Below are 112622 nucleotides of genomic sequence, written 5' to 3'. Positions count from 1 at the left end.
GCGCCCATTGTTCGTCCGTGTGGTTCTCAACCCGACGAACCGCTCCGGTCGAACACCGACATAGGAGCCGTTCATGCACCACCACCACCTTCCCCATGATGTCGTGATTGCCGGTGCCGGGCCCGTCGGCCTGATGCTTGCCTGCGAGCTGCGGCTTGCAGGGCTCTCGGTCCTGGTGCTGGAGCAGGCCGCCGACCCGCATTCGCCGTTGAAGCGGCTGCCGTTCGGCATGCGCGGCCTTTCGGCGCCCAGCATCGAAGCCTTCGATCGTCGCGGGATGCTGGACGAGATCGCAGCGCTCCAGCGTGCGAAGCATGGCGCGGGCAGCAACGCGTCGAACGCCGCGCATGGGATGCAACAGCCGCGCCGCCCGGCGGGCCATTTCGCCGGCATCCAGTTTTATCACGACGCTATCGACACGTCGCAATGGCCGTTTCGCCTGCCGAGTCCGGCCGGCACCAGCATGGCGGTCGACATGGAGTCGCTCGAATTCGCCCTCGCCGCTCGCGCAACCGAGATGGGCGTCGAGATCAGTCGCGGCGCGGGCGCGAGGCATGCGAGCAGTCGGATGACGGCGTCGCCATTCGCGCCGGCGGCGAGACATTCCACGGACGCTGGCTGGTCGGTTGCGACGGCGGCCGCAGCATCGTGCGCAAGGCGGCCGGCTTTGCATTCGTCGGCACCGATCCCGAGTTCACCGGCTATTCGGTCGAGGTCGAGATCGCCGATCCGGACCAGCTCGCCGCGGGCCGCCACTATACGCCGACAGGCATGTACACGTACGCAATCCCCGGCATCATCGCGATGGTCGAGTTCGACGGCGGCGCGTTCCACCGCACCCAACCGATCACCTGCGAGCATGTGCAGGCCGTCTTGCGCCGCGTCTCCGGCACCGACGTCACGTTGACGGCGCTCCAGCTTGCCACCACCTGGACCGATCGCGCCTGTCAGGCGACGGCATACCGGAAGGGACGCGTGCTGCTCGCCGGCGACGCCGCGCACATCCATTCTCCGCTGGGCGGCCAGGGGCTCAACCTCGGGCTCGGCGATGCGATGAACCTCGGCTGGAAGCTCGCGGCCACGATCCGCGGCGACGCGCCGGCGGACTTGCTCGACAGCTATTCGCGTGAGCGACATCCGGTCGGCGCGCAGATTCTCGACTGGTCGCGCGCCCAGGTCGCGCTGATGCGGCCGAGCCGGAGCACGCGCGCGTTCGAAGCCATCATCCGCGATCTGATCGCAACGCCCGACGGCGCGACATATTTTGCCGAGCGGGTGTGGGGCGTTTCGCTCTGCCACGAGCTTGGCGGCGGCCATCCGCTGGTGGGCCGCAGCGCGCCGGATTTCGAGCTCGCTTGCGGGATGAGGCTCGGCGAACTGCTCAGAGACGGGCGCGGCCTGCTGCTCGACTTCGGCCCGCGCGCGCCCTTGCGCGCGCTTGCCGATCGCTGGCGAGGCCGGATCAGCTATGTCGCAGGCGAGGCCAGGGATCGGCTGGGCTTGACCGCAGTGCTGGTGCGTCCTGACGGGCTTGTGGCCTGGGCCACAGACATCGAGCCGGATCTGAAGGAGACTGCTCGAGCCGCGGCGCGATGGTTCGGAGAACCTGACGCGGCATATCAAGGAGCCTGACGCTTCCGGGTACGGCGCACGCGAACGTCGCTGATCGCTCTCGCTCCGTGTCCGGGTTCCATTTCACAACCGTAACGCCCCGTTAACCCTATCAGCTTTAGGGTCATCGGGGCTCCGAATGGCCGGTGGCCGGGTTTGTCGTGATGTCGTTTGCACAGAAGAAAACTAACGTCGTCCCCGTAGCCGAGGAGCGGCGTCGCTTCCAGCGCGTCAAGGTGCACCTGCTCGGCCGCTACATGCTGCCCGACCGGCGCGAGTTTCCCTGCCAGATTATCAACATGTCCCCGGGCGGCCTCGCTCTGCTGGCGCCCGGCATCGGCAATGTCGGCGACCGCGTGATCGCCTATCTCGACCATATCGGCCGCGTCGAAGGCCGCATCACCCGCATCATCGACAACGGCTTTGCGATGACGATCGGCGCCACCGCGCGCAAGCGCGACAAGCTCGCCGCCCAGCTCACCTGGCTCGCCAACCGCGATATCCTCAATCTGCCCGAGGATCGCCGTCACGATCGTATCGTGCCGCGCAACCCGATCGCGCTGCTCACCCAGGAAGACGGCACGCGGATGACCTGCCGCATCATCGACCTCTCTTTGTCCGGTGCGGCTATTGCCGCCGAGAACCGCCCGCCGCTCAAATCGCTGGTGATGCTCGGCCGGGTGCAGGCCCGCGTGGTGCGAAACCTCGAGGAAGGCTTCGCGCTCGAGTTCGTCCACGAGCAGTCCGCGGAAACCCTCGAAGAGAGCGTTACCGCGAGGTAAAGCGAAAAACCGCGCAAGCCCCCCGTTTTCAGCCCGCGAAGGCGGCCACCGGTGCACCGGTGGCCGCCTTTGCCGCGTTTGGCTCGGCGCAATCGGCGGTTAATGGCCGCGCCGTTTGGCGCAACAAACCGCTCTGGGCCAACGCTTGCCGCGTTAATGCATAAAATTTGAATCAATTGCAGTTGTTTCAAATTTTACGCGAATTCGATTCAAGTAAAGATCGAATTCGCCGCAGCTTTTACCAGTATTCGCGTCAAATCTACTTTGCGTACTTAGCGGCGGCGCAAAAGCTTTGTGCGAAACGTGGTCCCAACAAGAAGAACGGGGGCTACGATGTTTGGGTTCAGGGGACAGGGGAAAGGTTTGGCGGTTGCCGCCATTCTGTTTGCGACGTGCGTGTCGGCCAAGGCCGGCGACGTGGTCTACGCCAGCCTGGGCGACGTTGCGCGTTCGCCGATCGGCTGGGTCGAATTCTGCGCCGACAATCCGGCCGAATGCCGCGGCGCCGCGACGCAACCACGCGACATCGTGATGTCGCAGACCGCTTGGCGCGACCTCGTGCGGGTCAACAAGTGGGTCAACGAATCCATCAAGCCGATGACCGACATGGATCATTGGGGCGTGATCGAGAAATGGTCGTTGCCGACAGACGGCTACGGCGACTGCGAGGACTACGTGCTCCTGAAGCGCAAGATGCTGATGGATGCCGGCTGGCCGCGCTCGGCGCTGTTGATCACGGTGGTGCGCGACAAGAAGGGCGAAGGCCACGCGGTGCTGACGGTGAAGACCGACAAGGGCGAATTCGTGCTCGATAACCAGAACGAGAGCATCGTCGCCTGGACGGAGACCGGCTACCGCTTCGTCAAGCGGCAATCGCAGAGCGATCCCAATGTGTGGGTCTCGCTCGGCGACAGCCGCCCCGCAATTTCAACCGCAAGCTCGCGCTGAGCAGCAACAAGGAATCGAGTTCGCGACCCGGTCACATCCCCACCCCTCCCCGTCCCAGACCGGTTCGCGCGCGGCCAGGCTTCCCCCAAAGCCTGGCCGCAACCTTTTTTGGGAAGACGCTGCGACCGCTGATCAGAAGAAGCGCTCGAGGAACGCGGCGGTCTGGTCCGTGATGCCGACGATCTTGTTGGTGGCCTGCCGATAGAATTTGAAGTCGAGCTCGGTCTCGGGCCGGCCGTCATCCCAATCCTTGAAGCGCTTGAGCTGCTCGCGTCCGAGCGGCTGCCTCGCCAACGCAACGCGCCTAACCGCGATGCCGACGCGCGGCGTTTGCCTGGCGATGCCAGCCTTGCGCGGCACCGCTTCGGCCGAGGTCACGATCCCACGCGCGATCAGGCCATTGCCGCCCTCGTTCTCGCTCGCGAACACGAACACGACGTCACCCGCGACGATCAGCTTGCCGCCATAGATGGTCTTCTGCGCGGCGAAGCTGAACGCCTTCGCCCGCGGTTCACGGATCTCGGTCTTGATCGCAAACGCCATCGCACGCCTTTCGCCGGTTCGCTCGGCCGTCCGGCAGACCGAGGCTTGACATCCTAGCAGCCGCTCGGTTGAATTGAATTCAATTCAGCCATGGACAAGCGATGGGCGCAACGAGCCTCGGGACACGCGAACGGCTGCTCGCGGCAGCCCAACAGGAACTGATCGAAGGCCAGGGGCACCTCGAGATGCAGGCCGTCGCGAGACGGGCGCAGGTCTCGGTCGGGCTCGCCTATCACCACTTCGGATCGAAGGCCGGCCTGATCGCCGCCGTGGTCGAGGACTTCTATGAGCGCCTCGATGAGGCGGCATTCGGTGGCGCCAAGCTGTCCGCCAAAAACTGGGCGGACCGGGAGAAGGCGCGGATCGGCGTCTATGTCGCCTTCCACTATGAGCACCCGTTCGCGCCCCTCGTGATCGGCCCGCTGAGCCGCGCACCCGAGGTCCTCGACGTCGAGACCGCCTTCACCGGCCGCCAGCTCGCAGCCGGTGCGCGCATGCTCGAAGCCGCGCAGCGCGACGGGATCGTGCCCGCAGAGCTCGACCCTCACCTCACCATCGCGCTGATGATCGGCGGCATCCGTCAGGCGCTGATCGGCGCGCTGACAGGCGAACGGCGGCCGGATCCGGCAAGGCTGACCTCCGACATCTGGGCCTTCATGGCCGCCGCGCTGCGCCTGCCGGCCGGCCCCCCGCCCACCAAGTCAAAAGCCACGCGGCGCAGCCGCACCTAACGTTCAACTTTAACCCCAAGGTCGGTGGCCATCTTGTTCAACCCGCACGATTTTCACACGCCGCAATCGTCCTACGCCGAGCCGGATCTGCTGCGCTCGAGCGAGGGCGGCTATTTCGGCCCCGGCAATGCGCAGCTGCCGGCACCGCCGATGCTGATGATGGATCGCATCACCGATATCGGCATCGACGGCGGCGCGTTCGGCAAGGGCCGCGTCGCGGCCGAACTCGACGTTGCGCCGGACCACTGGTTCTTCGCCTGTCACTTTGCCGGCGACCCGGTGATGCCCGGTTGCCTCGGTCTCGACGCGATGTGGCAGATCATCGGCTTCTGGCTCGGCTGGTCGGGCTCGCCGGGCAAAGGCCGCGCGCTCGGGGTCGGCGAGGTCAAGTTCAGGGGGCACATCACGCCGGACGTGAGACTCGTGCGCTACGAGGTCGACCTGCGTCAGGTCCGGCGCGGCCGCCTGGTGCTGGGCATCGCCGACGGCCGCGTGTTCGCCGACGGCGCTTGCGTCTACCTGGCGAAGGACATGAGGGTCGGCCTGATCGCGCCCGCGGGCTGAGGCGCCGCACAGTCCCGTTTTGGGGCAGAAGCCTCGGAATTTGCGGCGAATTTTGCAGGCCCCGCGCCGTCGGCGTGAAGCCCCGGGTTTTGCCCGCGGCAAGGTTGTGCTATTTCGAACCTTTCAATTGATGTCCGGTTCTGGTCGCATGGTCGAACTTGCCCCCCGGAATTCACAAGCCAGCAGCCTAATTGGCGTGCAGCCGATCGCGATCGGCGCCGTGGCGCTGGTGCTCGTGCTGTTCGGGATCGGCTCGATCGCGCTGTGGCGCAGCTTCAGCGGCAACGTGCCCGAGACCGATCGGATGGTCGCCGTCCGCCAGTTGCAGGCACGGACCGCGCAGGTTTCCGAGGCCCTGGTGGAAAAGACCAAGGGGATGGAAGCGACCCAGCAGGAATCCATCGACCAGTTGCAGGAAGTGCAGGACCAACTGCTGACCATGCGCAAGCAATTCGCGCTGCAGCAGGCCGACGCCAAGAGGCTGTCCGACCAGGTCGCCGCACTGACCGAGCAGGTCGAGGGGTTGCGCCAGTCGCTGGCGAGCGCGCAGGCCAACGAGCCGGCCGCCGAGCCCGAGCCGCGCAAGCGATCGAAGGCCACAAGGAGCGCCAACCGCAAGCGCCACAGATCGCGCGGCTGACGACCGAAAATGGCGATCGCCCGGTCGCGGCCATCAAAATGCGCCAAATGCCGAACAACATCAGCAGCTAAGGTGGAACTTGCGGACTCCGGGCCTGCTGACAGCGGCCTCGTATGAGTGCCCGTTACCGTGAATTAATCCGGACTTTGTGAACTGGTTCACACATCCGACTTCGAATCCGAGTCATCCTTAAATCACCGGATGGCGTGAGCCGATTTCAATATCCGGGGCTGGCAAGGTCGTTGACGGTATACTACGTCGACGGCCTTGTTTTTTGGGGCGCTGGAATCCCGGTCTCGGGACTGCACCGCCAAGGCCTGGCTCCGGATACATGGCCGAAGCAGCACGACCGGCCCGGCTGACCGGCTCTGCATCTGGAGCATCGCTACGGCTATAGCGCAGCGAACGGCGTTGCCCGCCTACTTGACGCGATCGCGCATGATGCGACCGCCCTTCTGCCGCAACCGCGCAAGCTGCGGCTCGAGCTCGTGGAGCATGTAGACCAGCGCAACGGCAAGGCTCGAAACAACCACCATGAACAGCAATGTCAGATCAGGAATGGTCAGCATCTCGGATGTCCTCTGAGGCCCGGCTCCAACCGCAGCCGGACCATGTGTTTTCGCGACACGCTCACGCAACTGCCGTCACACAAAGCAAGCTGCATACCAATGCGCGACGGCCTCGGCATCAAGACACCGAGGCGCGCCAAACATTCCAAGACCATCAGCATGGCGATCGGATGGACCGGCCATGCGTCAGCGGATGGCTCAGTTGCAAACCTGCACCGGCCGCACCTGCCAGCCATACGGTGTCAGCATGCGACGGCGCACGACGTAGCAGCCGCCGTCACCGTAGCCATAACCATAGCCGTAGCCATCGTCGTCGCCGTAACCGGCGTAGTACGGATTGCCGTAGTAGCCATCATAGTAATCGTAGGCGCCATAGCCGAGCCCGAAGCCGATTGCTGCCGCCGCGAACGGATAGCCCCAGCCGCGCCGGTGCCAGCCGCCACCATGCCAGCCACCACCATTCCAGCCACCGCCGTGCCAGCCGCCACCGCCAGCCCAACCGCCGCCGATCGCAGCCGACCGGAAGCCGCCGCCCGCGCCCATGGCGCGGAATGCACCGCCGTGGAAGCCGCCGAAACCGCCGCCACCGTGGAAGCCGCCGCCCCCGTGGAAACCACCACCACCGTGGAAGCCGCCGGCAGCCGACGCGGTGTCGACCGTGAACAGGCCGACCGATACCGTCGCCAGCAAGGCGATCATCGTTTTACGCAACATCACCCGTTACTCCTTTTCCCAAGGCTCTTCTTTTCAAGCCTCCTCCGCCGCGTCCCGCGCATGCTAACTCAATCTAGGATCGCGGCTTCTGGCGCGCGCCTGTGTCGCGCTCACTTCTGCGCGACCCGCGTTCATCAAGGCGCAGCCGTCAAAAGTTAACAGCCGCGGCAGATGCCTTTCAGCCGTTGCTCGACTGACCTGTTCTCGTCGGCAATCGCCTTGTCGAAGCTTTCGCTCGATGCCGCGCCTGTCGTGACGCCCTCACCGGAGTTGAGCCGGCCGGAAGATTGAGCGGTGCCGGCGCTGTTGGTGCCGGGCGGCGGTGACGTGACTTGCGGCGATGCCGGGCTGGCCGGCGAGCGGTTGCCGCTCCCGGTGCCTTGGGCGACGGTCGCCGCGGGCGTCAGCAGAATCGCAATTGTCGCGAACGCGGCGGTAGCGGATAATTTGCGCATGGCAACTCTCCCTTGCGGACATCAACGGGTCCGCAAAACGCCGGTTCCCACGGGCGTTGGAGCAATAAGGTTTGGGAGCAATGCAATTTGCGCAAGCTGATCGAATTTGACGACGATACTTTCGACAAGCTCAAGCAGCTTGGACGCGACCGGATGGCGACCTTGCAGGAGCTCGCAGACGAGGCCTTCGCCGACCTGCTCAGGAAGCACGGTATTCCGATCGACCTGAAGGATGCGCTGCGCAAGAGCGCAAGACTTCAAGGGGCGGCAAAGCCTATCCCCGCAGCACCGAAGGCTGCGCGCAAGCAGGGCCGCAAGCGCTGAGAACCAGAGTTATTGTCTAAGCATGATCTCCGCGCAAACGCTGCGCGTTTGTCGCGTGGGAAAACCGGATCATGCTTTAGCCGATCTTCTTCAGTCCGGCTTTGTACTGCGGTCCCCTGATCGCGTAGGACTTGGCCGGCCGCGACAACGCTTCCGCCTGCGCGGCATCAAGCGTGCGCATTGCGCGCGCGGGCGCACCGATGATCAGGGAGTTTTCCGGAAACTCCTTGCCCTCGGTGATGACCGAGCCGGCGCCGACCACGCTGCCGCGCCGGATGCGCGCGCCGTTCATCACGATCGATCCCATCCCGATCAGCACGCCGTCTTCCAGCGTACAGCCATGCACGATCGCGTTGTGGCCGATCGTGACGTTGTTGCCGATGGTCAGGGGAAAGCCGGGATCGACATGCAAAGTCGAATTGTCCTGGACGTTGGAGCCCTCGCCGATCTCGATCCACTCATTGTCGCCGCGCAGCACCGCGCCGAACCAGACGCTCGCTCCCGGCTTGAGGCGCACCTTGCCGATCACGACGGCGTTGTCGGCGATGAAGTAGCTGCCGTCGGCGGGAAGATCGGGCCCCTGCCCGTCGAGTTCGTAGATCGCCATAAAGGTCTCCTCGGAGCGTTTTCGAGCGGAGTGGACACCGGTTCGCGTGAAGAAAACGCGTCAAAACAAAAATCCGGGCCGTGGTCTGAGCAATCAGAACCGAAGCTCTGGTCAGGGTGACCTTGGCACAGCGGCGGACATGGTTTCAAGCAAGTGCCGGGATGATCCGGCGCGGATCATGATCGGATCAGCCGAGCACGCCCGCGGCGCGCAGCGTCATCATGAAGAAGGTGCCCGACATCAGGCTCCAGAAGCCGGAGATGACGGTTGCCATCATCACGAACTCGAAACGGCGGCGCTCGATGCGTGCGCCGCGCAGTGTGTTGCGCATGATGATGAAGGGTGCGGCGAAGACGAGGAACGGGACCGCGGCGAAGGTCTTCGGCGCCACGCCCTCCTGCAGCAGGCCGAAGCCGGCCGGGCGCTCCGCCATCGCCTGATAGCCGCTCGCCAGTGCGCCCGCGAACGCAAAGCCAATCAACAGCGAGAACAGGGAATTCAAGGTATCGGGCAACATCGGGAACTTCCGCTACGCAACTGGCTACTCACCCCTGCTTCGCAGAATTGGCCGCCGGCCGCCACATCATCCTTAAGGAAAGGTTAATCGGGCTCGCCTGGCGTGGCGTTTGCGCATGGCCATTCGCTGAGGGATTCCGTTGGAATCGTACGGAAATTCTTCGCCTCATGGCATATTCGGCGGGTGATTCGACCATCCCCGACCCGGTCTTTGCCTCGTTCATGACGCTTCTGTCGACCGCCCAGCATCTCGCCCGCGACACCCGCCGCAATCCACGCGCGCATCTCGTCCCGATCATCGCCTCGGCGGTCATCGCGGCCGGCGCGATTGCGCTCGTCGCCTATCTGTTGTGGCCGACCTATACGACCGTCCCGGCGAGCGATCCGTCGCGGCTGCCGGTCAGCGTCGGCGGCACGCTGTTCAACGTGCCGACGATGGCCGTGCGCATGAAAATCCAGCGCCATTCCGGGCCGCAGGAGCGGGTCGATCTGAGCTTCCTCTATCCGTCGCTGGAGGCACCCGCCGCGCCGAAGCACTACAGCGCCGATACGGTCGAGGACAAGGTGCAGCCGATCGACCGCATCTTCGTGTCGATCGCGGCCCACCACGATTCACTCGCGCCGGACATGCGCCTGCGCACGATCTACCCGCGCTATCTCGACGAGCGTGCGAATACCGATGACGGCTTGACGGCGCGCGCGTTCCGCGAGGGCACGCCCTATGGCGGCGAGGACCTGTTCACCGCAGCCGAGCCGCAGCTCGTCGCGCGCTGCACCCGCGACACCTCGACACCCGGCATGTGCCTGAGCGAGCAGCGCATCGAGGGCGCCGACCTGACCTTCCGCTTTCCGCGCAGCTGGCTCGCGCAATGGCGCGACATCGCCACGGCGATGGGCCGCCTCTCCGCGCAGATGCACAGCGCGAAGGGTTAGTAAGTTTCCGTCATTGCGAGCGAAGCGAAGCAATCCATCGAGCCGCACACGCGGAAGCATGGATTGCTTCGTCGCTGCGCTCCTCGCAATGACGGCTCGGCAGGTAGCGCGGCCATTCCGCCTTACTCGGCGAGATCTTCTTCCAGGATGGCCATCTGGAACTGGAACGAGCGATCATCGTCCTCGTCGTCGACGAACAGCACGCCGATGAACTCCTCGCCGATATAGACCTCGGCGGAGTCATCCTTCTTGGGCCGCGGCACCACGCGGATCTTGGGATTGCTGAACACGCGCTTCAGATACGCGTCGAGCTTCCTGACTTCCTGAACGTCCACGGCCGTCTCCAATCGGGTCGATGATTTTCGGGGAGGTTTTAGGACGAGACGGCAAAGATCGCCAGAGCCTTTTCAGGCTTTGGCGACGTGATGTTGCGCACACGCTGAAACGCGCTGCCGATCAGAAAGCGAATGAAATCAAAGACCGATCGCGTTGAGCATCTGGTCCATGGTGCGCGACGGCTCGGCACAGCCGGCTTCGCCGACGATTTTCGCCGGCACGCCCGCGACCGTGACGTTGTGCGGCACGGGCTTGACCACGACGGAGCCCGCCGCGATGCGCGCGCAATGACCGATCTCGATATTGCCGAGGATCTTGCGCCGGCGCCGATCAGCACGCCGTGACGGATCTTCGGATGGCGATCCTCGTTCTCCTTGCCGGTGCCACCGAGCGTGACGCCATGCAGGATCGAGACATCGTCCTCGATGACGGCGGTTTCGCCGCAGACGAAACCGGTCGCGTGATCGAGGAAGATGCCGCGGCCGATCCTGGCCGCCGGATTGATGTCCGTCTGGAACACCGCCGAGGAGCGGCTCTGCAGGTAGAAGGCAAAGTCCTTGCGGCCCTTCTGATGCAGCCAGTGCGCCAGACGATGGGTCTGCAACGCATGGAAGCCCTTGAAATAGAGCAAGGGGTCGATGAAGCGCGAGGTCGCGGGATCGCGGTCATAGACGGCGACGAGATCGGCGCGGAACGCGTTGCCGATATCGGGCTCGTCGCGCAGCGCCTCGCCATAGGTCTGGCGGATCAGGTCGCCCGACAGCGCGGCGTGGTCGAGCCGCTCGGCAATGCGATGGATCACTGAATCTTCGAGGCGCTCATGATGCAGCACGGTCGCATAGATGAAGGTCGCGAGCTCCGGCTCGCGCCGCAGGATGTCTTCCGCCTCGCCGCGGATCCGATCCCAGATCGGATCGAGCGCCGCCAGCTTGCTCCCCTGCGGATTGACCTGATGAACTGCCATAGCTGCTCTCGCAATTCGGTTGTTCTGATGTGCGTTATAGCACGGTGGACCCAGCGCGTCCCGGGAGGCTCGGTACGGTAAACCCACCCCCTGCGCCCCCGGACCGGCGTCTAGGGGAGTTGGTCGGGATTTTGCCGAAATCAAGCCGTGCTTCTGCAACTATTGGCGGATTTCGTCTCCAGTGTGGTTTTGGGCATGGTCGGCCCCAATAAAAAGGGGGAAACATCATCAATACCCAGACGTTACGCGGCCGCCTGACCGATGCCCGGTCGGTCTGGATCGCCACCATCGCCATTCCCCTCCTCCTCCTCGCGCCTGCCTTCTGGAACGGCTATCCGCTGCTCCAATGGGATACCGGCGGCTATCTGGCGCGCTGGTATGAGGGCTATCTGGTGCCGAGCCGGTCCACGGTGTTCGGCATCTATCTCCATGCCGGCGAGACCTCGGGCTTCTGGCTCAACCTCGGCATCCAGACCCTGGCGACGCTGTGGATCCGATGCGCGCGGCACGGCAACAGAAGTGGCATCTCGACTTCACCGCGATCAACCGCATCCATGTGCCGGTCGCGCTGGCCTCGATGCTGCTGACCGTGCTGCTGTTCGGCCGCGGATTGTGGCAGCGCCGGCTCGACGATCTGACGCTGCTGGCAGGCACCGTCACGCTCGCACTGCTCGGCAATGCCGCGATCTGTGGCGTGATCTCGGGGCCGCACGACCGCTACGGCGCGCGCATGGTGTGGGTCGCGACCTTCGTGGTGCTGATCGCGGCTGCGCGTGCCTTCGCCAAGGACGATGCTGAGTACGAAGCCGGCGAGCTATTTGCGCTGCGACAGGAAGTCGATGACGCCGGTCTTGTAGACCTTGTCACCGACCGCCCGCATGTGGTCACGGTTCGGAATGTCGAGCACCTGCGAACCCGGAATGATCCGGCCGAGCGCTGACGCCGAGCCCGCGATCTCGTCGTTGCTGCCGACCGCGATCAGAACCGGCACGCGGATGCCGGCGGCCTCCTCGCGCGTCATCAGGCGGCGCGAGCCGCGCAGGCAGGCGGCGAGCGCGCGGCGATCGGAGCGGGTCTGATCGGCGAAGGCGCGGAAGGTGCGGCCGACCGGATCGGTGACATCGTCGAGCGACGGCGCTTCCAGCGCCAGCGCGACGGCCTCGCCGGGTCCGCCGCCCTCGATCAGCCCGATGCCGATGCCGCCGAGGATCGCCGACCGCACCCGTTCGGGATTTTCCCGCGCCAGGATCGCGGTCATCCGCGAGCCCAGCGAATAGCCCATGATGTCGGCGCGCGCGATGCCAAGATGATTCATCAGCGCGATCACGTCGCTTGCCATGATCGCGATCTCGTACTGCGCGGCATCGTAGAGTTTGGCGGATTCGCCGTGGCCGCGATTGTCGAGCGCGATGACGCGACGGCCGGCCTTGACGAGCTCCGACACCCAGGTCGGATAGATCCAGTTGACGTTCTTGCTCGAGGCAAAGCCGTGCACCAGCACGATCGGTTCGCCCGCGCCTTCGTCGACATAGGCAATTTCAACATCGCCGTGGTGGAAACTCGGCATCATCGATTCCGTTTTTTCTTGAGATCGGGATTTGGGATTCGCGATCGACCGGCGACCGCAAGCTTAGCCCTGGACGGGCATACTCGCCAGAGTAGCCGTGGCAGCCATCTGCCGCTTCAAGCGGCGCGCTTGCTTCGTCTCAGCCACCACGCCGTGGTTCGCTCGGTGGTGGCCTTGATCGACGACAGGAAACCGAACAGCGCAAACAGCGCGCCGAACACCCACATCGAGAGATTGAATGCACCGGCGGCAAGCAGCAGTGCGCCGCGACCGAGCAGCTTCAGGATCGCGCGGGTCTGGCCGCCCTTCACGTCGGCGATGCGCGCCGCACGCGCGATTTCCTGCGGGTTCTCCGCGACCTTCAGCGTGTCGCGCGCGGCGCGAACGCCGGCCGCCTCGCCGATGCGCCCGACGTCCTTGGCGACACGCACCAGTGCGCCGGCCTTCTCGGCGCGGAACGCTGCGCGAATGGCGGTTGCGGTTTCCGCCGGCCGAAGCACCGAGCCGGACGCGACCGCTTCGCGCAGCGCCGGCTGATCGACCATCTCGCGGGTCGAGCGCCCGGCCCATTCGATCATGCCCTCGCTCAGGCGCCCCGCCTTGCGCGTGTCCTTGACCAGCGTCAGCCCGGCGCGCAGAGGCCCGGCGCCGCCGACCGACACATAGGTCGCCGCGGTCACGGCGAGCCCGGCGGCCGCAAGGCCGAGCACCAGCTGGTCGGTGTCCTCGCCCATCACGAGGTGCTTGCCCTCGCGCACGACATCCCTGATGTCACCGAACACGAACAGGTCGCCGGCGACCGTGCCGGACAGGCTCGCGACATCGTCGGCGTTGCCGGTCACAAGGCCGGTGGCGAACCCTTTGGCGAAATGCGTGGTGGACGACTGCTCGGCGCGCGCGTCGTCGACGCGCTTGGTGAGTTCCGCACTGAGCGCGATGTTCTTCTTGCCCGCGAGCGCGACAAAGCTGGTCGCAAGATCGGCGTCTCCGGAGGCGAGTGCCGCCTCGATATTGTCCTTGATCAACGCCGGGTTGTTGCGCAGCACGGAATTGACCCTGAGGTCGGCGAGATCAGCGGGATCGTCCCGCGCTGACAGCACCGCGCCGGCGTCACGGGCATGCGGCCAAATAGCCGCGCCCATGGCAGCACTTACCGCCAGGCCAGCCACCGCAACGCCGAGCCGCACCCCGTTCATTCCGCTTGAAACCTCAAGTTTAATTCGCCTTGTTTAGTTCGCCTTGGACATAGTGTGCCGTTTTTGCGACACAACGGCTCCGACCAAAGAAGGGCTTCTCTGGGACGACAAGATTGTGTCGAATTTGCATGAGCAAATGAGCCATCGGGGCTCTAGGAATCAACTGTTCCCGCCAGTATGGTGCGCGGCATTTCGCGATGCCGCATGCTGTTGATTGCGTCTGCCCATCGTTGCCACCAAGGTGAGAATATGTCCGACCACGTCGTCCCGCACTTCCATAACGATGCCGGCGTCTCGGTGATCGAGATCGGATCGCAGGAGTTCATGTGCGTGGGCGCCAATCCGCCGTTCGATCATCCGCACGTGTTCCTCGACCTTGGCAACGACAGCGAGATCATCTGCCCATACTGCTCGACGCTCTATCGCTTCGCGCCCGACCTTGCTGCCGGCGAAGCGCGGCCGCCGGAATGCGTACTGAAAGACAAGGTCGCCTGACCGCTCCGTGGCGCTGACGCGAACCGTCATCGTAGCTGGCGCCGGGATCGGAGGACTGACGGCGTCGTTGACCTTGGCGGCACAGGGCTTTCGCGTCGTGATGCTGGAAAAGGCCGAGCGGCTCGAGGAAGCCGGCGCCGGCATCCAGCTCTCCCCCAATGCCAGCCGTATCCTGGTCGAGCTCGGGCTCAAGGAGCCGCTGGCGCGGCGCGCGGTCACGCCTGAATCCGTCAACATCCTGAGCGCGCGGGCCGGCGGCGAGATCGCACGGATGCCGCTCGGCCGGGCGGCCGAGTTCCGCGCCGGTGCTCCCTATTGGGTGATCCACCGCGCCGATCTGCAGGCCGCATTGCAGGCCGCCGTCAACGACCATCCCGATATCGATCTGCGGCTCGGCTGCCAGTTCGAGGACGTGACCAAGCACGCCAAGGGCCTGACGGTGGTGCAGCGCCGCGGCAATTCACGGCAGGAGGAATTGGCCGTTGCGCTGATCGGCGCCGACGGCATCTGGTCGTCGGTCCGCGGACATTTGTTTCCGGATGTGCAGCCGCAATTCTCCGGCCTGATCGCCTGGCGCGGCACGCTGGACGCAACCGCCCTGCCGCGTGAATACACCGCGCCGCGCGTGCAGCTCTGGATGGGGCCCGACGCGCATCTCGTGGCCTATCCGATCTCGGCCGGACGCCAGATCAACGTGGTCGCGATCGTGTCGGGCACCTGGAATCGGCCGGGCTGGAGCGCGCCCGGCGACAGCAACGAGATCAAGGGCGCGTTCGCCACGGCGCGCTGGCCCGCCACGGCGCGGATGCTGATCGGCGCGGTCGACGGCTGGCGCAAATGGGCACTGTTCACCCTGCCCGATATCGGCCGCTGGAGCGAAGGCGCCGTCGCACTGATCGGCGACGCCGCGCATGCGATGTTGCCGTTTGCCGCACAGGGCGCCGGCATGGCGATCGAGGATGCGGCCGTGCTCGCCAAGGCCTTGGCCGACTGCACCGGCGAAAACACCGCAGGCATTCCCGCCGCATTGAAGCGCTACGCACGGATGCGGCGCGGACGTGTGCTGAAGGTGCAGCGCATGGCGCGGCAGCAGGGCCGCATCTATCATCTGGGCGGACCGTTGGCGATCGCGCGCGATCTCGCGATCCGCGCCATCGGTCCGGAGCGCATGCTGGCGCGACAGGACTGGATCTACGACTGGCGCGCCTGAGACGAGCACGCCTGAACAGCAACAGTTTCTTCTGAAAACGTCGACTTAGTGAACGAGGCCGCGTGGGGCGCGCGGCCCATTCGCGGCCGGTGTGGGTGCTGCGGGTACGGCGGCAGCGGGGCTGTCCGGCGGGCTCTCGTGGCACTTGTTGGCTCGCCACGCCTGATCCGCGAGCCGCTGCTGGGAGTGGATCGAGATCAATTCGTTGCGATACACCATCTCGGAGACCACGGTACCGCCGACGCCGGTTTCCGCCTTGGCCATCAGCCTTTCCTGTTCCGTCGCGCGGGAGGCGAGGCCCTTGCGCTCGGTCTCGAGCTGCTTGCAGTCATACAGGTCGTATTTGGCGGGATCGGCGAATGCCGACGGCACGCTATCGCCGATCTGCGCGCAGCCGGAAACGCCGGCGGCCGAGCCGAGCAGCGCAACGAGAACTGCCGCGCGCAACAGATTCGGGCGGCGTGAGAGACGAGCAGACATTCGGCTTTCTTAATCGGACAGTGTTGAGATTGCCTAAAGCAGCCGCCGGTGTCCGGATTGAGGCTCAATCGCGGCGGCGCGCTGCTTATCCCAATGCGCGGCCACTGAGGCAAATGGAATTGCAGGCCACACGTTAAGCCTTTGAAAGCGCACCTGTTAGCAGTGGATAATGACAATTCCACTTCGCCACCAAACGCGCTAGAAATCGGCGCGCCCTGGAGCATGATCCGGAAAAGTGGAAACCGGTTTTCCGAAAAGATCATGCTCATACAAAGAGATGAGATCGTGATGCGTTTCCGTGGAAACGCATCACGATCTGGCAATGCGGACGTGGCGGAACTGGTAGACGCAAGGGACTTAAAATCCCTCGACGGCAACGTCATGTGGGTTCGAGTCCCACCGCCCGCACCAACCATCTGACCCGCCGCCTGCCGGCAGGCCGATGATCGTTGCGGGCACGCGCCGCGCGCCGTGTTCTGCGTGACGGCTTCTATTGGGCCTCTATTTCTTGGCCTTCGCTTTTTTGGCCTTCGCTTTTTTAGCATTGGCCTTCTTTGTCTTCTTGGCTTTTGCCTTTGCCGGCTTCTTGGCCTTGGCCTTCTTCGCCGATTTCTTGACCGATTTCTTCGCAGATTTCTTGGCCGACTTCTTGACTGACGCCTTGGCAGTTCGCTTGGCGGCGGCGACTTTCTCGGCTGCCTTCTTGGGGGCCTTCTTGACGACCTTCTTCTTTGCAGTCCCGCCAGCTGAGCTGACCTGTTGCGCCGCGCCCCCGCCGCCACCACCGCCTGCGCGTGTCGGGCGCGGCGGCACCGGCTCCTCCATCCAGAAGTCCAGCTCCTGCTCCTTGCCGCCGCCGGGCTTCCAGCCGTCGAGCGAATAGATCTGATCCGCATTGCCGCCGCTGCCGAGATAGCCGCGCCAGGAATAATGGTCGTAGACGCCGTTGATGTGCAGCGCATAGGCCTGCGCGAGCTTCTTGTTGCCGCGAATGATCACGAGATTTTCGTCATTCTTCTCCGAGGCGGCGACGGAGAAATTGTGCGATCCGGTGATGACAGCGCAATTGTCCGAGAACGGGTCGATCACGATGGTCTTGGAGTGCACGATCGCGATCATCCCGGCGTTGCGAATCTGCGAGACGCTGAACTCGACATCGGCCCATGACGGTTCGTTCGTGGCGTTGACGCCATGCGGCAACTGGACGTCGTCATGGAAGGATTGCGCCGGTACGCCTGATTTCACGACCTGGCCGCCGACCGAGACGATGTTGCCGTTCTTGCTGGCCATCATCGTCGACACCACGCCGCGGACGTAGACGTCGTTCTGCTGCGCGCGGTCGAGCAGCGCGCTCAGCAGCGGCGATTGACCCGGCATGAACATCAGGAAGAGCGCGCCGTCCTTGGCGTTCTTGATCAGGTCCAGCACCGGCTTGAACTCCGCCTCGCCGTTGCTCGCGGCGAAATAGACCGAGATGTCGCTGTCGCTGGTCGGAATGGAATTCGACGCCTTCAGGGCGGGTGGCATGGCATTGCCGGCGGCGACCAGCTTGCCCCACTGGTCGAGGAAGCGCTTGGCGATCGCCGCATTCTCGATGATCAGCACATTGTTGAGCTGCGTGCACAGCCCGGTGGTGGTCCAGTTCGTGCTGCCGGTCAGCACGCGGATGGCGTTGCCATGCGCGTCGCTCTCGACCACGAACTTGTTGTGGACGCTGGGCGAGGACCTGCCCGCATTCGACAGATCGCGATGCTTGACCGTCAAGCCGGCGCTACTGAGTTCACCCGCGATGTTCGGTTTGGTCGCGCTGCCGTTGCCAAGCAGGACGTTGCCGCGGCTTCCGAACGGCTTCAGCGCGCCGACCAGCTCCTCGTCATTCATCTCGTAGATGGCGGCATGCACCTGGCTGCCGCGCAGGTCGGCATCGTGCAGAAAGGCCAGGATCTCGTGCAGGGCGTCGCCGGAAAGGTAGCGCCGCGCCTGGTTGGCCGGATCGGATAGGCCCTTGACGAAATTGCGCAGCGCGTCGTCGGACGTATCGCCATGCACGAAGCGGCTGACGATCTGGGACATCAGGGTGCCCCGGTTGAAATAGGCCGACAGGCCGCCGCCCGCATCGCCCGAAGCGACCACCGGCGCCGTCCATGCCGTCACCGAGGCGGGATCGGGCGTGAACGTCCCGTTCGCGCCGTTCTTCATCGCGGTGACGCGATAAGAGACGTTGTCGGTGTCGACGACGCTGTGATCGGTCCAGATGCAGCGCCGGAACGGCGATTGGGTCGAGGAGATGCCGGCGTCGGCCACCGGCTTCTCGCCGGGCTTCGGCGGGATGCGGTTGGACAGCACGGTGGTCTGCTGCGTGATGTTGTTGCGCCGCTCGAGCTGGAACCCGACCCAGTCGCTCGGCCAGGTGTCCGGCTGCCAGGCGATCAGGACATCATCGGCATTCGCATAGGCCTTGACATTGATGGTCATGATAATTTCCCCGAGGTTGGGTGAATCCACAGGTGCGAAACAATGCACGCCGTCCACGCACGGCTGGAGCGTGCGTCTTCGGACGGCGCCGATCCGACCTGTAGGACAATACCTCGGTAACCCAAGGTAGATTGTGAAATAGACGACAACTTTCCGCGCAAATCGGCGCGGCGCGACCGGCATCAAGCCATGTGCGAACGCCCGTTGGCATGCCAGGCGCTCACGGCCTGCTCGCATCACCTCATCGTGTCCTCCGGCTGTGGCGAGGTTCACACGCCGCGGTCGCCGACTGTGGTATTGCCAAGGCGTTGGAAAATTCCGGCCGCGCATTTCGCGGCTCTCGCATTCCGAGATACATTTTCTTTGGAGCTAGGCGATGACGATTGCGGATCGCAGTCGGATTGCCGGTCGCAATCAGATTGTTGGCAACACTGCGCCCGATCCTGGCGCTTCCATCCTCGAGCACGGCGACGACGCGGCCCATTGCAGCAACGGGCTCAATGCGCAGAGATTCCGCGATGCGCCGCCCGGCGAGCGCGCGATCTACCAACGATGGATCCGCGGCGCGATCGTGTCGTGCGTCGTGCTGGCACTTGCCGCCGGCGTGGCGGTCTGGATCAACGGCGGCAACGCCGGACAGACGCAGCTCACGAGCCTGTCGAGTTCGGGCAGCGCGAAGTCAGGCCACACGCCTTAGCGGCCGCCGGTTCGGTCCGATCAGCGCTTCAGGTCGCCATGCCCCAAGCGGCGCATGCTCCGCCGCGACAGCTATACCCGACGCGCAGCGGTGAAAACGAAAATGGCCGGGGACGAGCCCCGGCCATTCCGCTCTGCGTCAAGCCGCAAGCTTACTCGGACTTGTCGATATTCCAGAAGATCGGGGTCGCCGGACCATCGAGCACGCCGGTCAACGACTTCCGCCAGGCGCTCGGACCTTGATACTGGCCGAGGGGAATGTAGATGACCTGTTCGTAGGCTTCCTTCTGGATATCGGCCGCGATCTTCTTCTGCTCGTCGAGCGACGGCGCGCGAACGAAGGCGTCCTTCAACTGCTCGATCTTCGGATCGTCGGCCCAGCCGAACCATCCGCCGTTCTTGCCCTGGCCGCCGATCGAAAGGTTGGCGATCGGGTTGGAGACGTCGGCACTGACCCAGTTGGTGAAGAACATGTTCCAGCCGCCGTCCTTCGGCGCCTTCTGGCTGGCGCGGCGGGTCACCACGGTCTGCCAGTCGGTCGCCTGCAGGTCGACCTTGAAACCGGCATCGCGCAGCTGCTGGGCGACGACGACCGGCTGTGCCTTGAGGGTGGTGACGTCGCCGGGCGCCATGATGACGACCGGAGTGCCGTCGTAACCGGACTCGGCGAGCGCCTTCTTGGCCGCCGCCATGTCGCCTCCCTTCGCCAACGTCTCGCCGCCGATCTCGGACGCGAACGGCGTGTCGCAGATGAAGAAGGAGACGCAGGTCTTGTAATATTTGGGATTGCCGACCAGCGCGTCGAGCACCTGCTTCTGGTTGACCGCCAGCAGCGCCGCCTGGCGAACCTTGATGTTGTCGAAAGGCGGGTAGAGGAAGTTCATGCGGCCCAGCGTCTGGAAGCCGAACTTGTTCAGCGTCTCGACCTTCAGGTCCTTGTCAGCCTCGAGGATCGACAACGTGTCGAACGACGGGTTCTCCACGAAATCGATATCGCCGGACTGCAGCGCGTTCATCGCGGTCTGCGCGTCGGCCATCGTGACCCACTCGACGCGGTCGACCTTCACGACCTTGCCGCCCGCGGTCCAGCTCGCCGGCTCCTTGCGCGGCACATAGTCCTTGTTCTTGACGTAGACCGCCTTCACGCCCGGCTGGAATTCCGCCTGGACGAATTTGAACGGGCCCGAACCGATCTGTTCCGGAATCGGCTTGTCCGGCGGCGTTTCGGCCAGCCGCTTCGGCATCATGAAGGCGACACGCGACGACGGCTTGCCGATCGAATCCAGCACCAGGCCGTAGGGCTCCTTCAGCTTCAGCGTGATCGTCTTCGCATCGGTGGCTTCGAGGCTCGCCGTGAAGTCCATCAGCTTCTGGCCCATGCCGTCGACCTTGGCCCAGCGCTTCAGCGACGCAACGCAATCCTCGGCGGTCACCGGCGTGCCGTCATGCCACTTCAGGCCATCGCGCAGCGTGAACGTGTAGGTGAGCTTGTCGTCGGACACCTTCCAGTCCGCCATCTGCGGCTGGATCTTGAAGTTGGAATCGGTCGCCACCAGCGTGTCGTAGACCATGTAGCCATGGTCGCGCGTGATGTAGGCGGTGGTCAGGATCGGATCGATGACGCGCAGATCCGAGTGCATCACCGCGGTGATGGTCTTGTCCGCGGCCATGGCGTGTTGGGTCAACGATAGTTCCTGCGGCGCGAACGACAACGCGATCGCCGACAACGCCGCCGCTAGCGTGCGGCGCTTCCAACGCGGGATAGGGTACATGCAATCTCTCCTGACGTGTAACTGGTCAAAGCCGGCTTATTCATTATGCATGCGGTTCGTTATTTAGGCGAACTAACATGCTGTATGGCTTGCGAAATCGAGACTTGCACCAAGCGCAAAGCGCGTCAATCGGTTTCGGGCGGGATCGGACGTACACAAACGAATGAGGCCGCGCGCGCGATTTTGGCTTTACAAAATCGTCGACTGAGATTTTCGTGAGCACCGCGCGATGCCGGCGCCGTCAGAACAACAAGTGAGAAAAACGATGAACCCAGCCAATCTCCCCTTTGATTCCGAAGCGATGCTGCAGGGCCTGCGCAGCTGGGTGGAATGCGAAAGCCCGACCTGGGATGCGCGCGCGGTCGAGCGTATGCTCGATCTCGCCGCGCGCGAGATGGCGATCATGGGTGCGACGATCGAACGCATCGCGGGGCGCCAGGGCTTCGCGGGCTGCGTCCGCGCCCGTTTTCCTCATCCGAAACAGGGCCAACCCGGCATCCTGATCGCCGGCCACCTCGACACCGTGCACCCGGTCGGCACCATCGAGAAGCTGCAATGGCGGCGCGACGGCAACAAGTGCTTCGGGCCCGGCATCTTCGACATGAAGGGCGGCAATTATCTGTCGATCGAGGCGATCCGCCAGCTCGCCCGCGCCTCCTTCACGACGCCGCTGCCGATCACGGTGCTGTTCACGCCCGACGAAGAGGTCGGCACGCCGTCGACGCGCGACATCATCGAGGCGGAGGCCGCGCGCAACAAATACGTGCTGGTGCCGGAGCCCGGCCGGCCGAACAACGGCGTCGTCACCGGCCGCTACGCGATCGCGCGCTTCAACCTGGAAGCAACCGGCAAGCCGAGCCATGCCGGCGCGACGCTGTCGTCCGGCCGTTCCGCGATCCGGGAAATGGCCCGGCAGATCATTGCCATCGACGGCATGACCAGCGAGGACTGCACCTTCTCGGTCGGCATCGTGCATGGCGGCCAATGGGTCAATTGCGTCGCAACGACCTGCACCGGCGAAGCGCTCAGCATGGCCAAGCGGCAGGCCGATCTCGACCGCGGCGTCGAGCGCATGCTGGCGCTGTCCGGAACCGCCAACGACGTCACCTTCAAGGTGACACGCGGCGTCACCCGCCCGGTATGGGAGCCGGATGCCGGCACCATGGCCCTCTATGAAAAGGCGAAGGGCCTCGCGGCGGCGATGGGTCTCGATCTGCCGCACGGCAGCGCCGGCGGCGGATCGGACGGCAACTTCACCGGCGCGATGGGGATCCCTACCCTCGACGGCCTCGGAGTTCGCGGCGCCGATGCGCACACGCTCAACGAACACATTGAAGTCGATAGCCTCGCCGAGCGCGGCCGCCTGATGGCGGCGCTGCTGGCGACGCTCGACTGACGTCGATTGCACTGCACAACACGTTGGCACTGCCGGATCGAAATTTAGCCTTGTCCAATTTTAAGGCTTCGCCTACGGTCCGGCCGTCCAACGCGACGATGCGGGAGAGATCGAAGCGACAACATTCGTGTTGTTGGCTTCGGCGCCGACGGAGCAACCGCCCCGGAAACTCTCAGGCAAAAGGACTGTATCGTCAGGACGATCTGGAGAGAGACGGACACGACCGCTCATCGAGGGCCGTGACGTCCACCGAAGGGGATAGTTCGCATCCGGGCGCAGGCCCGATGCGGATCAAGCTCTCAGGTACCGTGACAGATGGGGCGCTGAAGCAGCCGGTTTCACCGGCGGTTCGGCGACTCTAACCCACGGGAGCCTGACGACCATCATGCCACATATTGCGATCATCGGCGCCGGCATCACCGGCGTGACGACGGCCTATGCCCTGCTCGAACGCGGCTACAGCGTGACTGTCCTCGACAGGCATCGCTACGCCGCGATGGAAACCTCGTTCGCCAACGGCGGACAGCTTTCCGCCAGCAATGCGGAGGTGTGGAACAGCGCCGCGACCATTCTGAAGGGACTGCGCTGGATGCTCAGAAGCGATGCGCCGCTTTTGATGAATCCGAAGCCGAGCTGGCACAAATATTCCTGGATCGGCGAGTTCGTCGGCGGCATCACCCGCTATCGCGCCAACACCATCGAGACCACAAAACTCGCAATCGAAGCGCGCAAGCATCTGTTCTCGATCGCGCAGCGCGAGAACATCGCCTTCGATCTCGAGCGCCGCGGCATCCTGCACGTCTATCACGACAAGGCCGGCTTCGAGGCCGGCCTGCGCGTCAACACGCTGCTGCAACAAGGCGGGCTCGACCGCCGGCCGGTGACCGCGGACGAAATCCGCAGCATCGAACCCGCGCTGCAGACGGCCTGCTACGGCGGCTTCTTCACGCCGTCGGATGCGACCGGCGATATCCACAAGTTCACGCGCGGCCTCGCCGAGGCCTGCATCCGTCGCGGCGCGGCTTTCATCCATGAAGCCGACGTCGACACGATCGCGCGTAGCGATGACGGTTTCCGCATCGGCTGGAATGACGTCGCTTCGCATGACGCCGGACTCGCGCCACGACACGAGCTGCAGGCCGACGGCATCGTCATCTGCGCCGGCGTCGCGAGCCGCCACTCGCAGGCCTGCTCAACGACCGCGTCAACGTCTATCCGGTGAAGGGCTATTCGATCACGGTGCAGCTCGATGCGCCGCAAAGCCGGGACGCTGCGCCGACCGTCAGCCTGCTCGATGAAGCCGCGAAGATCGTGACCAGCCGGCTCGGCGCCGACCGCTTCCGCGTCGCCGGCACCGCCGAGTTCAACGGCTTCAATCGCGATATCAGGGCCGACCGCATCCAGCCGCTGGTGGATTGGGTGCGGCATCATTTCCCCGGGATCGATACGTCGAAAGTCCTGCCGTGGGCGGGCCTGCGCCCGATGATGCCGAACATGATGCCGGTGGTTCGCGCCGGGCGAATTCCGGGCGTGTTCTACAACACCGGCCACGGACATCTCGGCTGGACGCTGTCGGCCGCGACCGCGCAGATGGTCGCAGGAGCGATCGACGACTGGCGCGACCTCGACACGCCGTCGATGGCGCCGGCGCTCGGTGCCGGGCTCGACGATGTATCCGCTCATTCTCGCAAAGCTGAAATCAATCCACCTTCCGGTGGACTGCTTCGAACGTCATCGGAGGAATGATCACGCCAACAGGACCGACTAGCTGCACCGCAAAAACCGCAGCACCGATGGCATGGGACTTGCTGAAGTTCTCCAGTGTGTCCTCTACCATCTGTGCTACGGTCCGGTGTGCAACGGTCCCGCTGGGGACTTCATCGACCACAACCCAACGGATCCAATTTGCTCGGATATCTGCTTCGCCGCATCCTCGCCGCCATTCCCGTGATGGGCGTGGTTGCTCTGTTCGTGTTCCTGTTGCTGCGGCTGACGCCGGGCGACCCGGCCGCCATTCTCGCCGGTGACAACGCGACGCCCGAACAGCTCGATCGCATCCGCACCTCGCTCGGTCTCAACGAGCCGATCTACATCCAGTTCTACACCTGGGTCGCCAAGCTGCTGCACGGCGACCTCGGCGTCTCCCTGATCTCGAACAAGCCGATCCTCGAGATGATCGGCCCGCGCCTCGAGCCGTCGATTGCGGTTGCGCTCGCCACCATCACCCTCTCGATCCTGGTCGCGGTGCCGCTCGGCGTGATCGCGGCGTGGAAGCACGGCACCTGGATCGACCGCTTCGTGATGGGGCTGTCGGTGCTCGGCTTCTCGGTGCCGGTGTTCGTGATCGGCTATGTGCTGATCCAGTTCTTTGCGATCGACCTGCGCTGGGTGCCGGTGCAAGGCTACAAGAGCATCATGTCGGCCTGCGCGAAAGCGCCGCCGAATTCGCTCAGCACGCTGCAGGCCGCCGCCTGCGTGAGGGACAGCTTCGGTCCGTTCTTCGAACGCCTCATCCTGCCGACCTGCACCCTCTCCTTCATCTATGTCGCGCTGATCGCACGCATGACGCGGGCCTCGATGCTCGATGTGCTGGGTGAGGATTACGTGCGCACCGCGCGCGCCAAGGGCATCGGCGAGACCGGCGTGCTGCTGCGCCATGCGCTGCGCAACGCGGCGGTGCCCGTCATCACCGTGATCGGTTCCGGCTTCGCGCTGCTGATCTCGGGCGTCGTCGTCACCGAGAGCGTGTTCAACCTGCCCGGCATCGGCCGCCTCACCGTCGATGCGGTGCTGGCGCGCGACTATCCGGTGATCCAGGCCATGATCCTTCTGACGTCGGGCATCTATGTCGGCGTCAATCTGTTGATCGACGTTGCCTACACCCTGCTCGATCCTCGTATCCGGTACTGAGCGATGGCGATCGATACCCTCCCTGAATCCTCTCTCCCCGTCACCCGGCCGTTCCGCGTCAAATTCGGCTTCCTGACGTCAACGCCGATCATCGCGGTTGCGACGGTCTGCCTCGTCCTCATCATCCTGATGGCGATCTTCGCGCCGCTCCTTGCGCCCCATGATCCACTCTTGCTGACGCCGGCGCAGCGGCTGAAGCCGTCGAGCGCGCAATATTTGCTCGGCACCGATGCCTATGGACGCGACCTGCTGTCGCGCATCATCTACGGCGCGCGGATCTCGCTGGTGATCGGGCTCGGCGCCGCCGTCTGCTCGATCGGCGTCGGGCTCCTGATCGGCCTCGTCGCCGGCTTCTTCCGCTGGGTCGATGCGGTGATGATGCGCGTGATGGACGGCCTGATGGCGATCCCCGCCATCCTGCTCGCGATCGCCGTGGTGTCGCTGTCCGGCGCCAGCATCTGGACCGTGATGATCGCGATCACCATCCCCGAGATTCCGCGCGTGGCACGCCTGGTGCGCTCGGTGGTGCTGACCGCGCGCGAGGAACCCTATGTCGAGGCCGCAATCTCGCTCGGCTCGAGCCTGCCGAAGATCATGTGGCGGCATCTGATGCCGAACACGATCGCGCCGCTGATCGTGCAAGGCACCTACGTTTGCGCATCCGCGATCCTGACCGAGGCCATCCTGTCGTTCCTCGGCGCCGGCATCTCGCCGGAAACGCCGACCTGGGGCAACATCATGGCCGAGGGCCGCGCCTATTTCCAGGTCAAGCCGTCGCTGATCTTCTGGCCGGGGCTGCTGCTCTCGATCGCCATCCTCAGCGTCAATCTGATCGGCGACGCCGCCCGCGACGCGCTCGATCCCCGCATGAAGCAGCGTGAGGGCAAGTGACCACAACGAACTCTTCCAACGTCGTCCTCGACATCAACAATCTCGTCGTCGGCCTCGGCCGCAAGGCGGACGCGCATCGCATCATCGACGACCTGTCGCTGCAAGTGCACGAAGGCGAGACGCTGTGCCTGGTCGGCGAAAGCGGCTCCGGCAAGTCGGTGACCTCGCTCACCGTGATGGGCCTGCAGCAGAAGGGCACGCTGGTGCCGTCGGGCGGCAGCGTCAAGCTGGTCGGCGAGGAACTACTCACCGCGACCGACCGGCGGCTGCGCCAATTGCGCGCGACCCGGATGGCGATGATCTTCCAGGAACCGATGACCGCGCTCAATCCGGTGGTGCCGGTCGGCCGCCAGATCGACGAGGTGCTGCGCGCCCATACCGATCTCGACTCGCGTGCGCGGCGTCAGAAGATCCTGGCGATGATGGAGCATGTGCGGCTGCCGGACGTGGAGCGCATCTTCTCCTCCTACCCTCACCGCCTCTCCGGCGGCCAGCGCCAGCGCATCATGATCGCGATGGCGCTGGTGCTGGAACCGAAGCTTCTGATCGCGGACGAGCCGACCACGGCGCTCGACGTCACCACCCAGAAGCAGATCCTGACGCTGATCCGAGACCTGCAACGCGATCACGGCACGGCTGTTCTGTTCATCACCCACGATATGGGCGTGGTGGCCGAGATCGCCGACCGCGTCGCGGTGATGCGGCACGGAAGGCTGGTCGAAGCCGGCCCGCTGCAGGACGTGCTGCGCACGCCGAAGATGGACTACACCCGCAACTTGCTATCCTCCGTGCCGAGCCTGGTGCCACGCGCGCCGCGGCCGGAAACATCAGAGCCGGTGGTGCTGGAAGCCAACGAGCTCAGCAAGATCTACCGGGAGCGGTCGCTGTACGGCAAAGCCCGCGAGGTCGCCGCCGCCAGCAACGTCACCCTCACCTTGCGCAAGGGCCGCACGCTCGGCATCGTCGGCGAAAGCGGCTCCGGCAAATCGACGGTGGCGCGCTGCATTGTCCGCCTGATCGATCCGACTTCGGGCGGCGTGCGCCTCGCCGGCCGCGAGATCTCCGACCTGTCGCGGCGGCTGTTGCAGCCGCATCGCCAGAAGATCCAGATCATCTTCCAGGACCCCTACCGCTCGCTCAATCCGCGTGTCACCGTCGGCGAGAGCATCGCGGAGGGTCCGATCAATTACGGCATGCCGCGCAAGGACGCGCTGGCGCGGGCCCGCGAGCTGCTCGAGCTCGTCCACTTGCCGCCCGATGCGATCTCGCGCTATCCGCACCAGTTCTCCGGCGGCCAACGCCAGCGCATCGCGATCGCGCGCGCGCTGGCGCTCGATCCCGACGTGCTGGTGGCTGATGAAGCCGTATCCGCGCTCGACGTCTCGGTGCAGGCGCAGGTTCTGGATCTGCTCGACGAGATCCAGCGGCGGCTCGGCATCGCGCTGTTGTTCATCACGCATGATTTGCGCGTCGCCGCACAAATCTGCGACGATGTCGCTGTGATGCAGCGTGGACGGGTCGTGGAACAGGGGCCGGCCGCCGAGGTACTGACCAATCCGCAACAGGCCTATACCCGCGCGCTGCTCGATGCGGCACCCGGGCGCGGTTGGGACTTCGCCAACTTCCGCCCGGTTTCGGAAGGCATTGTGGCAACGGCCTAGTCTTTAGCCTTAGCCTGAACTGTGGGCCTTTCAATACGCCCATAGGGCATGCAATTCCGGCAGTGCTCGCCGACTTGCGCTTGGCGCGACGACACGCTTAACGTCGCGCGCTAGAGCGCGATCCGGAAGAGGCGAACCGGCTTTCGAACGGTCATGCTCAACTGAAATGATGGGATGATGCGATTGCTTCCAAATCGCCTCATCATCGAAGAAACCTGTCGAGATCTTGATGACCCGCATTGCCGTTGGCGGCTTCCTGCACGAGACCAACACCTTCGCACCGACGAAGGCAACCTATGACGACTTCGTGCATGGCGGCGGCTGGCCGTCGATGACGCATGGCGCCGACGTGCTCAAGGTCATGCGCAAGATCAATGTCGGCCTCGCCGGATTCGTCGAAACCGCGGAAGCCGATGGCTGGGAGCTGGTGCCGACGATCTTCGCCGCGGCGAGCCCGTCGGCGCATGTCAGCAAGGACGCGTTCGAGCGAATTGTCACGGAAATGGTCGACGGCATTGTCGCGGCCGGGCCGATCGACGCGGTCTATCTCGACCTGCACGGTGCCATGGTCACCGAGCATCATGACGACGGTGAAGGCGAAACCCTCGCCCGTGTGCGCAAGGCCATCGGCAATGATCTGCCGCTGGTGGTGAGCCTCGATCTGCACGCGAACGTCTCGCCCAAGATGGTCGAACATGCCGATGCGCTGATCGCCTACCGCACCTACCCGCATGTCGACATGGCCGACACCGGCCGCGCCTGCGCGCGGCATCTGGCGCTGATGCTCAAGTCCGGACAGCGCTTTGCCAAGGCATTCCGGCAATTACCATTCCTGATCCCGATCAGCTGGCAGTGCACCAACGACCAGCCGACCAAAGGCATCTATCAAAAGCTCGCCGCCCTTGAGAGCGACACGGTGCCGACGCTGTCGTTTGCGCCGGGCTTCCCGGCGGCTGACTTCAGGGACTGCGGGCCAAGCGTGTTCGCCTATGGCCGGACGCAGGCCGATGCGGATGCGGCCGCCGACAAGGTCGTGGCCCTCGTCGAGAGCCATGAGGACGATTTCGACGGCCGGATCTATTCGCCGGACGAAGGCGTGCAGCTGGCGATGGAACTGGCGAAGTCGGCAAGCAAGCCGATCATCATCGCCGACACCCAGGACAATCCCGGCGCCGGCGGCGATTCCGACACCACGGGCATGCTGCGCGCGCTGGTGCGCAACCGAGCGAGCGCCGCGACCGGCGTGATCTATGACCCGCAATCGGCCAAGGCTGCACATACGGCCGGCGTCGGCGCGTCAGTCACGCTCGAGCTCGGCGGCAAGTCCGGCATTCCCGGCGACGCGCCCTACCGGGAGACTTTCGTCGTCGAGAAACTGTCGGACGGCAAGTTCGTGGCGCCCGGCCCCTATTTCGGCGGCCGCGACATGGATATGGGCCCTTCGGCCTGCCTCCGGGTCGGCGACGTCCGCGTCGTCGTCGGCTCCTACAAGGCCCAGCTTGCCGACCAGTCGATGTACCGCTATGTCGGCATCGAGCCGACCGCGCAGAAGATCCTGGTCAACAAGAGCTCGGTGCATTTCCGCGCCGATTTCGAACCGATCGCCGAGAAACTGCTGATCTGCGCCGCGCCCGGCGCAATGCCGGCCGACACCGCCACGCTGCCGTGGAAACATTTGCGGCCCGGCATTCGTATCAAGCCTAACGGCCCCACGTTCACACCCACCTCCCCATCACGCACAGACGGATAGACAGCCATGCCGACCATTGAGCGCATCGACAGTTTTGCCGACGAACTCACCGCCATCAGACGGGATCTGCATGCGCATCCCGAGATCGGCTTCGAGGAGGTCCGCACCTCAGGCATCGTCGCCGAGAAGCTGACGAGCTGGGGCATCGAGGTGCATCGCGGCCTCGGCGGCACCGGCGTGGTCGGCGTGCTCAAGGGCAAGGGCAACGGCACCAAGAAAATCGGCCTGCGCGCCGACATGGACGCGCTGCCGATGGAAGAGAACACCAATCTGAAGTGGCGTTCGACCATCCCCGGCCGCTTCCACGGCTGCGGCCACGACGGTCACACCACGATGCTGCTCGGCTCGGCGCGCTATCTCGCCGAAACCCGCAATTTCGACGGCACCGTGCATTTCATCTTCCAGCCGGCCGAGGAAGGCCTCGGCGGCGCCCGCGCCATGATCAAGGACGGCCTGTTCAAGCAGTTCCCCTGCGACGAGGTCTATGGCCTGCACAACGCGCCCGACCTCAACCATGGCGAGATCGCGATCCTGCCGGGCCCGGCGATGGCCGCGGCCGACTTCTTCGACATCAGGATCCAGGGCTATGGCGCCCATGGCGCGATGCCGGAACGTTCCAAGGACGCGGTGGTGATCGCAATGACGCTCGGACAGGCGCTGCAGTCGATCGTCAGCCGCAACGTCGATCCGCTGGAGGCAGCGGTGCTGTCGATCACCCAGATCCATTCCGGTTCGGCCTACAACGTCATTCCCGGGGATGCCTGGATGTGCGGTACGGTGCGCTGCTTCTCCGAGGAGATCCGCGCGCTGATCCGCAAGCGCATGCGCGAGATCTGCGCCGGCTTTGCGGCAGCATATGACGCCGAAATCTCGGTTGAGATCCGCGACGGCTTCAGCGTGCTGGTCAATCAGGAAGAGCAGTCCCGCGTGGTCGAGGAAGTCGCGCGCACTGTGGTCGATTCGGCCAAGGTAATCACCCGCTCGACGCCCAAGATGGGCAGCGAGGATTTCGCAGACATGATGCAGGCCGTTCCCGGTGCGTATTTCTGGGTCGGTCATGACGGTTCAGTGCCCGTGCACAATCCCGGTTACGTTCTCGACGACAAGATCCTGCCGATCGGCGCCAGCATGTTCGCCCGCATCATCGAGAAACGCATGCCGGCAGGTGCGCATGCATAAGCCGAAAGGGGACGCCATCACGTCGCTGCACGATCTCTCGGCCGTCGACCTGCTCGCCGGCTATCGTGCCAAGCAGTTCTCGCCGTCCGAAGTGCTCGAGGAAATCATCTCCCAGGTCGCGACCTGGGAGCCGCACATCAAGGCACTGTACCTGTACGACCCCGACGGGGCGCGGAAGGTCGCCAAGGCCTCGACCGAGCGTTGGCAGCAAGCCGAGCCGGCCGGCACGCTCGACGGCGTGCCCGCGACCATCAAGGATAACGTCGCGACCAAGGGACAGCCGGTGCCGCTGGGCACGATGAGCGTCAAGCTCGCGCCAGCGGAGAAGGATGCCCCGCCTGCCGCGCGGCTGCGCGAAGCCGGCTGCGTGATCTTCTCGAAGACCACGATGCCGGATTACGGCATGCTGTCGTCGGGGCTGTCATCGTTCCACCCGCTCACCCGCAATCCCTGGGACGTCAGCAAGAACCCGGGCGGCTCGAGTTCCGGCGCGGGCGCGGCCGGTGCCGCCGGGTACGGCCCGCTGCATCTCGGCACCGATATCGGCGGCTCGGTGCGGCTGCCGGCCTCCTGGTGCGGCCTCGTCGCGCTGAAGCCGAGCCTTGGCCGCGTCCCGATCGACCCGCCCTATGTCGGCCGCGTCGCGGGGCCGATGACCCGCACCGTCGACGACGCCGCGCTGATGATGAGCGTGCTGTCGCGCCCCGATCGCCGCGATGGCATGAGCCTGCCGGCGCTGGAGGTGAACTGGAAGGCGCTGGAGAAGTCGCCGCGCAAGCTGCGCATCGGGCTGATGCTCGATGCCGGATCCGGACAGAAGGTCGAGAAGGACGTTCGCGAAATCGCCGTCAAGGCGGCGAAGGCATTCGAGTCCGCCGGCGCTGTGATCACCGAGATCGACGGCATCCTGACGCCCGAGATGCTCGAAGGGCTCGACAATTTCTGGCGTGCGCGGACCTGGGACGAGCTGTCGAAATTGTCTGAGGCCGATCGCGGCAAGACCCTGCCCTATATCCTCAACTGGGCCGAGGCCGGCGCGAAGCTTTCCGGTGTTGACGTGGTGCGCGGCTTCAATCAGACGATGGCGATCCGCGCAGCCGCTGCAAAACTGTTCTGCGAGGTCGACTATGTGATCTCGCCGGTGTCGCCGGTGGTGAACTTCCCGGCGGAGTTCGCAGCACCGCTCAACGACCCGGCGAAGCCGTTCGAGCACATCTGCTTTACCGTGCCGTGGAATATGTCGGAGAATCCCGCGCTGTCGATCAACGGCGGCTACGACAAGAAGGGCTTTCCGATCGGCGTCCAGATCATCGGCCGCCGCTTCGACGACATCGGCGTGCTCGGCATGGGCAAGGCATTCGAAGGCCTGCGCGGCCCGCAGAAGCCGTGGCCGACGCCGCCGAAGAAGTAGCGCCTCAACGCAAGTCGGATGCGCGGAGCCAAGCCTGCGCATCCGACTTCTTCACAACGGATGATTGCCGGGTTAACTGAATGGAGACGCGCGCCAGCGCCGTTCATTCAAGAAAACCGAGAGGAAATCATCCCCATGGCGTATGAGACGATCAAGTACGAGGTCGCCGAGCAGATCCTGACCATCACGCTGAACCGGCCCGACAAGCTCAACGCCTTCAACGCCACGATGCAGCAGGAGCTGATCGACGCGTTCGACAAGGCCGACAAGGACGACGACGTCAGGGCGATCATCGTGACCGGCGAAGGCCGCGGCTTCTGCGCCGGCGCCGATCTCTCCTCCGGCGCCAACACCTTCGACCGCGACGCGCGGCGCGGCCCGGTCAAGCGCAATGCCGACGGCAGCGTCGACTACGGCGATCCGCAGGTGCGCGATGGCGGCGGCCAGGTGACGCTGCGCATCTTCAAATGCCTGAAGCCTGTCATCGCCGCGGTGAACGGCCCGGCGGTCGGCATCGGCGTCACCATGCAGCTTGCGATGGATATCCGTATCGCCTCGGAAGCGGCGCGCTTCGGCTTCGTGTTCTCCCAGCGCGGCATCGTGCCGGAGGCCGCCTCGAGCTGGTTCCTGCCGCGCATCGTCGGCATCTCGCAGGCGTTGGAATGGTGCTACTCCGGCCGCGTCTTCCCGGCGCAGGAAGCCCTCGCCGGCCGGCTCGTCAGCAAGGTGGTGCCGCCGGACGAGCTGCTGCCGACCGCGCGTGCGCTGGCCAAGGAGTTCGCGGCCAAGACCGCGCCGGTATCTGTTGCGCTGATCCGCCAGATGATGTGGCGCATGATGGGCGCCGACGATCCGATGGAGGCGCACAAGGTCGACAGCCGCGGCATCTATGCCCGCGGCCGCTCCGAGGACGTCAAGGAAGGCGTGGTGTCGTTCCTGGAGAAGCGCCCGGCGCAGTTCAAGAACAAGGTCTCGTCCGACATGCCCGACTATTTCCCGTGGTGGCAAGAGCGCGACTATAAGTGAGCGAACGGCGTCAAGCGGCGTCCACACCTGACGGCGTCGTCCTGCTGCACGGCATCAGCAGGACGGCGCGCTCGTTTCGCAGGATGGGGCTGGCACTTGATGATGCCGGCTTTGCCACGCTCAATCTCGACTACGACAGCCGGCGCAAGCCCCTCGACGCGCTGGCCGAGGACATCCACCCCTCGCTCGATCGCTTCGCGCAAGGCCTCGACGGCGCCGTGCATTTGGTCTGCCATTCGATGGGCGGGCTTTTGGCTCGCGTCTATCTGGCGCGACATCGCCCGGCGCGGCTCGGCCGCGTCGTGATGCTGGGCACGCCGAACGGCGGCAGCGAGATCGCCGATCGGCTGAAGAACCTCGCTCCCTATCGTGCCTATTTCGGCCCGGCCGGCCAGCAGCTCGTTACCCGCCGCGATGCCGCGACCAGCGGGCTGCTGCCCACAATCGATTATGAAGCCGGCATCATCGCCGGCAACCGCTCGGTCTATCCGATCACCTCGATGGCCCTGCCGCGGCCGCATGACGGAAGGGTGTCGGTCGCCAACACCAGGCTCGACGGCATGGCCGATCACATCGTGATCCGAACCTCGCATCCCTGGCTGGTGCGAAACCGGGAAGTAATCGCGCAGACGATCGCGTTTCTGCGGGATGGAAGATTCAGCACACCATAGCCGTCATTGCGAGAAGCGAAGCGACGACGCAATCCATACCGCCCCCGCGGTGGATATGGATTGCTTCGCTGCGCTCGCAATGACGATCTTCCAACAACGAGCTATCGGGTCATCAACGCCACGCGGCCGATCGCCTTGCGTTCGATCAACAGCCGCATCGCCTTCGCGTAATCCTCCAGCGGCAGCCGGTGCGAAATGTTCGGCCGCACCCGGCCGGCCTCGGCCCATTCGCTCAGCGCCTTGAACCTGACCTCGCCGAGTGCGGGGTCCTTGCGCACCGCCTCGCCGGCGCGCACGCCGAGCACGCTCGCGCCTTTGATCATCAGCAGGTTGGTGCGGGCGAGCCCAATGCCACCGGTGAAGCCGACGACGAGAATCCGCGCGCCCCAGTTGATGCAGCGCATCGAGTTCTCGAACACTTCTCCACCAACCGGATCGAATACGACATCGGCGCCGCGTCCGTCGGTGAGGCGCTTGACGGCATCGCGGAACGGCTCGCGCGCATAGAGCACGAGATGGTCCGCGCCGCGTTCTTTCGCAATCGCAAGCTTCTCCTCACTCGAGGCCGCTGCGATCACGGTGGCGCCGAGCAGCTTGCCGATCTCGACCGCGGCAAGCCCGACGCCGCCGCCGGCACCATGCACCAGCAGCGCCTCACCCGGCTTGATCTGCCCGCGGTCGATCAGCGCGTGATACGCCGTGCCGTGCGCGGCAAGGAAGGTCGCGCCTTCCGCATAGTCGAAGGTCGACGGCACCGGCACGAGCTGCGCCGGCACGGCGACCGTCTCGTCGCAATAGGCGCCGAAGCGCATCTTGACGATCACCTTGTCGCCGACCGCGACACCGGCAGCGTCGTTGACCTCGACGACATCGCCGGCGGCTTCCGAGCCCGGCGTAAACGGCAGCGGCGGCTTGAGCTGGTACTCGCCGGCGGCCATCAGGATGTCGGGGAAATTGATCCCGGCGGCACGGATCGCAACGCGCACCTGCCCGGGCTGCAAAGGCGCCGAGGCAAAGTTCTCGAGCTGAAGACGCTCGGGCGGGCCGAGCTCGCGGCAGACGACGGCTTTCGGCATCAGGCGGCCCGCGCCTTGAGACGGGCCAGCGCCTCGCGGATCAGCGGCAGACGGTCGTTGCCGAAATACATGTCGGTCTTGTCGAGATAGATCGTCGGCGAGCCGAAGCCGCCGCGCGCCATCACCTCCTCGGTGTTGGCCTTGAGCTGATCCTTGATCGCCTGGTCACCGATCCCGGCGAGGAATTGTGCCGGATCGATCCCGATCTTGGTGCTGATCTCGGTCAGCACCGCATCCTGCGAGATATCCTTGTCGTCACCCCAATAGGCCTCGAACACGGCGCGGACGAACGGCACCATCTTCTCGTTGCCGAGCCAGATGCAGCCGCGCATCGCCTTGACGCTGTTCACCGGGAACACGGTCGGCGGCATCTTGATCGCAAGGCCGGCCGAGCGCGCCCAGTCGGCAAGATCCTTCTTCATGTAGCGCGCCTTCAACGGCACCGGCGTCTCGCGCTGCGCGTAAACCGACGGATTGACGGTGTTGAAGATGCCGCCGACCAGGATCGGCCGCCAGGTGATCTCGGCGCCGAACTCCTTCGCCAGCGGCTGGATGTTGTGCCAGGCGAGGTAAGTCCACGGGCTGGAACAGTCGAAGAAGAATTCGATCATGGCGTTTCCCTTTGTCTTTTCCTCATTCATTCTCGTCATTCCAGGATACGCCGCAAGGCGCAGAGTTCGCGACTGTGTCGCGCCGCGGAATAACGGACATTATTTTTTGTCGACCAGCTCCTTCGCACGCTGGCCGAACATGTTCTTGCGTGATTCCTCGTCGAACGGCTCCTTGACGAATTTTCCGATCGCAAGGCCCGCCTGCACCTGCGGGCGAGCGCGCACGGTCGCGTACCAGCGCTTGATGTTCGGATAGTCGTCGAGGGTGAAGCCCTGCGCCTTGTGGGTCATGGTCCAGGGGAAGCAGGCGATGTCGGCAATCGAATAGTCGCCGCCTGCGATATAAGCGCCGGTCTTGCCGAGCTGGCGGTCGAGCACGCCATAGAGCCGCGCCGTCTCGTCGCGGTAGCGCTCGATCGCATAAGGAATCTTCTCGGCGGCATAGAGCGCGAAATGACCGTGCTGGCCGAGCATCGGTCCGAGGCCGCCCACCTGCCACATCACCCATTGGATGGCGGTCGACCGCGCACGCAACTCCTGCGACAGAAAGCGGCCGGCCTTGTCGGCGAGATAGATCAGGATCGCGCCAGTCTCGAACACCGAGAACGGCCCGCCGCCGTCGGCGGGCGCATGGTCGACGATCGCGGGGATCCGGTTGTTCGGGCTGATCGCCAGGAATTCAGGCCTAAACTGCTCGCCGGCGCGGATGTTCACCGGGATCAGCGTGTACGGCAGCCCCAGTTCCTCCAGCATGATCGAGATCTTCCAGCCGTTCGGCGTCGGCGCGTAGTGCAGGTCGATCATCGGCGTCTATTCCCCATCACAAAGACTTTTGTTGTTCTGTACGTCCACTCTAGGACATGGCACACAGGCGCTCAATCAGAACCCATCGGGAGGCACCCATGCTGTTTCCAACCACGATCGCAGGCTCGCTGCCGAAGCCGGAATGGCTCGCAGAACCGAACATGCTGTGGGCACCCTGGAAGTCCGAAGGCGCAGAACTCGCCCGCGCCAAGCGCGACGCTACCGTGCTTGCGGTCAAGCTGCAGGAGGATGCCGGCGTCGACATCCTCACCGAGGGCGAGCAGGCGCGCCAGCACTTCGTGCACGGTTTCCTGGAGCGGATCGAGGGCATCGACTTCGCCCACAAGGTCGAGATGGGCATCCGCAAGGATCGCTACAAAGCGATGGTGCCGCAGGTGGTCGCGCCGCTTCAGCTCAAGGGCCGTGTCCACGAGGGTGAGGCACGTGCGGCGCGCGCCCACACCAAGAACAAACTGAAGTTCACCCTGCCCGGCCCGATGACGATCATCGATACCATCGCTGACCAATATTATGGCGACCGCGTCAAGATGGCATTCGCTTTCGCGGAGCTGTTGAACCAGGAAGCCAAGGCGTTGCAGGCCGACGGCGTCGACATGATCCAGTTCGACGAGCCGGCCTTCAACGTCTACATGGACCAGGTGCGCGACTGGGGCATCAAGGCGCTGGAGCGCGCCGCCGAGGGCCTGACCTGCGCCACCGCCGTACACATCTGCTACGGCTACGGCATCAAGGCCAACACCGACTGGAAAGAGACGCTCGGCGGCGAGTGGCGGCAATATGAAGAGACCTTCCCTGTCATCGACAAGAGCACGATCCAGCAGGTCGCGATCGAATGCCGCAATTCGAAGGTGCCGATCGAACTGCTCGCCGCGCTCCCCGGCAAGATTGTGCAGGCCGGCGTGATCGACGTCGCCAGCGACGAGGTCGAGACTGCAGAGGATGTCGTCAAGGTGATCGAGGCGGTCGCAAAGCACGTGCCGAAGGGCAACATCATCGCGACCACCAATTGCGGCATGGCGCCGATGCGGCGCGATATCGCCGAAGCCAAGCTGATCGCGCTCGGCGCGGGTGCGAAACTGGCACGGCAGCGGCTGGCGTAACGACAGCCCCGGCGGGCTCAACCCAAAGCGGCCGCCACGCTCGGATGCAGCGCCGGCCGATAGCCGGCGACAAACGCACGGACCGTCGACGGCGGCGTCAGCAGCATCGCGGGTGCGGTCACGTCGGCCCGCTCGTAGCCGGCGAACGACCAGCGCAGCGCCTTGCCTCCGGCAACGAGATAGCTTTCGCCATCCGCCTGCACCATCGTCCCGTCAGGCAACTCGTCAATCGGAATCGGCAGCGCATGCAGCCGTTTCTTGCCGCGATCGAGCCGCTCGGCATGCAGCACCGCATCCATCGCCTTTGCGCTGAGATCGCTCGTGCCGTTGCCTTCCTCCCAGGCGGCGCGAAACCGGTTGGCGTCGTCGCGACGGCAATAGAAGCAGGGCCGATGCCCGGCCGCGAACGCGGTGGCTTCGTCAAGGAAGAACAGCTCGGTCCAGCTCTGCCGGCGCATCACCTCGCGCCGCCGCCCCCTGAACTCGCAGACGCAGGTGAGCCACGCCGGCGACGACCAGCGCTTGTTGAGCAGCGTCCGCGTCGCGGGATCGTGGATGATGCCACGATTGCCGGTGAAGGTGCCGCGATGGTCGGTAGCGATGATGTCGCCGGCGGGAGTGACGCGGTTTTGCAGGGGCATGGCACAGCTCTATCCACGATCGTCATTGCGAGGAGCGCAAGCGACGAAGCAATCCATCGTACCGCATATGCGGAGGCATGGATTGCTTCGCTGCGCTCGCAATGACGGCTACCTCAAGCCGCTCCATCCCGGATCGGCGGCTGGAACGACAGCGCGGTGTCCCAGGGAAAGTAGATCCAGGTGTCCTGCGACACCTCGGTGATGTAGGTATCGACCAGCGGACGTCCCTTGGGCTTGGCGTAGACGGTGGCGAAATGCGCGTCGGGGAGCAACTCGCGCACCAGCTTGCCGGTCTTGCCGGTGTCGACGAGGTCGTCGACGATCAGGAGCCCCTTGCCGGTGCCGCCGCCGAGCTTGGCGGTCTGCTCCGAAATGCCCTTGAGCACCTTCAGGTCGCCCTGCTTGTCATGGTCGTAGCTCGCGACGCAGACCGTGTCGATGACCCGCAAGCCGAGCTCGCGCGCCACGATCGCCGCCGGCACCAGCCCGCCGCGGGTGATCGCGATCACCGCATGGAACGGACCGACCTCGTTGAGCCGCCAGGTCAGCGCCCGGCAGTCCCGATGGAATTGATCCCACGAGACCGGGAACGGCCTGCCGGCCCGATCCTGTGCACTCGGTTCAGAACTTCTCTCGACCATATCGCTTCAACCCACCGGCTTCTTCTGCGCGGCCTGCACCTGCTTTAGCATCTCCTTCACCGCGGCCATAGCCGCTGCGAGCTTCTCCGGATCGCGCGAGCGGACCACCAGATTGGTGTTCGGCTTCTGGTTCTCGTCCTGGAACGGATAGCTGCCGATGATGGTGTCGGGGTTGGCTTCCGCGATCGCCCGCAGCGGGCCGCCGATGTCGCCTTCCCGCGCGTCGGCGCGCACCGAGTCCGACAGCATCCGCACGCCGGATTTCAGGGTCGGCGCCACGATGTCCATCATCGCCTGCATGATGGTGGGGATGCCGGCCATCACGATGACGTTGCCGAGCTTGAAGCCCGGCGCCAGGATGGTCGCGCTCTGGATCAGCTCGGCGCCGTCGGGCACCCGGGCCATCCGCAGCCGCGCCTCGTTGAGGTCCTGCTCGCTCCAGCGCTCCCTGAACCGCGCCACCACGTCAGGGTGATGGTGGATATCGACCCCGAACGCCTTCGCCACGCTGTCGGCGGTGATGTCGTCATGGGTCGGCCCGATGCCGCCTGTCGTGAACACGTAGGTGTACCTATGCCGCAGCGCATCAAGGGCGGAAATGATGTCGGCCTCGTCGTCGGCGACGACACGGACCTCCTTCAGGTCGATGCCGATATTGGTCAGGTATTCGGCGATGAAGCCGATGTTCTTGTCCTTGGTCCGGCCGGACAGGATCTCGTCGCCGATCACCAATATCCCCGCCGTGACGATCTCGCTCATGGTCTCATTCCCTAACTTGATCCCCTGACATTGCCGATCCAATGCCTTGATGTCACGGGGTTTTGCCGCCGAATTAAGCAGACCTCAGCCGGTTTTTCGGGCAGGCCTTCCTGGCTATCCCTAGCAAATGGCACACGCCAATGCATATCGCGCTGGCCCGCCCCTTGCTACCATCCCATCAAGTCATGCACTGTGTCACATGGCTTGGGAGGGCAGTCGGGATATATGGCAGTCGCGTTCGATGAGATGAACGGCCTCGGCGAGGATCTTCGCCCGGCCTACCAGGAGCTCTCCCGCTGGCTCAAAGAGACGCCACCGGATGCGCTCGAATATCGACGCCAGGAAGCGGAGCTCTTGTTCCGCCGGATCGGCATCACCTTCGCGGTCTACGGCGATTCCGAAGCCCAGGAACGGCTGATCCCGTTCGACGTCATTCCGCGCATCATGTCCGCGACCGAGTGGACGCTGCTGGAGAAGGGCCTGAAGCAGCGCGTGCTCGCGCTCAACATGTTCCTCAAGGATATCTATCACGGCCGCGACATCCTGCGCGCCAACGTCATCCCCGAAGACCTGATCTTCCAGAACCCGGTATTCCGGCCGGAGATGAACGGCCAGGACGTGCCGCACGACATCTACGTCCACATCGCCGGCATCGACATCATCCGCACCGATCCGGACAATTTCATCGTGCTGGAGGACAATGCGCGCACGCCGTCCGGCGTGTCCTACATGCTGGAAAACCGCGAGATCATGATGCGGCTGTTTCCGGACCTGTTTTCGCGCCACCGCGTCGCGCCGGTCGAACGCTATCCGGACGAGCTGTTGTCGGCGCTGCGGTCGGTGGCACCGCACAACGCTTCCGCCGAGCCGACGGTCGCGCTGATGACGCCCGGCGTCTACAACTCGGCCTATTACGAGCATTCGTTCCTGGCCGACAAGCTCGGCATCGAGCTGGTCGAGGGGCGCGACCTCATCGTCAAGAACGACGAGGTGTTCATGCGCACCACCGAAGGGCTGAAGCGGGTCGACGTGATCTACCGCCGCGTCGACGATGACTTCCTCGATCCTCTCACCTTCCGGCCGGATTCCGCGCTCGGCGTCCCCGGCCTGATGTCGGCCTACGCGGCCGGCAACATCACGCTCGCCAACGCGGTCGGCACCGGCATCGCCGACGACAAGGCGATCTACTCCTACATGCCCGACATCGTGAAGTTCTACCTCAGCGAGGAGCCGATCCTGAAGAACGTGCAGACCTGGCGCTGCCGCGAACCACAGGATCTGTCCTACGTGCTCGACAACCTCGCCGACCTCGTCGTCAAGGAGGTGCACGGCTCAGGCGGCTACGGCATGTTGATCGGCCCCGCCGCCACCAAGGCGACGATCGAGGCGTTCCGCGACAAGCTCAAGCGCGAGCCGGAAGGCTTCATCGCCCAGCCGACATTGGCGCTGTCGACCTGCCCGACCTGCACCGACAAGGGCCTCGCGCCACGCCATGTCGACCTCCGCCCGTTCGTGCTGACCGGCTCCAGCAACACCACCATCGTGCCCGGCGGGTTGACCCGGGTGGCGCTGAAGGAAGGCTCGCTCGTGGTCAATTCGAGCCAGGGCGGCGGCACCAAGGACACCTGGATACTGAGCGAGTAGTTGAAAGCATGCTGTCGCGCACCGCTGAAAACCTGTTCTGGCTGGCCCGCTATGTCGAACGCGCCGAGTACCTAGCGCGCACGATCGACGCTACGCTCCGCGTCACCGCGCTGCCCGCGGCCTATATCGGCAAGACCAATGAGTGGGATTCCGCGCTGCTCACCGCCGGCGTCGGCGCCGCCTTCTACGACCACTACGAAGAAGCCAACGAGCGAAACGTCGTCGAGTACCTCTCCTTCTCGGACGCAAACCCCGCCTCGATCAAGAACTGCATCGAAGCGGCCCGGCTCAATTCGCGCTCGGTGCGAACAGCGCTGACCTCGGAGATGTGGGACACCATCAATTCGGCGTGGATCGAGCTGCAGGCGGTCTGGAACAAGGGTCCCGCCAACCGCGAGGAACTGGCGAAATTCCTGCGCTTCGTGCAGGAGACCTCGCTGCGCTTCGACGGTTCGGCCTACCGGACCATGCTGCGCAACGACGCCTACTGGTTCTCGCGGCTCGGCGTCCACCTCGAGCGCGCCGACAACACCGCCCGCATTCTCGACGTGAAGTATCACATGCTGCTGCCCGAGGAAGAGCACGTCGGCGGCCCGCTGGATTACTACCAGTGGACTTCGATCCTGCGCTCGGTGTCGGCGACAACCGCCTATCACTGGGTCTACCGGGAAACCCTGAAGCCCTGGCTGATCGCCGACCTTCTGATCCTCAACGACACGCTGCCGCGCTCGCTTGCCAGCTGCTACAGCAATCTGGTGCGCAATCTGGACCAGATCGGCGTCGCCTATGGCCGCCAGGGCGCCTCCCAGCGCCACGCCCGCGGCATCAGGAACCGGCTCGAGCACAGCCATATGGACGATATCTTCCAGCATGGCGTGCACGAATTCATCCAGGAATTCATCGCGGATAACTCAAGGCTGGGTGAGATCATTACCAAGCAGTATCTGATCTAGAGGAAAAGACGTGAAATCGGCGCCGTCGGCGGGCACTGTCTTTACCTCTCCCGAAGGGAGAGGTCGGATCGCGTTTTGCGATCCGGGTGAGGGAGTTCGGTCTATCGAGGGACCTTGACCCCTCACCCGAATTGCTTCGCAATTCGACCTCTCCCGATGGGAGAGGTAAAATCCCGTTGCCGCCAGCTCTGATCTGACCTACTGGAACGCACATGCGCCTGCGGATAGCCCACACCACCACCTATCGCTACGAGCCGGCGGCCTCGGGCGTGATCCAGATTCTGCGGATGACGCCGGGCAGCCATGACGGCCAGTATGTCGCCGATTGGCAGATCGACGTCTCGACCGATTCCCGGCTCGATACCCATGAAGACGCGTTCGGCAACGTCACCCATGTGCTGACGCATGGTTCGATCAGCGACCTCACCATCCACTGCGAGGGCCTGGTCGAGACCCAGGACACCGGCGGGGTGCTGAAGGGCAGCGACGAGCGATTTCCGCCGAGCCTGTTCCTGCGCGCCACGCCGCTGACCGACCTCAACCCGGCGATGACGAGTTTCGTGCGCGAGCTGCGCGCGGAGGCCGGCAGCGACGTGCTCGGCTTCCTGCACGCGCTGATGGTGCAGATCTACGAGCATATGACCTTCGACGAGGACCCGACCAACAGCGCCACCTCGGCCTCCGAGGCGTTCGCGCTGAAGCGCGGGGTCTGCCAGGACTACGCGCACATCCTGATCGCCTGCGCGCGCGCCGGCGGCGTTCCGGCGCGGTTCGTCTCCGGTCACTTCCTGCGCTCCGACGGCATGGTCAACCAGCAGGCCGGTCACGCCTGGGCCGAGGCGTTCGTGCCCGACCTCGGCTGGATCGGCTTCGACGCCGCTAACGGCATCTGCACCACCGACGCCCATGCCCGCGTTGCGATCGGCCTCGACTATCTCGGCGCCGCCCCGGTTCGCGGCACCCGCTATGGCGGCGGCAACGAGACGCTGACGGTCGCGGTCAAGGTCGACCAGGCCGGACGGCCCGGGCAATGGCAGAGCCAGACGCAGTCGTAGGCCGCACTCTCTCGGCGCCCGTCATTGCGAGCGCAGCGAAGCAATCCATCTGGCCGCGTGCCGAGGCATGGATTGCTTCGTCGCTTCGCTCCTCGCAATGACGGCCAAGGTGCTATGATCGCTGTCACCTCACATCCGAACCATCGGGACACACCATGGCCACCGTAAAGCTGCTTTCCGACGACGAACTCTCGGCCGAGGCGCGTGCCGTCTTCGACGACATCCGCAAGGTGCGGAAATCGGACTTCATCAACAATTTCTGGCGCGCGCTCGCGCATGATCCGAAGACGCTGCGGCGGACCTGGGAGAGCATCAAGGAGGTGATGGCGCCGGGTGCGCTCGATCCGAAGGTCAAGGAAATGCTCTACGTCGCGGTCTCCGCGGCGCATGGCTGCAGCTACTGCATTCACTCCCACACCGCGGCCGCCCGCGCCAAGGGCATGACTGACGCCGAGTATCAGGAAATGCTGGCGATCGTCGGCATGGCGGCCGAGACCAACCGGCTGGTTACCGCGCTCGGCGTGCCGGTGGACGAGGCATTCCTGGTCGATGCACCGGCAGGACAAAGGCAGGAGTCGTGAGGCTGTTCCGAACGAGCGACGTCACGAAACGCGCTCGACGTCGGATTTGAGGACAACCAGGAAACGGGCCGCTTCGCCGCCCGTCACCACCCGATGGTCGAAGGTCAGCGATAGCGGCAGCGTGCGCCGGACCGCAACCTCTCCCCGAAGCGCGACCACGCGCTCCGATATCCGCCCGGCACCGACGATCGCCGTCTGCGGCGGCACGATGATGAGATTGGCAAACCGGCCTCCGATCATGCCGAAATTCGACAACGTGATCGTCGCACCGCGCAGCTCTTCCGGGGGTATCGCACGTGCGATTGCGTCGGCTCGCAGACGGTCCAGTCCAGCCCGCAGATCCGATACGCTCCGCTCCGCGACGTTGCGCAGCACGGGAACGATCAGGCCGCCGCCGGTGTCGACGGCGATGCCGAGATCGATGCGCCCGATCAAGCGCCGTTCTCCCGCGCCGGAATGATACCAGGCATTGAGCGCGGGCTCTGCCTTGCAGGCGGCGGCAATCGCCCGTGCCAGGCGGATTGTCACATCCTCGCCCCGCCGCCACTCGTGGATATCGGCTTCATCGGTGACCGTTGCCGGGACGATTTCCGCGTGCGCTGCCGTCATGCGTTGGGCCATCGCGCGGCGCAAGCCGCGCAGCGGCTCGGCGGGTCCGCCGTGAGACATCCGCTTCGCCGCCCGCTCGACATCGGCCCGCGTGATGGTGCCGCCGGGCCCCGTCGCCTCGACGAGATCGAGCGCGACGTCAAGCTTGCGCGCCAGCGCCCGCACTGCCGGAAACACGTGAGCTCCCTGCGCGCTCGGCGCCGAAGCCGGTGCTGCCGCCGGCCGCTGCTCGCCGGTGCCGAGCTCGCCCACGATCGTGCCGGTGTCCTGCCCGGCGTCCTCGGCAAACTCCACGAGCGGCGCGCCGACCTTCACGATATCGCCCTTGGTACCGAACAGGCGCGCGATGCGTCCGCTCGACGGCGCCGGTATCTCGACCACCGCCTTGTCGGTCTCGACCGAAACGAGCGGCTGATCGGTCACGACGTGATCGCCCTCGTTGACGTACCAGGTGACGATCTCCGCTTCTTCAAGACCTTCACCAAGGTCCGGCAACGTGAACTGGCGCATGGCACGAGGTCCGTTGGTGTTCAGTTGTACTGGCATGCCTTTCGGGCTGCGGTCACGATGCGTCCGACCGACGGCATGTAGCGTTGCTCGAGGCGGGCCATCGGAACGACCGTGTCGTAACCGGTGACGCGGGTCACGGGTGCGAGCAGCGAGGATAGTCCGCGCTCCGCAATGAGGGCTGCGATCTCCGCACCAAATCCGCCGGTGTGCGCGGCCTCGTGCACGATGACGCAGCGCCCGGTCTTTGCGACCGAACCGAGCACGGTGTTTTCATCGTAGGGCTTGAGCGTGGCGAGGTCGATAACCTCGGCAGCGATGCCCTCGTCGGCGAGCGCGTCCGCTGCGGCCATCGTTTCCTTCAGCATCGCGCCCCAGCTGATCAGCGTGACGTCGCGACCTTCCCTCAGGATAAAGGCGAGATCCAGCGGCAAGGCTTCGCCGTTGTCATCCACCTCGCCTTTCGCCGCGCGGTACAACCGCGTCGGCTCCAGGAACACCACCGGATCTGGATCACGGATCGCGGCGAGGAGAAGTCCATAGGCGCGCTCCGGCGACGAAGGCATGACGACACGCAAGCCCGGAATATGGGCGAGCATCGCCTCAGTGCTTTCGGAATGGTGCTCGGGCGCGCGAATGCCGGCACCATGCGGCGTCCGCAGGACCATCGGACAAGTGAGCCGTCCCTGGGTACGGTTGCGCATCCGTGATGCGTGATTCACCAGCTGATCGAGACAGGGATAAATGAAGCCCATGAACTGGATTTCGCCGACGGGCTTCAATCCCTGCGCGGCCATGCCGACGCAGAGTCCGCTGATCAGGAGTTCGGCAAGCGGTGTATCGAGGACGCGCTCCGGACCGAAGCGCTCCTGCAAGCCGACGGTCGCGCGGAAGACGCCGCCATTGACGCCGACATCCTCGCCGAGCACGACCACATCAGGATCATCCGCCATGGCGCGGCCGAGAGCCAGATTGATGGCTTCGACCAACGTGACTTCAGGCATCGTCCTCTCCCGCGAGTTCGCGGCGCTGCTCGGCATACGCCTCGGGCAGCTCAGCATAAAGGTTGTCGAATATGGTTTCCGCTCGGCGCGGCGGCGTCTTTAGATAGCACTCCACCGCCGCCTCGATGCGCTGATGGCACTCGGCGGCAAGCTGCTCCTCGTCCGCTTTGGTCCACATCTTCCGGCCGACGAGATAGGATCTGAGCCGTGCGACCGGCTCTTCCTTCCAGTGCGCCTGCACTGCATCGGCCGAACGATAGCGCGATGCATCATCGGAAGTTGTGTGATCGCCGAGCCGGTAGGTCACCGCTTCGATGAAGTGAGGGCCCTTGCCATCGCGCGCAGCGGCAATGGCCTCCTCGGCGGCGGCACACATCGCCGCCACGTCACTTCCGTCCACCTGTTCGCCGCTGAACCCTGCGGCGATGGCTTTCTGCGCCAGCGTCTCGGCCCCCGTCTGCAGCCGCAGCGGCACCGATATGGCCCATTGATTGTTGGTGGCGACGAACACGAGCGGCAATTTGTGAACGCCGGCGAAATTCATGGCCTCGTAAACGTCGCCTTTCGAGGTCGCGCCATCGCCGAACAAGCAGACGGCCACGCGCGGCTCCTTGCGCAGCTTCAGGGCATAGGCAACACCGGCGGCGTGCGGTGCCTGTGATCCGACGGGAACGCAGAACGGGAAATCGTGGCGCGGACCGGAGAAGTGATTGCCTCGTTCATCGCCGCCCCAGAACAGCAGGATCTCCTCCGGCTTGACGCCACGCCAGAGCAACGCGCCATTGTCGCGATAAGAGGGCAGCAGAACGTCATCTTCCCGCATCGCACTCGCGATGCCGACCGACACCGCCTCCTGGCCGAGCGAAACGGCATAGGTTCCAAGTCGACCGGTGCGCTGCAACGCAACAGCCTTTCGGTCAAACAGGCGCAAGAGCACCATCGACCGGTAAAGTTCAACGAGCAGTCGGGCATCTGTAGCGAAGGCGGGAAGCGGCCGGTCTATCGAGCCGTCGGGCGCGAGATAATTGCGGCGGCGCACCTCAAAGTGCGCAATGACGGGGAGCTCTTCGTTTGCTCTTTTGCTGCCCACGCGCTCACTCCTGGAGCGGTTCTGCCTCCCACCTTCAAATATTTGGTGTTCGGGCCGCAACGATGCAATACCGCGGCAACTTTCTCTCTTGGCTTCTCTCTCGGCGCGCGCGTCGACGCCCGAGGGATCGCCGGGCCTCGCCGCCGCGCTCCCGATCACAACGCGGGGAGCCCTCTTTCTCGAACAAGCGACGTGGCGTAATCTACATCGAGCTGCCCTTTGAGACGGGACGGGCCGACGTCGCCGTTTGAAGCAACGGGCGGCGGTCAGGCCGTCGGCAGGCATCTCAGTCTGATAGCAGCGCCTGCCTTATGTGGCGCTCCCTCAACTTCAACGTGAAGCAAGTTGGCCTGCCGCACACGCGGCAGACAAGGGAATGCATAACCCTTGGAGGACGACATGGCGACATTCATATTGAGGATCGACTGGACCGACCAGGGAATTCGTAATGTCAAGGAAGCTCCCAAGCGCAGCAGAGCGGCGCGAGAGCTCGCCCAGAAGCTCGGTGTCGAAATCAAGGAGGTCTATCTCACCTCCGGCGAGCATGACATTCTTCTCCTCGCCGAAGCGCCCCTCGGCGACAATATTACAAAACTCGCGCTTGCTCTCAGCTCGATGGGCAACATTCGGACCTGCACCTCGCGGGCGTGGCCCGAGTCCGAGTGGACCAAGCTGATATCCGAACTCCCATAGCGGCTTCGGATATCGCAACGCGTCCCTGCGCGACCCGCTCTTGGTCGCGTGAATGAAGGAAGACGCGAAGCGCACGAGGACGACGGCGTATGCCGTCGCCAGCGGGCGATATGCGTTACTTATCCAGCCAGACATCCTCGAAGCGCAGATTGTTGTACTGGCTGTTGTCGTGCGGATGAAAGTTCTTCACGTAAGGCTGCCAGCAATTGCCGGCCGATGAGTGCAGGATGACCGGCCGCGCGGCGTCGTCGACCAGCAGATGCTCGATATCGAACACGATTCTGCGGCGCTTGTCCTTGTCGACCTCGCGCGACTGCGCGGCGAGCAGTCTGTCGACCTCGGCGTTGCAATACTGGGTGTAGTTGCGCTCGGAGTTGCAGGAATAATTCTCGACCAGATTGCCGTCGGGATCATCGACGCTGACGCCGGTGACATTGAGGCCGATCGTGTAGTCCTTGCGCTGCAGCCGCGAGTACCAGCGCGGCGTATCCAGAATATCGAGCTCGGCGACGATGTAGATCTTCTTGAGCTGGTCGGCGAGGATCACGGCCGGGTCGCGATAGGTCGGCAAGTTGCGGGTCTGGATCTTGATCGACAGCGGCTTGGCATCGCTGTAGCCGAGCTTCTGCATGATCGCCTGCGCCTCCGCGAGGTTCTTCTCGGTACCGGCGCCGTAGCCCATCAGCGTCGAGAGGATCTCCGGCGGCATGCCCCACTCGCCTTCCGGCTTGGCCTGCATCGCGCCGCCGAGCCGGCCGGTGCCTTCGAACAGGATGCTGTTGAAGGCCTTGCGATCCAGCGCCAGCGACATCGCCTTGCGGATCTCCGGATTGTCGAACGGCGGATTGACGCGGTTGACCAAAAGATTGATCTGCAGATTGGTCGACGTCATCTCGCAGATCGCGTTCGGCGCCCGCGCCTTGACGTCCTTCATCAGGGGAATGCTGACGTCGGATGGAAAGGTGATGTCATAGTCGCCGGTCGCGAATGCCAGCATCCGGGTGGCGCGGCTGTCGATCGAGCGCACCGTGATCTCGTCGAGATACGGCCGGTCCTTCTTGAAGTAGTCGGGGTTGCGGACGAGACGGATTGAATCGCCGCGCCGGAACTCGACGAACTTGAACGGCCCGGTGCCAACAGGCTTGGTGCGCATCACCTGCTGCGGCACGTGGCAGGGATAGACCACCGAGAAGGCGCTGGCGAGCAATGCCAGCAGTCCGGGCTGCGGCTCGGTCAGTTCGAAGGTCGCCTCATCGTCGCCGCTGACGCTGACGTCTTTCAGCTTCGAGTACCACACCTTGCGCGGATTGCGCTTGAAGTCCTGTGTTTTGGAGTCCTGCGTCTCGCTCTTGCCGATCAGCATCCGCCAGGTGCATTGCACGTCCTTGGCGGTGAACGGCTGGCCGTCGTGCCATTTCACACCGTGATGCAGCTTGAAAGTGAGCTTCGTGTTGGTCTCGTCCCACGACCAGCTCTCGGCAAGATCGGGGATCACGGTATCGATGCTTTCGTGCGCCTTGGCCGGATCGAACACCACGAGGTTGTTGAAGACCGCCGCGAACGGCATCACCGAGGCGATCGTGGATTCCTCGAGCAGCGAGGTCGAAGGCGGATTGTCGTTGTGATAGAGCCGCAGCGTGCCGCCCTTTTTCTGCGCCGATGCCGGGCTCGCTGCCATCGCCGCGATGCCCAAAATCACAACGCGTGCGGCCAGTTTGAACGACATTCTCGCCTCCCGGAATTCTTGTTGTTGTCGGTTGCGGGCAGTCGATCACAAGGCCGGGTGCCTCGCAATGACAGGGGGCGCGGATCATTGCCGGATGCGCGCAACGCAGAGCGGGACCGGAGCCCACAAGTCCGGACAGCTTGATGGCGGGAACAGATGCCGACGGGCGATCTCCGCGATCGGGCTCCCTTTTTGACCGGCTGCCGCATGTCCCGTCACGGGGAATTAGGGTTGGATGCGACCTCGAAATTGGCTACACGTTTGGCGCCGAGAAACTCGGACCGTTGGGGACTGGAAATGACCTATTGCTGCGGAATTCTGGTGCGCGACGGCCTCGTCATGATTGCCGATACCCGCACCAATGCCGGCCTCGACAACGTCTCGACCTTCCGCAAGCTGCACATCTTCGAAAAACCCGGCGAGCGCATCATGGCGATCGCCAGCGCCGGGAATCTCGCGATCAGCCAGTCGGTGCTGTCGACCCTGACCGAGGGTATGGAAGACCCGCACACCGGCGAGCTCGAGACGCTGATGAACGCGCCGACCATGTTCCAGGCGGCGCAGCGGATCGGCCGCGCCATCCGCTCGGTGCACGCCACCGAGGGCGAAGCGCTGCGTTCGGAGGATATCTCGTTCGACGTCTCGTTCCTGTTCGGCGGCCAGATCAAGGGCTCGCGGATGCGCCTGTTCATGGTCTACACCGCCGGCAATTTCATCGAGTGCACCACCGACACGCCCTATCTGCAGATCGGCGAGCACAAATACGGCAAGCCGGTGCTCGACCGCGCCATGCATTACGACGTCGAGCTCTACGAGGCGCTGAAGACCGGGCTGATCTCGATGGATTCGACGATGCGCTCCAACCTCGGCGTCGGCCTGCCGATCGACGTCCTGGTGGTGCGCGCCGACGTCTGCGAGGCCGACCTCAATCATCGCATCGAGGCCGGCGAGCCCTACTTCCACGACCTGCGCTCGCGCTGGTCGGCGGCGCTGCGCGCGGCACACCAGAACATTCCACGCCCACCCTACAAGAACGAAACCGAAGCAAAAACCAAGTAAGAGGAAACTGAGAGATGACCGAGGCAACCAGCAAGATCGCGCTCGTGACCGGCGCCGCACCGGCGTTGGACGCGCCGCATCGCTCGCATTGATGGACAAGGGCTACACCGTGGTGCTCGCCGGGCGCCGCCTGGAGATGCTGGAAGAGACCGCCAAGCTCGGTCCCGCCGGCAAGAGCCTGTGCATCACCGCCGACATGGCCAATCCGGCTGCGATCGCCGCGCTGTTCGACAAGGTGAAGGCGACCTATGGCCGGCTCGACGTGCTGTTCAACAATGCCGGCATGGGCGCGCCGCCGGTGAACTTCGAGGATCTGCCGCTCGAGCAGTGGCAGGCCGTCGTCAACACCAACCTCACCGCGCCGTTCCTGTGCACCCAGCACGCCTTCCGCATCATGAAGGACCAGACGCCGCGCGGCGGCCGCATCATCAACAACGGCTCGATCTCGGCGCACGCGCCGCGGCCGTTCTCGGCGGCCTACACCTCGACCAAGCACGCCATCACCGGCCTCACCAAGGCCTCCAACCTCGACGGCCGCATGTATGACATCGCGGTCGGCCAGGTCGATATCGGCAACGCCGCGACCCCGATGACCGACCGCATGGTCAACGGCCCCGGCGTGCTGCAGCCCGACGGCACCACCAAGCACGAGCCGCGCATGGATGCGAAGGCGGTCGGCGACGCCGTCGCCTACATGGCCGGCCTGCCGCTCGACGCCAACGTGCTGTTCATGACGGTCATGGCGACCAAGATGCCGTTCGTGGGGCGGGGCTGATCTTCCCCTTCTCCCCGCGTGCGGGGAGAAGGTCGGGATGAGGGGGGCTCTCCACAAGAACGGTGAGAGACGAACTCGCGGAGAGCCCCCCTCACCCGCCCGCTTCGCGTCGACCTCTCCCCGCAAGCGGGGCGAGGTGAAGAGAGCCTGCCCTACTCCAGCTTCTCCACATCCCGCAGCGTCGGGAACAGCTTCATCCAGAGCAGCGCGACGGCAACCGTGGCGACGCCGCCGAGCACGGCTGACGGCACGGTGCCGAGCAGTGCCGCGGTGACGCCGCTTTCGAACTGGCCGAGCTGGTTCGACGCGTTGATGAACAGGAAATTCACCGCGCCGACGCGGCCGCGCATCTCGTCGGGGGTGGCGAGCTGCACCAGCGAGAAGCGGATCACGACGCTGATCGTGTCGGCGGCGCCGAGCGCCGCGAGCGCCAGCGCCGACAGCCACATCCAGTGCGACAACGCGAACACCACCGTCGCGACGCCGAACACGATCACCGCCTGGAACATGCGCAGGCCGACGCGGCGATTGATGGTGTGCCGCGCCAGCACCATCGTCATCAGCAGTGCGCCCACCGCGGGCGCGGCACGCAGGATGCCGAGGCCGAGCGGGCCGGTTTGCAGGATGTCGCGCGCATAGATCGGCAGCAGCGCGGTGACACCGCCGAACAGCACCGCGAACAGATCGAGCGAGATGGTGCCGAGGATCGCCGGATTGCTGCGCACGAAAGTGACGCCGGCGAACAAATCGTCCGACACTTCGCCGTTCTTCGCCGCCGCCTGCTGCAAGCGGCCAATGCCACTGGTGAGCAGCGCGCCGAACAGCCAGAACACCATCATGATGCCGTAAGGCGCGCTCGGCATCAGCGCGTAGGCAAAGCCGCCGAGCGCGGGCCCGGTGATGGTCGCGACCTGCGCTGCGCCGCTCGAGATCGCGGTGGCCCGCTGCAGCGAACCTTGCGGGGCGATCAGTGGCAACAGCGCCGCGGTCGCCGGGCTCTCGAACGCGCCGGCGATGCCGAGCACGAAGGTCGCGACGAAGATCTGGATCTCGGAGATGGTGCCGGCAAATGTGCTTCCGGCGAGAAACAATGCGGTCAGCGCTTCCGCGACCTGGCAGGCCTGCACCACGCGCTTGCGCTCGAAGCGGTCGGCGGCGTGACCGGCGACGAACACCAACAGCGCGGTCGGGAGGAACTGGACCAGGCCGACCATGCCGAGGTCGAACGCGCTGCCGGTCAGGTCATAGATCTGCCAGCCGATCGCCACCGCGCCGATCTGGCTGGAGAAGCGCGACAGGCTGCGCGACGACAGAAAGAACAGGAATGGTCTGCGGCCGAGCAGTTCGCGGGCGCCGGCCGGCGTGGCGGAGGACATGGATGATTGCGTGGCCGAGCGCCTGCAACTTGTCAATGGATTCGAGATGAACGCGCAACAGCATTGCGCTGCGCGGGGCCCCCACCCATAATCGCGTGAGGGTTCTTGGGGGCGTGATGCTGCAGTTGCAATCGGCGTTCGGCGTGGTGGCGTTGCTCGTGATCGCCTGGGCGCTGAGCGAGAATCGCCGAAAAGTGTCGCTGCGGCAGGCGGCGATCGGGCTCGCGGTCACCGTCGTCACCGCGCTGGTGCTGATCAAGGTGCCGCTGGTGACGCAGGCCTTCGGCGCGATCAACGATGCCGTCGGCACCATCGCCGCCGCAACGCGCGCCGGCACCGCCTTCGTGTTCGGCTATGTCGGCGGCGGCCCGGCACCGTTCGATCCCAAGGCGCCGGGCTCGGATTTCATCCTCGCCTTCCAGGCGCTGCCGATCGTGCTGGTCATGAGCGTGCTGACGACGCTGCTGTTCTATTGGCGCGTGTTGCCGCCGGTGGTGCGCGGCATGGCCTGGATCCTGGAGCGCACGCTCGGCGTCGGCGGCGCGGTCGGGCTCTCGACCGCCGCCAATATCTTCCTCGGCATGGTCGAGGCCCCGCTGTTCATCCGCCCCTATCTCGCGCAACTGACGCGCAGCGAATTGTTTCTGGTGATGACCGGCGGCATGGCCGGGATCGCCGGCACCGTGCTGGTGCTCTATGCCACGCTGCTCGCACCGCTGATCCCGGACGCGCCCGCGCATTTCGTCATCGCCTCGGTTCTCGGCGCGCCGGCGGCGATCCTGGTCAGCCTGATCATGATCCCGGAGACAACGGACAAACGCACCGGCGGGTCGCTCGACGATCCCGATATCCATGTGTCGTCGACGATGGATGCGATCGTGAAGGGCACCGCCGCGGGGCTCGAGCTCTTGATGAACATCATCGCGATGCTGCTGGTGCTGGTCGCACTGGTGTATCTGGCGAACGCGATCATCGGCCTGCTGCCGGAGATCAGCGGCGCGAAGATCTCGCTGCAACGCCTGCTCGGCTACGTCATGGCGCCGGTGTGCTGGCTGATGGGCCTGCCGTGGCCGCAGGCGATCACGGCGGGCAGCCTGATGGGCACCAAGACCGTGCTGAACGAGCTGATCGCCTATGTCGATCTGTCGAAGCTCGGCCCCGACGCGCTCGATCCGCGCTCGCGGCTGATCATGCTCTACGCGATGTGCGGCTTTGCCAACTTCGCAAGCCTCGGCATCATGATCGGCGGCCTCGGCATCATGGCGCCCGAGCGGCGCGACGAGATCAACGCGCTCGGGCTGAAATCGGTCGTCTCGGGCACGCTGACGACGTGCCTGATGGGCGCGATCGTGGGGGCGATGACGTGAGGCCGGGCCGCATTTTCAACAGCGACGACAGGCATGCCCCGACCCAGAGTCTGATGAGATTAGGTTGAGCTGGAACGGCGTCGAAAGTTCACCTCTCCCTTGGGAGAGGTCGATTTGCGCAGCAAATCGGGGTTACGGCCCATCGAGAGAGCAAGAGCCCTCACCCGGATTGCTTCGCAATCCGACCTCTCCCCGCCGGGGAGAGGTGAACCAAGACCGCGCCAAGCCGATTCAACCCAAACTCATCCCGCCTAACGCTGGTGTGATCCGCCCCACCCGCCTCCTTGATGAAGGCGAGCAGCAGCGTGCCGAGCCGATCCGGCTGCTCCTGTTGGATCCAGTGACCGGCGCCGTCGATCAGCTCGATGCCACGCATCCTCGTCGCCGCCTTCGTCCTCATCAGATCGAGCGCGCCCGGCGCCGCATAGGTGCCCCAATCGCTTGCCCCGCCGATGAAGAGCGACGGGACATCGATCGTCTTGCCCGAAAACAGGCGCAACTCAGCGTTCAGGCCAGGATCGGAAAAGACGCGATAAGCCATGAGGGCGCCTTGAAACCCAGTGCGGCCGTACTCCTCCGTATACACGCCAAGCTCCGGCTCGGTGAGCCATTTGCAGGCCGAGACTTCGGCGGCGGAAGGTTGGAATGGAGCGACGGTCTGGGACATCGTCTTGCCGAGATCCATCACGTAATAGGTGGGCATTTGTGCAAGCTCTGTTGCGGTTGGCGCCTTCAACGGATGCGGCTTGTTTCCCGGCCAGTCCGCGCTCTTGACGTGGAAGAATGCGCGAAGAAACGCGTGTAGACCTTGAGGGGGGTGCCACATGTCGTCGTTCGCCTGCCGTGTGCTCAGGTATTGTTGATAATGCTGCCTCGGCGGATCGAGCGCTGCCAGCGCGGCCGCTAAACCTTGATTTCCAGTGTTCGGTTGAACCGACGATGGCTCGCTTTGCGCGGTGTTGAACGGAAACGCCGGCGGACCGGGAAACGGTGCGCTCATCAACACCACCGAGGGAAACACGTCAGGTCGGGCGAGCGCACAATAGGCCGCCACCGGCGAGCCGAAGTCGTGCCCGACGAGCATTGCCGTGCGCCGATATCCCAACGCCGAAACCAATCCGAGGGCGTCGCGCGTCATGTTCAAGAGGCTGAAGGACTCGAGCGGCGCGTCATAGCCGTTCACCCAACCGGTGGTGCGGCCAAAACCCCGCTGGTCGGGCGCCACGACATGGTACCCGGCGTCAGCCAGAATTGGGATCAGGTGTCGCCAGCCGTAAGCCAGGTCCGGGAAGCCGTGCAGCAGCAGCGCGAGCGGCCTGCCGGAACTTTCGTAACCGGCCTCGAGAACATGGACATCGAGGCCGTTGACCCCAGGGATCATGCGCGAGCGGACCCCTTTGGGCAGCGTGCCCGCGCCATACGTTGATGCGCTCAAGTCAGCTCCTCCTATGGGGTTTGCGCATGCCGGTCGAAGTGACGCCGCAACCAGGCCCGCCGCCCCCATCGCCAGGACGGCTCGTCGGGACGTTTCCTGACTTGGGATTTGGTCGGAGGGCATCGCCGGGCTCTCCTACTATGGTGATCACATAGTATGGCGATCGCCATAGCGGCGTCAAGCGAAACGTATTATCTTCGCGGCATGCCACGTAAGACTGACGCCCGCGCTCGCGCGATTGCCACGGCCGAACGATTGTTTCGCATCCAGGGCTACACTGCGACTGGACTGACCCAGATCATTGCAGAAAGCGGTGCGCCCAAGGGATCGTTCTACTTTCACTTTCCACGCGGCAAGGCACAGCTCGCAGAAGAAGCGATCGACCATTACGTCGCGGCGAGAATTGCTGTTTTGCGGAGCATCTCGGCGAATACGGCGGGTGATGCCCTTAATTTCGTTCAGCAGATTTTCCGCGCATTCGCGGCCGAAATGGTGGCCTCTGACTTCCAGTATGGATGTCTCATGCAAAATCTGGCGAACGAGCTACCCGCGCTCGATGCCGAGCTGACCAAACGGGTGGCGCGCGGATTTGTCGACTCGACCGAGATTGTTGCCGAGCATTTCAGGGGGTGCGGTTTCACTCCCGCGCGTGCATCCTCCACCGCAGCCGCATTGGTCGCCGCCCTCGAAGGCGCGCGAACCATCGCCCGCCTGGAACGCACGCCGGCGGTATTCGAGGCGCTGGCGGAAGTCAGTGTCCAGAGGTGGGCTGCCGCCGAGCGGTGATCCGGGTCCCGACGTGTGCCCGTGTCATTCCGGGGCGTCCGAAGGACGAGCCCGGAATCCATCGGACCGCAGCCTCAGTGGAGAAATGATTCCGGGCTCGCGCTGCGCGCGCCCCGGAATGACGAACGAGGGACTACGCCTTCAACTCCACCGTCTTGAACTCGGCCGGCAGGATCACTTCCAGCAGTTCGACGTCGTCGGAGTAGTCCAGGATCATGTGCCGGATGCGCGGCGGCTGGGTCCAGGCGCTGCCTTGCTTCATCAGCGTCTCGCCCTCGCCTTCCATGTAGGTCTTCACCCAGCCCTTGAGCACATAGACCATCTGGAAATCGACGTCGTGGAAGTGCAGCTTCGACACTTCATCAGGATTGCACGGTCCCTGCAGCCGGATCACATGCGCCTGGGCGAGGCCATGCGAGGCGGCTGCGATGCCGAGGTCGCGATACTTGGCGTAGGCGCGTAAGCCATCGGCCTTGAAGTCCTCTTCGCGGTGATGGCTGATGGCGACGCGCTGCTTCGGCCGTGCCTTGGTCGTTGCTGTTTTGGGCGCGCTTTTCTTCGCCGCCGAGACGCGGCCCTTGGACTTGATGGTCTTGCGCGCAGAGGATTTCTTGGCACCGGCGCCGAGCCCAGTCCATTTCTTCTTCACCGCGGTCTTGGCTGCGGATCTTGATGCCGTCTTCTTGGCCATTGTTCGCCTCCCGTCTTTTTCTGGCAGAGGGAGGCTAACACAAGTCGCGCCGCGCGAGGTGGGCAAAGGCGCATCGCCGCGCCTTGCCTCCTTGCCGTGCGCCCTCAGCGGATCAATGCAGCCGGAACACGCCGTCGACGGCGCGCAGTTCGGCCGGCTTGACCAGCTTGGAATGCGCCACCGTCACCGAGAACAGCGGGCCCTCGAGCTTCCGCTGCCAGAAAGAGAGGAAATCCTGCAGCGCCGGAAATTTCGGAAACAGGTCGTAGTTCTGCCAGACATAGGTCTGAAGCAACGAGGGATGATCCGGCATCCGATAGAGGATTTGCGCCGTCGTCAGCCCATACCCCAACAACTGCTTCCGGAAATCGTCGGAAACAACCCCACCAACTCGCGAGACCATGCCAACCTCCTGTGACGGAGCGCATTCACACGGTGGCCGACCTTCCCCGCCGGACCACCGGCAATGGATGCGCTCACATGAGAGAAATGTGACGCACGCGACTAACTCATCTCAAGCCCAAATGTTTAATAGGTTGTTGAAATTTCTTGCGTTAGCAGCAACTTACCGCAACTGCTAATAGCCCCCCCCCCCTCGGGCCGGCATTAAGGATGCCGAAATGATCCTGGCAGCGACCGTCTGCGAGTGCCAATTTTTCTGCTAGAGGCTCTTGCCCGCCGCGAAGGCTTGGCCTATCTCCTGCGCAGCCGGTCTGGCACTCGCTGGGCTGGACTGCTAACACTCCAAAAATCTACAGCATCCGCAAATATTTAGGAGGACTGCATGAAATTCCGTCCGCTTCACGACCGCGTCGTGGTCAAGCGCATCGACGCCGAAGAGAAGACCGCTGGCGGCATCATCATTCCGGACAGTGCCAAGGAAAAGCCCTCGCAGGGCGAAGTCGTCGCCGTCGGCCCCGGTGGCCGCGACGAGACCGGCAAGCTGACCCCCATCGACGTCAAGGTCGGCGACCGCGTCCTGTTCGGCAAGTGGTCGGGCACCGAGGTCAAGATCGACGGCGAAGACCTGCTGATCATGAAGGAAAGCGACATCATGGGCGTGCTCGACGTCCCCGCTTCCAAGAAGAAGGCGGCCTAAGCGCCTCCCTCCCTCCCAGATCAAATCTCGCAAGGAAAAACTCAGATGGCAGCTAAAGAAGTCAAATTCTCCGTCGAGGCGCGCGACAAGATGCTTCGCGGTGTCGACATTCTCGCCAACGCGGTGAAGGTCACCCTCGGTCCGAAGGGCCGCAACGTGGTGCTCGAGAAGTCGTTCGGCGCTCCCCGCATCACCAAGGACGGCGTCACCGTCGCCAAGGAGATCGAGCTCGAGGACAAGTTCGAGAACATGGGCGCCCAGATGGTGCGCGAAGTCGCCTCCAAGTCCGCTGACGCGGCCGGCGACGGCACCACCACGGCGACCGTGCTCGCCCAGGCGATCGTGAAGGAAGGCGCCAAGTCGGTCGCCGCCGGCATGAACCCGATGGACCTGAAGCGCGGTATCGATCTCGCGGTCGAAGCCGTTGTTGCGGACCTCCAGAAGAACTCGAAGAAGGTCACCTCGAACGAGGAGATCGCCCAGGTCGGCACCATTTCGGCCAACGGCGATGCCGAGATCGGCAAGTTCCTCGCCGACGCCATGAAGAAGGTCGGCAACGAGGGCGTGATCACGGTCGAGGAAGCAAGTCGCTCGAGACCGAGCTCGACGTCGTCGAGGGCATGCAGTTCGACCGCGGCTACATCTCGCCGTACTTCGTCACCAACGCCGACAAGATGCGCGTTGAGATGGACGACGCCTACATCCTCATCAACGAGAAGAAGCTCTCCTCGCTGAACGAGCTGCTGCCGCTGCTCGAGGCCGTGGTGCAGACCGGCAAGCCGCTGGTCATCGTCGCTGAAGACGTCGAAGGCGAAGCGCTGGCCACCCTCGTCGTCAACCGCCTGCGTGGCGGCCTGAAGGTCGCGGCCGTCAAGGCTCCGGGCTTCGGCGATCGCCGCAAGGCCATGCTGCAGGACATCGCGATCCTGACCGGCGGCCAGGCCATCTCGGAAGACCTCGGCATCAAGCTCGAGAACGTCACGCTGCAGATGCTCGGTCGCGCCAAGAAGGTGATGATCGACAAGGAAAACACCACGATCGTCAACGGCGCCGGCAAGAAGGCCGACATCGACGCTCGCGTTGCCCAGATCAAGGCGCAGATCGAGGAAACCACCTCGGACTACGACCGTGAGAAGCTGCAGGAGCGTCTCGCCAAGCTCGCAGGCGGCGTCGCGGTGATCCGCGTCGGCGGCGCGACCGAGGTCGAGGTGAAGGAGCGCAAGGATCGCGTTGATGACGCGATGCACGCGACCCGTGCGGCTGTCGAGGAAGGCATCGTCCCGGGCGGCGGCGTCGCCCTGCTCCGTGCCTCCGAGCAGCTCAAGGGCCTGCGCACCAAGAACGACGACCAGAAGACCGGCGTCGAGATCGTGCGCAAGGCGCTGTCGGCTCCGGCTCGCCAGATCGCGATCAACGCCGGTGAAGACGGCTCGGTCATCGTCGGCAAGATCCTGGAGAACAAGACCTACAATCACGGTTTTGACTCCCAGACCGGCGACTACGCCGACCTCGTCAAGAAGGGCATCATCGACCCGACCAAGGTCGTGCGCACCGCGATCCAGAACGCTGCCTCGGTTGCCGCGCTGCTGATCACCACGGAAGCGATGGTTGCCGAGCTGCCGAAGAAGAACGCCGGCGGCCCCGCGATGCCTCCGGGCGGCGGCATGGGCGGCATGGACTTCTGATCCAGCCACTCAAGGCAAGACACGAAATGCAAAACCCCGGCAGCGATGCCGGGGTTTTTGTTCATCGCCACGGACGTCCGTCAGGATGCATGGGAGTGGCGGCCCGGCCAATCCGCACGGCCGAGCAGTTCGTCGGTCTCCCCGATCTCGGCGAGATCCTGCCCGGCATCGAAGCCTGCGCGCACCGGCGCAAGCACCCCCGGCACCGCATCCACCCGGCCATTGCCGACGTATAGGCGTGCAAGTCCCAGTGCGCTGCGCAGTTCGAACGTCTTCGTCTGTTGCCTTCGAGCAATTTCGAGTGCGCGGTGGAAGGCATCCTCGGCGCCGGAAATGTCAGGGGTGTCGCGACGCGCCCGCAGCTCACCCAACACGCGGTGGAGCTCGGCATCCAGCCAGTGCTGCCCGGATTGCGCCGTCGCGTCGATCAGCTCGCTGATGATGTCGAGTCCCGCCTCGACAAGGCCGGCCTCTGCGTTCGCCACCGCAATTTGCAATCCCCAGAACGGATCACAGAGGTAGCAGTCGTTCTCGTGAAGCAGTGTCCAGCCGCGCTGCATGTCCGCGAGACCTGCCGCCCGGTCGCCGGCGCGCCATTTCGCCAAACCATTGAGATAGGTGCCGGCGGCGACATACAGCGGCATCGTGTGATCCTGCGCCAGTCCCAGGGCGAGGATCGTCTCGGTCTGCCGCAACCGGCTGCCGCACAGCCCGTCGAAAACCGCCTTGTGAACCAGCGCATTGGCACGCGCGAGCGCGCGCTGTTCGCCGGAGACGCTCACTGCTGCGCCCGCGAGCTGCCGGGCCCGATCGATCTCGCCACGCGGCCAAAGCACGAGAGCCAGAAACCTCATGATGACGAACGGCAGATCGAGCGTCGACGCCTTGAACGTTGCCGGATCCCGCTCGGTCCCATAGGCAGCGAACGCCTGCTCGAGATGGATGCCCGCGTTCAGATAGTCGCCCGCGAACCAGCAGGTCACCCCGCTGGTCCAGCGCGCGACGATCGTCGCCACCGGCGATTCCCGATGCCGTTCCGCCGCTCCCATGATCGCCTCCGCCAACTCCCGCATCGGCGCGAGCTCGCCGTGGGTCAAGCAGGCGTTGAAGAGGCCCGACTGGATCGGCGCCAGTTCGATCGGATCGTCGATATCAGAGGCGAACCGCCGGGCGCGCGTCCAGGCGGCCACCGTCTCGGGGGCACTGTGTCCAAGACTGCCCCGCAACGCGCGGCCGTAGGCGATCTGCAGATGGAGCCGGCCGATCATCCGACCCGGCTCGTCGGGAAATTCATCGGCGATGGCGACCGCCTTGCGAGATGCGCGATCGCCTCGCAATAGGCCGAGCGCTTCAGCGCCTGCTGACCGGCCTTGCGCCACCACGCCAGCGCTGTCTCGCCGAGCCCTGCCTCGGTGAAATGATAAGCAACGACTTCCGGCTCGATCTCGGCGATCTCGGCAAACTTGGCGCGCAGCACGTCGCCGATCTGCTTGTGGAGCAGTTGCCGGCGGCTCTTGAGCAAGCTCTCATAAGCCGCTTCCTGGACCAGCGCGTGCTTGAAGCTGTAGCTTGCATCCGGCGGCGTGCCTCGGCGCAACAGCAACTCGGCTTCTTCGAGCTGGGCGAGCGCCGCGGCAAGCGTCAGATCGTCGCGCCCGGCCACGCTGCGCAGCAGCGCATAGGAGAACTCACGGCCGATCGCTGCGCCGATCTGCGCCACCTCCTTGACCGGCGCCAGGCGGTCGAGCCGAGCCATCAGCGAATCCTGCAGCGTCGCCGGGATCGCGAGCGGCGGCAGCGGATTGTCGAGGCGATAGCGTCCGGCATTCTCGACGAGCAGCCCCGACTCCATGACCATCTTGGTCAGTTCCTCGACGAACAACGGGACACCATCCGTCCGCTCGATGATCTGTGTCATCATCTCGCCGGGCAGCAACCGGCCGACGGTCACCTGCTCGATCAGGGCGCGCGTGTCCTGCCGGTCGAGCCGATCGAGCCGCAGCAGGCTGACATTGCCGAGCCCCGCCCACGGCGGTTCGAACTCGGGCCTGAACGTCATGAGCATGAGGATCGGCAGCCCCCTGATCCGGTCAACCGCGAGGTCGAGCAATTCGAGCGACGTGGCATCGGCCCAATGCATGTCTTCGCAGACGACAAGCACCGGCTGCTGCCGGGCGAGGCCCTCGAGTTGGTCGAGCAGCGCTGCGAATGTCTGCCGCCGCTGCTGCGCCGGGCTCAGGCCGAGCGGCAGATAGCGGTCACCGGTCGGGATCGACAGCAGCGCCGCGATCAACGGCGTCACGGCGGCGACCTGCTGCGTCCCGAGCGCCAGCATGGCTTCGAGCTTGTCCAGCTTCCGCTCCGGCGCATCTTCCGAGCGGATGCCGGCGGCACGCTCGAGCTGAGCGACGAAGGGATGCAGCGCGCTGTTGGTGTGATAGGGCGAGCATTGATACCGCACACGGCGATACGTCTCGGGCGCCAAGCTGTCGGAGAGCATCGCCACGATGCGGGATTTGCCGATACCCGCTTCGCCCGATATCAGCACCGCCTGGCCCTGGCCCTGCCACGCCAGTTGCTGGCGCGACAGCGCAAATTCGATCTCCGCCTTGCGGCCGACGAAGCCGATCAAACGCGCGGTGCGCACCGCCTCGAAACGGCTTTCCGATGCCGGCTCGCCTTCGACAGCCCACACCGCGATCGGCTCGGAGATGCCCTTGACCTCGCGGCGACCGAGGTTGCGGAGCGTGAACAGATTGCCGAGCAGCCGGCGCGTCGAGGCGGCCACGACGACGACACCCGGCTCCGCCAGGCTCTGCAACCGCGCCGCGATGTTCGGCGCATCGCCGACCAGCGCCTGCTCCTCCGACACGGCGCCGGAGACGAGGTCGCCGACCACGACGAGCCCGCTCGCGATCGCGATCCGCACCGCAACCCCCTCGTCCGCGCGGATCTCGAGCTTGCCGATTGCGGCGATGACATCGAGGCCGGCCCGCACTGCGCGCTCCGCGTCATCCTCGTGGGCCCGGGGATAACCAAAATAAGCGAGAATCCCATCGCCGATAAATCTGGCAACAACGCCATCGTATGTCGCGATCACCCGCACACAGGCCGCACGATAGGCGCGGATGACTTCCCACATGTCCTCGGGATCGAGACGCGCCGACAAGGCCGTCGAGCCGACCAGGTCGCAGAACATCACGGTGAGATGGCGGCGCTCGGCATCGTGCGGTGAAACCGACGCGGCGATCAGTTCGGCTTGATTGAGATCGGCGATCGCGCGCAGCATCTTGCGGCGATGGCCGAGCAAGACGCCGAGCCTGTCGAAGTCTTCATCGGTCAATTCGGGAAGAACACCGACGTCGATGCCGTTCTCGGCAAAACGCAGCGCGTATTGCCCAAGCCCCAGCTTCTCGAGCCATTCCGCAATCTGCTGCATTGGCTTCACCGACGGGTTGACGGCTGGCCGAATGGACCACGGCGGACCAAGGTTATCCCAACATGTCCCGCCCGGCACTCCTTGTTTGCAGCAATTCGGCTGCGGCCGGCCCGATGGACCATGCGAATTGTGCCAAAGGCGGTGTCCGGCTACGGCATCCACTACCACGTGTTGTGCGCCCGATGAATTGCGCCATCAATTCGCGGCGCCCGAGCGTCGAGCGATGATGTGCGACTGCACATCCATCGCTTGCCCTTCCGCAACACGACCTGCGCAACCTCACAGCGAAGCGGAAATGTTCTGCTGCTCACGATATCCACGTCATGCACAGGCCCCGTAAACATACGTTGGTGTGAGTTGACATTTCAAAAAAAATTCTTCCCAAGAGTCGTAAACCGAACCGACAATCGCGCTTGCATTCACGCACAGTAGCGTCGGGACGGGATTTCAAGCTCACCCAAAATCTGAACCAAACACGGAGCGTCGGCTCTCGTGACGCGGCAGCGTTGCGAGGAAGGCTTTCGCTTGAGAGGGAAGGCGATCAAGCAAGCCGCCTGACAAAAAGGCGGCGCCCAAAGTCGTATTGAGGATTCGTTCGAGGAGGGATCCGGCCGGTTGGAATAAGCCCACAGACGAGCACGCAGCCCCCACTGCCCGATGCTTCGTCAAACGCCGCAGGTGCGCGATGCTCCCCAAGTAACCGCACCTTCAAGAGGCGCATTCCGACCGGCCGGTGCTTTCCTGCAAGAGGCAAGAAAGCAATATCGAGGGCTCACATGGGCATGCTCATGGTGAAATGTCCGCAAACCGGACACGCGATACCCACCGGCATCACGACCGATCGCGAGAGCTTTAGACGCAGCACGGTGTTCTTCTCGCGCACCCGCTGCCCGTTCTGCCGCGCCGATCATAGTTGGTTCGCGCGCGAGGCCTGGGTCGACGAGCCCAGCATCCGCGTGCGGCGGCGCGGTGCCGGGCCGCCGGTCTGAACGCCGACACAGGTCATTGACGATCGCGATGGAGGGACACCATGTCGGACATGCAGGTCGCAACGAAAGCATCGCCCTAGCTGCTGCAGGCCAAGGACTTTCTCGACGAGGCACGACGGCTGAAGCCGGGTCCGGAACGCAATGAATTGCGCCGGACGGCGAAAGAGCTGCGCGAGATCGCCAGGCTCGACACAACAGCGGCCTCGACCCGGCGGCCTGATCGGCGGCGGCGCCGTTGATCGCGCTCGCTGCGCGCTCACATCGCGTCGTCGGTTTCGGCTTCCGAGATGCGCGGATCGTCGGTTCGAGCCGCCGCGCGGGATTGGTGGCCCGAGAAGATCTCCTCGGCCTCGACACGCATGACGCGGTGGCATTCGCACGCCAGCGCCGAGAGCCGTGACCGGTCGATCTCGATCCGGCCTCGTTGCTCGGACCGGATTGCGCCGCGCGTGCGAAGGTTGCGCATCAGCAGCGTCACCGTCGTTCGTCGCACGCCGAGGATTTGCGACAGCGCGTGCTGGGTCAACGGAAGGACATCGCTGTCGATCCGATCGCGAAGCTGGAGCAGCCAGCGCGCCATGCGGGCCTCGACCGGGTGCAGAGCATTGCAGGCGGAGCCGCGCTGGAACTGGATCAGCATCGATCGGATGTGCTTCTGCATCGCCTGCCGGATCGCGGCACTACGGCCGAAAGCGGCATGAAAGCGTGCCGCGGGGAGCCGCGAGGCGGTGCCCGCGGCCCCAACCACCGCGGTAATGCCCGATGGCGACGAGCCGAGCACCGAAAGACTGCCCACCACGCCTTCGCGCCCAACCACACCGGTCGCGACCGTGTGCCCGTCCGCCATATCGATCATTAGCAGGATCGCACCGCTATGGGGAAAGAAGACATAATCGATCTCGTCGCCGGCTCGCGTCAGGACCGCATCCTGATCAAGCGCGACCGTTTCCAGGTCAGGCCCGAGCAGATCGAGATCCGCTGCCGGCAATGTTGCGAGAAGGCGATTACCGATCCCGCCGGAGAACCTCACTGGCGCCGCCCCGTGGTGATGCGACACATAACCAACTCACTCAGACGCAAGTTCAAAAAACCAACTCCAAACGCTTGGCCGTAAGGCGGAATTCTCCGCAGGCAGTACTCAAAGAGTTAGATGCAAATGCACCGACGGACGCAACAGCAAAATGCACATGTTCGCACCGTAGAACCGCGGAACGGGGTTCCAATTTCGGTGCACGGTAAACGCTGCAATCCGGTTCCATCACCTGGTTCATGACAGCGAAGGGCCGCCCGTAGGCGGCCCTTCTTGTTACGCGCTCTGGGGCGCTTGAGGCGGACCAGATTGGTCGGGAGCGCATCGAGGCCCTAGCCCTGGCCCACGTGCAGGTCGATGCGGCCGACCTTCTCGACCAGCCGCTCGAGCGACTCCAGCTCCTTGAGCCGCAGCAGCAGAGGGTTCTCCTCCATCAGTGGCGGTGTTGAGGAGCGAACGCATCGCCGCGGTCTCCTCCTGCCGGCGGATCAGATTGGCCTTCGCCACCCGCTCCGCCTCCACCACCTTGTTGACCAGCTAGCCGGCGCTGTGACCCAGGCGTCGCGCCACGTCCGATCATTACGAGGGCGCGTCACCCGCCGCGCGCGACGTCCTGGAAGCAGGCGCGCAGCCAGTCGATGGTGACGCGCGTCGCAGCGTCGCGCTTGAGATGGCTTTGCACCAGCAGCCAGACGTCGCGCCGTTTCGGCAGCAGCGTGGCGCGCAGGCGGCGGTCGGTCAAAAGGTCCGCGCAACTATGCTCCGGCAGCACGCCGACCGCCTGGTGCGACTGGATGATCTTGTGGATGATACGAACATTGTCGGTCACGCAGCGCGCGCGAAGCCGCTTCGCGCGCAGGAACTGCATTTCCGGAATCGCTCCGAGTTCGTCGGGATAGGCGCAGGTCACCGCGTCGCCTGCCGACGTCGCGGCCGGCTCGAAGAAATACAGCCTGACTTCGCCGAGCTTTGAGATCGCGAAATCACCCTTGTCGGGCTTGCGCAGGCGGATCGCGAGATCGGCCTCCCAGCGCGAGAATTTGACATTCTCGCTCGACGTCAGGAATTGCAGCGTCAGTCCCGGATGGGCGCGCAGCAATTCGCCGGTGCGCGGCGCCAGCACTTCCTCCGCGATCGCGTTGGTGGAGGCGACGCGCAGCCGGCCGACCGGGCCGGGCAGGCTTTCGCCGATCCGGCCGATCTCCTCGGCATGCGCGGCCATCGCCTGGATGTGCGCGAGCACCACGTCGCACTGCCGGGTCGGCTTGCGGACGCCGTCGGCGGCCTCGAACAGCCGCAGGCCGAGCGCGCGCTCGATCCGCGCCAGCCTGCGGCCGACCGTGGTCTCGTCGATGCGCAGCCGCTCGCTGGCGCCGGCATAGGTGCCCTCGTCCCTGACGGCGGCGATGATGCGAAGGTCGTCCCAGTTCATCGCGGCAGGCTACATGGTGCCCGCCCCGCCTGCAATAACGCAGCTACTGGCTGCAATATCCCTGCATAACGGCAGGCCGGTCCGCGGCTATATTTTCGGTGCCAACCCGCTGGAGATCTCAGGACCATGACCGCAGCCAAAACCTTGATGCAGCTTGCCGCCATCGACCTCACCCCGCCGCGCCTCGGCGATGCCTGCCTGGTGCTGATCGACATCCAGAACGAATATCTCGCCGGTCCCCTCGCCTTGCCCGATGCCGGCCCCGCGATCGCGCGCGCGACCGCATTGCTCAACCAAGCACGGGAAAGCGGCACCAAGATCATCCACATCGCGCACAAGGGAGCGCCGGGAAGCCTGTTCGATCGCAGCGCGGAGCGCGGCGCGATCGTCGCGCCGCTGGCACCGCGGCCGGGTGAGGTCGTGATCGAGAAGCAATTGCCGAACGCGTTCGCCGGCACCGACCTCAGCGCGCAGCTTGCCGCGACCGGCCGCAAGGAGCTGGTGCTCGCTGGCTTCATGACGCACATGTGCGTGAGCTCGACCGCGCGCGCCGCGCTCGACCTCGGCTTCCGCACCACCATCGACGCCGAGAGCTGCGCCACCCGCGACCTGCCCGACGGCAAGGGCGGCACGATTGCGGCAAGGCTCATTCACGACGTCGCACTCGCCGAACTGTCGGACCGCTTCGCGATCATCGCCCGCGGCGACGCCCTCGCCTGAGAGCACCATCATGCTTGAGCTCTATTTCTGGCCGATGGCCTGCTCGCTCGCCAGCCGATCGCGCTGATGGTGGCCGGCATCGACGCGCGCTACCGCATGGCCCATCTCTGGACCAAGAAGGTGGTCGAGGACGATAGCGACTTCCGCACGGTCTCGCCGAAAGGCGCGGTGCCTGTGCTGGTGCTGGAGAACGGCGAGCGGCTGACGGAGAGCGCGGCGGTGCTGCAATACATCGCCGACCTGAAGCCCGAACTCGGCCTCGCGCCGGCACCCGGCGATCCGGATCGCTACCGCCTGCAGGAATGGCTGAGCTTCGTCGGCACCGAGATCCACAAGGGATTTCTGTTCCCGACCTTCTGGTACAAGGACGAGGCATCGCTTGCGAAACCGCGTGCCAGGATCGGGCAGACCTTGTCGGTGCCATCGGCGCATCTTGCGCACCGCGAATTTCTGGTCGGGGACCGCTTCACGGTTGCGGACGCGCACCTCGCCTGGGCGCTGCTGCTGCTGCGCTCCGCAGATGTCGACGTCGCGCAATGGCCGTCGCTGGCAGCCTATCTCTCGCGAATCCAGGCGCGTCCGCAGGTCAAGGCCGCGATCGGCATCGAGACGCAATTGTGGAAGAGCGCCGCGGCGTGAGCGCCGCGTGCCCAGCTCTTTAGCTTATTGCTTAAGCATGATCTTTTCGGAAAACCGCTTCGCACTTTTCCGGATCATGCTCTACTGGAACGCGACCTCGGCGAAGCTGCGCAGCTTGCGCGAATGCAGGCGCTCGGATTCCTGCTGCTTGAGCCGCTCCAGCGCCTTCAGGCCGATCTGAAGGTGCTGGCCGACGCGCTGGCGATAGAACTCGCTCGCCATGCCCGCCAGCTTGATCTCGCCATGCAGCGGCTTATCGGAGACGCACAGCAGCGTGCCGTAGGGCACGCGGAAGCGATAGCCGTTGGCGGCGATCGTCGCCGATTCCATGTCGAGCGCGATGGCGCGGGATTGCGACATCCGCCGGATCACCTGCGGCCCGCTGATCTCCCAGTTGCGGTTGTCGACGCTCGCGACCGTGCCGGTGCGCATCAGCCGCTTCAGCTCGAAGCCGGAGAGCCCGGTGACCTCGCCGACCGCCTCCTCGAGCGCGACTTGCATCTCCGCCAGTGCCGGGATCGGCACCCAGAGCGGCAGCTCGTGATCGAGCACGTGATCCTCGCGGACATAGCCATGGGCGAGCACGTAGTCGCCGAGCCGCTGAGTGTTGCGCAAGCCGGCGCAATGCCCGATCATCAGCCAGGCATGCGGCCGCAGCACCGCGACGTGATCGGTGATGTTGCGCGCGTTCGACGGGCCGATCCCGATATTGATCAGGGTGATGCCGCGATAGCCGGGCTCGACGAGATGGAACGCCGGCATCTGCGGCACGCGCTCCGATGCGGCGCCCGTGGTGCCGCCGCCGAGCCGCGCGCTGCGCGTGATCAGATTGCCGGGCGCCACGAACGCCTCGATCCCTTCCTCGCCCGACGCGAGACGCTGCAGGCTCGATTGCGCGAAGGCGTCGACATAGAACTGGTAGTTGGTGAAGATCACGAAATTCTGGAAATGCTCCGGGTCGGTGCCGGTGTAGTGATAGAGCCGGCGCAGCGAGTAATCGACCCGCGCGGCGCGGAACAGCGCCAGCGGCTCGGGCGTGCGCGGCGTCAGCTCGAACGTGCCGTCGGCGATCGCATCGTCCATCGCCGCGAGATCCGGCGTATCGAAGATGTCGCGCAGCGACCTTGTGAACGCCGAACTGTCGGCGATGGTCAGCGCCGCCTCGATATTGATGTCGCGCCGGTAAGCGAAATGGATCGGGATCGGCTCGCTGGACTCGCCGATCTCGACCGCCACGCCATGGTTCTTGATCAGCAGCCCGATCTGCTCGGTGAGATAGGTCCGGAAAATATCCGGCCGCGTGATGCTGGTCTCATGGATGCCAGGTCCCGCGACAAAACCGTAGGCGAGACGGGAATCGAGCCTCGCATGCGACGAGGTCGTGATGCGGACGAACGGATAATGCGCGCGCACCCGCGTCGTGAACGGCACGCCGTTGACATAGGCCTCGAAGCGATTGCGCAGGTAGCCGGTGTTGCGCTCGTAAATCTTTTCGAGGCGGGCAACCGCCGCTGTGGCCTCGACGAACGCCTCGGTCGTGATCGGCGGTGGGGTTTCGATGGGGGGCGTCGGAGACATGTTCGCTTTGCACCAGATCCGTTGCCGAGCTTGGCCTCGCTTTGGATCAGCACAGTATAGCGACAATGGCCTCCAGTTCCAGATCGGCGCCGGTCGCGGCGCCCTATTCCGCCTCGCGCGGCGGCAGCGCGCAGATCTCGGACCGGGTCAGGAACCGGCGTTCGCGCCCGTTGTCGAGCGAGAACATGCCGCCGCGGCCGGGAACGACGTCGATGATCAGGTCGGTGTGCTTCCAAACGTCGTATTGCGAACCGCTGATGTAGAACGGCGCGCCGCCGATCTCGCCGAGTTTGACGTCGTGGTCGCCGATCAGGAATTCGCCTATCGGATAGCACATCGGCGACGAACCGTCGCAGCAGCCGCCGGACTGGTGAAACAGCACCGGCCCGTGATCAGCGACGATCTCCGCAATCAGTTTCAGCGCAGCCGGCGTCGCGGTCACCTTGTCAGCCATCTCGGCCTCCGTGATGGAGGCTCCGGCGGGACATCCCGCCGAAACCTGTCGTTTGCCTCGCCCCGAGACAAGGGCCGAGCCCTCAGAAGAAGCCCAGCTTCTTCGCGCTGTAGCTCACCAGCATGTTCTTGGTCTGCTGGTAATGGTCGAGCATCATCTTGTGGTTCTCACGGCCGACGCCGGACTGCTTGTAGCCGCCGAACGCCGCGTGCGCCGGATAGGCATGGTAGCAATTGGTCCAGACCCGGCCGGCCTGGATGGCGCGGCCGAAGCGATAGCAGCGATTGGCATCGCGGCTCCAGACGCCCGCGCCGAGGCCATAGAGCGTGTCGTTGGCGATCGAAAGCGCCTCCTCGTCGGTCTTGAAGGTCGTGACCGACACCACCGGCCCGAAGATCTCCTCCTGGAACACGCGCATCTTGTTGTTGCCCTCGAACACCGTCGGCTTGACGTAATAGCCGCCCGACAGTCCGCCGCCGAGATTGTTGCGCTCGCCGCCGGCCAGCACCTTGGCGCCCTCCTTCTTGCCGATGTCGATATAGGAGAGGATCTTCTCGAGCTGCTCGGACGAGGCCTGCGCGCCGATCATCGTGGTCGGGTCGAGCGGGCTGCCCTGGGTGATCGCCGCGACGCGCTTCAACGCGCGCTCCATGAAGCGGTCGTAGATCGATTCGTGGATCAGCGCGCGGCTCGGGCAGGTGCAGACCTCGCCCTGGTTGAGCGCGAACATCACGAAGCCTTCGATCGCCTTATCGAAGAAGTCATCGTCTTCCGCGCAGACATCCCTAAAGAAGATGTTCGGCGACTTGCCGCCGAGCTCGAGCGTCACCGGGATCAGGTTCTGCGAGGCGTACTGCATGATCAGCCGGCCGGTCGTGGTCTCGCCGGTGAAGGCGATCTTGGCGATCCGGTTCGACGACGCGAGCGGCTTGCCGGCCTCGAGGCCGAAGCCGTTGACAACGTTCAGCACGCCCTTGGGCAAGAGATCGCCGATCAGTTCGAGCAAGGTCATGATCGATGCCGGGGTCTGCTCGGCCGGCTTGAGCACCACGCAGTTGCCGGCGGCGAGCGCCGGCGCGAGCTTCCAGACCGCCATCAGGATCGGGAAATTCCAGGGAATGATCTGCCCGACCACGCCGAGCGGCTCGTGAAAGTGATAGGCGACGGTGTCATGATCGATCTCGGAGATCGAGCCCTCCTGGCCGCGGATCGCACTGGCGAAATAGCGGAAGTGGTCGATGGCGAGCGGCATGTCGGCCGCCATGGTCTCGCGGATCGGCTTGCCATTGTCCCAGGTCTCGGCGGTGGCGAGCTTTTCGAGATTGGCTTCCATCCGGTCGGCGATCCTGTTGAGGATCAGCGAGCGCTCGGCGACGCTGGTCTTGCCCCAGGCGTCCTTCGCCGCATGCGCCGCATCGAGCGCGGCCTCGATGTCAGCAGCATCCGAGCGCGGGATCTCGCAGATCGGAAGTCCCGTCACCGGAGATACGTTGTCGAAATACTTTCCGGAATGGGGCTCGCGCCATTCGCCGCCGATGAAATTGCCGTAGCGCTGGGCAAACGGCGCCTTGAGCACGGACTGCATGTCAACCTTGTTCATGTGTTCCTCCGTTGGCACGCCGATGCACACGGCGTTGGCCGGGACGCTCGGCCAAATCAGGCGGACAGAACAGATGCTCGCCCCAACGGACGCAGGGGAACTGTCGCAAATCTGAGACAGAGTGCGCCGCAAATTGGTACAGGCGCATCAGCGCTTCGGATGCCGATTTCGAGCCTTGCAGGAGCGTCCTAGCGGTGCAGGCCGAACTGCTTCAGCTTCCGATGCAATGTCGCGCGGGACATATCGAGGTCCCTGGCGGCTTTCGACACGTTGCCGCCGGCCCGCGCCAGCGCACGCTGCAAAGCTGCACGTTCCGCGGCAACGAGCCCACCATCGTCGCGGGTCTCGCCGATCAGATCGGCCGCCGGCAATGGCCGCGCCAGCGACGCTGCGCTGAGGCCGAGCGCGCGGCGCGCAGCCCGCGTTGCACCAATCACGAGGTCGTCGCGATCCACCGCCAGCAGCGAATTGATGGCGCGTTCGCTCCGCGGCGTCAGGAGAATTCGCGCATAGGGAAACGCCCGGCGAAAATTCTCAGCCTCGGTCACCCGCGCCGCGTCGGTGACCGTGGTCGCGATCAGCCGGGAAAATCCGTCGGTCAGGTCGGCCCGGCAGGACGACACGTCGAGGGCTGCGGCCAACTCGCCATTCTCGTCGAAGATCGGCGCGGTGGTGCAGAACAGCGCGGAATTGCGGGTGAAGAAGTGCTGTTCGCGGTCGATCGACAGCGGCCGCTTCTCGACGATGCAGGTGCCGATGCCGTTGGTCCCCTCGTACTTCTCGCTCCAGACCGCACCGGTCCAGAGCCCCCAGGCGTTGAACGTCGCGTCATCGGCGCCCGCACCGCGCCGGTCGACGACGACACCGTCGCGGTCCGCGAGCAGCACCGAGCAGCCGACACCGCCCACCGCAAGGAACAGCCGGTCGAGCGTGCTCTGGGCGACTTTCAGGAATTCACCGAGGCGCTGCTGTGCAGCAGCGATTTCGGCCTGGCCGAGCCGATGCGACGGCAGGCGGCTCGCCGGATCGAGCGCATGCAGATGGCCGGACCGGCGCCACGACGCCGACAGGTCGGATGGCGCTCCGCCTCCGGCAAGCACGTCGAGAACCTTGTCCGTGTGCATGACGCCCGGCGACCGGCTCATGCTCTCCTCCCCTGCTCCGCGGGCTCTGTGACCCTCGGGAGCGCGGCGCTGTTAGCCCTGGCACCTTTGTATATCGCAGGATATAGCGCTCTCCGCAGCCTTTCAAGGGAACGGCACACCGACCTTCGGACAGGAACCTGGACTTCGTCGCACAACGCGCGGGCGTGGAGCGCCCCGCCCGTCCGGCAGTTGGCGCCTATTGAATCCGCGCGAGCACCGCGAGACGGCGGATGCCCTTGTTGCGGTAGGCGTCGAGGAACGCGTAATAGTCCTTGAACGAGACGCAGCCGTTGGAGTCGCCGTTCGGGCCGAGCATGAAGGTGTGCGCGAGCAGACCATCGCGGTTGAAGATCTTGCCTTCGCCGCCGATCGGATTGAGGCGCAGCGCCGGCACGCCGTGGAACAGTGCTTCGCGCGGCTTGAGCTCGTAGATGTGCGGCGGCGTCACGCCGACCATCTTCATGTGCGAGGACCTGGGATCGTCGAGCCTCGAGCCGAGGCCGGAATGCGCCTCGAGCCGCGTGCCGTCGGGCAGATACACGGTCTTGGCCGAGATGTCGTAGACCGCGGTCTGGCGGTCATAGGGCGGCGAGCCGCCGAGCATCGGGTTCTGGTCAAGCGTCGAGGGGATGCTGCCGGTGACATTGGCATCGGCCGAGGCGAAGGAGAGCAGCCCACCGCTTGACTCGCGCTTGCCCCACAGCTTCTCGACCATGGTCTGCCGTTCGCTCGATGCGATCGACATCACCGCGGCCTTGGCGCGCGCGGCCATGTCGCGAACGCCGCTGGATTTCACGGCTTGCTTGACCTCGGCCGGCTTCGGGTCGGAAGCCTTCTCAGCCGCCTTGGGCTGCACATTGGCGGCGGGATCGTTCAGCGCCACCTTCAGATTGGCGGCGGCTTGCTTCTTGGCGGTCTCGACCGATTTCGGCGCTGGCAACGGCTTCGATGTTTCGGCGAGCTCTGCAGTTGCGACCGCCCTCGCCGCTTCGGCCTTTGGCGCAGCGGCCGCCTGCTTGATCGGGTCGATCTGCGTTGCGGCGTCGGCCACGACGCTGGACGCAACGCCCTCGGGCGAGGCCGCCGCAAACCGATCGTTAAACATAAGCGAAGGTGCCGGCGCTTCCGACTTCGCCACCTCGGTCTTGGCGGGAGCCGCCGACGCCGGCGTCAGGGACGCGAACACCTCGTTGAACGCGGGGGCCGGCCGTGCGGCGACGGCGACAGGCCGCTTCACCACCGGCGCATCGAACGACGCACTGCCGACCGACGGATAGACGTTCGCTGCAAAGATATTGGCGTAGACGGTCCAGGCGCAGCCAAGCACCAGCCCCGCCACCGCGGCGCTGCCGAGGAAATGCTGTGGGAGGATTTTTCGGGAGGATTTCTTGCGGCTTGGCGCCCCAAGAACATACGCACTCGCACTCGTACCCATACGCCCGGCGCTCAAAACAGGTCCACCTTTGTCCCTCACTCGACGCACGGTCGAACGGTGTTCGGCTCAACGTCGCGCGGGGGCACAGGCGGCCATTAAGGCGACTTTTAGTTAAATGCGACTTAACCGGATGCGATCCCCTGCAACGCGGGAAGTGCCTGTGGCGTAGGGCTTTTTTAAGATGACATTGGACCGCCAAAACGGCTTTTTTGTCCCATGATGGGACATTCCGGCATGCGGCTCCGCCGCCGCATGCCGAGATAAATCCTAGGGAGAATTTCCTTCCCAATCGCCCCGTAATCGCGCGGGGATCGAGCAAAAACCATCCCTCAATAGCTGAGCTTCGGATACCAGTCCGCGCCGCGGCCCTCGCGCGTGGTGTCGAGCAAGGTCCAGAGCGGATCCATGTCCGGCGCGCCTCGCGGGTCCTGGCCGGGGTCCATCGTGCCTCCGCCCATTTCGCCTCCCCAGAAATGCCGGATCGTGCCGTCGTGGCGCGTGAAGACATTGTAGCCGGGCAAATCGCTGTCATCTTTGTTGACATAGTCGCGGGTGTAGTCACCCGACGGATCCGAGTAGATCTTGTGACGCGTCCAGCCGCGCGCCTTTTTCGCCTCGATCAACCGTGCGATCGGCGAGCGCGCCGTGAACACCAACGACACGCGCTGCTCGATGTCGGGCAACTTCTGCTCCCACGTGCTCATGAACGACGTGCACATCGGACACGGCTTCTCGCGCTGCGGGCCGAACATGTAGCTATAGATGATCAGCGTGGACTTGCTGCCGAACAGATCAGCAAGCGAGGCCGTAGCGGCCTCACCAATGAACTCATAGGCTTTGGTCACCTCGCCGCCCGGCGGCAGCGCGCGGCGCAACTCGGCGACGCGCTCGATATGACGACGCAGCTCGATCTCCTCGACGAGCAGCGCCTGGCGCGCGCGGCGATACTCCGCGCTCTCATTGGGAAAGCGTCTGGTGTTGGTGCTGGCGAGCTCGGCGGCGGGCTTGAGGACGGAACTGGTCATGTTGGAACCTCGCGTGGTTGACGGGCTTCCTGGAAGACGACCCGGCCTCGGGCGATCCGACACTCAACGGCGACGATCTTATTGCAGTTCCGGGGGCGGCGAACGGTCCAGGACGTCGCCCTTTGCCCCCTCCAGCAGATCGAGCGCGTAGGTCTCGATCACCAGCGGCCCGCGCATGCGTTTGGCCTCACCCACCGTTTCGACATGGGCGAAATTGTCGCGCATCGCGGCCGGCATCTCCTGCTCGACCTCATGCACGTACAATAGCTTGCCGGACAGCTGCGTCGGGCTCGGCTCTGATATGTTGACCCAGCGAATGCGCTGGCCCTGCTGTACGACGCAGGTGCCCTTGGGGAGATAGAAGGCAAGCCAGCCGGTGGTGCCGTAGTCCGGCGCCAGCACGCAGCTCGCGCCAGATCGCACACGCGCCGCCTCGATCTTATCAGCGAGTTCCTGCCAGCCGACGCCGACGCTGCGCACGGTGGCGTCGCGGCGGTAACCCGAGAGCATGCCGGTATTGGCTTGCACGATCAGCAGTGCGAACAGTACGACGCCTGTGGGCGCAGCCCAGCGGCGGCAGAAATCGATCGTGCGCTGCTCGCGCGGCGCCCACTGCACCTGGATTGCCGCGACCGCGGCCGCCACCGCGAAAGCCGGATAGACCGGCGCGAACCAGTTGGCCTCGACCCGCGCGTGCAGCGCGTGCCAGGTGAAGTAGACCACGATGGTCCAGAACATGCCGTTGATCAGCACGCGCGCGGCCATCGCGCCGGCGCGGCGCCGGTACAGCGCATAGAGTCCCATCACGCCGAGGATGAAGACCAACGGCGTCGCGAATGCAAACTGGGTCGGGATCAGCTCGGCGATATAGGTCGGCCGGAAGTCCTCGATCCGGGCCCGCCCCATCTGCTTGATGAAGGACACCCAGTGGTGATCGGCATTCCAGAGGATGACCGGCGCGAACAGGCCGGCCGCAACCAGGCCGCCGAGATAGAGCCACAGCGAGAGAAACCAGCGCCGCAGCTTCGGCACGCTCGCAAGCCAGATCAGGATCGCGGGACCAAAGAACAGCGCGGTGTATTTCGACAGCAGCGCCAGGCCGGCGCTGGCACCGACCGCAAGCCACCAGGCGCCGCGGCCGCTCTCCAGCACCTTCGCGAGCGCATACAGCAGGAAGCTGGACGCAACCAGCAGCGGCGCATCCGGTGTCACGATCAAGGTGCCGACAGCGGCCATCAGCGTGACGTTGAGCAGGATGGTCGCGCTCGCGGCGATGCGCTGGCCGCCGAACAGGATTTCGGCCGCCCGGTAGATCGCCCAGCTCATCGGCAATGCGAGCAGGATCGACACCAGGCGCACGCCGAGCGGCGTATCGCCCGCAATCATGGTGCCGAGCCGGATCACCACCGCGACCATCGGCGGATGGTCGTAATAGCCGCCGGCGAGCGACTTCGACCACATCCAGTAATAGGCTTCGTCGAAGGTCAGCGGCGTCCATGCGGCGGCGGCCAGCCGCAACCCGACCAGCGCGCACACCGCAAGCGCGGTGTTCCGGGCCAGCCGCGCCTCGTTCGCGTTCATGCCACCGTCATCGCTTGCGCCAGACGAACAGCCCGGACATCGCGTAGTTCCACACCACGCCCATCAGCGCGCCGGCCGCGCCCGCAAGCCACCAGATCGGCTCCTGGTCGTAGACCGAGAACGCGACGCCGACATTGGCCAGCAGGCCGACACTGCAGACCAGATAGAACAACAGCAGGCCGCCCAGGATGCCAAAGCCCTTCAGCCGCTGGTCGCGGTAGGTCAGGAAATTGTTGAGGATGAAGTTGCTGGTCATGGCGACAATCGCGCCGGTGGCCTGGGCCTCCGGGAACGGCGCCTTGAACAGTTCCAGCGCGATGAACAGTACGCTGAGATGCACCAGCAGGCCGAGCCCACCGACTGCGGCGAACAGGATGAAGCGCAGCGAGATCAGGTCGTTGGTCAGCTTCGCCAGCACGAGGCCGAGGAAGTCGAGCGCGACCATCGAATCGAGCTTGCTCTCGCCATGCTGGCGGGCACCGAACGTGTAGGGAATCTCGACCGTGCGCAGCTTGCCCTCCGCCGTCGCCACGACGTCGAGCAGGATCTTGAAGCCCTGGGTCGAGAGCTGCGGCGCGAGCTGCTCGAAACGGTCGCGGCGGATCATGAAGAAGCCGCTCATGGGATCGGCGACCTCGACCTTCAGCGCGCGGCGCGCGATCTCGGTGGCGAAGGCGCTGGCGCCGGCGCGCTGCTTGTTGAAGCCGTCGGCCTTGTAGCCCTCGATGTAGCGGCTGCCGACCACGAGCTCGGCCTCGCCGCTCTGCAGCAGCCCCAGCATCTTCGGGAGCTGGGTCTCGTCATGCTGCAGGTCGGCGTCCATGACGGCGGCATAGGGCGCGCTCGAGGCCAGGATGCCCTCGATGCAGGCGCCGGACAGGCCGCGCCGGCCGATTCGGCGGATGCAGCGCACGCGGGAATCCTTCCGAGCCAGCGCGCGCACCACGTCCCAGGTTCCGTCGGGCGAATTGTCATCGACGAAGATGACCTCCCAGGACACGTCCTTCAGGGTCGCGTCGAGCCGGCGGTACAGCACCGTGACATTGTCGCGTTCGTTGAAGGTCGGGACGACCACCGAAAGCTGCGGCAGACTTGCTGCCGGCAATGCGGTTTCGGGGCTCGGCTTGATGGCTTCGTTCATGAGCGCCAGCGTATAGCCGCAGCCTCCCCCGCTGCCAAGGCGGGCCGGCCCAAACGCGGTCTCGGAAAGCGGGAAAACGGGGCAAAATACCCCTGAAAATGCCAACGACCACGAACAAGGGGCGCGCGTACATCCGGCGCAGCCGACTTTGTCGTGGTCGTCCCAGCGCCGGAGCCCTTAAGCTGCAACGTCGCCGTTATGAGCCAGATAGGAAGCCGCCATGCGGTTTGCAAGGGGCGGTCTGGAGGGCGCTAGTTGTTCGGGACTTCCCGGATCACCGGGCCGCGTGGCACCGGGGCCGCCGGCGCGGCCTCGGCGGCGGGTGCCGCCTGCGGCGCTGCTGCGGGCTGGGTCGGGTTACGGAGCTGGCTCGGCGACGGCCCGTAGATGAACGCGGCCGCCAGCGCGATGGCTGCGACCAATGCGCCCAAGAACCCTGCCGTCGATTGTGAGCGCATGCCGATCATCCCCTCGCCTGCGCGGATTGATATCAAAAATCGGCCGGCCGCAACAGGATTCGGGAACCTATTTCGCCGCGGCCCTGCGCCGGGTGAAGGCGGTCACGATGTCCTTCTGCGCCAGCTCGATCGCGCGGTTGGCGGTCGTCAGATTCGCGTCGGCATCCTGCTTGGGAAATTGCAGCGACAGGAAGTCGATCAGCGACACCCGGAAGTTCTGCCGCTCCGAGGGACAGACATTGGCGATCAGCGAGGTGAACTCCTGGTCGGACATCGCCTTGTTGCTGTCGCGGGGATATTCGCGGGCGAGACAATTCCAGTAGGCGTCGCGGCCGGTGATCGCGAGCTTGTGCGCATCGTCGACCTCGTCGGCCATTGCAGCGAACGATATGGCAGCGGAGGACGTGATCAGGAAGGCGGCCGCAACCAGCATGCGCATGTGTTGTTCTCCGTTTTGGCGCATCGTAGCGAAGAGCGGCGACGACGATAAGCATCCCCGCGCCAATCTGGCAAACTGGCCAATCACGATTATTTTGACTACTCTCGATGCCTGTTCCCCTCCCTCACGATGAGTGCAGTCGTGGCCAAAGCTCCCACCAAGGCAACCAAGACAGATACCAAGACGACCAAGACGGACGCAGGCAACATCTATATCGGCATCGGCGGCTGGACCTTCGAGCCGTGGCGCGGGGTGTTCTATCCCGAGAAGCTCACGCAAGCGAAGGAGCTGTCCTACGCCGCCTCGAAGCTGACCTCGATCGAGATCAACGGCACCTACTACGGCTCGCAGAAGCCGGAGAGCTTTCGCAAATGGGCCAGCGAAGTGCCCGACGGCTTCATCTTCTCGCTGAAGGGGCCGCGCTTCGCCACCAACCGCCGCGTGCTCGCCGAGGCCGGCGATTCGGTGAAGCGGTTCTATGATTCGGGCGTACTGGAATTGAGGGACCGGCTCGGCCCGGTGCTCTGGCAGTTCGCGCCGACCAAGAAGTTCGACGGCGCCGATTTCGGCAAGTTCCTCGAGCTGCTGCCGCGCAAGCTCGACGGCCGCGCGCTGCGCCACGTGGTCGAGGTGCGCCACGACAGTTTTTGCGTGCCCGAATTCATTGCCCTCATTCGCGAGCACGAGGTGCCGGTGGTGTTCGCCGAGCATGGCAAATATCCGGCGATTGCCGACGTCGCGAGCGACTTCGTCTATGCCCGGCTGCAGAAGGGCGATGACGAATTGAAGACCTGCTATCCGCCGAAGCAGCTCGACGCCTGGGCCAAGCGCTTTCAGGACTGGGCCGGCGGCGGCGAGCCGGACGACCTGCCCAAGGTCGACAAGACAGCGCCGAAGAAGGCGCCGCGCGACGTGTTCGCCTACGTGATCCACGAGGGCAAGATCCGCGCGCCCGCCGGCGCGATGGAGCTGATCGAACGGGTGAAGTGAGCGAGCGTGATGGCGAAGGCAAAGAAGCTTTTCACCATCGGCTACGAGCAGACGCCGTCGAAGGCGGTGCTCGACGAGCTCCAGCATGCCGGCGTGAAGCTCTTGGTCGACGTGCGCGCGATCGCCTCCTCGCGCCGTCCCGGCTTCTCCAAGACCCAGCTCGCCGCGGGCCTCGACGAGCGCGGCATCGGCTACGTCCACCTCCGCGGCCTCGGCACGCCGAAGAGCGGGCGCGAGGCGGCGCGCAGCGGACAATATGCGCTGCTGCACAAGATCTATTCGGCGCACCTCAAGACGGTGCAGGCCAAGGAGGAGCTCGACGAGCTGTCGGCGCTGGTCAAGAAATCCGGCCCGGTATGCATCCTCTGCTACGAGCGCGACCACGAACACTGCCACCGGCGCTGGATCGCCGAGATCATCGAAGAGCGCGACGGCGTGAAGATCGAGAACCTCGCAGCACCGCAGATCTAGAATCCCGTTCCGATGTTATCGGAACGGGATTCTAGATTTCTGTTTTGACGCGTTTTCTTCGCGCGAACCAGTACCCACTTCGCTCGAAAACGCTCTAGCCGTCCCCCTCCAGGCGCAGCGTCCCCTGCATCATCTGTACGCAGGCCCCGCCGACATGCGCGGACGTGACCGCACCGTCCTGCTTGCGCACACGAGTCAGCAGCAGGCTCGGCCGGCCCATGTCAAAACCCTGCCCGACCGTCAGCTTCACGGTGCCGTCGCGCAGCGGATCAAGCGCTGCAAGCAGCGCGGCCGCGGCGACCGTGGCGCTGCCCGTCGCCGGGTCCTCGATCAGGCCGGATGATCCCGGAAAGAACATCCGCGCCTGCAGGTCGCAAGGCTGCTCCGCTGCGGGGACATCGCGCGTGTAGAAATACGCGGAGAATGCGCCGTCACGCGGGAAGAAGCGGGCGAACGCCGCCGCATCCGGCTTTGCCCGCCGCACCGCGTCGCGCGATGCGACCTCGAAGACCAGGAATGGTGTTCCGACACCAACCACCTGCGGCGCCTGGCGATCCGTCCTGACATCGTCCGGCGAAAGAGAGATCATGCTCGCGACCTCGCCGGCGGAGAATTGCGACAGGCGCGACAGCGGCTGCGGCGCGGTCAGTTCGGTGGCAACGACTCTGTCGCCCTCTCGCGCGATATCGACCGGCACCAGCCCCGCCTTCTCCTCGAAGATCAGACGCGGCTTCGGCTCCTTCGCAAGCTGTGCCAGCACGAAGGCGGTCCCGACATTGGGATGCCCGGCGAACGGCAGCTCCCTGACCGGCGTGAAGATGCGAACGTTGGCGTCGTTGGCCTTGTCCTGCGGCGGCAGCACGAAGGTCGTCTCGGAATAGTTGAACTCGGTCGCGATCGCCTGCATCTGCGCGGTCGACAGTCCCTCGGCGTCGAGCACCACGGCGAGCGGATTGCCGCCGAAGGCGCGGTCGGTGAAAACGTCGACAGTGATATAGCGCCGCTGCATTGTGCGTGTCCTTGTGCTCCGGTCATCCGCGACCGATGGCGTCATCGTAGCACGGCTGCAACGACGCTATTCAGAGCACTCGGTACAATCGCCCGCACCTCGTTTGAGCATGATCTTTTTCGGAAAACCGCTTCGCACTTTTCCGGATCATGCTTAGAACCGAAACAGCTCGCGCGGCGATGCGAGCACACGCGCCCGCTCATCGGCGTCGGTGACGAGCTCGTCGAGGAATTTGCGGTTCTTCGTGTAGCTCTGCGTCGATTCGAATTGCGTGTGCGGCCAGTCGCTGCCCCATAGCAGCCGACCGACGCCATAAGCATTGCGCAGCAGCGGATACGCCTGCTTCGCGAACGCCTCTCCGTTGGCACCATTGCGGTACGGCGCCGAGATCTTGACCCAGACATTGCGCGTCGCCCCGAGCTTGAGCACGGCCTGGAATCCGGGATCGTCGATGCCGAGCTTGGGATCGGGCAAGGCGAAGTGATCGAGCACGACCTTCATGCCCTGGTCGAGCAGTCGTGGCGCGAGAACAGCAAGATCGCCGGCGTTGCGCTGGATCTCGACTTGCCAGTCGAGCGTCCTGATCTGTGCCAGCAGCGCTGTCCACTCGCTCGACGTCAGGTCGGGCAGCGTCTGGCCGACCAGATTGAGCCGGATGCCGGCCACGCCGGCGCGATCGAGCGCGCGAAGCTCGTCCGCCGCGACCGTAGGATCTACCACGGCGATGCCGCGCAGCCGGCCATTGGTCGCCTTCAGGCATTCGACCAGATAGGAATTGTCGGTACCGAGAAAGCTCGGCTGCACCAGCACGCCGTTGGTGATGCCGTTCTGGTCGAGCTGCTGCAGATAGAGCGCGAGCGGCGCGTCGTAGTCGGGCGCGTAGCGCCGGCCCGGCGCGAGCTTCAGCCCGCGATGGAAGACATGGGCGTGGGTATCGATCGCCGGTTGCGGCACCTCAGCCCTCACTTTGCGCGCCAATCCGCCCGCCGACAGCGCGGCAACCATCCCCGCGGCAAACCGGCGCCGCGTCAAGCCATGTTCGTACGATGTCATGATCATTCCTCATCATCACGCGCGCGCAGCAGTGGCCTGCTCGAAAACCTTGCCGCGGGTTTCCGGCAGCATCAGCACCGCGACCAGCACCAGCGAATAGGCAAACGCCGCGTCGATCCCGATCGCAGCCCCAAGGCCGATGTGATCGCTGAGATAGCGACCAGGAACGGGAACGCCGCAGAGACGATGCGGCCGAAATTGTAGCAGAAGCCGACGCCGGTGCCACGCACGCCGGCGGGATAGAGCTCGCTGAACAGCGCCGCCATGCTGGCGGGAATGCCGGCCGAGAAGAAGCCGAGCGGGAAACCAAGCACCAGCATCTGCGAATTGGAGAGCGGCGCGAAGATATAGACCAGCACCGTGACGACGCAGGCCGCCGCGAACAGCGTCACGTTGGCACGCCGGCCGATCCGGTCGCTGATGATCCCCGAGGCCACGCAGCCGCAGAAGAAGGCAACGATGATGACCGCGAGATAGGCGCTGGAGCCGAGCACCGAGAGATGGCGCACTTCGCGCAAGTAAGTCGGCAGGAATGTCGTCAGCGCGGCATAGCCGCCATGGGCGCCGATGCCGAACAGCCCGCCGATCAAGGTCGAACGCAGCACGTCGCGGTGGAAGATTCCGCCGAGCGTGGCGAAGAACGGCGGCTCGGCTGCGCGCGATGCGGCCCGCGGCGGCTCCTTCAGCCCGCGGCGGATGTAGAGGATCAAAAGCGCCGGGATCAGGCCGACCGCGAACAGGATGCGCCAGGCGATATCGGCCGGCGCATAGGTAAACACCAGGGCCGAGAGCAGCACGGCCGCGCCCCAGCCGACCGCCCAGGCGCTCTGCACTGCGCCGAGCGCCTTGCCGCGATGCTCGGCGCGAATGATCTCCGCCATCAGCACCGCGCCGCAGGCCCATTCGGCACCGAAGCCGATACCTTGAATGGCCTTCAGGACCAGGAGCTGGGGGTAGCTCGCCGCGAAGGCGCAGGCGAAGGTCGCGAGCGCAAAGCACGCCACGGTGATCTGCAGCGCTCTCACGCGCCCGAAGCGATCGCCGAGCGCGCCCCCGAGCCAGCCGCCGAACGCGCCGAAGAACAGCGTGACCGAGCCGAGCAGACCCGCATCGGCCTTGCTGATCCCGAACGCGGTGATCAGCGCCGGAATGGCGAGGCTGAACATCTGGACGTCGAGCGCATCGAGCCCCCAGCCGCCAAAACTTGCCCAGAAGGTGCGCCGTTCGAGCGGCGAGCATTCGCTGTACCAGTTCACCATCATTCCTCCCTGAAATGTCTTGTGTTGTTTTATTTGCTTGCCGCGCTCATCTGATCTCGGCGTGGTAGCGGAAGCGATCCGCCGGCCCGCGCGAGCGGCGCCATTCGATCGGCCGCCGCTCCAGATCGAAGGCGAGACGCTCGATCACGATCAGCGGCGCGTTGGCCTCGAGCCGCAGCAGGCGCGATTGCATGTCGGTTGCGATCTCGACGGTGAGGATTTCATCGGCCGAGACCACGACCTGGCCGCAGCGCTCCTCGTAGAGTGGATACAAGAGATCGCCGAATTCGGCGGTGTCGAGCGCAAGGATCGCCTCGAAGCGCGACCGCTCGAGCCAGATCTCCTCGGCGAGCAGCGGCACGTCGTCGATCAGCCGCAGGCGCGACAGGCTGATCACGGGCTCACCGACGGAGATGCGCAGTGCCGACGCAACGGCCGTCGTCGCCGGCATCGCCTTCCGCCGCACGATGCGGCTTTGCGGCACGCGACGCTCGCCGGTCTCGGACTGGAAGCGAAAGAAGCGGAACAGCGAGGAATTGAAGCGCGCGCGGCGCACGAACGTGCCGCGGCCCTGCTGGCGCTCCAGCACGCCGTCGCTGACGAGCTGGTCGATCGCCTTGCGCACGGTGCCGATGGCGACGCCGTAATGCGCGCCGAGCTCGGCCTCCGACGGGATCAGATCCCCCGGACGCCACTCATTGCGATTGATGCGCGCCGCGAGGTCGTCGCGGAGACGCTGGTAGCGCGGCAGGCGGTCGTCGAGGACTGAATTCATCTAGTCATCTATATGAGTATATGACACGGCGTCAATAACTACCCTGATACCTTAAACCTGAATGCTGCAGCCTACCCCAATTGCCAGACCGCCGGCACCGGGTGCTCGTAGCCCCGCACCGGGATCTCGCCGCGCGAGACGGCATCCTTGCACTCGTCGCCCAGCGCATCACGCACGGCAGCCGAGATCAGGAATTGGGTGCCGAGCTCCTTGTTGAGCGCCTCGAGCCGCGCGGCAAAGTTCACGGTGTCGCCGATCACGGTGTACTCCTTGCGCCGCGGCGAGCCGATATTGCCGGCGACGACCTCGCCGACATGGATGCCGATGCCGATGCGCAGCGGCCAGCTCGACGTCGCATTGGTGCGCTCATTGGCGGCCAGCATCTCGCGCGCGGCGGCGACCGCCTGATGCGCGGCGTCGCCGGCTTCGAACGGCGCACCGAACAGCGCGAGGAAGCCGTCACCCAGAAACTTGTTCACGATGCCGCCGTGGCGATCGAGGATATCGACCAGCACGGCGAAAGCGCCGTCGAGCCTGTCGACCACCTCCTGCGGCGAGCGCGTGCTCGCCCCCGCGGTGAAGCTGCGGAAATCGACGAACATCACCGCGACGCGGCGGATGTCGCTCCCGGTGGCCGCCCCCTCCGTCATCAGGCGTTCGACCACCTGCGGCGAGACGTGCTGGCCGAACAGGTTGGTGATGCGGTCGCGCGCGGTGGCGGCGGCGATGCTGGCCGCGAACTGCCGCCGCAGCTGCATGCCCACCGCGCCCGCCAGCATGCCGCAGATCAGGATGATCGAGCTGCGCGCCGCGTGATAGTAGATGCTGGGGTCGGCCTCGACGCCGTCAGCCGCATGGAAGAACACCGCCATGTAGAACAGCTCGCTCGCCGCGACGAAGCCGGTGAAGGTCGAGAGCCAGAAATCGAGCCGCAGCGTCGAGAGGATGATGAACACGAAATAGATCAGCGGCGCCACGAAGCCGAGCGCCTCCTGGCGGCCCATGCTGTCGATATGCAGCGCCAGCACGACGGTCGGCAGCGACGTCTCCACCAGCACACCGATATAGCGCCGGATCACCGGCAGGTCGCGCCCCTTGCGCATGTGCCAGCTGATCGCCTCGTGCACCCAGAGCTCGAACACGATCAGCGGCACGATGACGTAGAACACATAGACCGGGCTGAGGTTGCGGTGCCAGACGCGGCTCACCGCGTCGGGGGCAAAGAAATAGACCAGCAGGCTGATGACGCCGAGCAGGATCGTGGTGCCGATCAGCACCTTGATGCGGAGCAGCTCCGTGGTCATCACCCCGCGCATCAGGGCGTGATGGAAGTCCGTCGCGACCGTCGTGCCGCTCTCCGCGCCGTCCCTGTCCAAGACTTCCGTCATTCCCTCACCCCCGTCATTCCGAGGCGCGAAGCGAACCCGGAATCTCGAGATTCCCCAATGCGCAATCGCGCATCTGAGGTTCGATGCTTCGTATTGCCATACTAGCCTCAATCGAGCGTGCGGCGGAAGCGCGTCACGGCGACGGTCATGGCGAACAGCATCAAGGCGACCAGCGCGATGGTGTCGTATTGCAGGTTCGCCATCGCCGCGCCCTTCAGCATGATGGCGCGGACGATGCGCACGAAATGGGTCAGCGGCAGCCCCTCGCCGATATATTGTGCCCAGACCGGCATGCCCGCGAACGGAAACATGAAACCGGACAAGAGGATGCTCGGCAGGAAGAACATCATCGAGAGCTGCATCGCCTGCAGCTGGTTCTGCACGATGGTCGAGAACGTGTAGCCGATCGACAGATTGGTGGTGATGAACAGCGTGGTGAGCAGCGCCAGCAGCGCGAAGCTGCCGAGCACTGGCACACCGAACACGAACACGCCGATGCCGATGATCAGCGCCGCCTGGATGAAGCCGACCAGCACATAGGGGATGATCTTGCCGAACATCACCTCGATCGGCTTGATCGGCATCGACAGCAGGCTCTCCATGGTGCCGCGCTCGATCTCGCGCGTCACCGACAGCGCGGTGAAGATCAGCATGGTCATGGTCAAGATCGTCCCGACCAGGCCGGGCACGATGTTGAGGCGCGATTCGGCGGCCGGGTTGTAGCGCGCATGGGCGCGGATCTCGAACGGCATGTCCGGGGGATCGCCGATGTGCAGGTCATGCGCCAGCGCGGTCTGCACCAGCGGCCCGAGCGTCGCGAGCGCGGTGCCGGACGCCACAGGGTCGGTGGCATCGGCCGCGACCAGCAGCGCGGGCCTGTCGCCGCGCCGCACCGCCCGCTCGAAGCCGCGCGGGATCTCGACGCCGAACAACACCTTGCCGGATTGCAGGAGCTCGTCGAACTCCGCAACGGTATGGACCTCGCGGGCGAAATGGAAATAGGAGGTGTTCTCCATCGCCTTCAGGATCGACGCCCGAGATCGGTGTCCTCCTGGGTCAGCACCGCGGTCGGCAGATTGCGCGGCGTGGTGTTGATGGCGTAGCCGAACAGCGTGAGTTGCAACACCGGCAGCATGATGATCATGGCAAACGAGACGCGGTCGCGGCGAAGCTGGATGAACTCCTTGACCAGCATCGCGTAGCTGCGGCGCCAGAAGCCGAATGCCGGCTCCCTCTCTTCGCCATTCCGGATCGTGTCCGTCGCACTCATGGCACTTATCCTCGACGATTATCCTTGGAAATTGTCCTTGGAGCGCCCCATCAGATCGATGAAAACATCCTCGAGCGATGGCTCGCTCGGCTGCCAGCGCCACTTCTGATTGTCGCGATAGGGCGCGATCGCGGCCTCGAGCGCCGCCTTGTCGCGGCCGGAGACGTGCAGGCTGGTACCGAACGGCGCCACCATGTCGACGCCGGGCTTATCCGTGAGCTCGGCCATCAGGCCGTTGAAATCCTCGCCCGTCACTGTCCAGGTCGACAGCGCGGAAGCTGCGATCACCTCGTCCACCGTGCCGTGAGCCAGGAGATGGCCGTAGGCGATATAGGCGATCTCGTGACAGCGCTCGGCCTCGTCCATGTAATGGGTCGAGACCAGCACGGTGAGGCCTTCGGCAGCGAGCGCGTGGATCTCGTTCCAGAAATCGCGCCGCGCCTTGGGGTCGACGCCGGCGGTCGGCTCGTCCAGCAGCAGCAATTGTGGATTGGGCAGCGTGCAGGCGCCGAGCGCGAGCCGCTGCTTCCAGCCGCCGGAGAGGTTGGCGGCGAGTTGCTCCTCGCGGCCCTTCAGCCCGATCCGCGCGATCATGTCGGCTGCGGCGCCGCGCGCATCCGGCATGCCATAGAGCCGCGCCACGAACTCCAGGTTCTCGCGCACCGACAAATCCTGGTAGAGGCTGAAGCGCTGCGTCATGTAGCCGACCTTGCGCTTGATCTTGTCGGCATCGCGCCGGATGTCGTAGCCGAGGCAGGTGCCCTCGCCGCTATCCGGCGTCAGCAGGCCGCACAGGATGCGGATGGTGGTGGTCTTGCCGCTGCCGTTGGGGCCGAGGAAGCCATAGATCGAGCCGCGCTTGACCTGCATCGACAGGTCATGGACCACCTCGCGTCCGCCAAACGATTTGGTCAGGCCCTTCACGTCGATCGCGATGGACGATGCGTTGGGCTGCGTGCTGGTGGGGCCGCCGTTCATCTGCGCTCCGCCACCGGCGTCTTGGGATTGAGGTAGATGCTGATAGGCTGGCCGACGCGCAGCACGTCGGGCCGGCTCGGCCGCGCCTGGATCAGGTAGACCAGCTTGTTGCGCTCATCGAGGCTGTAGATGACGGGCGGCGTGTATTCCGCTGTCGTGGCGATGAAGTAGATCTTGGCGGTGAGATCGGCCGCGCAATTGTCGCAGGTCACTCGCACCTCGTCGCCGAGTGCGAGCTTCGGCAGCTCGGTCTCAGGCACGAAGAAGCGCAGCTTCATGTTGCCGGGCGGCATGATCGACAGCACCGGCCGCTGCGCCTGCACCATCTCGCCCTCGCGGAAATAGATCTGCTGGATCGAGCCCGCGATCGGTGCAAAGCCCTTGCGGCGGTCGAGCCGGGTCTGCGAGGTGTTGACGCGCGCTTCCGCGACGCGCAGCGCCGAGACGGCGGAATCGAGATTGGCCTGGGTGCCGGCGCCGGTGCCGCGCAGCGAGGCCGCGCGGTCGTAGCTCTGCTGCGCATTCGCCAGCGTCGCGTTGTTCTGGTTGAGATCGGCGCGCTGCAGATCGTCGTCGACCGAATAGAGCAGATCGCCGGGCTTGACCTCGTCGCCCTCGCGCACATTGAGCTTGATCACGCGGCCGGATTCGTCGGGGCTGACGAAGATCATGTCGGCCTCGACCCAGCCCTGGAAGCCCGGATCGCGCTTCTCCTGGCAACCGGCCAGCGCCGCCGCCAGCGCGACGGCGGCGATCAGCTTCATCATGTGCGACGCGGTCATGTCTGCCTCCGTTCGCCAAAAATCAGATCGAGATGAATCTTGAACATCGCGAGCCCGTCGAGCGGCGCGTGGCGGGCGAACAGGCTCTGCCAGATCACCGCGACGATCGCGGGCGCCACCACCAGCTGCGGGAATTCGCCGAGCTCGCGGTGCTTGATCTCGCCGCGCGTGATCGCGAGCTGGACCAGCGCCTTCATGCCGGTCAGGCCCTTCGACACCACCTCGCGGAAATAGAAATCGGCGATCGCCGGAAAACGCGGCCCTTCGGAGACGATCAGACGGATGATGTCGCCGCGCCGGGTCGACACGACCTCGCGGATGAAGGTCTCGGCAAACCCCTCCACCGCGTCACGCACCGGGCCGGTGATGGTCGGCAGCGCGGTCATGCGGCTGATCAGCGGCACCAGCGCGGTGCGGATCAACTCCTCGAACATCGATTCCTTGTCCTTGAAGTACAGATACAGCGTGCCCTTGGCGACGCCCGCCCGTTTGGCGACATCGTCGAGCCGCGTCGCGGCAAAGCCGCGGGCGATAAACTCGTCCATCGCCGCCTCGACGATCGCCGCGCGCCGCTCCGCCGACTTCTCGGCGCGGTTCGCAGGCGGCCTCGCCTCGGCCAGCTTCGCCGAAGCCACCTTCGGGGTCCTCGCTGCGGCGGTGCGGATCGTGGTCCGCTGGTTGGCAGACGGGGTGCGGGTCGATGGTTTGATGCGCTTGGTCATGGGCTGCATTATGACTGACTGGTCAGTCATTATCAATGTGATCAGGGGGTAACCAGCTGCGGCGCGAAACGTTCCTGTTCTTGGGTGGGCGTCCGGCCCCGATCTCGCGGCACGTTCCGCCCGAGGTTTGGTCTCGCTTCGCCCTCTCTCGATCAGAGAGCGCGCGGAAAGCCGGGTGCCGATCGCACCCACGGCTCCCGCGCAATAAAAAACGAGGACCACAGGTGTAACCGGAAACAACCCGGCTTTCCCTGCGCGACGGGTTAAGGCTTACTTCGTGCTCTCCCACAGGGGAGGCAGCGCGATCATGCGCTGCGGCAAAAAGTTGGTTCAGGCGATCGGCTGGGAGACGCCAATGAGCGACTGGCTACACAACCTTTCAGTGCCGTGGATGGCCTTGGTCGTCTTCGGCTTCACTTATTTTCTCGCGATGCTGGTTTTCATGGCCGTTGCGGCGCTGTCGACCAAGACGCGGGTGGCGTCATTCAAATCGATTTCTGCCGGCTTGTTGCCGGTGCTCGGCGTCATTTTCGGCCTGTTCGTTGCCTTCACCGCGGCTCAGGTCTGGAGTGACAGCGATCATGCCGCCACGGCGGTGAGCCGCGAAGCCAGTGCGCTGCGAGCGGTGATCCTTCTCGCCGGCGGCCTGCCGCCGGAACAGGAGGCGCGCTTGCGCAGCCTCGTTCACGACCACGTCGAGGAAGCGGTCGCTGTGGAATGGCCACTGATGGCGCGCCAGAAGGCTTCGCTCAAGGCGGCACCTGCCGCCCTCACCGAGGCGCTGCGGCTGGTCATTTCGATGCCTGTGCAAAGCCCGGGTCAGCAGACGGCGCAGCGCGAGATCATCACGGCGCTGGATACGGCGCTCGACGCGCGACGGCAACGGCTGATCCTCAGCCAGTCTGAAGTCAACTCAATCAAGTGGTGGTGCCTTTACATTCAGGCCGTCTGCGAGTTGCTGGCAATCGCCCTTATTCACTGCGACAATCGGCTGGGATCTGCCATCGCCATGGGACTGTTCGCGACCGGCGTCGCGACATCGGCGCTGCTGATCGCAGCGCATGATCGGCCGTTCACGGGCCAGATATCGATCGCGCCGACGCCGTTGCTGCAAATCATGCCGGACAAGGAGGTGAGCCGGTAGTGACCGTCGTGCTCACCTCACGTGCACGCCCGCTACGTGTGAAACTTCAGCCCATCGAGCACCTTGTCGACCACCTTGCGCTCGGCGCGAAAGGCAAGGCCGACCAGGTTGAGCTCGCTGCGCGCGACCGCCCTCACCACTTCGCGGTTGGCGGCGTCATGCGTGGTCTTGAACATGTCCTCGGTGTAGAGCGCAGGTTTCACGTCGCGCGCCAGCGCACGCTCCAGCGCGCGCGACAACTGCGCACGGTCGGCGCCATAGATCAGGATCGGCTGGCCGATCAAAGAGAGATATTTGGTCTCCGAGCCGTCCTCGTAGTTCTCGCCGATGCATTCGGGAAAGGAAGCTGCGATGCCACCGGCGAGAAACGACGCCACGTTGAGCTTCTGCCAGACTTCCAGGTCGGTGCGGATCACGACCGCGATCTTGGTGTCGAACTGCATGGGGCAAGTCTAGCCGCAGGCCGATGGCCAACACCAGCTCTGACCGTGCATCCCTCGCCTGCCCGTCAGACGCTGGCGTTCGTTTCCTGCAAGGCCTCCGGGCAGACCGCTGGCTCATCCAGGCTACAAGCTAACCCCTGCCCTGGCCCTTGGCGCCACAGGTCCAGGCGCGGGCCAGCAGGATAACAATGGCCAGCTCCTGCGCCGCGTAGTAGGTTTCGAGAATTCGAATACGATCAACATATTTCGAGGCATTGCATCATGATCAGCAAGGCCGATGTTGTTGTCATTGGATCGGGCGGACTGGGCGCGGCCACAGCCTATTACCTGAGCAAGCGTGGAGGTCTCAGCGTCGCGCTTGTCGACAAGCATGAGATCGGATCGCAAACCTCGCCCCGCGCGGCAGGCATGGTGAGTTGCGCCCGCACGAGCGACTTGATGGTTGGCCTCATCCAGGACGCTTGCCGCAAGATCGAAACATTCACGGAAGAAACCGGCCAGCCGCTCGACTGGGTCCACTCGGGCAGCTTGAAGATTGCGCGTCGGCCGCAGGATGCCGAGGTGATCGAGACCGATCTCGAGCGCGGGCGCCGTATGGGCCTCGATGTCGAACTGATCCCTCCGGACGAGGCGAGCCGTCTCAATCCGTTTTTGCAGCCGACGGGCGTCGTCGCGGCGATGCGGATCGGCGACGACCGGTATTTCGACCCGGCGCAGGTTGCCGTCGGTTTCGCCAGGGCCGCGGCGGCTCAGGGCGCAATCTTGCTGCCGAAGACCGACGTACGCGCCGTGAACATCGTCGGCGGCACCGTGATCGGCGTGACCACGGCGAGCGGCGTCGTTGAAAGTCCTGTTGTTGTCGATGCCGCCGGTGCGTGGACGCGGCAGGTCGCTGAGGCAAGCGGGATTCGCGTGCCGCTGGTGCCGACGCGGCAGCAATTGATCGTCACCGAGCCTTTGGATGGCGCGCGTGCCGACTTGCCGATGATCCGCATCATGGATGCCGCGGTGTATACCCGCCCGTGTCAGGGCGGCTTCCTTTGGGGCGTCTACGAGGAAACGCCGCGCTTCTTCGATATGGAGAAGCTCGGGCCCGGCTTCGACGTCAAGGACATGCCGCTCGACATCGACGTGCTTCATGCAGCCGCCGATGCGGTGAAGGATCAGCTCCCGTTCCTGCAAACCGCCAAGGTACGCGAATTTCGCGGCGGCATTCCGACGATGACCGCTGACGGCCATCACATTCTTGGCCCAGCCGACGGCGCGACCGGCTTCTATTTCGCAAGCGGGTGCAACGTCGCCGGTCTGTCGATCTCGCCGGCCGTCGGCGAGGCGCTCGCGGCCTGGATCGTGGACGGCCGGCCGCCGGTCGATCTATCGCCGATGTCGGTCACGCGGTTCAAGGCCCAGTCGTGGTCAGAAGCCCAATTGCAGAGCGATGCCGCCTGGCAATATCGTCACTTCTACGGCGCGGTCTGAGCGGGGCTCGGGGTCGTCCCGCCTACCCCTTGGCGTCGCAGGCCCAGGCGCGGATCACGCATTCCTTGCCGCCAAACTCGTAGCACTTCCTGGTCGCGGCATTGAGCGAGCTCGAGATCTTTGGCGCGACCGCATAACCATGCGCGCCGCAGGGATTCTTCATATCGATCGAGAGCGCGGCACAGGCGCGCTTCATGGTGACGGTGGTGCAATCGCCTTTGCACTGCTTCAGCGCCGCGGCGCGCGCCGCTCCTTCCGCGGGATAGTCGTAGGCCTGGCCATAGGCGCCGCACTTGCCGACCGCGAACGCACCGGCCGCGCGGGCCTTGGGGATGAAGTTTTCCACGGAGAAACGCGTAGCCCCGAGCAGCAACGTCAGGACAAGTATCGTCAGCGCGCGGCGCTGCGCGGCGGCGGTCGAAATGATCAAGTGGAAATCCCCCAAAGTCCGGCGCGGACTGTACGCGGGGGTCGTTTCCTGATGGTGAACAGGAGGTTGAAATCGGCTCAGAACCTGCTGGCCTGACCGAGGCCGCCCAAGTAGGCTTCAGCAAAAACAACCTTGGAATGAGAAGCCTGATTGCCATGAAGTTCTTGTCTTTCGTCATATTCGCCATCCTGTCGACGACAGCCACCTGCTCCGCCGACGAACAAGGCAGCCTGTTTCGTGACGCCTATGCATGTCCGGACAAGGGACCGTCTCAGTCTGTGTCTACGGGACGATTCCCAAGGGAAAGCAGGTGACGGTGATCGCCAAGGGCTGGAAGAGCGCAGGCCTGCCGAAGGGAAGCTTCTCGAACAAGAACGAGGAATTCCAGAACGGCGTCGGCACAAGCACGCGGCTGCAGGTCGCCACGCTGCCGCCGAAAGACGCGTCCATGATCGCCGTGCTTGCCGCGCCAGATGCCGTGCATGAGATACCATTGCAGGAGGTCCGGGATGAAGCGCTGACTGGACGAATTGGTCAGTACATCAAGAGCACCAACGCCTTGAATTTGGATCCGGATATCCGAGTGCTGATGACCCGCCTGCTCAGGGTATCGCCGACTGTCCTGCTGTCCGAGACGCTTCTCAGTCCGCCCAATGACGCCGTGGCGCTCGAAAAGCAATTGCCGACTGGCTGCGCTGATTGCGAGAATGTCCCGCTATTGGTGGGGTCAAATCTGGAGGACCTCTTCAAAGACATCCGCTCCACCAAAGTCAACAGCGTGGAGCACACCTGCGGCGGCATCAAGTTGGCCTACACGATCTCCGGTCGACTGCATCTCCTGAGCAACGCCTTCACCTGCGAGAGCGACGCCTTCATGGCGACGCTGGTTCACGACCTTTCGGGGCCGAAGCCGAAACTGGTCTTCAAGATGACTGGGGGTCTGTGAAGAAGGGTCACGCCCCGTAATGGCGGGTTACGCTTGTGCGAACCGGCCCAACGGGCCAGCCCTATCCACTCGTCTCCCGGCGAAGGCCGGGACCCATAACCACCGAATGCTGCTATGGGCGAAGCAGTGGCCCCAGCCGCGCAAGACAATCCGCATTTGTGGTAATGGGTCCCGGCCTTCGCCGGGACGAAGCGGATAATCCTAGCCGCGCCTTGCGGCTTCCAGCGCCTGCGGCGTGTCGATGTCAAGGAAGGCGCTGTTGCCTTCGACCGGGACCTCGGCGACCACCTCGGCATGCTTGGCGATCAGATGACGGGCGCCGATGTCGCCGTCGAGCGTCATCAATTCCTTGAAGAAGCGCCGCGACCACAGCACAGGATTGCCGCGCCGACCTTCGCTGACGGGGACCGCGATCAGATGGCCACGGTCAGGCGCAAAGGTCTCGATCAACCGATCGATCAGCTGCGCATCGATCAGCGGCATGTCTCCGAGGCAGACGATCGCACCGTCGGCGCTGTCGGAAACAGCCGAGATGCCCGCCTTCACGGAGCTCGCAATGCCGCCGGCGAAATCCGGGTTGCGCACGAACCTGACCTTCAGGCCATCGAGCGCCTGCTCGACCAGGTCGCCTTGATGCCCGGTGACGACGATCACCTCCGACGCCTTCGAGGCCAGCGCCTGCTCGGCGACGATGCGCGCGAGCTTCTTGCCGTCGAGCTCGGCGAGCAGCTTGTTCGGACCGCCCATCCGGGTCGAGCGGCCGGCGGCGAGCACGATCGCCGCGACGTTGCGGTTGCCCTCGGTGTCCGGCACGGTGCGCGGCTGCGGCCGTGTCACGATCTCCATGAGAAGACCGCCGACGCCCATGCCGGTGAGATCCGACCGCGTCACCTTGATGCCGGCGAGCAGCCGCATCAGCACCCAGTCAAAACCGTTCTCGACCGGCGAGCGCGCGCAGCCCGGCGCACCCAGCACCGGCACGCCGCCGGCGCTGCCGATCAGCAGCAGATTGCCGGGATCGACCGGCATGCCGAAATGCTCCACCGCGCCGCCGATCTCGGTGATTGCGGCCGGGATGACGTCACGCCGGTCGGCGATCGCGGACGCGCCGAACACGATGACGAGTTCGGCGCCAAGTGAGAGCAATTCCTTGATCGAGGCGGCGAGCACGGTCTCGTCATGCGGCACGCGGCGCTCGGCGATGATGGTGGCACCGGCCGGCGCGAGGCGTTCGGCGGTGACGCGCAGCGTCTTGTCGATCACTTTCGGCGCAAGGCCCGGCAACAGGGTCGAGACCACGCCGACCTTCTTGATCACATAAGGCGCGATCCGCAGCGTGTCCTTGCCGGCCACCGCGACGGCGGCGTCGCGCAAGCGCCCCTCGACGCCGAACGGGATCAGCTTGACGGTCGCGATCATCTCGCCTTCGACCACCGGCTTGTAGGCAGCGAGCGTTGCGAAGGTGATGGCCTCGTCGACGCCGTTGATGCGGTCGACCGCGGCGCGATCGACCACCAGCACGCCGGGGCGCGCCGCGAACAGATTGGCGCGGCCGGTGAAGGCGCGCTCGACATTGACGCCCTCGCCCGCCACCGCCTGCGCGATGCTGGCGGCCGCGACATCCTCGGAGACGTCGCCCTTCTCCAGCCGCACCACGACGACGTCCTTGACGCCGGCCTTGGTCAGCGCCTCAACTTCCTCAGGGCCGATCGTGGTGCCCTTCTTGAGCACCAGCGAACCCTGGCGGAGCGTATGCACGGTGACGCCGCCAATCGCGTCGGCCGGACTGGCGGGACCGAACTTCATGCCGCTTCTTCTTTTTCTTTGGGAGGTAGACGCAGTTGCGCGGTGATCTCGGCCATGATCGCAACCGCGATCTCCGACGGCGACACCGCGCCGATGTCGAGCCCGATCGGCGCGTGGATGCGCGCGATGTCGCTGTCCTTCGCGCCCTGCGCGCGCAGCCGCTCGGCGCGCTTGGCGTGGGTTTTGCGCGAGCCGAGTGCGCCGATATAGAAGCACTCGCGGTCGAAGGCGTGCAGCAGCGCGGGATCGTCGATCTTGGGATCGTGTGTCACCGCGACGAACGCGGTGTAGTGATCGACATTGAGCGGCGGCAGCGCGACGTCGGGCCATTCGGCGACCAGCGGCACGTCGGGGAAACGCTCCGGGCTCGCAAACGCGGTGCGCGGATCGACCACCGTGACGTCATAGTCGAGCGAGCGCGCCAGGGGTGCCAGGGCCTGGCTGATATGCACCGCGCCGATGATCACGAGCTTTGCTGTCGGTGCGTAGACGTTGAGGAACAGCCTCTTAGCCCCGACCTCGACGTTGCCGCTCTTGCCCATCCGCAGCTGCTTTGACAGCTCGGCACGCAGCGGATCGGCCGCGATGTCCGCGGCCTTGACCAGGCGCTGATCGCCATTGGCGGTGTCGGTGACGATGATGACAGGGCGGCGCGCGGCACGCTCGGCGTTGAGTTCTTTCAATATCTCGAGCTTCACGGCTAACCGACCTTCTCGACGAACACGCGGATGGTGCCGCCGCAGGACAGGCCGACATTCCAGGCGGTCTCGTCGGCGACTCCGAATTCGAGCATCTTCGGCTGGCCGCTCGCGATCACGTCGAGCGCTTCAGTGACGACGGCGCCCTCGACGCAGCCGCCGGAGACCGAGCCGAGAAACGTGCCGTCGTCATTGATGACGAGGCTCGAGCCGGCCGGGCGCGGCGCCGAGCCCCAGGTCTCGACCACGGTGGCGAGCGCCACGCCATGGCCTTGCTTCTGCCAGGTCTCGGCGGCCTGAAGGATGTCTTCGTCGCGGTTGAGCATGGTGGCCTCCTGCTATCGGGTCAGGCTTCTTAGGCTACGGAACGGATCAGGCTGCGGTGGTGCGCCGGCGGCGGGGATGACAGCGCCCCGATCAAGCCCTTGATGGACGTCAAGTTATGCACCGGGCGAAATTCGTCAACGTGGGGCAACATCATTTTGATGCCCTGCGCCTTGGCTTCGAAGCCCGAGTAGCGCAGCAGCGGGTTGAGCCAGATCAGGCGGCGGCAGGAGCGATGCAAACGGTCCATCTCGAAGGCCAGTTTGGCATCGGCTTCCCGTTCTAGTCCATCGGATATAAGGAGGACGATGGCGCCCTGCCCGAGCACCCGGCGGGCCCAGAGCTGGTTGAAGGTGTGCAGCGAGGTCGCGATCCGGGTCCCGCCGGCCCAGTCCTCGACCGAGGACGAGCAGCTCGCCAGCGCCTCGTCCGGATCACGCGCCCGTAATGCGCGCGTCACATTGGTCAGGCGGGTGCCGAACAGGAACACCGAGACCCGCTTGCGGGCATCGGTGATGGCATGCAGGAAGTGCAGGAACAGGCGGGTGTACTCGCTCATCGAGCCGGAGATATCGAGCAGCGCCACGATCGGCGCCGGCTTCTCGATCCGGCCGAGCTTGCGGATGTCGATGATCTCGCCGCCCGTACGCAGCGAATTGCGCACGGTGCGGCGCATGTCGAGCCGCAAGCCGCGCGCGTCCGGCTGGTAGCGGCGGGTGACAAGCTCGGCCTGCGGCAGCCGCATCTTGGCGATCTCGCGCGTCACCTCGGCAATCTCGGCCGCGGTCATCTGCGCGAAATCCTTCTTCTGCAGCACCTCCTTGTCGGAGACCGAGAGCTTCAGCTCCTGCTCCTGGGCCTGCGGCCGCTCCTCGCTTTTCGCCGGCTGCGCCATCGCCTCCTGGACCCGGCGCGAGGCCGGCGGCGGCTTCTTCTTGGCGTGGTCGGGCAGCGGCACGGAATCGAGCATGCTCTTCCACTCCTCTGCGGCGCGGAAGAACAGCATAAAGGCCTGGCGGAAGATCAGCGCATGCTCATGGCGCTTGACGAAGATCGCCTCCAGCGTGGCGTAGAAATCGGAGCGGTTGCCGACCTCGATCAGCTGCAACGCGTCGAGCGCATCGATCACCGAGCCCGGCCCGACCGGGAGCCCGGCCGCCCGCAGCGCGCGGGCAAAGCCGATCACGTTGTCGGCCATGTGGCCGGTCGGAGGATTGAGATGGTTGATCGGCATAAATCTATCCACTCCCGTCATTCCGGGATACGCCGCCAGGCGTAGGCCCGGAATCCATTCTTCAGCGTCAACGCGGCCCGATGGATTCCGGGCTCGCGCCATCCAAGTCGGCTGTTGCCGACTTGGACAGTTAGTTCAGCCGAACTCGGGTAAACCCGAGTTCGGATGGCGCGCCCCGGAATGACGGCTAGTCGCTCGTCGCTTCCTTCAATGCCTTCTGCAGCGCATCGCCCTGCATGCGCGCGATGTCGTCCTGGTACTTGAGCAGCGCGCCCAGCGTGTCGCCGACCACCTGCGGCGTCAGCGAGCGGGCGTCGAGCTCGGACAGCGCGGTGGCCCAGTCGATGGTCTCGGCGACACCAGGCGACTTGTAGAAATCCTGGCTGCGCAGCGCCTGCACGAAGCGCACGACCTGCTGCGACAGTTTTGCGGAGATGTTCGGCACCCGCGACTTGACGATCGCGAGCTCGCGCTCGGCCGAGGGATAGTCCACCCAGTGATACAGGCAGCGCCGCTTCAGCGCGTCGTGGATCTCGCGGGTTCGGTTCGAGGTGATGATCACGATCGGCGGCGCCGGCGCCTTCACGGTGCCGAGCTCGGGAATGGTGACCTGGAAGTCGCTGAGGATTTCCAACAGATACGCCTCGAACGCCTCGTCGGCGCGGTCGAGCTCGTCGATCAGCAGCACCGGCGGGCCGGCGACATCGGGCTCGAGCGCCTGCAGCAGCGGCCGCTTGATCAGGAAGCGCTCGGCGAAGATGTCGCTGGCGAGCTGGTCGCGATCGGTATCGCCGGAGGCTTCCGCCAGGCGGATCGCGATCATCTGCGCCGCGCTGCTCCATTCATAGACGGCGGAGGCGACGTCGAGGCCCTCATAGCATTGCAGGCGGATCAGCTTGCGGCCGAGCGCCGCCGACAGCACCTTGGCGATCTCGGTCTTGCCGACGCCGGCCTCGCCTTCGAGAAACAGCGGCCGGCCCATGCGCAGCGCCAGATAGGTCACGGTCGCGAGCGACCGCTCGGCGAGGTAACCGCGCGACGTCAACAGCTCCTCGAGCGCATCGACGGAAGTGGGTAACGCCGATGCACTCATGGAACAGCCAGTCTTCGAACAGGGGTTAGTAAGGTCAAGCGTCAGATCTAGTCCTTGGGATCCGGTTTGGATCTAGTCCCTTGGATCTAGTCCTTAGCTAGTCCTTGGCGTTGGCGGCTTCCACCGCCCTGCGCGTCAAAACGCCGATCAGGTGCGCGCGATATTCAGCACTGCCGTGCAGGTCGCTGTTCAGCCCTTCGGCGGGAACCGCGATGCCGTCGAGCACCTTGTGCGAGAAACGCTTCTTCAAGGCCTCCTCGAACGCGGTGGCGCGGAACACGCCGTCGGAGCCCGCGCCGGTGACCGCGACGCGGACGTCGGACGGACGCTTGGCCACGAACACACCGACCAACGCGTAGCGCGAGGCCTGGTTGCGGAACTTGATGTAGGCCGCCTTCTTCGGCACCGGGAACATCACCTTGGTGATGATCTCGTCGGCCTCGAGCGCGGTCGAGAACAGGCCCTGGAAATACTCCTCGGCCTTCAGGCGGCGCTTGTTGGTGACGATGGTCGCGCCCAGTGCAAGCACCGCCGCCGGGTAGTCCGCGGTCGGATCGTTGTTGGCGAGCGAGCCGCCGATGGTGCCGCGGTGGCGCACCGCGGGATCGCCGATCAGGCCCGCCAGCTCGGCCAGCGCCGGGATCGCCTCGCCCACGATCGCGGAGTTCGCGACCTCGGCGTGCTTGGCGGTGGCGCCGATCACCAGCGAGCGGCCCTTCATCTCGATCGTGTCGAGACCTTCGATATGGGAGAGATCGACCAGATGCGGCGGGCTCGCGAGCCGCTGCTTCATGACCGGCACCAGCGTGTGACCGCCGGCGATCAGCTTGGCGTCCTCGTTCTTCACCAGGAGGTTGGCGGCCTGCCGCACGGTGCCGGGACGGTGATATTTGAATTCGTACATTGGCGAAATTCCTGGGAATGTCCTGATCGCGGTCGCGATGAATTGCTGACTAGCCGTGGTCGACTTGTTAGGCGAGGTCCGACTTGGCCATCGCCTTGGCGCCGGCGGCGATCGAAGCGACGATGTTCTGGTAGCCGGTGCAGCGGCACAGATTGCCTTCCAGCTCCTCGCGGATCACTTCATCGCTGAGGTCGTGGCCCTTGCGATGGACCAGGTCGACCGCGGTCATGATCATGCCCGGCGTACAGAAGCCGCACTGCAAGCCGTGATGCTCGCGGAAGGCCTCCTGCATCGGATGCAGCGGCGCGCCGTCGGCCGCCAAGCCCTCGATGGTCTTGACTTCATGACCGTCGGCCATCACCGCGAGCGTCGTGCAGGACTTCACCGCCTTGCCGTCCAGGTGCACGACGCAGGCGCCGCACTGCGAGGTGTCGCAGCCGACATGGGTGCCTGTCAGCCGCAGGTTTTCGCGCAGAAACTGGACCAGAAGGGTACGGGGGTCGACATTGGCGTTCACGGGGTTGCCGTTCACGATCATTGAAATCTTGGCCATCAGCACTCTCTTATCTGCGCCACCGCATATCGGCGAAGCAGGCGGTTTAAAATCATTCCAGACGGCATAATATGGGCGCGCCCCGCGATGGGCAACCTTTGGAGCCACCCATCCAGGACATAGCGGGAAGCCTTGGCCGGACCCAGATAGTCCAGCCGGAAGCAGGGCTAACCCTGCACCGCCTTTGCAAAATTTGCAAAGAATTCATCGGCCAGCTTCTTGGCGGCACCGTTGATCAGACGCTGGCCGAGCTGGGCGAGCTTGCCGCCGATCTGCGCCTCCACGTTGTAGCTCAGAAGCGTGCCGCCATCCTTGTCGGCGAGGCCGACGGTGGCGCCGCCCTTGGCGAAGCCGGCGACCCCGCCCTCGCCTTCGCCCGAGATCTTGTAGCCATTCGGCGGATCGAGATCGCTCAAGGTGACCTTGCCCTTGAAGCGGGCCGACACCGGGCCGACCTTCATTTTCGCGGTGGCGCGGAAGCCGCCCTCGTCGGTCTTCTCCAGCTCTTCGCAGCCGGGAATGCAGGCCTTCAACACTTCGGGATCGTTGAGCTTGTCCCACACAGCCTGGCGCGGCGCTGCAAGCTGGACTTCGCCGGTCATCGTCATGGCCATGGGGGACCTCCTCGATCGCAAGAAACCTTTTCCCCCAAGTAAAGCAGGCCGGGCGCAAAGGAAAGGCCACCTTCGGAGGATGAGCGATGCATATTCGCAACCGCAGCAAGCCAAGCGCATCGTTCACGAAATCGCGCGGTCCGCTTGCCGGATATGGCGGCAGCGCAGGGGCATTGGCAGCGACGCGCAGGAGTGGTTAGGTCGCGCGCAATGAGCACAGCCCTCTCCCCCCTGCTTGCGCCGATGCTGTCGAGCGCCGCGATGCGCGCGGTGTGCGACGACGCCGCCACCCTGCAGAACATGCTGGATTTCGAGGCGGCGCTGGCCCGCGCCGAGGTAGCCTGCGGCGTGATTCCCGCAGCCAGCGCCGGACCGATTGCCGCGGCCTGCAAGGCCGAATCATTTGACTTCGCCGCGCTTGCGGAAACAGCGACTCGGTCCGGCAATCTGGCGATCCCCCTTGTGAAGACCCTGACCGCCAACGTCGCCACGGCCGATGCCGAGGCGGCCCGCTACGTGCATTGGGGTGCGACCAGCCAGGACGTCATCGACACGGCGACCATGCTGACCTTGCGCGCCGGCATCGATGCGCTGCTTGGCGACCTCGACCGTGCCGTTGCCGGCTTTGCCGGGCTTGCTCGCGCGCACCGCGACACCGCGGTGGTGGCGCGGACCTGGCTACAGCATGCGCTGCCGATGCCGTTCGGCCTGAAGCTCGCTGAATATGCCGCGGCGCTGCATCGCTCGCGCAAGCGGCTTCAACGGCTGCGCTGCGAGACGCTGGCGCTGCAATTCGGCGGTGCCGCAGGCACGCTCGCCGCGCTCGGCGATAAGGGACTCGCGGTCGCTGCTCAGCTTGCGAAAGAGCTCGACCTGCCCTTGCCCGATGCGCCCTGGCACACCCACCGCGACCGCATCGCCGAGGCGGCATCGGTGTTCGCCATCCTCGCCGGCACCTGCGGCAAGATCGCGCGCGACGTTTCGCTGATGATGCAGACCGATGTCGGTGAGGCCTTCGAGCCCGCCGGCGCCGGCCGCGGCGGCTCCTCCACCATGCCGCACAAGCGCAATCCGGTCGCCGCTGCGAGCGCGCTGGGCGCTGCGACCACGGCGCCCAACCTCGCTGCCACGATCTTCGCCGCGCAGGTGCAGGACCATGAGCGCAGCGCCGGTCCCTGGCATGCGGAATGGCCGACCTTGCCGGGCCTGATGCTGGTGACGTCGGGCGCGCTTGCCGCGATCGTCGATCTCGCCGAAGGGCTCGAGGTCGATGCGGCGCGGATGCGCGTCAATCTCGATGCGACGCAAGGGCTGATCATGGCGGAAGCCGTCACCTTCGCGCTCGCCGACAAGATCGGCAAGAGCGACGCTCATCACCTGATCGAGGCCGCCAGCAAGAAAGCGGTCGCCGAGAAGAAGCATCTGCGCGATGTGCTGTCGGCGGATGCCACTGTGACGGCGCATCTCGATGCCAAGCGGATCGCAGAACTGTTCGAGCCGATGGCCTATCAGGGTGCCTCGCAGGCGCTGATCGACCGGTTGCTGGCTTCACTGGATGACAAGTAGCGACGATGTCATTGCCGGGCTTGACCCGGCAAGTGCATGACGAGAGGGACAACATAATGCCGATGATCAACGCCGACGGATGCCTGCTCAACGTCCAGGTCGATGGCCGCGACGGCGGACCGACCGTGATGCTGTCGAACTCGCTCGGCTGCACCTTGCAGATGTGGGAGCCGCAGATGCGGGCGCTGACGCAGATGTTCCGCGTCATCCGCTACGACCGCCGCGGCCACGGCAAATCCGGCGTGCCGGCTGGCCCCTACTCGATGGAACGGTTCGGCCGCGACGTGCTGGCGATCCTCGACGACCTCAACATCGAGAAGGTGCATTGGTGCGGCCTGTCAATGGGCGGCATGGTCGGGCAATGGCTCGGCGCCAACGCTCCTGAGAGATTCGGCAAGATCATCCTCGCCAACACCGCCTGCTACTATCCCGATCCGACCAACTGGCTGAACCGCATCAAGGCGGTGAAGGAAGGCGGCATCGCCGCGGTCGCCGACACCGTGATCGCGGGCTGGCTGACCGCCGACTTCCGCGAGCGCGAGCCTGAGACCACGGCGCGCATGAAGGCGATGCTGCTTGCCTCTCCGGTCGAAGGCTATCTCGCCTGCTGCGAAGCACTGTCGACGCTCGACCAGCGCGCCCTGCTGCCGAAGATCAAAAGCCCGACGCTGGTGATCGCAGGAAAGCAGGACATGGCAACGCCCGTGTCGGCGGGCGAGATGATCCGCAGCGGCATTCCCGGCGCCAGCATGACGCTGCTGGATGCCGCGCACATCTCCAATGTCGAGCAGTCGCACGCCTTCACCGAAGCCGTGGTCGGCTTCCTGACGCAACGGTAGTGCCGCGTGTTCGAACACCTCTCCCATCGGGAGAGGTCGGATCGCATCGCAAGATGCGATCCGGGTGAGGGATGACGCTCCCTCGTGAGATCTGAGCCCCTCACCCGGCGCTTCGCGCGACCTCTCCCTGTGGGAGAGGTGAAGAATCGATCAAGAGGAGACATCCATGGACGACAATCAGCGCCGCGACGACGGCATGACGCAGCGCCGCAAGGTGCTCGGCAATGAATGGGTCGACAAGTCGATCAAGAACCGCAACGCGTTCAACACCGACTTCCAGGACCTGATCACGCGCTACGCGTGGGGCGACATCTGGACCCGGCCGCATTTCGATCACCGCACCCGCCGCGTGCTCGTGATCGGCACCATGGTCGCGCTCGGCCAGTGGGACGAGTTCCGCCTGCATGTGCGCGCCGCGCTCAGCGAGGGCGGCTTCACGCCCGACGACATCAAGGAGATCCTGCTGCAGCAGGCGATCTATTGCGGCGTGCCGGCAGCCAACCACGCCGTCAAGGAAGCCGGCGCAATCATTGCCGAGCTAGGGCTGCTGAAGGGATAGCCCACTCGCCGGCGCCCCCGCCTCGACGGCAGGAGTCACGGCAGCTCGCTTCGGCGAGGTCTCGAACAGCATCACGATCGCGGTGCCGAGCAGCATCAGAAGCTCGGACGCATGCATCCGCATCGCTTCGATCTCGCCGACCTTCGACGCCATCATCATGCTGGCGAAGCTCAGCACGCTGCCGAGGCAGAGCGCCACCGCAAGCGCCTCATCGGCGCCGCTGCTGTTTCTGCGCAGCGGCGAGAACGCGGCCATCGCGAGGAACACCGCGAAGAATGCCACCACGGTGATCCGCGCCAGCGCCAACAGCCATGCGAGCCGCACCGTCGCCATCTTGCCGAGGTGCAGATAGTCGCTCGCATACAGCGCGATCGACACGCTCGGCCGCTCATAGAGGCCATGGATCGGCGACACCATGATGCTGAAGGCGATGATGGTCCAGATCGGAATGAAATAGGCCGCAAGCAGCGCGCCGTTGAAGGAGCTGATCCGCCAGTTGTTCGACATTGCCGCTTCCCGTGCTTGCCGCGCCTTATCGACCGGCGACGGTTCAGGGGGCGAGGTAACGCCGATCGATTGCCGGCAGCAATTTAAACCCTTTGTTAAGGTTAAGCGCGGTGCCATGGTTCCCGGTATCGATGCGATCGGGCCCGGCCAGTATCTGCGCTGGGGAGCATGAGGGGGTAAAATGACTGAAAGAACCCGTGTTTTCGTCGCAACGCCCTGCTTCGGCGGCGATCTGAAGATGGCCTATGTGTTGTCAGTCCTGAAGCTTCAGGCTGCGGCCACGGCCCGGGGCATCGACATCGTGTTCCATCTGATCGGAAACGAATCGCTGATCGTGCGCGCCCGGAACGAGCTGGCGCACCAGTTCCTCGCCTCCGGCGCCAGCCATCTCCTGTTCATCGATGCCGATATCGGGTTCGAGCCCGAGTCCGTATTCCGGCTGCTCGAGTGCGGCGCCGATGTCTCGGCCGCGGCCTATCCGCTCAAGCACATCGATTGGGATAAGGTGCAGCGGGCCGCGGACGCCAAGCGCAAGAACCTCGCCTCATCCTCGCTGGATTATGTCGTCACATGGGCCGGCGACCAGATCACGGCGCGCGGCGATGGCTTTGCCAAAGTCCGATATGCCGGAACCGGCTTCCTGATGATGAAACGATCTGCCCTCGTCCGGCTGTGCGACGCTCATCCCGAACTGAAATACCGGGCGAACCACAAGAGCAACGATCTGAACACCGGCAATCTGGTTCGCGCCGACCTCGACCGCGTGTCGCTGTTCGAATGCATGATCGACAAGACGACCGGCGGATATCTGTCCGAAGACTACGCCTTCTGCCGGCGCTGGATCGACCTCGGCGGCGAGATCTGGCTCGATCTGCGCAGCGAGCTGACGCATTTCGGCTCATACGCCTTCCGCGGCCGCTTCGCCGATCAATTGGCCTGAATAACAGCGGCAGAAACAAATCGACTGACAAAAGGCCTCGCAACGCGGCGAGACCCTTTTTGTTGCAGCTGCTCAATTACCCAGCCTCACACCGGCCCGGATCCTGCGGCGCTGAGCTTCCGATCTGGGCTCCGGTTGGTCATTCTCTCATCAAGCTGGGGACAACGCGTGCATCGGGACCGCAGTTGCTCGGGGAACACGGGTTCCGGCGCGATCATTGCAAGGCGACGGGGCCTCGACCCCTGTGACATCGGAAGCGCACCCGCCAAAGTAGTTATGTACAAGGCCCTTTCTGCTGCTGCCACGCTGTTGCCGCCGCCGGGGTTCCGCTGTTAGAAAATACCGCGACGCGACGGACCAGGCTGCCGGGGGCCCTCGCCGCGTCACCCGCGACGGTGCGTTTTCGAGCGAAGTGGAGACCGGTTCGCGTGAAGACAACGCGTCCAAATCAAACCGAGAGCCCGTTCGGTTCTCAACCGAACAGGCTCTGACGGCGGCGCATGGATTATTTCGCCCAGCAACTGATCAACGGCCTCGTGCTCGGTTCGATCTATGGCCTGATCGCCATCGGCTACACGATGGTCTACGGCATCGTTGGCATGATCAACTTCGCCCATGGCGACATCTTCATGATCGGCGGCTTCATCGCGATGATCTCGTTCCTGGTGCTGGTGTCGCTCGGCCTCACCGCGATCCCGCTGATCCTGCTGATCGTGCTGCTGGTCTCGATGGTGATCACCGCGCTCTACGGCTGGACCATCGAACGCATCGCCTACCGGCCGCTGCGCCACTCGTTCCGCCTCGCGCCGATGCTGTCGGCGATCGGCATGTCGTTCGTGCTGACCAATTTTTCACAGGTGTCGCAGGGCGCGCGGGTCAAGCCGGTGCCGCCGATCGTCACCGGCGGCTACACGCTGCATGAAGGCCCGGCAGGCTTCGCCGTTCAGCTCTCCAACATCCAGATCGTGGTCGTGCTCGCGACCATCGTACTGCTCGCGGTGTTCACCTGGCTCGTCTCGCGCACCCGGCTCGGGCGCGACATGCGCGCCTGCGAGCAGGACCAGACCATGGCCGCACTGCTCGGCGTCGATGTCGACCGCACCATCTCGATGACCTTCGTGATCGGCGCCGCGCTCGCCGCGGTCGCCGGCATGATGTACCTGCTGTATTACGGGCTGGTCGATTTCTTCATGGGCTTCGTCGCCGGCATCAAGGCGTTCACCGCCGCAGTGCTCGGCGGCATCGGCTCGTTGCCGGGCGCGATGCTCGGTGGGCTCGCGATCGGCCTGATCGAGACGTTCTGGTCGGCCTATTTCTCGGTGGAGTACAAGGACGTCGCCGCGTTCTCGATCCTGATCGTGGTGCTGATCTTCATGCCGACCGGCCTGCTTGGCCGTCCCGAAGTCGAAAAAGTCTGACAGGCACTTCGTGAGCGCGACCTCAGCCCGCCCCTCGCACGCCGCGCAGCCTTCGGGCAGCGCCTTCATTCTCAAGAAAGCCCTGATCAGCGCCGCCGTCGCGCTGGTGCTGTTCTCGCTGATGATCGGCATCCGCACCGAGGCCGGCCCGCAGGGCGGTCTGATCTACTGGACGCGGTTCGGCGACCTCGCCGCCCTCGTCGGCACCGTGTTCGGCGGCAGCATCATCATCGAGCTGCTGCGGCAATGGTGGGGACCGATCGACACGGACCACATCGTCCCGAAGCCGGTGCAGGCCGCGATGTCGTTCGCCGGGCGCTGGCTGGCACCGGCGCTCCTGGTGTTCGCCTTCCTGGTGCCCGTCATCTTCTACAATCAGCGTTACATTCTCGACCTGTCGATCCTGGTCCTGACCTATGTGATGCTCGGCTGGGGACTGAACGTCGTGGTCGGCCTCGCCGGCCTGCTCGACCTCGGCTATGTCGCCTTTTATGCGGTCGGCGCCTATTCCTACGCGCTGCTTGCCACCAATTTCGGATTGTCGTTCTGGGTCTGCCTGCCGCTCGCCGGCATACTGGCGGCGTTCTGGGGCGTGCTGCTCGGCTTCCCGGTGCTGCGGCTCCGCGGCGACTATCTCGCGATCGTCACGCTCGCCTTCGGCGAGATCATCCGTCTCGTCATCATCAACTGGCAGAGCCTGACCGGCGGCCCCAACGGCGTCTCCGGCATCCCGCGCCCGACCCTGTTCGGCATTCCGCTCGACAACAGCGACGACGGGCTTGCGGCCAAGCTCGGCATCGATTTCTCGCCGACCCACCGCATCGTGTTCCTGTTCTACCTGATCCTGGCGATGGCGCTGCTCACCAACTGGGTGACGATCCGGCTGCGCCGGCTGCCGATCGGCCGCGCCTGGGAGGCGCTGCGCGAGGACGAGGTGGCCTGTCGCGCGCTCGGCATCAACGTCACCACGACCAAGCTCACCGCGTTCGCGACGGGTGCGATGTTCGGCGGCTTCGCGGGCGCCTTCTTCGCCACGCGGCAGGGCTTCATCAGCCCGGAATCCTTCACCTTCCAGGAATCGGCGCTGGTGCTTGCGATCGTCGTGCTCGGCGGCATGGGCTCGCAGCTCGGCGTCGCGCTGGCGGCGCTGACCATGATCGGCGGCTTCGAGCTGTTCCGTGGTTTCGATCAGTATCGCATGCTGGTGTTCGGCATCGCGATGGTGCTGTTGATGATCTGGCGGCCGCGCGGGCTGATCGGCCATCGCGCGCCGACCGTGTATCTGGAACGCAACCAGGCGATCTCGTCCGACCTCGTCAAGGAGGGCCACGGATGAGCGGCGATCCGATCCTCACCGTCGACCGCCTGATGATGCGCTTCGGCGGCATCGTCGCGGTCAACGCGCTCTCCTTTGCGGCCGAGCGGCGCAAGATCACCGCGCTGATCGGCCCGAACGGCGCCGGCAAGACCACGGTGTTCAACTGCATCACCGGCTTCTACCGGCCGAGCGGCGGCGCGATCCGCCTCGCCCATGACGACGGCCGCACCATGCAGCTCGAGCGGCTCGGCGATTTCCGCATCACCAAGCAGGCCAAGGTGGCGCGCACCTTCCAGAACATCCGCCTGTTCCCCGGCATGACCGCGCTGGAAAACCTGATGGTCGCCCAGCACAACGCGCTGATGCGCGCCTCGGGCCTGACCTTGCTCGGGTTGCTCGGCCTGCCGTCCTGGCGCGAAGCCGAGCAGCGCGCCATCGAACTGGCGCGGACCTGGCTCGATCGTGTCGGCCTGCTCTCACGCGCCGACGATGCCGCCGGCAATCTCGCCTATGGCGACCAGCGCCGGCTCGAAATCGCACGCGCGATGTGCACCGAGCCCGTGCTGCTCTGCCTCGACGAGCCGGCGGCTGGCCTCAACGCGCGCGAAAGCGGCGGGCTCAACGAGCTGCTGCTGTCGATCCGCAACGAACAGGGCACCTCGATCCTCCTGATCGAGCATGACATGTCGGTCGTGATGGAAATCTCCGACCACGTCGTGGTGATGGACTACGGCGTCAAGATCGCCGAGGGCTCGCCGCAGGCCGTGCGCGACGACCCCAAGGTGATCGCCGCCTATCTCGGCGCCGACGAGGAAGAGGCGATCGCCGTAATGGAGAGCGGCACGTGAGCGCGCTAGCTGCTACCACACCCCTGCTCGCGGTGCGCGGCGTGCGTGCGGCGTATGGCAAGATCGAGGCGCTGAAGGGCGTCGACGTCGAGATCAATCGAGGGGAGATCGTCGCCCTGATCGGCGCCAACGGCGCCGGCAAATCGACGCTGATGATGACGATCTTCGGCCGGCCGCGCGCCCGCGCCGGCACCATCGAATATGACGGCCACGACATCACCGGCGTGCCGACCCACGAGATCGCGCGGCTGCGCATCGCGCAATCACCGGAGGGCCGGCGGATCTTTCCGCGGATGAGCGTCGCGGAAAACCTCCAGATGGGCGCCGACGCCACCGAATGCAGCGAGGCCGAGCGCGAGGCCGGGCTGGAGCGCGTGTTCGCGCTGTTTCCGCGCCTGAAGGAGCGCATCGCGCAGCGCGGCGGCACGCTGTCCGGCGGCGAGCAGCAGATGCTCGCGATCGGCCGCGCCCTGATGAGCCGGCCCCGCCTGTTGATGCTGGACGAGCCCTCGCTCGGCTTGGCGCCGCTGATCGCGCGGCAGATCTTCGACGCCATCCGCACGCTGAACCGGCAGGACGGCCTCACCGTGCTGATCGTCGAGCAGAACGCCAACCATGCGCTGAAGCTCGCCCATCGCGGCTATGTCATGGTCAACGGCCTGATCACGCTGACCGGAACCGGCAGCGAATTGCTGCAGCGCCCGGAAATCCGCGCCGCCTATCTGGAAGGCGGCCGCCACGGCTAGCTGCACGTTTCGTGCCGCTCCTGCAGCAGGACGCAGCCGATGCAGCGTCGATTTGCCTGAAAATTGCCGGTGACTTCGCCGCGAAACCAGCCGAGAATGCCCGTGGTTTGAGGGCCCGGCGTGCCGGGCCCTTCCGCAAGAGGCAACGACCACGAGGGACGTCTCATGAAATCACTGAAGCTGATCGGCCTGGCATTGGGCGCTTCGTTCGCATTGTCGGCGAGCGCGTTCGCGCAAGACATCACAATCGCAGTCGCGGGCCCGATGACGGGGTCCGAATCCGCTTTCGGCCGGCAGATGAAGAACGGCGCCGAGCAGGCAGTCGCCGACATCAACGCCGCCGGCGGCGTTCTCGGCAAGAAGCTCGCGCTGGAATCCAACGACGACGCCTGCGATCCGAAGCAGGCGCGCTCGATCGCGGAAAAGATCGGCTCTTCGAAGATTCCGTTCGTCGCCGGCCATTTCTGCTCGTCGTCCTCGATCCCGGCCTCCGAGGCCTATGCCGACTCCAACGTGCTGCAGATTACCCCGGCCTCGACCAACCCGCTGTTCACCGAGCGCAAGCTCTGGAACGTGGCCCGCGTCTGCGGCCGTGACGACCAGCAGGGCCTGGTCGCCGCCGACTACATCATGAAGAACTTCAAGGGCAAGAACGTCGCGATCCTGAACGACAAGACCACCTACGGCAAAGGCCTCGCCGACGAGACCAAGAAGGCGCTGAACAAGGCCGGCTTCCAGGAGAAGATGTTCGAGTCCTACAACAAGGGCGACAAGGACTTCAACTCGATAGTCTCGCGCCTGAAGCGCGACAACATCGATCTGGTCTATGTCGGCGGCTACCATCAGGAAGCCGGCCTGATCTTGCGCCAGATGCGCGATCAGGGCCTGCAGACCATTCTGATGGCGGGCGATGCCATGAACGACAAGGAGTTCGCCTCGATCACCGGCCCGGCCGCCGAAGGCACGCTGTTCACCTTCGGTCCCGATCCGCGCAACAAGCCGACCGCGAAGGCGATCGTCGAGAAGTTCAAAGCTAAGAACATCGATCCCGAAGGCTACACGCTCTACACCTACGCCGCGATGCAGGTGTGGACGCAGGCCGTCGCCAAGGCCGGCACCACCGACGCCAAGAAGGTGATGGACACCATCAAGGCCGGCGAGTGGGACACCGTGCTCGGCAAGATGGCGTTCGACGCCAAGGGCGACATCAAGGCGATCGACTATGTCGTCTACAAGTGGGACGCCAAGGGCAACTACACCGAGATCAATCCGAAGGGCTCCTGATCGGCTCCCCATCCTTCGCCGTCATTGCGAGGAGCGACAGCGACGAAGCAATCCATCTTTCCGCGTAATCGGTGACAATGGATTGCTTCGCTTCGCTCGCAATGACGAGGATAGAGTTACAAACCGCCCCGGTCAGCCGGGGCGTTTTGCTTTGACACCACGGCTGCTATACCGGGTCGATCGGACAGCAGGGATGGACGCATCGTGAAAAACCTTCTCACCGATATTGCCGGCGTTGCCGTCGGCCACGCCGACGACGCGGTGATCGCCTCCGGTGTCACCGCGATCCTGTTCGAGCGGCCGGCGGTCGCCTCGATCGATGTCCGCGGCGGAGGTCCCGGCACCCGCGAGGACGCGCTGCTTGCCCCGCACAACGTCGTCGAGGCGATCGACGCCATCACGCTGTCCGGCGGCTCCGCGCTCGGGCTCGATGCGGCCGGCGGCGTGCAAGCCTGGCTCGCCGAGCGCGGCCGCGGCTTTCGTATCCGCGATGCGGTGATCCCGATCGTGCCGGGCGCGATCTGCTTCGACCTGCTCAACGGAGGCAACAAGGCGTGGGGCCGCTTCCCGCCCTATCGCGATCTCGGCTATGCGGCGGCGAATGCCGCCTCAGATGACTTTGAACTCGGCAGCGTCGGCGCCGGCATGGGCGCCACCACCGCCAACCTCAAGGGCGGCCTCGGCTCGGCGTCCGCCGTGACCGACGACGGCATCAAGGTCGCAGCGCTGGCGGTGGTCAACGCGGTCGGCAGCGTCACGGTCGGCAGCGGTCCCTGGTTCTGGGCGGCGCCGTTCGAGGTGAACGGCGAGTTCGGCGGGCGCGGCCTGCCGCCAGCGTTCACCCAGGACATGCTGAAGATGCGGCTGAAGGGCGGCGCGGACGCCACCGCGGCGGAGAACACGACACTGGTCGTGGTCGTGACCGAGGCGCAATTGACAAAACCGCAGGCGCGACGACTTGCGATGATCGCGCAGACCGGCATGGCGCGCGCGATCTATCCGGTGCACGCCCCGCTCGATGGCGATGTGGTGTTCGCGGCCGCGACCGGCGCCAAGCCGGTCGATCCGCTGTTCGGCCTGACCAAGCTCGGCGCCGTCGCCGCCAACACGGTGGCACGCGCGATCGCGCGCGGCGTTCATTCAGCAACCGCGCTGCCCTTCCCCGGCGCGCAGCCGAGCTGGCGGGAGCGGTTTGGTTAAAACTGGATTTTACCGCGACGGAAGAGCGCTCCCTCGCCCCGTTCTTACGGGGAGAGGGTTGGGGTGAGGGGCCGCCTCCGCATCAACGGTGATAGACGGACTCGCGGAGACTCCCC

At 64.9% G+C, this 112622-nt stretch carries 104 protein-coding genes, 1 tRNA gene, 11 pseudogenes and 2 riboswitches; of the genes and pseudogenes, 54 read left to right on the top strand and 62 right to left on the bottom strand.

Going from position 1 to position 112622, the window contains the following annotated elements:
• The first annotated feature begins 73 nt into the window (after nucleotides 1-73).
• The 3 genes and pseudogenes from AKN84_RS19880 (at nucleotide 74) to AKN84_RS19870 (ending at nucleotide 3341) form a co-directional block, all read left to right on the top strand.
• Nucleotides 74-1632, top strand: a pseudogene (locus tag AKN84_RS19880) (FAD-dependent monooxygenase).
• A 143-nt stretch (nucleotides 1633-1775) separates the two neighbouring features.
• Complete coding sequence (locus AKN84_RS19875; protein ID WP_021077717.1) at nucleotides 1776-2393, top strand: PilZ domain-containing protein; 618 nt, start codon at nucleotides 1776-1778, stop codon at nucleotides 2391-2393.
• Nucleotides 2394-2726: 333 nt separating this feature from the next.
• Nucleotides 2727-3341, top strand: a complete 615-nt coding sequence (locus tag AKN84_RS19870; protein ID WP_050422336.1) for a transglutaminase-like cysteine peptidase — start codon at nucleotides 2727-2729, stop codon at nucleotides 3339-3341.
• Nucleotides 3342-3473: 132 nt separating this feature from the next.
• Here AKN84_RS19870 and AKN84_RS19865 read toward each other — a convergent pair whose 3' ends face one another.
• Nucleotides 3474-3884, bottom strand: coding sequence for a hypothetical protein (locus tag AKN84_RS19865; protein ID WP_050422335.1), 411 nt, complete (start codon nucleotides 3882-3884; stop codon nucleotides 3474-3476).
• Between the two features lie 101 nt (nucleotides 3885-3985).
• Between AKN84_RS19865 and AKN84_RS19860 the strand changes: the two genes are divergently transcribed.
• From AKN84_RS19860 to AKN84_RS19850, 3 genes are all read left to right on the top strand, one after another.
• On the top strand, nucleotides 3986-4615 hold the full coding sequence (locus tag AKN84_RS19860; RefSeq protein ID WP_050422334.1) for a TetR/AcrR family transcriptional regulator: 630 nt from the start codon (nucleotides 3986-3988) through the stop codon (nucleotides 4613-4615).
• Nucleotides 4616-4648: 33 nt separating this feature from the next.
• Nucleotides 4649-5179 carry a bifunctional 3-hydroxydecanoyl-ACP dehydratase/trans-2-decenoyl-ACP isomerase gene (gene fabA / locus AKN84_RS19855; RefSeq protein WP_050422357.1) on the top strand — a complete coding sequence of 177 codons (531 nt, stop codon included), beginning with the start codon at nucleotides 4649-4651 and terminating at the stop codon, nucleotides 5177-5179.
• A 148-nt stretch (nucleotides 5180-5327) separates the two neighbouring features.
• Nucleotides 5328-5819, top strand: a complete 492-nt coding sequence (locus AKN84_RS19850; protein ID WP_050422333.1) for a hypothetical protein — start codon at nucleotides 5328-5330, stop codon at nucleotides 5817-5819.
• A gap of 419 nt (nucleotides 5820-6238) precedes the next feature.
• Here AKN84_RS19850 and AKN84_RS48090 read toward each other — a convergent pair whose 3' ends face one another.
• The 3 genes from AKN84_RS48090 to AKN84_RS19840 form a co-directional block, all read right to left on the bottom strand.
• Nucleotides 6239-6388, bottom strand: coding sequence for a hypothetical protein (locus AKN84_RS48090; protein WP_167351860.1), 150 nt, complete (start codon nucleotides 6386-6388; stop codon nucleotides 6239-6241).
• 198 nt (nucleotides 6389-6586) lie between these two features.
• Entirely contained in the window at nucleotides 6587-7102 is a 516-nt protein-coding gene (locus AKN84_RS19845; protein ID WP_244485299.1) for a hypothetical protein, read from the bottom strand.
• Nucleotides 7103-7257: 155 nt separating this feature from the next.
• Nucleotides 7258-7557 (bottom strand): hypothetical protein, encoded by a 300-nt coding sequence (locus tag AKN84_RS19840; RefSeq protein ID WP_050422331.1) that lies wholly within the window; start codon nucleotides 7555-7557, stop codon nucleotides 7258-7260.
• An 87-nt stretch (nucleotides 7558-7644) separates the two neighbouring features.
• Between AKN84_RS19840 and AKN84_RS19835 the strand changes: the two genes are divergently transcribed.
• Entirely contained in the window at nucleotides 7645-7881 is a 237-nt protein-coding gene (locus AKN84_RS19835; protein ID WP_050422330.1) for a hypothetical protein, read from the top strand.
• 76 nt (nucleotides 7882-7957) lie between these two features.
• Here AKN84_RS19835 and AKN84_RS19830 read toward each other — a convergent pair whose 3' ends face one another.
• Together AKN84_RS19830 and AKN84_RS19825 are read right to left on the bottom strand one after the other, a co-directional pair.
• Entirely contained in the window at nucleotides 7958-8488 is a 531-nt protein-coding gene (locus AKN84_RS19830) for a gamma carbonic anhydrase family protein (RefSeq protein WP_050422329.1), read from the bottom strand.
• Nucleotides 8489-8675: 187 nt separating this feature from the next.
• Nucleotides 8676-9005 (bottom strand): DUF6949 family protein, encoded by a 330-nt coding sequence (locus AKN84_RS19825; RefSeq protein ID WP_050422328.1) that lies wholly within the window; start codon nucleotides 9003-9005, stop codon nucleotides 8676-8678.
• A 221-nt stretch (nucleotides 9006-9226) separates the two neighbouring features.
• Between AKN84_RS19825 and AKN84_RS19820 the strand changes: the two genes are divergently transcribed.
• Entirely contained in the window at nucleotides 9227-9937 is a 711-nt protein-coding gene (locus AKN84_RS19820) for a hypothetical protein (protein WP_050422356.1), read from the top strand.
• Nucleotides 9938-10059: 122 nt separating this feature from the next.
• Here AKN84_RS19820 and AKN84_RS19815 read toward each other — a convergent pair whose 3' ends face one another.
• The gene (locus AKN84_RS19815; protein WP_021077729.1) at nucleotides 10060-10272 is read right to left on the bottom strand and encodes a DUF3126 family protein; all 213 of its coding nucleotides are present in this window, start codon (nucleotides 10270-10272) and stop codon (nucleotides 10060-10062) included.
• A gap of 138 nt (nucleotides 10273-10410) precedes the next feature.
• Nucleotides 10411-11237, bottom strand: a pseudogene (cysE, locus tag AKN84_RS19810) (serine O-acetyltransferase).
• 227 nt (nucleotides 11238-11464) lie between these two features.
• Between cysE and AKN84_RS45740 the strand changes: the two are divergent.
• Nucleotides 11465-12036, top strand: a pseudogene (locus AKN84_RS45740) (hypothetical protein); the annotation flags it as partial.
• 15 nt (nucleotides 12037-12051) lie between these two features.
• On the opposite strand, the gene AKN84_RS19800 reads toward AKN84_RS45740, so the two are convergent.
• The gene (locus tag AKN84_RS19800; RefSeq protein WP_050422355.1) at nucleotides 12052-12804 is read right to left on the bottom strand and encodes an alpha/beta fold hydrolase; all 753 of its coding nucleotides are present in this window, start codon (nucleotides 12802-12804) and stop codon (nucleotides 12052-12054) included.
• Between the two features lie 63 nt (nucleotides 12805-12867).
• Nucleotides 12868-14000: pseudogene (locus tag AKN84_RS19795) on the bottom strand (hypothetical protein).
• Nucleotides 14001-14249: 249 nt separating this feature from the next.
• Here AKN84_RS19795 and AKN84_RS19790 point away from each other — a divergent pair.
• On the top strand, nucleotides 14250-14495 hold the full coding sequence (locus AKN84_RS19790) for a zinc-finger domain-containing protein (protein WP_029081532.1): 246 nt from the start codon (nucleotides 14250-14252) through the stop codon (nucleotides 14493-14495).
• A 7-nt stretch (nucleotides 14496-14502) separates the two neighbouring features.
• On the top strand, nucleotides 14503-15705 hold the full coding sequence (locus AKN84_RS19785; RefSeq protein ID WP_050422325.1) for an FAD-dependent monooxygenase: 1203 nt from the start codon (nucleotides 14503-14505) through the stop codon (nucleotides 15703-15705).
• A gap of 45 nt (nucleotides 15706-15750) precedes the next feature.
• Here the strand turns inward: AKN84_RS19785 and AKN84_RS19780 are convergent, their stop codons facing one another.
• Complete coding sequence (locus tag AKN84_RS19780) at nucleotides 15751-16185, bottom strand: hypothetical protein (RefSeq protein ID WP_050422324.1); 435 nt, start codon at nucleotides 16183-16185, stop codon at nucleotides 15751-15753.
• A 324-nt stretch (nucleotides 16186-16509) separates the two neighbouring features.
• On the opposite strand from AKN84_RS19780, the gene AKN84_RS19775 reads away from it, so the two are divergent.
• A tRNA-Leu gene (locus tag AKN84_RS19775) sits at nucleotides 16510-16596 on the top strand.
• A gap of 90 nt (nucleotides 16597-16686) precedes the next feature.
• On the opposite strand, the gene AKN84_RS19770 is transcribed toward AKN84_RS19775, so the two are convergent.
• Nucleotides 16687-18660, bottom strand: a complete 1974-nt coding sequence (locus AKN84_RS19770) for a phospholipase D-like domain-containing protein (RefSeq protein ID WP_202814700.1) — start codon at nucleotides 18658-18660, stop codon at nucleotides 16687-16689.
• A 376-nt stretch (nucleotides 18661-19036) separates the two neighbouring features.
• Here AKN84_RS19770 and AKN84_RS19765 point away from each other — a divergent pair, with 376 nt between their 5' ends.
• Nucleotides 19037-19357, top strand: a complete 321-nt coding sequence (locus AKN84_RS19765; protein WP_050422323.1) for a hypothetical protein — start codon at nucleotides 19037-19039, stop codon at nucleotides 19355-19357.
• Nucleotides 19358-19508: 151 nt separating this feature from the next.
• Here the strand turns inward: AKN84_RS19765 and AKN84_RS19760 are convergent, their stop codons facing one another.
• Nucleotides 19509-21128 (bottom strand): ABC transporter substrate-binding protein, encoded by a 1620-nt coding sequence (locus tag AKN84_RS19760; RefSeq protein WP_050422322.1) that lies wholly within the window; start codon nucleotides 21126-21128, stop codon nucleotides 19509-19511.
• Between the two features lie 265 nt (nucleotides 21129-21393).
• On the opposite strand from AKN84_RS19760, the gene AKN84_RS19755 reads away from it, so the two are divergent.
• The 10 genes and pseudogenes from AKN84_RS19755 (at nucleotide 21394) to AKN84_RS19710 (ending at nucleotide 34023) form a co-directional block, all read left to right on the top strand.
• Nucleotides 21394-22524 carry a M20/M25/M40 family metallo-hydrolase gene (locus tag AKN84_RS19755; protein ID WP_050422321.1) on the top strand — a complete coding sequence of 377 codons (1131 nt, stop codon included), beginning with the start codon at nucleotides 21394-21396 and terminating at the stop codon, nucleotides 22522-22524.
• 91 nt (nucleotides 22525-22615) lie between these two features.
• Nucleotides 22616-22722, top strand: a riboswitch (glycine riboswitch).
• A 3-nt stretch (nucleotides 22723-22725) separates the two neighbouring features.
• Nucleotides 22726-22841: riboswitch (glycine riboswitch) on the top strand.
• Between the two features lie 68 nt (nucleotides 22842-22909).
• A pseudogene (locus AKN84_RS19750) lies at nucleotides 22910-24270 on the top strand (D-amino acid dehydrogenase).
• Nucleotides 24271-24429: 159 nt separating this feature from the next.
• Nucleotides 24430-25434, top strand: coding sequence for an ABC transporter permease (locus tag AKN84_RS19745; RefSeq protein ID WP_050422320.1), 1005 nt, complete (start codon nucleotides 24430-24432; stop codon nucleotides 25432-25434).
• 3 nt (nucleotides 25435-25437) lie between these two features.
• On the top strand, nucleotides 25438-26325 hold the full coding sequence (locus AKN84_RS19740) for an ABC transporter permease (RefSeq protein ID WP_050422319.1): 888 nt from the start codon (nucleotides 25438-25440) through the stop codon (nucleotides 26323-26325).
• Nucleotides 26322-27986, top strand: coding sequence for an ABC transporter ATP-binding protein (locus AKN84_RS19735; RefSeq protein WP_050422318.1), 1665 nt, complete (start codon nucleotides 26322-26324; stop codon nucleotides 27984-27986). The genes AKN84_RS19740 and AKN84_RS19735 overlap by 4 nt, the downstream gene beginning before the upstream one ends.
• 229 nt (nucleotides 27987-28215) lie before the next feature.
• Complete coding sequence (locus tag AKN84_RS19730; protein WP_050422317.1) at nucleotides 28216-29736, top strand: M81 family metallopeptidase; 1521 nt, start codon at nucleotides 28216-28218, stop codon at nucleotides 29734-29736.
• Nucleotides 29737-29742: 6 nt separating this feature from the next.
• A complete protein-coding gene (locus AKN84_RS19725) occupies nucleotides 29743-30915 on the top strand; it encodes a M20 aminoacylase family protein (protein WP_050422316.1) in 1173 nt (390 codons plus the stop codon).
• A complete protein-coding gene (locus AKN84_RS19720; protein WP_050422315.1) occupies nucleotides 30908-32326 on the top strand; it encodes an amidase in 1419 nt (472 codons plus the stop codon). Before AKN84_RS19725 ends, AKN84_RS19720 begins: the two co-directional genes overlap by 8 nt.
• 135 nt (nucleotides 32327-32461) lie before the next feature.
• Nucleotides 32462-33352 (top strand): crotonase/enoyl-CoA hydratase family protein, encoded by an 891-nt coding sequence (locus AKN84_RS19715; RefSeq protein ID WP_050422314.1) that lies wholly within the window; start codon nucleotides 32462-32464, stop codon nucleotides 33350-33352.
• Entirely contained in the window at nucleotides 33349-34023 is a 675-nt protein-coding gene (locus AKN84_RS19710; protein ID WP_050422313.1) for an alpha/beta hydrolase, read from the top strand. The genes AKN84_RS19715 and AKN84_RS19710 overlap by 4 nt, the downstream gene beginning before the upstream one ends.
• A gap of 101 nt (nucleotides 34024-34124) precedes the next feature.
• Here the strand turns inward: AKN84_RS19710 and AKN84_RS19705 are convergent, their stop codons facing one another.
• The 3 genes from AKN84_RS19705 to AKN84_RS19695 form a co-directional block, all read right to left on the bottom strand.
• Nucleotides 34125-35099, bottom strand: a complete 975-nt coding sequence (locus tag AKN84_RS19705) for an NADPH:quinone oxidoreductase family protein (protein WP_050422312.1) — start codon at nucleotides 35097-35099, stop codon at nucleotides 34125-34127.
• Nucleotides 35099-35710 carry a 2-hydroxychromene-2-carboxylate isomerase gene (locus AKN84_RS19700; RefSeq protein WP_050422354.1) on the bottom strand — a complete coding sequence of 204 codons (612 nt, stop codon included), beginning with the start codon at nucleotides 35708-35710 and terminating at the stop codon, nucleotides 35099-35101. The genes AKN84_RS19705 and AKN84_RS19700 overlap by 1 nt, the downstream gene beginning before the upstream one ends.
• A 99-nt stretch (nucleotides 35711-35809) precedes the next feature.
• Nucleotides 35810-36514 (bottom strand): glutathione binding-like protein, encoded by a 705-nt coding sequence (locus AKN84_RS19695; protein ID WP_050422311.1) that lies wholly within the window; start codon nucleotides 36512-36514, stop codon nucleotides 35810-35812.
• 98 nt (nucleotides 36515-36612) lie between these two features.
• Between AKN84_RS19695 and AKN84_RS19690 the strand changes: the two genes are divergently transcribed.
• Nucleotides 36613-37635 carry a methionine synthase gene (locus AKN84_RS19690; RefSeq protein WP_050422310.1) on the top strand — a complete coding sequence of 341 codons (1023 nt, stop codon included), beginning with the start codon at nucleotides 36613-36615 and terminating at the stop codon, nucleotides 37633-37635.
• A gap of 17 nt (nucleotides 37636-37652) precedes the next feature.
• On the opposite strand, the gene AKN84_RS19685 is transcribed toward AKN84_RS19690, so the two are convergent.
• From AKN84_RS19685 to AKN84_RS19675, 3 genes are all read right to left on the bottom strand, one after another.
• Nucleotides 37653-38276 carry a hypothetical protein gene (locus tag AKN84_RS19685; RefSeq protein ID WP_050422309.1) on the bottom strand — a complete coding sequence of 208 codons (624 nt, stop codon included), beginning with the start codon at nucleotides 38274-38276 and terminating at the stop codon, nucleotides 37653-37655.
• 113 nt (nucleotides 38277-38389) lie between these two features.
• Nucleotides 38390-38917 carry a xanthine phosphoribosyltransferase gene (gene gpt, locus AKN84_RS19680; RefSeq protein WP_050422308.1) on the bottom strand — a complete coding sequence of 176 codons (528 nt, stop codon included), beginning with the start codon at nucleotides 38915-38917 and terminating at the stop codon, nucleotides 38390-38392.
• Nucleotides 38918-38923: 6 nt separating this feature from the next.
• Entirely contained in the window at nucleotides 38924-39676 is a 753-nt protein-coding gene (locus AKN84_RS19675) for a competence/damage-inducible protein A (RefSeq protein WP_050422307.1), read from the bottom strand.
• A 225-nt stretch (nucleotides 39677-39901) separates the two neighbouring features.
• On the opposite strand from AKN84_RS19675, the gene AKN84_RS19670 reads away from it, so the two are divergent.
• From AKN84_RS19670 to AKN84_RS19655, 4 genes are all read left to right on the top strand, one after another.
• Nucleotides 39902-41320: a circularly permuted type 2 ATP-grasp protein gene (locus AKN84_RS19670; RefSeq protein ID WP_050422306.1), complete on the top strand. Its 1419-nt coding sequence runs from the start codon at nucleotides 39902-39904 to the stop codon at nucleotides 41318-41320.
• An 8-nt stretch (nucleotides 41321-41328) separates the two neighbouring features.
• Nucleotides 41329-42273, top strand: a complete 945-nt coding sequence (locus AKN84_RS19665; RefSeq protein ID WP_050422305.1) for an alpha-E domain-containing protein — start codon at nucleotides 41329-41331, stop codon at nucleotides 42271-42273.
• A 212-nt stretch (nucleotides 42274-42485) separates the two neighbouring features.
• Nucleotides 42486-43328 carry a transglutaminase family protein gene (locus AKN84_RS19660; protein WP_050422304.1) on the top strand — a complete coding sequence of 281 codons (843 nt, stop codon included), beginning with the start codon at nucleotides 42486-42488 and terminating at the stop codon, nucleotides 43326-43328.
• Nucleotides 43329-43483: 155 nt separating this feature from the next.
• Entirely contained in the window at nucleotides 43484-43909 is a 426-nt protein-coding gene (locus AKN84_RS19655; RefSeq protein WP_050422303.1) for a carboxymuconolactone decarboxylase family protein, read from the top strand.
• Between the two features lie 21 nt (nucleotides 43910-43930).
• Here the strand turns inward: AKN84_RS19655 and AKN84_RS19650 are convergent, their stop codons facing one another.
• From AKN84_RS19650 to pdhA, 3 genes are read right to left on the bottom strand one after another with little or no spacing between them, the layout of a single operon-like run.
• Complete coding sequence (locus tag AKN84_RS19650) at nucleotides 43931-45028, bottom strand: dihydrolipoamide acetyltransferase family protein (RefSeq protein WP_050422302.1); 1098 nt, start codon at nucleotides 45026-45028, stop codon at nucleotides 43931-43933.
• A gap of 20 nt (nucleotides 45029-45048) precedes the next feature.
• Entirely contained in the window at nucleotides 45049-46029 is a 981-nt protein-coding gene (locus AKN84_RS19645) for an alpha-ketoacid dehydrogenase subunit beta (RefSeq protein ID WP_050422301.1), read from the bottom strand.
• The gene (gene pdhA / locus AKN84_RS19640; RefSeq protein WP_244485297.1) at nucleotides 46022-47119 is read right to left on the bottom strand and encodes a pyruvate dehydrogenase (acetyl-transferring) E1 component subunit alpha; all 1098 of its coding nucleotides are present in this window, start codon (nucleotides 47117-47119) and stop codon (nucleotides 46022-46024) included. The genes AKN84_RS19645 and pdhA overlap by 8 nt, the downstream gene beginning before the upstream one ends.
• Before the next feature lie 399 nt (nucleotides 47120-47518).
• Here pdhA and AKN84_RS19635 point away from each other — a divergent pair, with 399 nt between their 5' ends.
• Nucleotides 47519-47812 carry a GYD domain-containing protein gene (locus AKN84_RS19635; RefSeq protein ID WP_244485295.1) on the top strand — a complete coding sequence of 98 codons (294 nt, stop codon included), beginning with the start codon at nucleotides 47519-47521 and terminating at the stop codon, nucleotides 47810-47812.
• A gap of 115 nt (nucleotides 47813-47927) precedes the next feature.
• Here the strand turns inward: AKN84_RS19635 and AKN84_RS19630 are convergent, their stop codons facing one another.
• Nucleotides 47928-49538 (bottom strand): ABC transporter substrate-binding protein, encoded by a 1611-nt coding sequence (locus tag AKN84_RS19630; RefSeq protein WP_050422299.1) that lies wholly within the window; start codon nucleotides 49536-49538, stop codon nucleotides 47928-47930.
• Nucleotides 49539-49835: 297 nt separating this feature from the next.
• Between AKN84_RS19630 and AKN84_RS19625 the strand changes: the two genes are divergently transcribed.
• Together AKN84_RS19625 and AKN84_RS19620 are read left to right on the top strand one after the other, a co-directional pair.
• Nucleotides 49836-50597 carry a proteasome-type protease gene (locus AKN84_RS19625; protein WP_050422298.1) on the top strand — a complete coding sequence of 254 codons (762 nt, stop codon included), beginning with the start codon at nucleotides 49836-49838 and terminating at the stop codon, nucleotides 50595-50597.
• Between the two features lie 14 nt (nucleotides 50598-50611).
• Nucleotides 50612-51372, top strand: a pseudogene (locus AKN84_RS19620) (SDR family oxidoreductase).
• 152 nt (nucleotides 51373-51524) lie between these two features.
• Here AKN84_RS19620 and AKN84_RS19615 read toward each other — a convergent pair.
• The gene (locus AKN84_RS19615) at nucleotides 51525-52748 is read right to left on the bottom strand and encodes an MFS transporter (protein ID WP_050422297.1); all 1224 of its coding nucleotides are present in this window, start codon (nucleotides 52746-52748) and stop codon (nucleotides 51525-51527) included.
• A 116-nt stretch (nucleotides 52749-52864) separates the two neighbouring features.
• Here AKN84_RS19615 and AKN84_RS19610 point away from each other — a divergent pair, with 116 nt between their 5' ends.
• The gene (locus AKN84_RS19610) at nucleotides 52865-54115 is read left to right on the top strand and encodes a NupC/NupG family nucleoside CNT transporter (protein ID WP_050422296.1); all 1251 of its coding nucleotides are present in this window, start codon (nucleotides 52865-52867) and stop codon (nucleotides 54113-54115) included.
• 160 nt (nucleotides 54116-54275) lie between these two features.
• Here AKN84_RS19610 and AKN84_RS19605 read toward each other — a convergent pair whose 3' ends face one another.
• Nucleotides 54276-55550: an alpha/beta fold hydrolase gene (locus AKN84_RS19605; RefSeq protein ID WP_244485293.1), complete on the bottom strand. Its 1275-nt coding sequence runs from the start codon at nucleotides 55548-55550 to the stop codon at nucleotides 54276-54278.
• 204 nt (nucleotides 55551-55754) lie between these two features.
• Between AKN84_RS19605 and AKN84_RS19600 the strand changes: the two genes are divergently transcribed.
• On the top strand, nucleotides 55755-56336 hold the full coding sequence (locus AKN84_RS19600; RefSeq protein ID WP_202814701.1) for a TetR/AcrR family transcriptional regulator: 582 nt from the start codon (nucleotides 55755-55757) through the stop codon (nucleotides 56334-56336).
• 133 nt (nucleotides 56337-56469) lie between these two features.
• On the opposite strand, the gene AKN84_RS19595 is transcribed toward AKN84_RS19600, so the two are convergent.
• Both AKN84_RS19595 and AKN84_RS19590 read right to left on the bottom strand, forming a co-directional pair.
• Nucleotides 56470-57027, bottom strand: a complete 558-nt coding sequence (locus AKN84_RS19595; RefSeq protein WP_050422294.1) for a cupin domain-containing protein — start codon at nucleotides 57025-57027, stop codon at nucleotides 56470-56472.
• Nucleotides 57028-57139: 112 nt separating this feature from the next.
• Nucleotides 57140-57430, bottom strand: coding sequence for an usg protein (locus AKN84_RS19590; RefSeq protein WP_050422293.1), 291 nt, complete (start codon nucleotides 57428-57430; stop codon nucleotides 57140-57142).
• A 381-nt stretch (nucleotides 57431-57811) separates the two neighbouring features.
• On the opposite strand from AKN84_RS19590, the gene groES reads away from it, so the two are divergent.
• The gene (gene groES, locus AKN84_RS19585; RefSeq protein WP_050422292.1) at nucleotides 57812-58126 is read left to right on the top strand and encodes a co-chaperone GroES; all 315 of its coding nucleotides are present in this window, start codon (nucleotides 57812-57814) and stop codon (nucleotides 58124-58126) included.
• Nucleotides 58127-58171: 45 nt separating this feature from the next.
• Nucleotides 58172-59811, top strand: a pseudogene (groL, locus tag AKN84_RS19580) (chaperonin GroEL).
• An 80-nt stretch (nucleotides 59812-59891) separates the two neighbouring features.
• Here groL and AKN84_RS49140 read toward each other — a convergent pair.
• The gene (locus tag AKN84_RS49140; protein WP_244485291.1) at nucleotides 59892-61079 is read right to left on the bottom strand and encodes a hypothetical protein; all 1188 of its coding nucleotides are present in this window, start codon (nucleotides 61077-61079) and stop codon (nucleotides 59892-59894) included.
• Nucleotides 61076-63250 (bottom strand): adenylate/guanylate cyclase domain-containing protein, encoded by a 2175-nt coding sequence (locus tag AKN84_RS49135; protein WP_244485289.1) that lies wholly within the window; start codon nucleotides 63248-63250, stop codon nucleotides 61076-61078. The genes AKN84_RS49140 and AKN84_RS49135 overlap by 4 nt, the downstream gene beginning before the upstream one ends.
• A 776-nt stretch (nucleotides 63251-64026) precedes the next feature.
• Between AKN84_RS49135 and AKN84_RS19570 the strand changes: the two genes are divergently transcribed.
• Nucleotides 64027-64239 carry a hypothetical protein gene (locus AKN84_RS19570; protein ID WP_050422291.1) on the top strand — a complete coding sequence of 71 codons (213 nt, stop codon included), beginning with the start codon at nucleotides 64027-64029 and terminating at the stop codon, nucleotides 64237-64239.
• Nucleotides 64240-64495: 256 nt separating this feature from the next.
• Here the strand turns inward: AKN84_RS19570 and AKN84_RS19565 are convergent, their stop codons facing one another.
• The 3 genes and pseudogenes from AKN84_RS19565 to AKN84_RS19560 all read right to left on the bottom strand — a co-directional run bounded on the left by AKN84_RS19565 (nucleotide 64496) and on the right by AKN84_RS19560 (nucleotide 66701).
• Nucleotides 64496-65227, bottom strand: coding sequence for a Crp/Fnr family transcriptional regulator (locus tag AKN84_RS19565; RefSeq protein WP_162240892.1), 732 nt, complete (start codon nucleotides 65225-65227; stop codon nucleotides 64496-64498).
• A 374-nt stretch (nucleotides 65228-65601) separates the two neighbouring features.
• A pseudogene (locus AKN84_RS45735) lies at nucleotides 65602-65806 on the bottom strand (SPFH domain-containing protein); the annotation flags it as partial.
• Nucleotides 65807-65861: 55 nt separating this feature from the next.
• Nucleotides 65862-66701, bottom strand: a complete 840-nt coding sequence (locus AKN84_RS19560; RefSeq protein ID WP_050422289.1) for a LysR family transcriptional regulator — start codon at nucleotides 66699-66701, stop codon at nucleotides 65862-65864.
• A gap of 126 nt (nucleotides 66702-66827) precedes the next feature.
• Here AKN84_RS19560 and AKN84_RS19555 point away from each other — a divergent pair, with 126 nt between their 5' ends.
• Nucleotides 66828-67421: a cysteine hydrolase family protein gene (locus tag AKN84_RS19555; protein WP_050422288.1), complete on the top strand. Its 594-nt coding sequence runs from the start codon at nucleotides 66828-66830 to the stop codon at nucleotides 67419-67421.
• A 10-nt stretch (nucleotides 67422-67431) separates the two neighbouring features.
• Nucleotides 67432-68060, top strand: a pseudogene (locus AKN84_RS19550) (glutathione binding-like protein).
• A gap of 81 nt (nucleotides 68061-68141) precedes the next feature.
• Here the strand turns inward: AKN84_RS19550 and AKN84_RS19545 are convergent.
• From AKN84_RS19545 to AKN84_RS19500, 10 genes are all read right to left on the bottom strand, one after another.
• Nucleotides 68142-69638 (bottom strand): AMP nucleosidase, encoded by a 1497-nt coding sequence (locus AKN84_RS19545; protein ID WP_050422287.1) that lies wholly within the window; start codon nucleotides 69636-69638, stop codon nucleotides 68142-68144.
• A 103-nt stretch (nucleotides 69639-69741) separates the two neighbouring features.
• Nucleotides 69742-70092 carry a DUF779 domain-containing protein gene (locus AKN84_RS19540; RefSeq protein ID WP_050422286.1) on the bottom strand — a complete coding sequence of 117 codons (351 nt, stop codon included), beginning with the start codon at nucleotides 70090-70092 and terminating at the stop codon, nucleotides 69742-69744.
• An 82-nt stretch (nucleotides 70093-70174) separates the two neighbouring features.
• Nucleotides 70175-71692, bottom strand: coding sequence for an aldehyde dehydrogenase (gene adh / locus AKN84_RS19535; protein ID WP_050422285.1), 1518 nt, complete (start codon nucleotides 71690-71692; stop codon nucleotides 70175-70177).
• A gap of 188 nt (nucleotides 71693-71880) precedes the next feature.
• A complete protein-coding gene (locus AKN84_RS19530) occupies nucleotides 71881-72837 on the bottom strand; it encodes a helix-turn-helix domain-containing protein (RefSeq protein ID WP_050422284.1) in 957 nt (318 codons plus the stop codon).
• A gap of 196 nt (nucleotides 72838-73033) precedes the next feature.
• On the bottom strand, nucleotides 73034-74272 hold the full coding sequence (locus AKN84_RS19525; protein WP_347337352.1) for a tlde1 domain-containing protein: 1239 nt from the start codon (nucleotides 74270-74272) through the stop codon (nucleotides 73034-73036).
• A gap of 329 nt (nucleotides 74273-74601) precedes the next feature.
• Nucleotides 74602-75297 carry a DUF899 family protein gene (locus AKN84_RS19520; RefSeq protein WP_050422283.1) on the bottom strand — a complete coding sequence of 232 codons (696 nt, stop codon included), beginning with the start codon at nucleotides 75295-75297 and terminating at the stop codon, nucleotides 74602-74604.
• A 78-nt stretch (nucleotides 75298-75375) separates the two neighbouring features.
• A complete protein-coding gene (locus AKN84_RS19515) occupies nucleotides 75376-76878 on the bottom strand; it encodes a glycosyltransferase family 39 protein (RefSeq protein WP_050422282.1) in 1503 nt (500 codons plus the stop codon).
• Between the two features lie 7 nt (nucleotides 76879-76885).
• Nucleotides 76886-78019: a glycosyltransferase family 2 protein gene (locus AKN84_RS19510; RefSeq protein WP_050422281.1), complete on the bottom strand. Its 1134-nt coding sequence runs from the start codon at nucleotides 78017-78019 to the stop codon at nucleotides 76886-76888.
• Between the two features lie 251 nt (nucleotides 78020-78270).
• Complete coding sequence (locus tag AKN84_RS19505; RefSeq protein ID WP_050422351.1) at nucleotides 78271-78477, bottom strand: hypothetical protein; 207 nt, start codon at nucleotides 78475-78477, stop codon at nucleotides 78271-78273.
• 67 nt (nucleotides 78478-78544) lie between these two features.
• Nucleotides 78545-78916 carry a hypothetical protein gene (locus tag AKN84_RS19500; RefSeq protein WP_050422280.1) on the bottom strand — a complete coding sequence of 124 codons (372 nt, stop codon included), beginning with the start codon at nucleotides 78914-78916 and terminating at the stop codon, nucleotides 78545-78547.
• A 141-nt stretch (nucleotides 78917-79057) separates the two neighbouring features.
• Between AKN84_RS19500 and AKN84_RS19495 the strand changes: the two genes are divergently transcribed.
• On the top strand, nucleotides 79058-79906 hold the full coding sequence (locus AKN84_RS19495) for a DUF72 domain-containing protein (RefSeq protein WP_050422350.1): 849 nt from the start codon (nucleotides 79058-79060) through the stop codon (nucleotides 79904-79906).
• 9 nt (nucleotides 79907-79915) lie between these two features.
• On the top strand, nucleotides 79916-80377 hold the full coding sequence (locus AKN84_RS19490) for a DUF488 domain-containing protein (protein WP_050422279.1): 462 nt from the start codon (nucleotides 79916-79918) through the stop codon (nucleotides 80375-80377).
• A gap of 94 nt (nucleotides 80378-80471) precedes the next feature.
• On the opposite strand, the gene AKN84_RS19485 is transcribed toward AKN84_RS19490, so the two are convergent.
• The 9 genes and pseudogenes from AKN84_RS19485 to AKN84_RS19445 form a co-directional block, all read right to left on the bottom strand.
• Nucleotides 80472-81386 carry a PhzF family phenazine biosynthesis protein gene (locus tag AKN84_RS19485; protein WP_050422278.1) on the bottom strand — a complete coding sequence of 305 codons (915 nt, stop codon included), beginning with the start codon at nucleotides 81384-81386 and terminating at the stop codon, nucleotides 80472-80474.
• Between the two features lie 153 nt (nucleotides 81387-81539).
• On the bottom strand, nucleotides 81540-82439 hold the full coding sequence (locus tag AKN84_RS19480; RefSeq protein WP_050422349.1) for an amidohydrolase family protein: 900 nt from the start codon (nucleotides 82437-82439) through the stop codon (nucleotides 81540-81542).
• A gap of 15 nt (nucleotides 82440-82454) precedes the next feature.
• Nucleotides 82455-83698, bottom strand: a pseudogene (locus AKN84_RS19475) (MFS transporter).
• Nucleotides 83699-83744: 46 nt separating this feature from the next.
• Nucleotides 83745-84473 carry a GntR family transcriptional regulator gene (locus tag AKN84_RS19470; protein WP_050422277.1) on the bottom strand — a complete coding sequence of 243 codons (729 nt, stop codon included), beginning with the start codon at nucleotides 84471-84473 and terminating at the stop codon, nucleotides 83745-83747.
• Between the two features lie 71 nt (nucleotides 84474-84544).
• Nucleotides 84545-85861, bottom strand: a complete 1317-nt coding sequence (locus AKN84_RS19465; protein ID WP_050422276.1) for an adenylate/guanylate cyclase domain-containing protein — start codon at nucleotides 85859-85861, stop codon at nucleotides 84545-84547.
• Nucleotides 85862-85968: 107 nt separating this feature from the next.
• Nucleotides 85969-87131: pseudogene (locus tag AKN84_RS19460) on the bottom strand (ABC transporter permease).
• 18 nt (nucleotides 87132-87149) lie between these two features.
• Nucleotides 87150-88109 (bottom strand): ABC transporter ATP-binding protein, encoded by a 960-nt coding sequence (locus AKN84_RS19455; RefSeq protein ID WP_050422275.1) that lies wholly within the window; start codon nucleotides 88107-88109, stop codon nucleotides 87150-87152.
• Nucleotides 88106-88891: an HlyD family secretion protein gene (locus AKN84_RS19450; protein ID WP_050422274.1), complete on the bottom strand. Its 786-nt coding sequence runs from the start codon at nucleotides 88889-88891 to the stop codon at nucleotides 88106-88108. The genes AKN84_RS19455 and AKN84_RS19450 overlap by 4 nt, the downstream gene beginning before the upstream one ends.
• The gene (locus AKN84_RS19445; protein ID WP_128971000.1) at nucleotides 88888-89613 is read right to left on the bottom strand and encodes a TetR/AcrR family transcriptional regulator; all 726 of its coding nucleotides are present in this window, start codon (nucleotides 89611-89613) and stop codon (nucleotides 88888-88890) included. The genes AKN84_RS19450 and AKN84_RS19445 overlap by 4 nt, the downstream gene beginning before the upstream one ends.
• Before the next feature lie 307 nt (nucleotides 89614-89920).
• Between AKN84_RS19445 and AKN84_RS19440 the strand changes: the two genes are divergently transcribed.
• Nucleotides 89921-90757 carry a bestrophin-like domain gene (locus AKN84_RS19440; RefSeq protein WP_244485283.1) on the top strand — a complete coding sequence of 279 codons (837 nt, stop codon included), beginning with the start codon at nucleotides 89921-89923 and terminating at the stop codon, nucleotides 90755-90757.
• A 32-nt stretch (nucleotides 90758-90789) separates the two neighbouring features.
• On the opposite strand, the gene AKN84_RS19435 is transcribed toward AKN84_RS19440, so the two are convergent.
• Nucleotides 90790-91200 carry a DUF2000 family protein gene (locus AKN84_RS19435; protein ID WP_050422273.1) on the bottom strand — a complete coding sequence of 137 codons (411 nt, stop codon included), beginning with the start codon at nucleotides 91198-91200 and terminating at the stop codon, nucleotides 90790-90792.
• Nucleotides 91201-91461: 261 nt separating this feature from the next.
• On the opposite strand from AKN84_RS19435, the gene AKN84_RS19430 reads away from it, so the two are divergent.
• Nucleotides 91462-92679 (top strand): NAD(P)/FAD-dependent oxidoreductase, encoded by a 1218-nt coding sequence (locus tag AKN84_RS19430; protein WP_050422272.1) that lies wholly within the window; start codon nucleotides 91462-91464, stop codon nucleotides 92677-92679.
• Nucleotides 92680-92701: 22 nt separating this feature from the next.
• Here AKN84_RS19430 and AKN84_RS19425 read toward each other — a convergent pair whose 3' ends face one another.
• Nucleotides 92702-93052: a DUF4189 domain-containing protein gene (locus tag AKN84_RS19425; protein WP_050422346.1), complete on the bottom strand. Its 351-nt coding sequence runs from the start codon at nucleotides 93050-93052 to the stop codon at nucleotides 92702-92704.
• Nucleotides 93053-93419: 367 nt separating this feature from the next.
• Here AKN84_RS19425 and AKN84_RS19420 point away from each other — a divergent pair, with 367 nt between their 5' ends.
• Nucleotides 93420-94055: a hypothetical protein gene (locus tag AKN84_RS19420; protein WP_050422271.1), complete on the top strand. Its 636-nt coding sequence runs from the start codon at nucleotides 93420-93422 to the stop codon at nucleotides 94053-94055.
• A gap of 201 nt (nucleotides 94056-94256) precedes the next feature.
• On the opposite strand, the gene AKN84_RS19415 is transcribed toward AKN84_RS19420, so the two are convergent.
• The 8 genes from AKN84_RS19415 to AKN84_RS19380 form a co-directional block, all read right to left on the bottom strand.
• The gene (locus tag AKN84_RS19415) at nucleotides 94257-95861 is read right to left on the bottom strand and encodes an NTP transferase domain-containing protein (protein ID WP_050422270.1); all 1605 of its coding nucleotides are present in this window, start codon (nucleotides 95859-95861) and stop codon (nucleotides 94257-94259) included.
• Nucleotides 95858-96559, bottom strand: a complete 702-nt coding sequence (locus AKN84_RS19410) for an XdhC family protein (RefSeq protein ID WP_050422269.1) — start codon at nucleotides 96557-96559, stop codon at nucleotides 95858-95860. Before AKN84_RS19410 ends, AKN84_RS19415 begins: the two co-directional genes overlap by 4 nt.
• Nucleotides 96560-96561: 2 nt before the next feature.
• On the bottom strand, nucleotides 96562-96885 hold the full coding sequence (locus AKN84_RS19405; protein WP_021077800.1) for an XdhC family protein: 324 nt from the start codon (nucleotides 96883-96885) through the stop codon (nucleotides 96562-96564).
• 29 nt (nucleotides 96886-96914) lie between these two features.
• The gene (locus AKN84_RS19400) at nucleotides 96915-98117 is read right to left on the bottom strand and encodes a vWA domain-containing protein (RefSeq protein WP_050422268.1); all 1203 of its coding nucleotides are present in this window, start codon (nucleotides 98115-98117) and stop codon (nucleotides 96915-96917) included.
• Nucleotides 98118-98304: 187 nt separating this feature from the next.
• Nucleotides 98305-99210, bottom strand: coding sequence for an AAA family ATPase (locus tag AKN84_RS19395; RefSeq protein ID WP_050422267.1), 906 nt, complete (start codon nucleotides 99208-99210; stop codon nucleotides 98305-98307).
• A 97-nt stretch (nucleotides 99211-99307) separates the two neighbouring features.
• A complete protein-coding gene (locus AKN84_RS19390) occupies nucleotides 99308-100114 on the bottom strand; it encodes an FAD binding domain-containing protein (protein WP_050422266.1) in 807 nt (268 codons plus the stop codon).
• A 67-nt stretch (nucleotides 100115-100181) separates the two neighbouring features.
• A complete protein-coding gene (locus tag AKN84_RS19385; RefSeq protein WP_021077804.1) occupies nucleotides 100182-100667 on the bottom strand; it encodes a (2Fe-2S)-binding protein in 486 nt (161 codons plus the stop codon).
• A gap of 167 nt (nucleotides 100668-100834) precedes the next feature.
• Nucleotides 100835-101281 (bottom strand): SRPBCC family protein, encoded by a 447-nt coding sequence (locus AKN84_RS19380; protein WP_016840413.1) that lies wholly within the window; start codon nucleotides 101279-101281, stop codon nucleotides 100835-100837.
• Between the two features lie 210 nt (nucleotides 101282-101491).
• Between AKN84_RS19380 and AKN84_RS19375 the strand changes: the two genes are divergently transcribed.
• The 3 genes from AKN84_RS19375 (at nucleotide 101492) to AKN84_RS19365 (ending at nucleotide 104245) form a co-directional block, all read left to right on the top strand.
• Entirely contained in the window at nucleotides 101492-102847 is a 1356-nt protein-coding gene (locus AKN84_RS19375) for a 3-carboxy-cis,cis-muconate cycloisomerase (protein ID WP_050422265.1), read from the top strand.
• Between the two features lie 56 nt (nucleotides 102848-102903).
• On the top strand, nucleotides 102904-103686 hold the full coding sequence (gene pcaD / locus AKN84_RS19370; RefSeq protein ID WP_050422264.1) for a 3-oxoadipate enol-lactonase: 783 nt from the start codon (nucleotides 102904-102906) through the stop codon (nucleotides 103684-103686).
• 166 nt (nucleotides 103687-103852) lie between these two features.
• Nucleotides 103853-104245 (top strand): carboxymuconolactone decarboxylase family protein, encoded by a 393-nt coding sequence (locus tag AKN84_RS19365; RefSeq protein WP_050422263.1) that lies wholly within the window; start codon nucleotides 103853-103855, stop codon nucleotides 104243-104245.
• On the opposite strand, the gene AKN84_RS19360 is transcribed toward AKN84_RS19365, so the two are convergent.
• Entirely contained in the window at nucleotides 104225-104752 is a 528-nt protein-coding gene (locus tag AKN84_RS19360) for a hypothetical protein (RefSeq protein ID WP_050422262.1), read from the bottom strand. The genes AKN84_RS19365 and AKN84_RS19360 overlap by 21 nt on opposite strands.
• Here AKN84_RS19360 and AKN84_RS45730 point away from each other — a divergent pair.
• The 8 genes from AKN84_RS45730 to AKN84_RS19325 all read left to right on the top strand — a co-directional run bounded on the left by AKN84_RS45730 (nucleotide 104721) and on the right by AKN84_RS19325 (nucleotide 112506).
• Nucleotides 104721-104924 carry a hypothetical protein gene (locus AKN84_RS45730; protein ID WP_128970998.1) on the top strand — a complete coding sequence of 68 codons (204 nt, stop codon included), beginning with the start codon at nucleotides 104721-104723 and terminating at the stop codon, nucleotides 104922-104924. The genes AKN84_RS19360 and AKN84_RS45730 overlap by 32 nt on opposite strands.
• A gap of 9 nt (nucleotides 104925-104933) precedes the next feature.
• Nucleotides 104934-105692 (top strand): hypothetical protein, encoded by a 759-nt coding sequence (locus tag AKN84_RS19355; protein ID WP_050422261.1) that lies wholly within the window; start codon nucleotides 104934-104936, stop codon nucleotides 105690-105692.
• Nucleotides 105693-106192: 500 nt separating this feature from the next.
• Entirely contained in the window at nucleotides 106193-107110 is a 918-nt protein-coding gene (locus tag AKN84_RS19350; RefSeq protein WP_050422260.1) for an ABC transporter permease subunit, read from the top strand.
• A 67-nt stretch (nucleotides 107111-107177) separates the two neighbouring features.
• Nucleotides 107178-108446: a high-affinity branched-chain amino acid ABC transporter permease LivM gene (livM, locus tag AKN84_RS19345; protein ID WP_430649918.1), complete on the top strand. Its 1269-nt coding sequence runs from the start codon at nucleotides 107178-107180 to the stop codon at nucleotides 108444-108446.
• Nucleotides 108443-109276 carry an ABC transporter ATP-binding protein gene (locus AKN84_RS19340; protein WP_050422258.1) on the top strand — a complete coding sequence of 278 codons (834 nt, stop codon included), beginning with the start codon at nucleotides 108443-108445 and terminating at the stop codon, nucleotides 109274-109276. The genes livM and AKN84_RS19340 overlap by 4 nt, the downstream gene beginning before the upstream one ends.
• On the top strand, nucleotides 109273-110022 hold the full coding sequence (locus AKN84_RS19335; protein WP_050422257.1) for an ABC transporter ATP-binding protein: 750 nt from the start codon (nucleotides 109273-109275) through the stop codon (nucleotides 110020-110022). The genes AKN84_RS19340 and AKN84_RS19335 overlap by 4 nt, the downstream gene beginning before the upstream one ends.
• A 165-nt stretch (nucleotides 110023-110187) precedes the next feature.
• Entirely contained in the window at nucleotides 110188-111306 is a 1119-nt protein-coding gene (locus AKN84_RS19330; RefSeq protein ID WP_050422256.1) for a branched-chain amino acid ABC transporter substrate-binding protein, read from the top strand.
• 204 nt (nucleotides 111307-111510) lie between these two features.
• A complete protein-coding gene (locus tag AKN84_RS19325; protein WP_050422255.1) occupies nucleotides 111511-112506 on the top strand; it encodes a P1 family peptidase in 996 nt (331 codons plus the stop codon).
• Nucleotides 112507-112622: the final 116 nt, after the last annotated feature.

The organism is Bradyrhizobium tropiciagri, from assembly GCF_001189845.1.
Taxonomy (GTDB): domain Bacteria; phylum Pseudomonadota; class Alphaproteobacteria; order Rhizobiales; family Xanthobacteraceae; genus Bradyrhizobium; species Bradyrhizobium tropiciagri.
The sequence above is the reverse complement of the archived record's forward strand: the minus strand, read 5'-3'. Positions and strand labels throughout refer to the sequence as shown.

Coding starts and splice junctions, on each gene's coding strand:
- AKN84_RS19875 (WP_021077717.1), top strand. CDS start 1,776: ATGTCGTTTGCACAGAAGAAAACTAACGTCGTCCCCGTAGCCGAGGAG.
- AKN84_RS19870 (WP_050422336.1), top strand. CDS start 2,727: ATGTTTGGGTTCAGGGGACAGGGGAAAGGTTTGGCGGTTGCCGCCATT.
- AKN84_RS19865 (WP_050422335.1), bottom strand. CDS start 3,884: ATGGCGTTTGCGATCAAGACCGAGATCCGTGAACCGCGGGCGAAGGCG.
- AKN84_RS19860 (WP_050422334.1), top strand. CDS start 3,986: ATGGGCGCAACGAGCCTCGGGACACGCGAACGGCTGCTCGCGGCAGCC.
- AKN84_RS19850 (WP_050422333.1), top strand. CDS start 5,328: ATGGTCGAACTTGCCCCCCGGAATTCACAAGCCAGCAGCCTAATTGGC.
- AKN84_RS48090 (WP_167351860.1), bottom strand. CDS start 6,388: ATGCTGACCATTCCTGATCTGACATTGCTGTTCATGGTGGTTGTTTCG.
- AKN84_RS19845 (WP_244485299.1), bottom strand. CDS start 7,102: ATGTTGCGTAAAACGATGATCGCCTTGCTGGCGACGGTATCGGTCGGC.
- AKN84_RS19840 (WP_050422331.1), bottom strand. CDS start 7,557: ATGCGCAAATTATCCGCTACCGCCGCGTTCGCGACAATTGCGATTCTG.
- AKN84_RS19830 (WP_050422329.1), bottom strand. CDS start 8,488: ATGGCGATCTACGAACTCGACGGGCAGGGGCCCGATCTTCCCGCCGAC.
- AKN84_RS19825 (WP_050422328.1), bottom strand. CDS start 9,005: ATGTTGCCCGATACCTTGAATTCCCTGTTCTCGCTGTTGATTGGCTTT.
- AKN84_RS19820 (WP_050422356.1), top strand. CDS start 9,227: ATGACGCTTCTGTCGACCGCCCAGCATCTCGCCCGCGACACCCGCCGC.
- AKN84_RS19800 (WP_050422355.1), bottom strand. CDS start 12,804: ATGCCGAGTTTCCACCACGGCGATGTTGAAATTGCCTATGTCGACGAA.
- AKN84_RS19790 (WP_029081532.1), top strand. CDS start 14,250: ATGTCCGACCACGTCGTCCCGCACTTCCATAACGATGCCGGCGTCTCG.
- AKN84_RS19780 (WP_050422324.1), bottom strand. CDS start 16,185: ATGTCTGCTCGTCTCTCACGCCGCCCGAATCTGTTGCGCGCGGCAGTT.
- AKN84_RS19770 (WP_202814700.1), bottom strand. CDS start 18,660: ATGACCATCAATGTCAAGGCCTATGCGAATGCCGATGATGTCCTGATC.
- AKN84_RS19765 (WP_050422323.1), top strand. CDS start 19,037: ATGACGATTGCGGATCGCAGTCGGATTGCCGGTCGCAATCAGATTGTT.
- AKN84_RS19760 (WP_050422322.1), bottom strand. CDS start 21,128: ATGTACCCTATCCCGCGTTGGAAGCGCCGCACGCTAGCGGCGGCGTTG.
- AKN84_RS19755 (WP_050422321.1), top strand. CDS start 21,394: ATGAACCCAGCCAATCTCCCCTTTGATTCCGAAGCGATGCTGCAGGGC.
- AKN84_RS19740 (WP_050422319.1), top strand. CDS start 25,438: ATGGCGATCGATACCCTCCCTGAATCCTCTCTCCCCGTCACCCGGCCG.
- AKN84_RS19730 (WP_050422317.1), top strand. CDS start 28,216: ATGACCCGCATTGCCGTTGGCGGCTTCCTGCACGAGACCAACACCTTC.
- AKN84_RS19725 (WP_050422316.1), top strand. CDS start 29,743: ATGCCGACCATTGAGCGCATCGACAGTTTTGCCGACGAACTCACCGCC.
- AKN84_RS19720 (WP_050422315.1), top strand. CDS start 30,908: ATGCATAAGCCGAAAGGGGACGCCATCACGTCGCTGCACGATCTCTCG.
- AKN84_RS19715 (WP_050422314.1), top strand. CDS start 32,462: ATGGCGTATGAGACGATCAAGTACGAGGTCGCCGAGCAGATCCTGACC.
- AKN84_RS19705 (WP_050422312.1), bottom strand. CDS start 35,099: ATGCCGAAAGCCGTCGTCTGCCGCGAGCTCGGCCCGCCCGAGCGTCTT.
- AKN84_RS19700 (WP_050422354.1), bottom strand. CDS start 35,710: ATGATCGAATTCTTCTTCGACTGTTCCAGCCCGTGGACTTACCTCGCC.
- AKN84_RS19695 (WP_050422311.1), bottom strand. CDS start 36,514: ATGATCGACCTGCACTACGCGCCGACGCCGAACGGCTGGAAGATCTCG.
- AKN84_RS19690 (WP_050422310.1), top strand. CDS start 36,613: ATGCTGTTTCCAACCACGATCGCAGGCTCGCTGCCGAAGCCGGAATGG.
- AKN84_RS19685 (WP_050422309.1), bottom strand. CDS start 38,276: ATGCCCCTGCAAAACCGCGTCACTCCCGCCGGCGACATCATCGCTACC.
- gpt (WP_050422308.1), bottom strand. CDS start 38,917: ATGGTCGAGAGAAGTTCTGAACCGAGTGCACAGGATCGGGCCGGCAGG.
- AKN84_RS19675 (WP_050422307.1), bottom strand. CDS start 39,676: ATGAGCGAGATCGTCACGGCGGGGATATTGGTGATCGGCGACGAGATC.
- AKN84_RS19670 (WP_050422306.1), top strand. CDS start 39,902: ATGGCAGTCGCGTTCGATGAGATGAACGGCCTCGGCGAGGATCTTCGC.
- AKN84_RS19665 (WP_050422305.1), top strand. CDS start 41,329: ATGCTGTCGCGCACCGCTGAAAACCTGTTCTGGCTGGCCCGCTATGTC.
- AKN84_RS19660 (WP_050422304.1), top strand. CDS start 42,486: ATGCGCCTGCGGATAGCCCACACCACCACCTATCGCTACGAGCCGGCG.
- AKN84_RS19655 (WP_050422303.1), top strand. CDS start 43,484: ATGGCCACCGTAAAGCTGCTTTCCGACGACGAACTCTCGGCCGAGGCG.
- AKN84_RS19650 (WP_050422302.1), bottom strand. CDS start 45,028: ATGCGCCAGTTCACGTTGCCGGACCTTGGTGAAGGTCTTGAAGAAGCG.
- AKN84_RS19645 (WP_050422301.1), bottom strand. CDS start 46,029: ATGCCTGAAGTCACGTTGGTCGAAGCCATCAATCTGGCTCTCGGCCGC.
- AKN84_RS19635 (WP_244485295.1), top strand. CDS start 47,519: ATGGCGACATTCATATTGAGGATCGACTGGACCGACCAGGGAATTCGT.
- AKN84_RS19630 (WP_050422299.1), bottom strand. CDS start 49,538: ATGTCGTTCAAACTGGCCGCACGCGTTGTGATTTTGGGCATCGCGGCG.
- AKN84_RS19625 (WP_050422298.1), top strand. CDS start 49,836: ATGACCTATTGCTGCGGAATTCTGGTGCGCGACGGCCTCGTCATGATT.
- AKN84_RS19615 (WP_050422297.1), bottom strand. CDS start 52,748: ATGTCCTCCGCCACGCCGGCCGGCGCCCGCGAACTGCTCGGCCGCAGA.
- AKN84_RS19610 (WP_050422296.1), top strand. CDS start 52,865: ATGCTGCAGTTGCAATCGGCGTTCGGCGTGGTGGCGTTGCTCGTGATC.
- AKN84_RS19600 (WP_202814701.1), top strand. CDS start 55,755: ATGCCACGTAAGACTGACGCCCGCGCTCGCGCGATTGCCACGGCCGAA.
- AKN84_RS19595 (WP_050422294.1), bottom strand. CDS start 57,027: ATGGCCAAGAAGACGGCATCAAGATCCGCAGCCAAGACCGCGGTGAAG.
- AKN84_RS19590 (WP_050422293.1), bottom strand. CDS start 57,430: ATGGTCTCGCGAGTTGGTGGGGTTGTTTCCGACGATTTCCGGAAGCAG.
- groES (WP_050422292.1), top strand. CDS start 57,812: ATGAAATTCCGTCCGCTTCACGACCGCGTCGTGGTCAAGCGCATCGAC.
- AKN84_RS49140 (WP_244485291.1), bottom strand. CDS start 61,079: ATGATCGGCCGGCTCCATCTGCAGATCGCCTACGGCCGCGCGTTGCGG.
- AKN84_RS49135 (WP_244485289.1), bottom strand. CDS start 63,250: ATGCAGCAGATTGCGGAATGGCTCGAGAAGCTGGGGCTTGGGCAATAC.
- AKN84_RS19570 (WP_050422291.1), top strand. CDS start 64,027: ATGGGCATGCTCATGGTGAAATGTCCGCAAACCGGACACGCGATACCC.
- AKN84_RS19560 (WP_050422289.1), bottom strand. CDS start 66,701: ATGAACTGGGACGACCTTCGCATCATCGCCGCCGTCAGGGACGAGGGC.
- AKN84_RS19555 (WP_050422288.1), top strand. CDS start 66,828: ATGACCGCAGCCAAAACCTTGATGCAGCTTGCCGCCATCGACCTCACC.
- AKN84_RS19545 (WP_050422287.1), bottom strand. CDS start 69,638: ATGTCTCCGACGCCCCCCATCGAAACCCCACCGCCGATCACGACCGAG.
- AKN84_RS19540 (WP_050422286.1), bottom strand. CDS start 70,092: ATGGCTGACAAGGTGACCGCGACGCCGGCTGCGCTGAAACTGATTGCG.
- adh (WP_050422285.1), bottom strand. CDS start 71,692: ATGAACAAGGTTGACATGCAGTCCGTGCTCAAGGCGCCGTTTGCCCAG.
- AKN84_RS19530 (WP_050422284.1), bottom strand. CDS start 72,837: ATGAGCCGGTCGCCGGGCGTCATGCACACGGACAAGGTTCTCGACGTG.
- AKN84_RS19525 (WP_347337352.1), bottom strand. CDS start 74,272: ATGGGTACGAGTGCGAGTGCGTATGTTCTTGGGGCGCCAAGCCGCAAG.
- AKN84_RS19520 (WP_050422283.1), bottom strand. CDS start 75,297: ATGACCAGTTCCGTCCTCAAGCCCGCCGCCGAGCTCGCCAGCACCAAC.
- AKN84_RS19515 (WP_050422282.1), bottom strand. CDS start 76,878: ATGAACGCGAACGAGGCGCGGCTGGCCCGGAACACCGCGCTTGCGGTG.
- AKN84_RS19510 (WP_050422281.1), bottom strand. CDS start 78,019: ATGAACGAAGCCATCAAGCCGAGCCCCGAAACCGCATTGCCGGCAGCA.
- AKN84_RS19505 (WP_050422351.1), bottom strand. CDS start 78,477: ATGCGCTCACAATCGACGGCAGGGTTCTTGGGCGCATTGGTCGCAGCC.
- AKN84_RS19500 (WP_050422280.1), bottom strand. CDS start 78,916: ATGCGCATGCTGGTTGCGGCCGCCTTCCTGATCACGTCCTCCGCTGCC.
- AKN84_RS19490 (WP_050422279.1), top strand. CDS start 79,916: ATGGCGAAGGCAAAGAAGCTTTTCACCATCGGCTACGAGCAGACGCCG.
- AKN84_RS19485 (WP_050422278.1), bottom strand. CDS start 81,386: ATGCAGCGGCGCTATATCACTGTCGACGTTTTCACCGACCGCGCCTTC.
- AKN84_RS19480 (WP_050422349.1), bottom strand. CDS start 82,439: ATGACATCGTACGAACATGGCTTGACGCGGCGCCGGTTTGCCGCGGGG.
- AKN84_RS19470 (WP_050422277.1), bottom strand. CDS start 84,473: ATGAATTCAGTCCTCGACGACCGCCTGCCGCGCTACCAGCGTCTCCGC.
- AKN84_RS19465 (WP_050422276.1), bottom strand. CDS start 85,861: ATGACGGAAGTCTTGGACAGGGACGGCGCGGAGAGCGGCACGACGGTC.
- AKN84_RS19455 (WP_050422275.1), bottom strand. CDS start 88,109: ATGAACGGCGGCCCCACCAGCACGCAGCCCAACGCATCGTCCATCGCG.
- AKN84_RS19450 (WP_050422274.1), bottom strand. CDS start 88,891: ATGACCGCGTCGCACATGATGAAGCTGATCGCCGCCGTCGCGCTGGCG.
- AKN84_RS19445 (WP_128971000.1), bottom strand. CDS start 89,613: ATGACCAAGCGCATCAAACCATCGACCCGCACCCCGTCTGCCAACCAG.
- AKN84_RS19440 (WP_244485283.1), top strand. CDS start 89,921: ATGCGCTGCGGCAAAAAGTTGGTTCAGGCGATCGGCTGGGAGACGCCA.
- AKN84_RS19435 (WP_050422273.1), bottom strand. CDS start 91,200: ATGCAGTTCGACACCAAGATCGCGGTCGTGATCCGCACCGACCTGGAA.
- AKN84_RS19430 (WP_050422272.1), top strand. CDS start 91,462: ATGATCAGCAAGGCCGATGTTGTTGTCATTGGATCGGGCGGACTGGGC.
- AKN84_RS19415 (WP_050422270.1), bottom strand. CDS start 95,861: ATGAAGTTCGGTCCCGCCAGTCCGGCCGACGCGATTGGCGGCGTCACC.
- AKN84_RS19405 (WP_021077800.1), bottom strand. CDS start 96,885: ATGCTCAACCGCGACGAAGACATCCTTCAGGCCGCCGAGACCTGGCAG.
- AKN84_RS19400 (WP_050422268.1), bottom strand. CDS start 98,117: ATGCCGATCAACCATCTCAATCCTCCGACCGGCCACATGGCCGACAAC.
- AKN84_RS19395 (WP_050422267.1), bottom strand. CDS start 99,210: ATGAGTGCATCGGCGTTACCCACTTCCGTCGATGCGCTCGAGGAGCTG.
- AKN84_RS19390 (WP_050422266.1), bottom strand. CDS start 100,114: ATGTACGAATTCAAATATCACCGTCCCGGCACCGTGCGGCAGGCCGCC.
- AKN84_RS19385 (WP_021077804.1), bottom strand. CDS start 100,667: ATGGCCAAGATTTCAATGATCGTGAACGGCAACCCCGTGAACGCCAAT.
- AKN84_RS19380 (WP_016840413.1), bottom strand. CDS start 101,281: ATGGCCATGACGATGACCGGCGAAGTCCAGCTTGCAGCGCCGCGCCAG.
- AKN84_RS19375 (WP_050422265.1), top strand. CDS start 101,492: ATGAGCACAGCCCTCTCCCCCCTGCTTGCGCCGATGCTGTCGAGCGCC.
- pcaD (WP_050422264.1), top strand. CDS start 102,904: ATGCCGATGATCAACGCCGACGGATGCCTGCTCAACGTCCAGGTCGAT.
- AKN84_RS19365 (WP_050422263.1), top strand. CDS start 103,853: ATGGACGACAATCAGCGCCGCGACGACGGCATGACGCAGCGCCGCAAG.
- AKN84_RS19360 (WP_050422262.1), bottom strand. CDS start 104,752: ATGTCGAACAACTGGCGGATCAGCTCCTTCAACGGCGCGCTGCTTGCG.
- AKN84_RS19355 (WP_050422261.1), top strand. CDS start 104,934: ATGACTGAAAGAACCCGTGTTTTCGTCGCAACGCCCTGCTTCGGCGGC.
- AKN84_RS19350 (WP_050422260.1), top strand. CDS start 106,193: ATGGATTATTTCGCCCAGCAACTGATCAACGGCCTCGTGCTCGGTTCG.
- AKN84_RS19340 (WP_050422258.1), top strand. CDS start 108,443: ATGAGCGGCGATCCGATCCTCACCGTCGACCGCCTGATGATGCGCTTC.
- AKN84_RS19330 (WP_050422256.1), top strand. CDS start 110,188: ATGAAATCACTGAAGCTGATCGGCCTGGCATTGGGCGCTTCGTTCGCA.